The sequence below is a fragment of the Bacillus sp. BS98 genome (genome assembly GCF_008432245.1).
GTDB lineage: Bacteria > Bacillota > Bacilli > Bacillales > Bacillaceae_G > Bacillus_A > Bacillus_A toyonensis.
In genome coordinates this window covers 372,672-488,014 of the sequence record NZ_CP043830.1, presented here as the reverse complement: position 1 = coordinate 488,014, position 115,343 = coordinate 372,672, and the positions used below count along the sequence as shown (strand labels likewise).

The 115,343-nt window shown below is 35.4% G+C and carries 98 protein-coding genes, 2 pseudogenes, 4 riboswitches and 1 other annotated feature (2 of these 105 cut by a window edge); of the genes and pseudogenes, 29 read left to right on the top strand and 71 right to left on the bottom strand.

Features of this window, described 5'->3' with window-relative positions; genetic code table 11:
• The 6 genes from truA to F0362_RS02490 form a co-directional block, all read right to left on the bottom strand.
• Positions 1-641, bottom strand: the 5' portion of a protein-coding gene (gene truA, locus F0362_RS02515; RefSeq protein ID WP_000553129.1) for a tRNA pseudouridine(38-40) synthase TruA. 97 nt of this gene lie to the left of the window's left edge; 641 of the gene's 738 nt are visible here — the first part of the coding sequence; its start codon is at positions 639-641; the stop codon falls past the left edge of the window.
• Positions 642-697: 56 nt separating this feature from the next.
• Entirely contained in the window at positions 698-2,077 is a 1,380-nt protein-coding gene (rlmD, locus tag F0362_RS02510; RefSeq protein WP_000615220.1) for a 23S rRNA (uracil(1939)-C(5))-methyltransferase RlmD, read from the bottom strand.
• Positions 2,078-2,087: 10 nt separating this feature from the next.
• A complete protein-coding gene (locus F0362_RS02505) occupies positions 2,088-2,951 on the bottom strand; it encodes a DNA-3-methyladenine glycosylase family protein (protein ID WP_000269448.1) in 864 nt (287 codons plus the stop codon).
• A gap of 59 nt (positions 2,952-3,010) precedes the next feature.
• A complete protein-coding gene (pdaA, locus tag F0362_RS02500; RefSeq protein ID WP_000875966.1) occupies positions 3,011-3,793 on the bottom strand; it encodes a delta-lactam-biosynthetic de-N-acetylase in 783 nt (260 codons plus the stop codon).
• A gap of 126 nt (positions 3,794-3,919) precedes the next feature.
• Complete coding sequence (gene fumA, locus F0362_RS02495) at positions 3,920-5,440, bottom strand: class I fumarate hydratase (RefSeq protein ID WP_000413539.1); 1,521 nt, start codon at positions 5,438-5,440, stop codon at positions 3,920-3,922.
• A 356-nt stretch (positions 5,441-5,796) separates the two neighbouring features.
• Positions 5,797-5,979 (bottom strand): SE1561 family protein, encoded by a 183-nt coding sequence (locus F0362_RS02490; protein WP_000513558.1) that lies wholly within the window; start codon positions 5,977-5,979, stop codon positions 5,797-5,799.
• 213 nt (positions 5,980-6,192) lie between these two features.
• On the opposite strand from F0362_RS02490, the gene yfkAB reads away from it, so the two are divergent.
• Positions 6,193-7,320, top strand: a complete 1,128-nt coding sequence (yfkAB, locus tag F0362_RS02485) for a radical SAM/CxCxxxxC motif protein YfkAB (RefSeq protein ID WP_000156031.1) — start codon at positions 6,193-6,195, stop codon at positions 7,318-7,320.
• Between the two features lie 39 nt (positions 7,321-7,359).
• Here yfkAB and F0362_RS02480 read toward each other — a convergent pair whose 3' ends face one another.
• The gene (locus tag F0362_RS02480) at positions 7,360-8,157 is read right to left on the bottom strand and encodes a YfkD famly protein (protein WP_002093842.1); all 798 of its coding nucleotides are present in this window, start codon (positions 8,155-8,157) and stop codon (positions 7,360-7,362) included.
• 81 nt (positions 8,158-8,238) lie between these two features.
• Positions 8,239-9,294 (bottom strand): calcium/proton exchanger, encoded by a 1,056-nt coding sequence (gene cax / locus F0362_RS02475; RefSeq protein WP_002105682.1) that lies wholly within the window; start codon positions 9,292-9,294, stop codon positions 8,239-8,241.
• A gap of 179 nt (positions 9,295-9,473) precedes the next feature.
• Here cax and F0362_RS02470 point away from each other — a divergent pair, with 179 nt between their 5' ends.
• From F0362_RS02470 to F0362_RS02460, 3 genes are all read left to right on the top strand, one after another.
• On the top strand, positions 9,474-9,890 hold the full coding sequence (locus tag F0362_RS02470) for a pyridoxamine 5'-phosphate oxidase family protein (RefSeq protein ID WP_000550219.1): 417 nt from the start codon (positions 9,474-9,476) through the stop codon (positions 9,888-9,890).
• A gap of 154 nt (positions 9,891-10,044) precedes the next feature.
• Positions 10,045-10,191 (top strand): BH0509 family protein, encoded by a 147-nt coding sequence (locus tag F0362_RS02465; RefSeq protein WP_000817786.1) that lies wholly within the window; start codon positions 10,045-10,047, stop codon positions 10,189-10,191.
• A gap of 106 nt (positions 10,192-10,297) precedes the next feature.
• The gene (locus F0362_RS02460; protein ID WP_000100302.1) at positions 10,298-10,726 is read left to right on the top strand and encodes an EamA family transporter; all 429 of its coding nucleotides are present in this window, start codon (positions 10,298-10,300) and stop codon (positions 10,724-10,726) included.
• A gap of 11 nt (positions 10,727-10,737) precedes the next feature.
• Here F0362_RS02460 and F0362_RS02455 read toward each other — a convergent pair whose 3' ends face one another.
• Positions 10,738-11,331, bottom strand: coding sequence for a DedA family protein (locus tag F0362_RS02455; RefSeq protein ID WP_000434869.1), 594 nt, complete (start codon positions 11,329-11,331; stop codon positions 10,738-10,740).
• Positions 11,332-11,733: 402 nt separating this feature from the next.
• Here F0362_RS02455 and F0362_RS02450 point away from each other — a divergent pair, with 402 nt between their 5' ends.
• Positions 11,734-14,496, top strand: a complete 2,763-nt coding sequence (locus F0362_RS02450; RefSeq protein WP_016090739.1) for a tetratricopeptide repeat protein — start codon at positions 11,734-11,736, stop codon at positions 14,494-14,496.
• A gap of 42 nt (positions 14,497-14,538) precedes the next feature.
• Here the strand turns inward: F0362_RS02450 and lepB are convergent, their stop codons facing one another.
• From lepB to F0362_RS02435, 3 genes are all read right to left on the bottom strand, one after another.
• Positions 14,539-15,075: a signal peptidase I gene (lepB, locus tag F0362_RS02445; protein WP_000983289.1), complete on the bottom strand. Its 537-nt coding sequence runs from the start codon at positions 15,073-15,075 to the stop codon at positions 14,539-14,541.
• A gap of 276 nt (positions 15,076-15,351) precedes the next feature.
• Positions 15,352-16,032, bottom strand: coding sequence for a lysoplasmalogenase (locus F0362_RS02440; RefSeq protein ID WP_001102002.1), 681 nt, complete (start codon positions 16,030-16,032; stop codon positions 15,352-15,354).
• A gap of 123 nt (positions 16,033-16,155) precedes the next feature.
• The gene (locus tag F0362_RS02435) at positions 16,156-17,106 is read right to left on the bottom strand and encodes a DMT family transporter (RefSeq protein ID WP_000845698.1); all 951 of its coding nucleotides are present in this window, start codon (positions 17,104-17,106) and stop codon (positions 16,156-16,158) included.
• Positions 17,107-17,377: 271 nt separating this feature from the next.
• On the opposite strand from F0362_RS02435, the gene F0362_RS02430 reads away from it, so the two are divergent.
• On the top strand, positions 17,378-19,303 hold the full coding sequence (locus F0362_RS02430; protein ID WP_001083762.1) for a heavy metal translocating P-type ATPase: 1,926 nt from the start codon (positions 17,378-17,380) through the stop codon (positions 19,301-19,303).
• A 188-nt stretch (positions 19,304-19,491) separates the two neighbouring features.
• Here F0362_RS02430 and F0362_RS02425 read toward each other — a convergent pair whose 3' ends face one another.
• From F0362_RS02425 to F0362_RS02415, 3 genes are read right to left on the bottom strand one after another with little or no spacing between them, the layout of a single operon-like run.
• A complete protein-coding gene (locus F0362_RS02425) occupies positions 19,492-20,358 on the bottom strand; it encodes a YihY/virulence factor BrkB family protein (RefSeq protein ID WP_001226534.1) in 867 nt (288 codons plus the stop codon).
• Between the two features lie 6 nt (positions 20,359-20,364).
• A complete protein-coding gene (locus tag F0362_RS02420; RefSeq protein WP_001085404.1) occupies positions 20,365-20,880 on the bottom strand; it encodes a DUF4075 domain-containing protein in 516 nt (171 codons plus the stop codon).
• A gap of 53 nt (positions 20,881-20,933) precedes the next feature.
• The gene (locus F0362_RS02415) at positions 20,934-21,398 is read right to left on the bottom strand and encodes a low molecular weight protein-tyrosine-phosphatase (RefSeq protein WP_000250901.1); all 465 of its coding nucleotides are present in this window, start codon (positions 21,396-21,398) and stop codon (positions 20,934-20,936) included.
• A 175-nt stretch (positions 21,399-21,573) separates the two neighbouring features.
• On the opposite strand from F0362_RS02415, the gene F0362_RS02410 reads away from it, so the two are divergent.
• On the top strand, positions 21,574-21,798 hold the full coding sequence (locus F0362_RS02410; RefSeq protein ID WP_000366197.1) for a DUF1128 domain-containing protein: 225 nt from the start codon (positions 21,574-21,576) through the stop codon (positions 21,796-21,798).
• Positions 21,799-21,990: 192 nt separating this feature from the next.
• Positions 21,991-24,657: a cation-translocating P-type ATPase gene (locus F0362_RS02405; RefSeq protein WP_149889630.1), complete on the top strand. Its 2,667-nt coding sequence runs from the start codon at positions 21,991-21,993 to the stop codon at positions 24,655-24,657.
• A 175-nt stretch (positions 24,658-24,832) separates the two neighbouring features.
• On the opposite strand, the gene F0362_RS02400 is transcribed toward F0362_RS02405, so the two are convergent.
• From F0362_RS02400 to F0362_RS02365, 8 genes are all read right to left on the bottom strand, one after another.
• Positions 24,833-25,915, bottom strand: coding sequence for a toxic anion resistance protein (locus F0362_RS02400; protein ID WP_149889629.1), 1,083 nt, complete (start codon positions 25,913-25,915; stop codon positions 24,833-24,835).
• Positions 25,916-25,933: 18 nt separating this feature from the next.
• Positions 25,934-27,565 (bottom strand): YceG family protein, encoded by a 1,632-nt coding sequence (locus F0362_RS02395; protein WP_000492832.1) that lies wholly within the window; start codon positions 27,563-27,565, stop codon positions 25,934-25,936.
• Between the two features lie 109 nt (positions 27,566-27,674).
• Entirely contained in the window at positions 27,675-28,466 is a 792-nt protein-coding gene (locus tag F0362_RS02390) for a TerC family protein (RefSeq protein WP_000025680.1), read from the bottom strand.
• Between the two features lie 73 nt (positions 28,467-28,539).
• Positions 28,540-29,118 carry a TerD family protein gene (locus F0362_RS02385; protein WP_000236645.1) on the bottom strand — a complete coding sequence of 193 codons (579 nt, stop codon included), beginning with the start codon at positions 29,116-29,118 and terminating at the stop codon, positions 28,540-28,542.
• Between the two features lie 80 nt (positions 29,119-29,198).
• Positions 29,199-29,783: a TerD family protein gene (locus tag F0362_RS02380; RefSeq protein ID WP_000146728.1), complete on the bottom strand. Its 585-nt coding sequence runs from the start codon at positions 29,781-29,783 to the stop codon at positions 29,199-29,201.
• A 23-nt stretch (positions 29,784-29,806) separates the two neighbouring features.
• Positions 29,807-30,403 carry a TerD family protein gene (locus tag F0362_RS02375; RefSeq protein WP_001121599.1) on the bottom strand — a complete coding sequence of 199 codons (597 nt, stop codon included), beginning with the start codon at positions 30,401-30,403 and terminating at the stop codon, positions 29,807-29,809.
• Positions 30,404-30,531: 128 nt separating this feature from the next.
• The gene (locus tag F0362_RS02370) at positions 30,532-31,410 is read right to left on the bottom strand and encodes an ROK family protein (protein WP_000759854.1); all 879 of its coding nucleotides are present in this window, start codon (positions 31,408-31,410) and stop codon (positions 30,532-30,534) included.
• Between the two features lie 62 nt (positions 31,411-31,472).
• On the bottom strand, positions 31,473-35,327 hold the full coding sequence (locus tag F0362_RS02365) for an SH3 domain-containing protein (RefSeq protein WP_080609534.1): 3,855 nt from the start codon (positions 35,325-35,327) through the stop codon (positions 31,473-31,475).
• Positions 35,328-35,559: 232 nt separating this feature from the next.
• Between F0362_RS02365 and F0362_RS02360 the strand changes: the two genes are divergently transcribed.
• Positions 35,560-36,666 (top strand): LPXTG cell wall anchor domain-containing protein, encoded by a 1,107-nt coding sequence (locus tag F0362_RS02360; protein ID WP_149889628.1) that lies wholly within the window; start codon positions 35,560-35,562, stop codon positions 36,664-36,666.
• Between the two features lie 115 nt (positions 36,667-36,781).
• Here F0362_RS02360 and proS read toward each other — a convergent pair whose 3' ends face one another.
• Entirely contained in the window at positions 36,782-38,212 is a 1,431-nt protein-coding gene (gene proS / locus F0362_RS02355; RefSeq protein ID WP_001040988.1) for a proline--tRNA ligase, read from the bottom strand.
• A gap of 47 nt (positions 38,213-38,259) precedes the next feature.
• Positions 38,260-38,465 (bottom strand) — a binding site (T-box leader).
• 93 nt (positions 38,466-38,558) lie between these two features.
• A complete protein-coding gene (locus F0362_RS02350; protein WP_000383863.1) occupies positions 38,559-38,852 on the bottom strand; it encodes a YesK-like family protein in 294 nt (97 codons plus the stop codon).
• A gap of 153 nt (positions 38,853-39,005) precedes the next feature.
• On the opposite strand from F0362_RS02350, the gene F0362_RS02345 reads away from it, so the two are divergent.
• Together F0362_RS02345 and F0362_RS02340 are read left to right on the top strand one after the other, a co-directional pair.
• Positions 39,006-40,319: an alkaline phosphatase family protein gene (locus F0362_RS02345; RefSeq protein WP_098009053.1), complete on the top strand. Its 1,314-nt coding sequence runs from the start codon at positions 39,006-39,008 to the stop codon at positions 40,317-40,319.
• Between the two features lie 107 nt (positions 40,320-40,426).
• A complete protein-coding gene (locus F0362_RS02340) occupies positions 40,427-41,710 on the top strand; it encodes an MFS transporter (protein ID WP_000738837.1) in 1,284 nt (427 codons plus the stop codon).
• A 43-nt stretch (positions 41,711-41,753) separates the two neighbouring features.
• Here the strand turns inward: F0362_RS02340 and F0362_RS02335 are convergent.
• The 8 genes and pseudogenes from F0362_RS02335 to F0362_RS02300 all read right to left on the bottom strand — a co-directional run bounded on the left by F0362_RS02335 (position 41,754) and on the right by F0362_RS02300 (position 45,576).
• Positions 41,754-42,063, bottom strand: a pseudogene (locus tag F0362_RS02335) (hypothetical protein).
• A gap of 48 nt (positions 42,064-42,111) precedes the next feature.
• Positions 42,112-42,363, bottom strand: coding sequence for a helix-turn-helix transcriptional regulator (locus tag F0362_RS02330; RefSeq protein ID WP_073990719.1), 252 nt, complete (start codon positions 42,361-42,363; stop codon positions 42,112-42,114).
• A 56-nt stretch (positions 42,364-42,419) separates the two neighbouring features.
• Entirely contained in the window at positions 42,420-43,652 is a 1,233-nt protein-coding gene (locus F0362_RS02325) for an MFS transporter (RefSeq protein ID WP_000645354.1), read from the bottom strand.
• A 67-nt stretch (positions 43,653-43,719) separates the two neighbouring features.
• Positions 43,720-44,301, bottom strand: coding sequence for a TetR/AcrR family transcriptional regulator (locus tag F0362_RS02320; RefSeq protein ID WP_001231936.1), 582 nt, complete (start codon positions 44,299-44,301; stop codon positions 43,720-43,722).
• A gap of 80 nt (positions 44,302-44,381) precedes the next feature.
• Entirely contained in the window at positions 44,382-44,525 is a 144-nt protein-coding gene (locus tag F0362_RS02315) for a hypothetical protein (protein ID WP_000532280.1), read from the bottom strand.
• 126 nt (positions 44,526-44,651) lie between these two features.
• Positions 44,652-44,900, bottom strand: coding sequence for a hypothetical protein (locus tag F0362_RS02310; RefSeq protein ID WP_000394360.1), 249 nt, complete (start codon positions 44,898-44,900; stop codon positions 44,652-44,654).
• Between the two features lie 12 nt (positions 44,901-44,912).
• The gene (locus F0362_RS02305; RefSeq protein WP_001091216.1) at positions 44,913-45,227 is read right to left on the bottom strand and encodes a thioredoxin family protein; all 315 of its coding nucleotides are present in this window, start codon (positions 45,225-45,227) and stop codon (positions 44,913-44,915) included.
• Positions 45,228-45,242: 15 nt separating this feature from the next.
• Positions 45,243-45,576 (bottom strand): annotated as a pseudogene (locus F0362_RS02300) (DUF1992 domain-containing protein).
• Positions 45,577-45,947: 371 nt separating this feature from the next.
• Here F0362_RS02300 and F0362_RS02290 point away from each other — a divergent pair.
• On the top strand, positions 45,948-47,972 hold the full coding sequence (locus F0362_RS02290) for a glycosyl hydrolase family 18 protein (protein WP_001256712.1): 2,025 nt from the start codon (positions 45,948-45,950) through the stop codon (positions 47,970-47,972).
• Positions 47,973-48,535: 563 nt separating this feature from the next.
• Here F0362_RS02290 and F0362_RS02285 read toward each other — a convergent pair.
• The 6 genes from F0362_RS02285 to F0362_RS02260 all read right to left on the bottom strand — a co-directional run bounded on the left by F0362_RS02285 (position 48,536) and on the right by F0362_RS02260 (position 57,055).
• Positions 48,536-49,285: an ABC transporter ATP-binding protein gene (locus F0362_RS02285; RefSeq protein WP_000016055.1), complete on the bottom strand. Its 750-nt coding sequence runs from the start codon at positions 49,283-49,285 to the stop codon at positions 48,536-48,538.
• On the bottom strand, positions 49,282-50,280 hold the full coding sequence (locus F0362_RS02280; protein ID WP_000715546.1) for an ABC transporter substrate-binding protein: 999 nt from the start codon (positions 50,278-50,280) through the stop codon (positions 49,282-49,284). The genes F0362_RS02285 and F0362_RS02280 overlap by 4 nt, the downstream gene beginning before the upstream one ends.
• Positions 50,277-51,050, bottom strand: a complete 774-nt coding sequence (locus F0362_RS02275; protein WP_001057166.1) for an ABC transporter permease — start codon at positions 51,048-51,050, stop codon at positions 50,277-50,279. The genes F0362_RS02280 and F0362_RS02275 overlap by 4 nt, the downstream gene beginning before the upstream one ends.
• The gene (locus tag F0362_RS02270; RefSeq protein ID WP_000082906.1) at positions 51,022-51,342 is read right to left on the bottom strand and encodes an MTH1187 family thiamine-binding protein; all 321 of its coding nucleotides are present in this window, start codon (positions 51,340-51,342) and stop codon (positions 51,022-51,024) included. The genes F0362_RS02275 and F0362_RS02270 overlap by 29 nt, the downstream gene beginning before the upstream one ends.
• 101 nt (positions 51,343-51,443) lie before the next feature.
• A riboswitch (TPP riboswitch) is annotated at positions 51,444-51,545 on the bottom strand.
• A gap of 52 nt (positions 51,546-51,597) precedes the next feature.
• Positions 51,598-55,179 carry a non-ribosomal peptide synthetase family protein gene (locus tag F0362_RS02265; protein WP_149889627.1) on the bottom strand — a complete coding sequence of 1,194 codons (3,582 nt, stop codon included), beginning with the start codon at positions 55,177-55,179 and terminating at the stop codon, positions 51,598-51,600.
• A gap of 133 nt (positions 55,180-55,312) precedes the next feature.
• On the bottom strand, positions 55,313-57,055 hold the full coding sequence (locus F0362_RS02260; RefSeq protein ID WP_000761068.1) for a methyl-accepting chemotaxis protein: 1,743 nt from the start codon (positions 57,053-57,055) through the stop codon (positions 55,313-55,315).
• Between the two features lie 134 nt (positions 57,056-57,189).
• A riboswitch (cyclic di-GMP riboswitch) is annotated at positions 57,190-57,274 on the bottom strand.
• A 282-nt stretch (positions 57,275-57,556) separates the two neighbouring features.
• Here F0362_RS02260 and F0362_RS02255 point away from each other — a divergent pair.
• A complete protein-coding gene (locus F0362_RS02255; protein WP_000498718.1) occupies positions 57,557-58,870 on the top strand; it encodes an anaerobic C4-dicarboxylate transporter family protein in 1,314 nt (437 codons plus the stop codon).
• Between the two features lie 67 nt (positions 58,871-58,937).
• On the opposite strand, the gene ilvA is transcribed toward F0362_RS02255, so the two are convergent.
• The 3 genes from ilvA to thiM all read right to left on the bottom strand — a co-directional run bounded on the left by ilvA (position 58,938) and on the right by thiM (position 61,737).
• A complete protein-coding gene (gene ilvA, locus F0362_RS02250; RefSeq protein ID WP_000634737.1) occupies positions 58,938-60,146 on the bottom strand; it encodes a threonine ammonia-lyase in 1,209 nt (402 codons plus the stop codon).
• Between the two features lie 108 nt (positions 60,147-60,254).
• Entirely contained in the window at positions 60,255-60,914 is a 660-nt protein-coding gene (thiE, locus tag F0362_RS02245; RefSeq protein ID WP_000984529.1) for a thiamine phosphate synthase, read from the bottom strand.
• 13 nt (positions 60,915-60,927) lie between these two features.
• The gene (gene thiM / locus F0362_RS02240; protein ID WP_001056099.1) at positions 60,928-61,737 is read right to left on the bottom strand and encodes a hydroxyethylthiazole kinase; all 810 of its coding nucleotides are present in this window, start codon (positions 61,735-61,737) and stop codon (positions 60,928-60,930) included.
• A 72-nt stretch (positions 61,738-61,809) separates the two neighbouring features.
• A riboswitch (TPP riboswitch) is annotated at positions 61,810-61,919 on the bottom strand.
• Between the two features lie 190 nt (positions 61,920-62,109).
• On the opposite strand from thiM, the gene topB reads away from it, so the two are divergent.
• Positions 62,110-64,299 (top strand): DNA topoisomerase III, encoded by a 2,190-nt coding sequence (gene topB, locus F0362_RS02235; protein WP_000047307.1) that lies wholly within the window; start codon positions 62,110-62,112, stop codon positions 64,297-64,299.
• 35 nt (positions 64,300-64,334) lie between these two features.
• Here topB and F0362_RS02230 read toward each other — a convergent pair whose 3' ends face one another.
• From F0362_RS02230 to F0362_RS02215, 4 genes are all read right to left on the bottom strand, one after another.
• Entirely contained in the window at positions 64,335-67,280 is a 2,946-nt protein-coding gene (locus F0362_RS02230) for a YhgE/Pip domain-containing protein (protein WP_016090734.1), read from the bottom strand.
• Positions 67,281-67,585: 305 nt separating this feature from the next.
• On the bottom strand, positions 67,586-68,377 hold the full coding sequence (locus F0362_RS02225; protein ID WP_000772006.1) for an endonuclease/exonuclease/phosphatase family protein: 792 nt from the start codon (positions 68,375-68,377) through the stop codon (positions 67,586-67,588).
• A gap of 4 nt (positions 68,378-68,381) precedes the next feature.
• A complete protein-coding gene (locus tag F0362_RS02220) occupies positions 68,382-70,019 on the bottom strand; it encodes a PTS transporter subunit IIBC (RefSeq protein ID WP_000705554.1) in 1,638 nt (545 codons plus the stop codon).
• Between the two features lie 205 nt (positions 70,020-70,224).
• Positions 70,225-71,889: a glycoside hydrolase family 13 protein gene (locus tag F0362_RS02215; protein WP_001044719.1), complete on the bottom strand. Its 1,665-nt coding sequence runs from the start codon at positions 71,887-71,889 to the stop codon at positions 70,225-70,227.
• A gap of 400 nt (positions 71,890-72,289) precedes the next feature.
• Between F0362_RS02215 and F0362_RS02210 the strand changes: the two genes are divergently transcribed.
• Positions 72,290-73,624, top strand: a complete 1,335-nt coding sequence (locus tag F0362_RS02210) for an FAD-binding oxidoreductase (protein WP_149889626.1) — start codon at positions 72,290-72,292, stop codon at positions 73,622-73,624.
• Positions 73,625-73,746: 122 nt separating this feature from the next.
• Here the strand turns inward: F0362_RS02210 and F0362_RS02205 are convergent, their stop codons facing one another.
• The 8 genes from F0362_RS02205 to F0362_RS02170 all read right to left on the bottom strand — a co-directional run bounded on the left by F0362_RS02205 (position 73,747) and on the right by F0362_RS02170 (position 82,412).
• Positions 73,747-74,430 carry a hypothetical protein gene (locus F0362_RS02205; protein ID WP_000251634.1) on the bottom strand — a complete coding sequence of 228 codons (684 nt, stop codon included), beginning with the start codon at positions 74,428-74,430 and terminating at the stop codon, positions 73,747-73,749.
• Positions 74,431-74,587: 157 nt separating this feature from the next.
• A complete protein-coding gene (locus tag F0362_RS02200; protein WP_001081910.1) occupies positions 74,588-75,277 on the bottom strand; it encodes a Crp/Fnr family transcriptional regulator in 690 nt (229 codons plus the stop codon).
• 200 nt (positions 75,278-75,477) lie between these two features.
• On the bottom strand, positions 75,478-76,440 hold the full coding sequence (gene arcC / locus F0362_RS02195; protein WP_149889625.1) for a carbamate kinase: 963 nt from the start codon (positions 76,438-76,440) through the stop codon (positions 75,478-75,480).
• A 37-nt stretch (positions 76,441-76,477) separates the two neighbouring features.
• Entirely contained in the window at positions 76,478-77,893 is a 1,416-nt protein-coding gene (gene arcD / locus F0362_RS02190; RefSeq protein ID WP_000503417.1) for an arginine-ornithine antiporter, read from the bottom strand.
• A gap of 99 nt (positions 77,894-77,992) precedes the next feature.
• The gene (argF, locus tag F0362_RS02185) at positions 77,993-78,991 is read right to left on the bottom strand and encodes an ornithine carbamoyltransferase (RefSeq protein ID WP_000930304.1); all 999 of its coding nucleotides are present in this window, start codon (positions 78,989-78,991) and stop codon (positions 77,993-77,995) included.
• A gap of 30 nt (positions 78,992-79,021) precedes the next feature.
• Positions 79,022-80,254, bottom strand: a complete 1,233-nt coding sequence (gene arcA / locus F0362_RS02180; protein WP_000682324.1) for an arginine deiminase — start codon at positions 80,252-80,254, stop codon at positions 79,022-79,024.
• A gap of 269 nt (positions 80,255-80,523) precedes the next feature.
• Positions 80,524-80,973 carry an arginine repressor gene (gene argR, locus F0362_RS02175; protein WP_000711836.1) on the bottom strand — a complete coding sequence of 150 codons (450 nt, stop codon included), beginning with the start codon at positions 80,971-80,973 and terminating at the stop codon, positions 80,524-80,526.
• 146 nt (positions 80,974-81,119) lie between these two features.
• Positions 81,120-82,412, bottom strand: a complete 1,293-nt coding sequence (locus F0362_RS02170; RefSeq protein WP_000514184.1) for a methyl-accepting chemotaxis protein — start codon at positions 82,410-82,412, stop codon at positions 81,120-81,122.
• A gap of 210 nt (positions 82,413-82,622) precedes the next feature.
• Between F0362_RS02170 and F0362_RS02165 the strand changes: the two genes are divergently transcribed.
• The 3 genes from F0362_RS02165 (at position 82,623) to F0362_RS02155 (ending at position 85,047) form a co-directional block, all read left to right on the top strand.
• Positions 82,623-83,345, top strand: coding sequence for an amino acid ABC transporter ATP-binding protein (locus F0362_RS02165; protein WP_000616929.1), 723 nt, complete (start codon positions 82,623-82,625; stop codon positions 83,343-83,345).
• 121 nt (positions 83,346-83,466) lie between these two features.
• Positions 83,467-84,261 (top strand): ABC transporter substrate-binding protein, encoded by a 795-nt coding sequence (locus tag F0362_RS02160; RefSeq protein ID WP_000823745.1) that lies wholly within the window; start codon positions 83,467-83,469, stop codon positions 84,259-84,261.
• Between the two features lie 93 nt (positions 84,262-84,354).
• A complete protein-coding gene (locus tag F0362_RS02155; RefSeq protein WP_000461553.1) occupies positions 84,355-85,047 on the top strand; it encodes an amino acid ABC transporter permease in 693 nt (230 codons plus the stop codon).
• A gap of 52 nt (positions 85,048-85,099) precedes the next feature.
• On the opposite strand, the gene F0362_RS02150 is transcribed toward F0362_RS02155, so the two are convergent.
• Positions 85,100-86,185, bottom strand: a complete 1,086-nt coding sequence (locus F0362_RS02150; protein WP_000661221.1) for a Delta(10) desaturase DesB — start codon at positions 86,183-86,185, stop codon at positions 85,100-85,102.
• 581 nt (positions 86,186-86,766) lie between these two features.
• Here F0362_RS02150 and F0362_RS02145 point away from each other — a divergent pair.
• Entirely contained in the window at positions 86,767-88,293 is a 1,527-nt protein-coding gene (locus F0362_RS02145; RefSeq protein WP_000199982.1) for an FAD-dependent oxidoreductase, read from the top strand.
• Positions 88,294-88,435: 142 nt separating this feature from the next.
• Entirely contained in the window at positions 88,436-89,737 is a 1,302-nt protein-coding gene (locus F0362_RS02140) for an MFS transporter (protein WP_001183101.1), read from the top strand.
• A 116-nt stretch (positions 89,738-89,853) separates the two neighbouring features.
• Here F0362_RS02140 and F0362_RS02135 read toward each other — a convergent pair whose 3' ends face one another.
• Both F0362_RS02135 and F0362_RS02130 read right to left on the bottom strand, forming a co-directional pair.
• A complete protein-coding gene (locus F0362_RS02135) occupies positions 89,854-90,636 on the bottom strand; it encodes a nucleotidyltransferase domain-containing protein (RefSeq protein ID WP_001208277.1) in 783 nt (260 codons plus the stop codon).
• A 121-nt stretch (positions 90,637-90,757) separates the two neighbouring features.
• Positions 90,758-91,867 carry a PRK06851 family protein gene (locus F0362_RS02130; RefSeq protein ID WP_000147482.1) on the bottom strand — a complete coding sequence of 370 codons (1,110 nt, stop codon included), beginning with the start codon at positions 91,865-91,867 and terminating at the stop codon, positions 90,758-90,760.
• A gap of 151 nt (positions 91,868-92,018) precedes the next feature.
• Positions 92,019-92,131, top strand: a riboswitch (SAM riboswitch).
• An 85-nt stretch (positions 92,132-92,216) separates the two neighbouring features.
• Between F0362_RS02130 and F0362_RS02125 the strand changes: the two genes are divergently transcribed.
• Entirely contained in the window at positions 92,217-92,849 is a 633-nt protein-coding gene (locus F0362_RS02125; RefSeq protein WP_000862990.1) for a cyclase family protein, read from the top strand.
• A gap of 28 nt (positions 92,850-92,877) precedes the next feature.
• Here F0362_RS02125 and F0362_RS02120 read toward each other — a convergent pair whose 3' ends face one another.
• The 7 genes from F0362_RS02120 to F0362_RS02090 form a co-directional block, all read right to left on the bottom strand.
• On the bottom strand, positions 92,878-93,258 hold the full coding sequence (locus F0362_RS02120; RefSeq protein WP_000424106.1) for a hypothetical protein: 381 nt from the start codon (positions 93,256-93,258) through the stop codon (positions 92,878-92,880).
• A gap of 230 nt (positions 93,259-93,488) precedes the next feature.
• Positions 93,489-94,715, bottom strand: a complete 1,227-nt coding sequence (locus F0362_RS02115) for an ATP-binding protein (RefSeq protein WP_001046092.1) — start codon at positions 94,713-94,715, stop codon at positions 93,489-93,491.
• 142 nt (positions 94,716-94,857) lie between these two features.
• Entirely contained in the window at positions 94,858-96,123 is a 1,266-nt protein-coding gene (locus F0362_RS02110) for a hypothetical protein (RefSeq protein WP_000433167.1), read from the bottom strand.
• A gap of 237 nt (positions 96,124-96,360) precedes the next feature.
• Positions 96,361-97,029, bottom strand: coding sequence for an LSm family protein (locus tag F0362_RS02105; RefSeq protein ID WP_001003899.1), 669 nt, complete (start codon positions 97,027-97,029; stop codon positions 96,361-96,363).
• A 178-nt stretch (positions 97,030-97,207) separates the two neighbouring features.
• The gene (locus F0362_RS02100; protein ID WP_000446700.1) at positions 97,208-97,651 is read right to left on the bottom strand and encodes a hypothetical protein; all 444 of its coding nucleotides are present in this window, start codon (positions 97,649-97,651) and stop codon (positions 97,208-97,210) included.
• A gap of 20 nt (positions 97,652-97,671) precedes the next feature.
• The gene (locus F0362_RS02095) at positions 97,672-98,196 is read right to left on the bottom strand and encodes an LSm family protein (protein ID WP_000051642.1); all 525 of its coding nucleotides are present in this window, start codon (positions 98,194-98,196) and stop codon (positions 97,672-97,674) included.
• Between the two features lie 236 nt (positions 98,197-98,432).
• Positions 98,433-98,672 carry a helix-turn-helix domain-containing protein gene (locus F0362_RS02090; protein WP_002037874.1) on the bottom strand — a complete coding sequence of 80 codons (240 nt, stop codon included), beginning with the start codon at positions 98,670-98,672 and terminating at the stop codon, positions 98,433-98,435.
• A 180-nt stretch (positions 98,673-98,852) separates the two neighbouring features.
• Here F0362_RS02090 and F0362_RS02085 point away from each other — a divergent pair, with 180 nt between their 5' ends.
• Positions 98,853-99,221 carry a hypothetical protein gene (locus F0362_RS02085; protein WP_000235486.1) on the top strand — a complete coding sequence of 123 codons (369 nt, stop codon included), beginning with the start codon at positions 98,853-98,855 and terminating at the stop codon, positions 99,219-99,221.
• Between the two features lie 263 nt (positions 99,222-99,484).
• On the opposite strand, the gene F0362_RS02080 is transcribed toward F0362_RS02085, so the two are convergent.
• Positions 99,485-100,534: an NAD(P)/FAD-dependent oxidoreductase gene (locus F0362_RS02080; RefSeq protein WP_001078288.1), complete on the bottom strand. Its 1,050-nt coding sequence runs from the start codon at positions 100,532-100,534 to the stop codon at positions 99,485-99,487.
• Between the two features lie 331 nt (positions 100,535-100,865).
• Between F0362_RS02080 and F0362_RS02070 the strand changes: the two genes are divergently transcribed.
• The 3 genes from F0362_RS02070 to F0362_RS02060 are packed head-to-tail and all read left to right on the top strand — an operon-like array spanning position 100,866 to position 103,876.
• Positions 100,866-101,783 carry an iron-hydroxamate ABC transporter substrate-binding protein gene (locus tag F0362_RS02070; protein WP_000732581.1) on the top strand — a complete coding sequence of 306 codons (918 nt, stop codon included), beginning with the start codon at positions 100,866-100,868 and terminating at the stop codon, positions 101,781-101,783.
• Between the two features lie 48 nt (positions 101,784-101,831).
• A complete protein-coding gene (locus tag F0362_RS02065; protein ID WP_002105669.1) occupies positions 101,832-102,872 on the top strand; it encodes a FecCD family ABC transporter permease in 1,041 nt (346 codons plus the stop codon).
• Positions 102,869-103,876, top strand: a complete 1,008-nt coding sequence (locus F0362_RS02060) for a FecCD family ABC transporter permease (RefSeq protein ID WP_000982878.1) — start codon at positions 102,869-102,871, stop codon at positions 103,874-103,876. Before F0362_RS02065 ends, F0362_RS02060 begins: the two co-directional genes overlap by 4 nt.
• Positions 103,877-103,921: 45 nt before the next feature.
• Here F0362_RS02060 and F0362_RS02055 read toward each other — a convergent pair whose 3' ends face one another.
• From F0362_RS02055 to mtnK, 3 genes are read right to left on the bottom strand one after another with little or no spacing between them, the layout of a single operon-like run.
• On the bottom strand, positions 103,922-104,563 hold the full coding sequence (locus F0362_RS02055) for an L-fuculose-phosphate aldolase (RefSeq protein ID WP_000926575.1): 642 nt from the start codon (positions 104,561-104,563) through the stop codon (positions 103,922-103,924).
• A 51-nt stretch (positions 104,564-104,614) separates the two neighbouring features.
• The gene (gene mtnA, locus F0362_RS02050) at positions 104,615-105,658 is read right to left on the bottom strand and encodes an S-methyl-5-thioribose-1-phosphate isomerase (protein ID WP_002047071.1); all 1,044 of its coding nucleotides are present in this window, start codon (positions 105,656-105,658) and stop codon (positions 104,615-104,617) included.
• A gap of 9 nt (positions 105,659-105,667) precedes the next feature.
• Complete coding sequence (mtnK, locus tag F0362_RS02045; protein ID WP_000033270.1) at positions 105,668-106,897, bottom strand: S-methyl-5-thioribose kinase; 1,230 nt, start codon at positions 106,895-106,897, stop codon at positions 105,668-105,670.
• Positions 106,898-107,490: 593 nt separating this feature from the next.
• Here mtnK and ahpC point away from each other — a divergent pair.
• Both ahpC and ahpF read left to right on the top strand, forming a co-directional pair.
• Positions 107,491-108,054, top strand: a complete 564-nt coding sequence (ahpC, locus tag F0362_RS02040; RefSeq protein ID WP_000924420.1) for an alkyl hydroperoxide reductase subunit C — start codon at positions 107,491-107,493, stop codon at positions 108,052-108,054.
• Positions 108,055-108,068: 14 nt separating this feature from the next.
• Positions 108,069-109,595, top strand: a complete 1,527-nt coding sequence (gene ahpF, locus F0362_RS02035; protein WP_000599520.1) for an alkyl hydroperoxide reductase subunit F — start codon at positions 108,069-108,071, stop codon at positions 109,593-109,595.
• A gap of 35 nt (positions 109,596-109,630) precedes the next feature.
• Here the strand turns inward: ahpF and F0362_RS02030 are convergent, their stop codons facing one another.
• Positions 109,631-110,236 carry an SAM-dependent methyltransferase gene (locus F0362_RS02030; RefSeq protein ID WP_001005642.1) on the bottom strand — a complete coding sequence of 202 codons (606 nt, stop codon included), beginning with the start codon at positions 110,234-110,236 and terminating at the stop codon, positions 109,631-109,633.
• 234 nt (positions 110,237-110,470) lie between these two features.
• A complete protein-coding gene (locus F0362_RS02025) occupies positions 110,471-111,586 on the bottom strand; it encodes a M20 peptidase aminoacylase family protein (RefSeq protein WP_000853538.1) in 1,116 nt (371 codons plus the stop codon).
• 293 nt (positions 111,587-111,879) lie between these two features.
• On the opposite strand from F0362_RS02025, the gene nhaC reads away from it, so the two are divergent.
• Positions 111,880-113,301 (top strand): Na+/H+ antiporter NhaC, encoded by a 1,422-nt coding sequence (nhaC, locus tag F0362_RS02020; protein ID WP_000711508.1) that lies wholly within the window; start codon positions 111,880-111,882, stop codon positions 113,299-113,301.
• Here the strand turns inward: nhaC and F0362_RS02015 are convergent.
• Positions 113,290-114,561, bottom strand: a complete 1,272-nt coding sequence (locus tag F0362_RS02015; RefSeq protein WP_000584375.1) for a hypothetical protein — start codon at positions 114,559-114,561, stop codon at positions 113,290-113,292. The two genes, nhaC and F0362_RS02015, sit on opposite strands and share 12 nt — an antisense overlap.
• 93 nt (positions 114,562-114,654) lie before the next feature.
• Between F0362_RS02015 and F0362_RS02010 the strand changes: the two genes are divergently transcribed.
• A protein-coding gene (locus F0362_RS02010) for a mandelate racemase/muconate lactonizing enzyme family protein (protein WP_149889624.1) crosses the window boundary here: on the top strand, positions 114,655-115,343 show its 5' portion. The gene runs 421 nt beyond the window's last position; 689 of the gene's 1,110 nt are visible here — the first part of the coding sequence; the start codon lies at positions 114,655-114,657; its stop codon lies off the right edge, out of view.

Below are 115,343 nucleotides of genomic sequence, written 5' to 3'. Positions count from 1 at the left end.
GCATCTAATTGTCCTAATCCAACTTCAATTAATGCTCCAACAATTTTTCGCACCATATTATGAAGGAAGCCGTTACCACTTACTCTAATTTGTACAAATCCTGCCTCTTCAGAAACCTCAAGCGTATATACTTCTCGAACCATAGACTTTTTCTTAGATTTTGCATTTGAAAAAGCAGTAAAATCATGTGAACCAACTAAATGTTTCGCAGCTTTTTTCATGCTTTCCACATTTAATTTTTTATTCACGTGCATGCTGTGTTTACGCATGAATGGGTTCGTATGCTCTTCATTCCAAATCTTATAAAGATATGTTTTCGCCTTAGAGTTGTAACGAGCATGGAAACGATCTGGCACTTCTTCCACACTTGTAATACTAATATCATTTGGTAAATATTGATTTAAATACTTTTTCACTTTATGTTCCACTAACTTCTCATCACTCTTAAAGTTAGCCACTTGATTCAAAGCGTGTACACCAGCATCCGTTCTACTACAGCCGATAATTTCAATTTCTTTCCCGACCATTTCAGATATGACACTCTCAATTTTCCCTTGAATCGTATTATCATTATTACCGAGACGTTGCCACCCTTTATAACGCGCACCGTCATACTGAATCGTTAATTTATAATTGTGCATAGTATTCTCCTTCATAGAAAATATTCCCTCATATCGTGAGGGAATATGAATAAACTTTACTTTTTAACAAGTCTTACTACATTTTCTACATGAGCTGTATGTGGGAACATATCAACTGGCTGCACATATTCCACTTCATAACTCTTCATTAATGCATTCACATCACGTGCTAACGATGAAGGATTACAAGATACGTACACAACTCGTTTCGGCTGTACTTTTAAAATTGTTTCCAATAATTTATCATCGCAACCTGTACGTGGTGGATCGACAACAATTACATCTGGACGCCATCCTTCTTTTACCCACTTTGGTAACCATTGTTCAGCTTTACCTGCTTCATACTTCGTGTTTGTAAATCCGTGACGTTTCGCATTTTTTCTTGCATCTGCAATCGCTTCTGGAATTACATCCATACCACGTACTTCCGCCGCATCATTCGCAAGCCAAAGACCAATTGTACCAACACCACAGTACGCATCTACAATTTTCTCATTCCCTGTTAAAGCAGCTGCTTTTTTCGCTTCATCATATAAAACAACCGTTTGCTCTGGATTCAGTTGGAAGAATGCACGTGCTGATAATTCAAATGATAAATCACCAAGTGTTTCTTGAATTACTTCTTTTCCAGCTAATTTAAATGTTTTGTCGCCAAAAATAACAGATGTTTTACGCCAGTTTACGTTTTGCATAATTGATTTAACAGCTGGCATCTGTTTTTGTACTTCTGCAATAAATTGTTCTTTATTTGGCAGTTCTTCTTTTGTTGTAATAAGTGTAACTTGTACTTCCCCTGTTTGAACTGCAGTACGTGTTACAATTGTGCGTACTAAACCTTTTTGTTTTTTCTCATTGTAAATAGAAACATTTAGTTTTTCTAATATACGTCTTACAACTTTTGTCGCTTCATTCGTTGCTTTATGTTGAATCATACAATGGGCAATATCAATTAACTGATGTGAGTTTTGTTTATATAACCCTGTAATAACTTTCTCGTCTTTACGCCCCACTTGTAATTGACTCTTATTACGATAATGCCATGGATTTTCCATACCAAGCGTCGGACGAATTTTCTCTTCCAAAGTGTTATTCATGTACTTCTCAAATGCTTGTACAACGATATCACGTTTTTGATTTAATTGTTCTTTATAATCTAAATGTTGTAGCTGACAGCCACCGCACTCCTCATATACTGGACATGGCGCTTTCACACGATGTGGTGAAGCTTTACGAACCTTTTTCACTTTCGCTTCAGCGAAGCCACGCTGAATTTTCGTTGTCTCAGCAACGACTTCTTCTCCTGGTAATGCCCCTGGAATGAAAACAACTTGTCTCTTAAAATAACCAACGCCTTCTCCGTTAATCCCAAGACGTTTAATTGTCACAGGAAACGTTTGACCAACTTCCAACTTACTCTCATGTTGCTTTTGTATCATGATTACACCTCTACTCTATACTTTTCCATAAATATAACGCTGCATAACTGCAGTATGGTTCACACTCTTGTTTCACGTTTTCTAAAAATGCATCATCAGGTTTATCATCTAATTGAAATACACCTTGCACTGCACGCTGAATCCCAATGTCCGCTTTCGGAAACATATTTTTCCGCCCAAGCCCAAACATTAAAAAGTTTTGCACTGTCCATGCACCAATTCCCCTAATTGGCAACAATTGTGCTGAAACTTCTTCTTCCGTCCCAGTTTCTATACTCGCTAAATCTAATGTACCACGGGCAATACGTTCTGCTAATCCTACTATATATTCAGCCTTTCGCTGACTAAACTTCTGCTCTCTCAATTCTTCTATTGAAATATTTGCTACTATTTCCGGAGTAGGGAAAAAGAATACACCGTTCTTCTCTGTTCCATACCGTTTCACAAATTGTTCTGTTAGCACAGTAGCAAATTTCAAATTTATTTGTTGGTGAATGATACAGCGAAGAAGACAAGCAAAATAATCAAATTCTAAAATAATTGGAGTATAAGCATATGTTTCAAATAGTGGACGTAATGATGTGTTTAAAAAATGATTTTGTATATCTTGAAACGGTTCATTCCAATGAAAAATGGCCCTCATTCGTTTCATGACTTTCTCCGGATCTCCTGTCTGACTAGAAATCCAAAACTGTGGATTTTGAACAGTACCAATCCCTTGCAAGCGAACAACAACCTGTTCCTCGTCTATACAAAGCGGGACATAAATGACTTTCTCATCTAATTGAATGACGTTGAGAGGATCAAAAGATAAACGTTTTAATACTTCTTCAAAATGATACGGATACTCTAACGTAACATGTTCGCTCCACATACGTTTCCCCATCCTTTTTACACATCATTATAGCATGAGAAAACCGCAAGCATACATGCTTACGGTTGATTGCTTTTCACTAAGTCATCTAGACTTTTAAAATGATACCCTTTCTCGCGCAAATCATCAATGATTTTCGCAAGTGCTTCTGCATTATCTTTTGATATTGCATGAAGTAATAAAACAGATCCTGGATGAATCATCGTCATTACATTGTTATGCGCATATTGCCACCCTCTTTGCTGATCCACTTTCCAATCAAGAAATGCAAGTGACCAAAATACATTATAGTAGCCCATTTCTTTCGTAAGAGCTAATGTTCTTTCACTAAATACGCCGCGCGGAGGACGTACATATTTCACTTCTTTTTGCCCTGTTACTTTTTTTATTTCCTCTGTTACACTCGTTAATTCTTCACGAAGTTTTGCATCGTTTACTGCTGTAAAATCTGGGTGACTCCAAGAATGATTCCCAATAATATGCCCTTCATTTTTCATTCGTAACAACAAATCTTTTTGGGTTTTAATATAATGCCCTGTTACAAAGAAAGTGGCTGGTACCTTCTTCTCTTTTAATACATCTAAAATCTGGCCTGTATAACCATTTTCATATCCATTATCAAATGTTAAATAAATATCTTTTTTCTTCGTATCCCCTAAATAAAATCCGCCATTTTTTTGTAGCAATTCTGTATAAAGTTTCCCTGCATCTGGTACTATTTCATTTTTAGGACGCGGAATTCCCCAGTTATGTGGAGTGTTTGTATAAGCCAATGTTGAAACTGGAACAAGTGCCATCATAATTGAAAAAATGAGACCTATATATAACCATTTATATTTCATAAATAGTCTCCTTTCCATATATAATCGTACCTGTAGTTTCTGTTTCTCTGCTTTCTTTCATGCTGAACATGTTTTTCTATATATACCAAAAAAATGCACCTCGAATCATTCGAGGTGCATTTTTGTTTACTTAAATACTGGCTCTTTAAAGCTCGCTAATTTTTCAAGCGATGTTTTATCAACATCAGCATGTAAACTATTACCATGAGAGTCCATCGTTACAACTGCTTTAAAACCTTCAATACGTAAATGCCACATTGCTTCTGGAATACCAAATTGTAAGAAATCAACATCTTTCACTTCTTTAATACATTCCGCATAATATTGCGCCGCACCACCAATTGCGTTTAAGTACACGCCGCCGTGTTCTTCTAATGCTGCTAATGTTTTTGCACCCATGCCGCCTTTACCAATTACAGCACGAATACCAAATTTCTTCATAATATCCCCTTGGTATGGCTCTTCACGAATACTTGTCGTTGGTCCTGCTGCTTTAATTTGCCAATTGTCATTCTCGTCTTTCACTACAACTGGACCACAGTGATAAATAACTTGTCCATTTAAGTCTACTGGACAATCGTTATCCATTAAATGTTTATGGATTGCATCACGACCTGTATACATCATGCCATTAATTGTTACAACATCACCAACGCGAAGTTCACGAATTTGCTCTTCTGTAATTGGTGCTTGCAATACAATTTCACGTTGCTCTGTTTTTTCTTGCACTTCTTGCTCCAGTGTATCGTCGCCTTCTTGATATAGCCAATCCATAATTTCTCCTGTTTCAGGATGGATTTTTACACCAAGGCGGCGATATGCCCAACAATTATACGCAACAGATACGTAGAAGCTAGCTGGCAGGCGATTATATACGCCAATTTTACAACCAAGTAAAGTTGTTTCTCCGCCGAATCCCATCGTACCAATGCCAAGCTTATTCGCATTTTCTAATACATATTCTTCAAGTTTTTGTAACTCTGGTACAGGATTGATGTCATCTAATGTACGGAATAATTGATTTTTCGCTAATTCGTAACCTGATGTTCGGTCTCCCCCGATACCAACACCAATTACACCTGCACTACATCCTTGACCTTGTGCTTGATATACAGCATGAAGAAGGCATTTACGAATTCCTTCTAAATCACGGCCTGCGCGTCCAAGTCCTTCTAATTCACACGGTAAGCTATATTGAATATTTTTATTCTCACAACCGCCGCCCTTTAAAATTAAACGTGCATCAATATAATCTTTTTCCCATTGCTCAAACTTAATAACTGGTGTACCTGGTCCTAAATTGTTTCCACTATTGTCTCCAAAAAGAGAATCAACAGAGTTGGGACGAAGTTTACCATCTTTTGTCGCCCGCTCAAGCGCACTATAGATAGCTTCCTTCAGTTTTAATTGATTCACACCAACTGGTGTATAAATTTTAAAAGTTGGCATCCCTGTATCTTGGCAAATCGGCGAGATGTTATCATCTGCCATTTTAATGTTATTCGTAATTGTGCCAAGTGCCATCGCTGAACGAGTCCCTGCGTTTTCTCGCTCTTTCGCTTGTTGAATCGCACGACGAACATCTTTCGGTAAGTTCGTTGACGTTTCAACAACTAGTTGATACATGCTTTCTTGAAGCTTTTCCATTGTTACTTCCCCCTCAATTGTGAACGCTACCAAAACGTTACGAGATGAAAATTCCATCGTTATACTCTTCAGCCCTTTATTTATCCCGCATGAACGGGCAGTAACACTCCCACCTCGAAATTTGACTAGAGCAAAGAAGTTAGGTTGGAGCCCTGCTGCCCGTAAACGCCCGATTGGTGAAGGCTAATAATCAGTGGGGAATAAACTTCCCCACTGATTAAAGTTTCACTTTATTTCATGCTATTAAAGTATAAATGAGATTTTTCACAACTTGATTATACCTTTTTTTCTATATTCCTTCTATTATCCGTACAGAAAAAGGCTACCAATTTTGTATTGGCAGCCTTTTTAATATATTATTCGTCTTTTTTAAATTGCTCACATTTTAATTCTAATTCATCTAACATCGCAAGAAGACGATCTACATCTTCTAACTCTACTTCTTCAGGTTCAATTGTATCAATTACTTCAATGAACATATTTAAACGCTCTTTTAAATATACTAATTGTGTATCTTTATCTTGAATTGCTTTTCCCATGAAGGCACTCTCCTTTTAATTCGAGTTGCTTTTATTATACCGCAAAAATGATTGCTATGGGCATGAAATTTCATCAATTTTGTCACGATTATCCGCTATAATGTAAGCCCTCTCTCTTTTTCCGCTAAAAAGTTTCACTTTATAAAAAGTACATATTCTTCTATTATAGAGAATGGACAAATTGTTATTTCAATAGTCAAAGGAGTATTTCATATGACGATATCACAAAAAATGAAGCCGATTACTCCTTCTTACGATCCATGGGAAGCGTATATGGACCTTGAAGAGTACGGCAAACTACTATTAACAAACGTTGAGTTTACAACGACAACGTTATGCAATATGCGTTGCGAGCATTGTGCTGTTGGTTACACATTACAGCCGAAAGATCCAAATCCGCTTCCGATGGAGCTTTTATTAAAACGATTAGATGAGATTCCTCATTTACGTTCTTTAAGTATTACTGGCGGAGAACCTATGCTTTCAAAGAAATCCGTCGACAACTATGTAACACCACTCTTAAAATACGCTCATGAACGAGGCGTTCGCACTCAAATCAACTCAAACTTAACTATAGATTTAGCACGTTACGAACAAATTATTCCTTATTTAGATGTGCTGCATATTTCTCATAACTGGGGAACAATTGATGACTTCGTTGAAGGCGGATTTGCAATGATGGAGCGTAAACCTACTTATGAACAACGTGCAAAATTATTCGAACGAATGATTACCAATAGTAAAGCTCTATCCGATGCAGGTGTACTCGTATCAGCCGAAACGATGTTAAACAAAAGAACTCTACCACACATTGAACATATTCATCGTCAAATCGTTGAGGAAATGGGTTGTAAACGTCATGAAGTGCACCCGATGTATCCAAGTGACTTCGCTAGCACACTTGAAATTTTAACAAAAGACGAAATTCGAAAAGCTATTGAACATTTATTAGAAATTCGTGACGAAAATGTATGGATGTTATTTGGAACATTACCTTTCTATGCATGTAGTGATGATGAACGCGATTTAGCTACATTTAAGAAATTACATGAAAGTAAAAATGTAACTGTACGTAATGATCCAGATGGCCGTTCTCGTTTAAATGTAAACATTTTCGATGGAAATATTATTGTGACGGACTTTGGTGATGTTCCGCTTCTAGGAAACATACAAACAAATACATTACAAGAAGCATATGAGAAATGGAGCGCTTCAAAAACAGCAAAATCATTAAGCTGTCATTGCCCTGCGGTGAAATGTCTTGGACCGAATGTTCTTGTAAAAAACAGCTACTATCCAACAGAAGATTTCTTATCAAAAAAATCAAACCTTATGTTATAAATAAAAACGTCAGCTTATATGGGCTGACGTTTTTTTATTTCATTGCGCATGCGACGAGGAAATAAATTTAAAAAACAAATGATCATGAATTGGAATAGCTGCTCCAATTCCTTGAGAGGTAACATTTTTTACAACAAGTCTTTTTTGATTTCCTTTTAAAACAAGGTACACTTCTCCAAACGTTACTTTTCCTTTTTCATTTACTGCTGGCGTATAAGCATATAAATATCCAAGTTGACTCGGACTAATATTATACACACGCTCATGTCCTGTACCATAACCAATGGTCGTTTTAAATGAAAGTGGCAACTGTACTTTTTCAAGCGCTTTTAGCAGCATCATTTTTTTCACGTCTGTAGCATCTTTCATATCTGCTGTTAAATCGCCTTCAATCGTCTTTTGAGTTTCTTGCTTATAACGAAGTGGATATAAGCGATCTCCTCCTCGATTATCGTACACATTACGATTCACTTGTTTATATTCCCAATTAATCGATGTATCTACCGATTCATAATTTAAAGCCCATTGACCTAAATAAATTTTCGCGCGGTACCCTACTGCAAGCGGTGCATTTGAAATTGTCGTTTCATTAAACATCCGAATTAAGTCCGGATTTTCAATTTTAATATTTGCTGTTTTCAATAGTTCTTGAGCAAATTTACTAGGCTGCAAGCGCGGCAAATCTTGCGCATCGTTTGGAAACGTATTGTCTTTTGAAATATTTAAAACAGATGAAGGCATTTTTGTTTCTACCGTTGTCTTTGCAAAACTACTGTTAGGAAATAATAAAATAAACGAGACCATGGCTGAAAGACATATGCTGTATACTCGTTTCACCTGTCTGGCTCCTTCCTACATAAAGGTATATATACTACTTTGTTTATTGTTTTCTCTGAGCACAATTGTTATGCCTATTTTTCATAATAAATAAAAACCAATTCCCATAATGACGTACGCAGCTAATAAAGTGCCTCCTTCAAACCAGTTTGTATCCCCATCATTGGAGATTGCAATCGTTAAGAAAACAGCTGTAATCATGGACACAAGTTCTGGTATTGTAAACACTAAAGGCATCCTTTGTACAAAAAACATAGAAAGCAATACTAATACAGGAGCAACAAACATCGCAATTTGTAATGTAGAACCTACTGCAATTTCAACTGCAATATTTACTTTATTTTTATAAGCCATAATAATTGCAGATGCATGTTCCGCTGCATTTCCAACAATTGCAACGATAATAACCCCTATAAATAACTCTGACCAGCCAAATGACTTCGCAACCGTCTCAAATGTATGCACGAGAGCCTCCGACACATAAGCTACTGCAATCGTCGCTATCGCTAAAATAAGGAGTGCTTTACCTTTCGACCACTCTGGCTCTTCTTCATGCACTACTTCGTCACTTTTATGTTGATATACACCACGGTGCGTAACTAACTTAAATAGCAATGCAGCAAGGTACATAATAATCATAATAATAGATACGCCAATACTTAATTGATACGTCTTTCCCGCATCCATCTTCATTGAAAAAATTTCTGGAATAACAAAGGCTACGACAACAGCAAAAATTAATAAAGCTGAATTATGTCTTGCGTCGTAAACATTAAAGCTTTGTCTTTTATATTTTAATCCACCTATAAAAAAGGACAGCCCTCCTACTAATAGTAAATTTCCAAGTACAGAACCCGTTAACGAAGCTAACACAACTTCAATTAATCCTGCCTGAAGTGCGAAAATTGAAATGATAAGTTCAACGGCATTACCGAAAGTTGCATTTAATAATCCACCTATTCGAGGTCCAGAAACAATTGCCAAACTTTCTGTTGCTCTCCCCATAAACCCCGCTAATGCGATAATTGTAATGCAATATACAGCAAACATAATCGTTTGAGGCCAATGCATTGTTTTTCCGAGTACAGAAAGTGGTACACCTATAAGTGCTACTATAAGAAATATTTTATTAAACATGCTTTCCATCCTTCCATCGTATGTATTTCTCCTCATCATTAATATTATTCTTCTCCTAACTTGTCCGATTTCATCACAATTACGTTTAAAAAATCAGATTGAAGAAAACAGTATGAAAGATATTTAATTTATCTTGTTTAAACGGAGAAAATTATAAATTATGAAAAGAGGTTAAAAGTATGCACTTAAAAGAAAAAATTGCAACGATTATTCAAGGACAAAGAACAGGTGTGTTATCTACTGTACGTAATGAGAAGCCACACAGCGCTTTTATGATGTTTTTCCATGAAGATTTTGTACTATACGTTGCAACAGATCGACAATCAAAAAAGATAACAGATATCGAAAACAATCCAAATGTACATGTACTGCTTGGACGAGAAGGAAAAAAATTAGATGAAGATTATATAGAAGTTGAAGGCTTAGCTTCAATCGAGGAAGACTCAACATTAAAAAACAAGTTTTGGAATAATAGCTTAAAACGCTGGTTACTTGGTCCTGAAGACCCTAATTACGTATTAATAAAAATCAATCCTGACACAATTTATTACATCGATGGTGCAGGTACGACGGAGCCCGAGTTTTTACGACTATAAAATAAAACAAGCCCCCCTTAGGTGGGCTTGTTTTGTCGAAAAATTCTTCTGAAAAAAACAATAAAATAGGTGGAACTTTCTAAAGATTCTGTTATATAATAGCAGTAACTTAAATAAACTGTATTAAAACAGACTGAGAGGAGAAATAAAATTGATGAAAAGAGAAGAACGTAAAAACATGATTGAGTTTATTGAAAAGAAAAAAGGAATTGAGCGTGACGAATTATTGTTTATGACAGACGATGAAGTAGAACATATTTATAATGTAACTTACTTTTTATATGAGGAAATTGCAGAGTAGTATAATAATCCCCACCTTATTAAAAATATACGGTGGGGATTATTTCGTTATTAATACATGAGAATGATTTTCATGTATAATAATGTAAGATTGGAGGAATTTTACTATGAGCTCATGGCTATTATTCGCACTATTATCAGCAATTGCTGCTGCCCTTGTATCTATTTTTGGAAAGATTGGTTTAGATGGAATCGATGCCAATGTTGCTACGACAGTTCGTTCTATTATTATGGCATTATTTATGATAGGCGTTATTATTATACAAGGTAAATTTCAAAATATCGGCGACGTACTGCTAAATAAAAAAGCACTGCTATTTATCACATTAAGTGGGGTTGCAGGTGCTTCGTCATGGCTATTTTATTTTCTTGCCTTAAAAACAGGAAAGGTCTCTCAAGTAGCCCCTATCGATAAATTAAGTGTAGTGTTTTCTATTATTCTTGCGATGATTATACTCGGTGAAAAGTTAAACTTTATGACTGGTATCGGTGTAGTCTTTATTACAGCTGGTGTACTATTTATTGCTTTCAGCTAAAAAAACCGCTATTAGCGGTTTTTCTTTTTCTTTATGTAAAACCATACAATGCATGTAACAACTGCTGAAATGATTAAAATCCATATTCCATAATGATGTAAACTATACTCGACAAATCGCCACTTCTCTCCTAACTTCCAGCCAAGTCCGATAAAAACACTTATCCAAATGAGCGCACCACCGTAAGCGTACAAGCAAAAACGCCAAAGTGTTAAATTCGAAACCCCAGCAAAATATGCTGTTAAATGACGTACTCCTGGTATAAAGTAACCAATCATTAAAAGAAATGGACCGTATTTTTCAAATAAAACATGTGTTTTTTCAATGTGATGTTCTTTAATTCTAACTTTCGGCCCATATTTTTTTAAAACAGGCAGACCGAGTTTTAAACCTAATATGTAACTTAATGTAATACCTAACATCGCACCCGCCATCCCACTTGAAAAAGCAGCAGTTCCTGACATAACGCCTTTTGAAACATTATAACCAACAAAGGTCAATAAAAACTCGTCTGGTATCGGTAATCCGACAATCCCACCAGCCAATGCTATAATAATTCCAAAATACCCATAATGCGCGATTAACTCGCCAATATGTTGTTCCATTCGGAAGACACATCCTATGCACGATCGTTATTCCACATTTTGCCCGTTCTCTCTTTAAGACAAACATGGTATACATATTCACTATACATTGTTTTTATAATGAACTCTACTTCTACCCATTCTTTTAACAGCGATCAAGTGAAACTTTAATCAGTGGGTATTTTGTCTATCTCCACTGATTATTAGCCCACACCAATCAGGATTAAAAAATAAAAATTCATATGCTTGTTTTTTTGTTACAATAAAGGAAAGCTACTTTTCGCAACGGTTTAACTCTCAAGAAAAATGATACATCTAGCAAAAACATAGTTTGGTCTATATAATACAACTTCTATCTATTAAAAAACATGTACCCTTTTACATACAACATCATTTTTCTAAATTATACAGGGGGGAACGAACATGACCATTGAAAATCAATTTATCCAAAAAGTTTACTATAAAACATTTTTAACAGAAGAAATTTCTACTCCAGTATCGGAAGTACTCGGTGAAGCATACATAAATGAATCTAAAAATGAATTCTCCAACATTTCTAATATTCGCTTTGCTCAAGGTGAATTTTATTATCAAAATAAAGATTTTGAAGCAGCCATATTTAAGTGGGAGAAAGTAAATAACGACCTTGAACTTTGGGCAACCAAAAATATTGCTGATGCCTATTTTGAACTCGGATTCTTACCAAAAGCAGAAGAAATTTATCAATCTATTCAAACTGAAGGTACAACTCTTACGATGGAAGTTTCCTTGCAACTTCTTTCTCTTTATATCGAGCAAGATCGTTTAGGATTAGCTTTTAAGACGATTAGTGAAGCTGTGGCATTTCAACCAGACTATCCGAATATTACTGCAATCGCACGTTCTTTCTATGAAAAACAAGAAGATTGGAACAACGCTATCGAACTTGCAGTTCAAGAGGGAATTCGAACAAAGTCATTACATTGGTTCGATACTTTAATCCATTACGTAAACCAAGGATTTACTAAACAAATCAAACCAGAATATTTCTATGATTCTTTAAAAGCTTTATATGCAATTGACCAAGTCCAATTTAAAGAGTTTGTTAGTGCCCTTTGGAACAGCTATCAAAATGAACCATTATACCTTTCTTGGATTCAAAGCATGAATCATTTATTTTTACATATTGAAACAGATAACAATGACAATTGGAATGAAATTTCTATCCGCTACCAAGAAACATACTTTGCATTAATTACTGGCGATCATTTTATGCATGAATTAAACGGTCTTGTTCCTGATTTATTAACAAATTGGTTTAGTTTAACAAAAGCAAAGGATTCCTTACTTGTTTCTGCCGCAGTATTAGCATGGAATGAAGTTGCACCTACAACTTTAGAATCATTACTCGTAAAAAGTGCTGGAGCCTTACTTTCTAATTCATCAGCTGAAACAAATGTAGATATGGAAACCGTTTCTCATCTATTCGAAACAATTGCTGAATGGGCCGAGAAAAATGATGTAGATTTAAGTCATCAATTTACGCTACTCGTCCATGAACTATGTGATTTACATGTTAATAAACTACTAATAGCTGGAACAAGTGACCATGATAAAGCGTCATTCGTTAATTCAATATTAGGAGAGAACATCTTAACTGAGACTTTAACAGCTCCTATTCTATTTAAAGACGATAGTCAAACTGCAATAACGGAATTCAATGATCTAGATGTAAAAAACATCTCGAACTTTGATGAAGTCCATCAAATAATGGATACATCTTCCCAGTCAGAACTTGAGAAAAAATGTATAGAAATTAAGTTACCAAGTAGATTTTTAAGAAAAAATAAGTTTGCATTTCTTGTTACACCATCTGTTCAAGGACAATTGGATAAAAACAGCTCATACTTTGAATACTTACAGGCAGCAGAGAGCCTTATTTACATATTAAATTCTGCCTCACCATTACATGGCGAAGAACTTGATACATTACTTTATTTACGTGAACAAGTGCCAAACTTACAAATTCATTTCGTATTACACACAAATAATACGACTACCAATGAAAATCTAATTAGTAAACTTACAGTCCATTTCCCAAATGCAAAATTCTTCCCGTACTCTCCTTCCCAAGAGAGTAGCCAGCAACTTGGGGATGTAACAGAGTCCATTCTCTCTAATCTTGCAGAACGTGACATAGAGAAAGAACGTATAGAAAAGCTAATATGGTTTACTCAAAAGACAATCGCTTACCTTGTAAATGAACGTGTAGAATTAGAACATACATTAGTGAAATCAGTACGCTGGAATAAACATATATCTGTAAAACTTAATGGATTTATTAACAATCTTACTGCTCTTGAAAAAGACAAAATCCGTTCTATTACAGAATCTTATCTTTTAACGAAAGAAGAAATTACACAAGATATACATTCTCAAATTCCTGAATTATTACAGAGCTGTTCTGACCTTGTTCAAGAAGATAGTGATTTCAAATTAGTTCATGAAGAATTAAATGCTGCGATGAACGAACGAATTGACAAACATGTACAACAAGTGCTTCTTCCTAAATTTACTAGGTCTATTCAAGAATGGATTGAAACAGCACATAATGAATTTATTCAAGCTCAAGCTTATTTAGATGAAATGAGTGAAACGTTCAATAAATTATATAAAGAAGAACGTATGAAACTTCCTTGCGATTTCAAATTACTAGATGATTGGCATCGAGATGTCGTACGAATGACAAATAGAATTACAGTAACGAACATCAACATTTTATTACGCTTCACACCGACACAATTTTTCTTAAAGAGTGCCGGAAAATTATTTGGTAATATGCAAAAAAACCAATCTATGCTCGCAAACAAATATAAACAATATATTGAAACGGAAGACTATACAGAAATTGCCCAAACAATTTCAAAACAATTCTTCCTTCAATTTGAAGTATTTGAAGGTGCACTAGAGCGTGATATCATGATGTTCTTTAAAGATCCACTTAGCGTATTGAAACAAAATGTAGAAGCCGCTCAACTTGAAATACAAGAAGACGAACAAACATTAGCAACGCTAAGAAGCAACCCAGAAACTTATCATGATCCTTTAGCACTATTTAAACTACAACTATTGCAACACAAATTTGTTATAAGTACTAACCAAAACAATGAAGACGTCTTTGTATCTAACGAGTCTCCTACTGTTTAACATAAAAAACCAAGCAAACTGAAATTTGCTTGGTTTTTTACTTTAATTTATTATTTTCACATGTTCAAATGGATAATAAATTGCTGCTAACTTTCCTAATACATCTGCTCTATCAATAAGTCCTAAACCATTTCTACTATCCCTACTTATTAAGCGATTATCTCCCATAACAAAAATCTTATTTTTAGGAATTGTAATAGGTCCAAAATCCTCTGTTAAATTCATCAGTTTTTTTTCAGCTTGTTTTTTATTACTATGCAAATACTCCTCATTTTTCACCTCATGATTCACATATAATTGGTCATTTCTCATCTCAATTACATCACCCGGTAACCCAATCACTCTTTTCACATAAAAATTATCCGTCTTCACAACAATAATGTCTTCTCTACCATAACTTTCAAATTGCTTTGCCAACTTATTAACAATTATCTTATCCCCATCTTGTAACGTTGGCCTCATAGATGCTCCTTTTACAGTTGTAGGGAAAAACAAAAAGATTTTTGCCAAAAACGCTAATAAACATGCACTTGCAATTATTCCAAAGAACTCACGCAAACGTTTTTTCTTTTGCATCATTCCACCATCTCATTGTCTTTTTATTTATATTATAAATACTTCAGATAGTTGTTTTCCATAAAATTATAAATTATATAATTATGATATTACAATTTTAAAACGCTATTCCTTACAAGTTTATTATTTTGATATATCATATTTTATATTTATTAAGCAGAAATTTTCCTATGAATTTTACACTTAACAAATACTAAAACTAATTAAACAAATATATTAGAATATCAAAGAAAAAGATACTCTCAAAATAGTCTATCTACTATTTTTGAGAGCATCTTTTTATAGTCCTACATATACAATACACATCTGAGCAGCGACATATGTAAACCAAATCCAAAGTGGTTCATACTTCAGCTTGCGGCCACCAATATCTGTCACACCAATAATAAAATCAGAAATCACAAACAGCAAACCACCAAGCGCTGGTATCCACCATATTCCTGTATTCTCATAGTATAAGGCGAATGCAAAGCAAGCCATTCCCCCAACCCACAAGCCGTAAATTAGGGCTCCTATCGTAAACAGTTTGTCCTGTTTTTCATTTCGAATAAAAAAGAACCACCCTATAATTAGAAAGAGTCCGTATACGAGTAAACCAATCCAAAAACCATTCCATGAAATACCTGTTTGCAAAAATGCTTTTACATAAAAACAATGGGCAAGAGCAAAAGTAACCATCCCTCCAATTAATCGATGGCCAAAGGGAATCAAACCTGCCATAAATAAATCTCCTAAAGTCGATAAAGTCATTCCTAATGCAACCCAGCTGCTATACTCTATCGATGGATCTTGTAGCCATATCCAAATCGCACTACCTGTTAAAGAAAAACTAAGAATAAGACGAACTGCTAAAGGTAACGGCATATTTTCTCTTGTTCTTTTTGTCTGTCCTATTGCATAAATTGCTCCTGTTAAAAAAATAATTATTTGTCCGATTAACACAATGTAAAGTACATTCATAATATGTTCTCCTCAATAAATGCTTTAATGTATCTTTTTTCGTTATATATAGTCTGTTCTCCTTTTTCTACATAAAAAAAGAAGAACAATACTGTTCTTCCATTTTAATCGCTTTTTTGTTCTCTACGCTACTTGTTTTTTTTGCTCCATTTTCTGCTTAGCCGGGGTACGATTTACGACAATGATTCCCGCTGCTACACATGCTAGACCGAATAATACAAATGAATGAATTGCTTCTCCTAAAATCATGCTCGATAATAACACACCAAAGACAGGTATGAAGAACATATACATCGAGACTTTTCCTACTTTGTTATACTTCATAATTGTATTCCATATACAAAATCCCGCTGCCGATAAGAACGATAAATATATGAGCATAAGTATCGTATATAGGTTAAAAGTAAATGGCATCGCTCCAACTTGTAATGCACCTATACATAGTAACCCAACTGATCCAAAAATCATTTGGTATGCTGTCATATACCCAATATCTAACGTTTTACTACCCTCTTTTGCTAATATATTTCCATACGAATACATCATCGCTGCCCCAAGAAGTAATAAGCTACCTATTCCAAAATGGAATGATAAACTTCCATCACTCGGTACATTCACTAAAATGACACCACAAAATCCGATTGATACGCCCATTATTTTTCTCATATTGAGAGCATCATCTTTATATAAAAAGTGTGCGAGTAAAATTTGAAAGAATGATGATGTTCCTGAAATAATCGCTCCTTCAATTCCTGAGCTATAACTCATTCCAATATAAAAACATATATATTGAAGAAAAGTTTGGAACAAACCAATTTGAACTAACTGCTTCCCTGTTCCTTTTTTGAACTGCATATCTTTTCCTAGCGCTTTAAAAAATAATAAGAGCATTATACCAGATAAGAAAAAGCGATAACCAGCAAATAATATTTGTTCTCCGACTTCTTGTGGCCGAATCCCAAGTTCAGCATAGCTTAATTTAATAAAGGGAAATGCGCTTCCCCATAAAAAGGTTGCTACTATCGCAGCAATAAATACACCAATCGGATGAGTAAAAAATTTCTCTGTCTTCACTTGTTGTCTTCCTTTCCGATCTTTTTATGAACAATATTCATATATACCAAAGGAACTGTAAAAACACAAGTTTTCGGTTTATACTTGAAACAAAAACATATCATCTCTCAAAAACATATGCTATACTATAGAATAATTACAATATAATAACTATTAAAATCAGATTTAACAGAAATGCTGCTATCCGTTACGGATGGCAGCTTTCGTCGTTTTATAGGGGTTTCGATTTTGATTCTTTTTCTCAATAAGAATTTGAAAGGGGCGAGTAATAATGAACTCGGAAGTAAAAACATTACCATCAAAACAGAACGTACCTAATCCATCTTGGATTCAAACACTAAAAAAGCACTATGAACTTATATTTGCAATCTTATCTGGTATTTTCATTTTAGCTGGCTGGTTATTCACAAAAAATGAGGCGATAAGTGTAGGTATTACTTTCTATATCCTCGCTTATGTAATTGGAGGATTTGCAAAAGCGAAAGAAGGCATTGCAGACACAATTGAAGAGAAAGAGCTAAATGTTGAAATGCTCATGCTCTTTGCTGCTATCGGTGCTGCCATGATTGGCTATTGGGCAGAGGGTGCTATTTTAATCTTCATCTTTGCGCTAAGTGGTGCAATGGAATCTTATACGTTAAGTAAAAGTCAAAAAGAAATTTCAGCACTTCTTGATTTACAGCCTGAAGAAGCATTACGTATTTCAAATGGAACCGAGGAACGTGTTCCTGTTGGAGAATTACAAATTAACGACATTATTTTAATTAAACCCGGTGAACGTGTTCCTGCTGATGGCACAATTCATAATGGTGAAACAAATATTGATGAAGCTGCTATTACAGGAGAACCTATTCCGAATGAGAAAAAATTCGGCGATGAAGTGTTTGCTGGAACTGTGAATTTACGTGGTGCTATTGAAATTACAATTACAAAGCCGAGCGATCAAACATTATTCCAAAAGATTATTCGTCTCGTTCAAAGTGCACAAAGTGAAAAATCACCATCACAACTATTCATCGAAAAATTTGAAGGAACATACGTAAAAGGTGTACTACTCGTTGTTGCGCTTATGATGTTCGTTCCTCACTTCTTACTGGATTGGAGTTGGAATGAAACATTTTATCGCGCTATGATTTTACTTGTAGTCGCTTCTCCTTGTGCACTAGTTGCAGCTATTACACCCGCAACTTTATCTGCAATTTCTAACGGAGCGAGAAACGGTATTCTCTTTAAAGGCGGCATTCATTTAGAACGTCTAGCTTCAGTAAAGGCGATTGCCTTTGATAAAACAGGAACATTAACACAAGGAAGACCTACTGTAACAGATGTATATGTTCGAGAAGGTATAGCAGAAAGTGAAGTACTTTCTATTACAGCATCAATTGAAAGTCACTCTACACATCCTTTAGCTGAATCCATTGTTAAATATGCAAAACATGCTTATGATATTTCGATAAAAAAACCCGAAAACGTTGAAGATGTAACTGGTTTTGGATTAAAAGGAACATTAGAAAATAAAGCTTATAAAATTGGTAAAGCTGATTTTATCGGGGAAGAAACAAAGACATTTCATAATGGTATTTCTACCTCCCTTGAAAAAGAAGGGAAAACTGTCGTTTATATAAGTGATGAAGATGGTATCCTTGGACTTATCGCTTTAAAAGATACACTCCGCCAAGAAACCATTGCTGCTATTCGCGATTTACAAAGCATTGGTGTGGAAGCAATCATGATTACTGGCGATAATGAAGAAACCGCAAAAGCCATTGCTGCTGAAAGCAATATAAAAGAATATTATGCATCCTGTTTACCAGAAACAAAAGTTGAAACGATTAAAAAGTTAAAAGAAAAATACGGTACAGTAGCAATGGTCGGAGATGGTATAAATGATGCACCCGCGCTCGCTACTGCTAGCATTGGTGTTGCAATGGGTGAAGGAACAGACGTAGCTTTAGAAACTGCAGACGTTGTACTTATGAAGAACGAATTGTCTCGACTTTCCCAAGCCATCCGTTTATCAAAACGAATGAACCGTATTGTAAAGCAAAATGTAGTATTTTCTCTAGCTGTAATTGCACTGCTAATCTGTTCAAACTTCTTGCAATTTTTAGCTCTTCCATTTGGTGTTATTGGGCATGAGGGAAGTACAATTCTTGTCATTTTAAACGGGTTACGATTATTAAAAGGAAACAAATAAAAACGGGTCCCTCATAGAGGACCCGCTTTTTTTAATGGTAGCTATTATGCCCGTTCGCACTACTACTTGTTTTATGCTTCGGATGCGAACTGCTCTTTTGTTTATTGTTGTTTTTATTATTGTGGTTCTTTTTATTATTACTCATGAAATATCCCCCCTGTTCCTTTTTATTATGGAACAAGAGCTCATTATTCATTACGGGAATTATTGTCACCCGTTCTATAGTGATGGAGTAGACCATTAATTTCACCGCCAAGTAAAATTACCCATCCAGTTAAGTAAAACCATAACATTAAAATAATAATTCCACCGAGACCACCATATGTATTGGCGTAATTCGCAAACTTATCTACATAATAAGCAAATGAGTACGATACCACAATCCACCCTACAGTAGCAAATATTGCTCCTGAAATGACTTCTCTTCTTTTTAACTTTCGATCTGGTGCAAATGTATATAAAAAACTAAACAAGGCAAATAGTACGAAGAAACTCGCTACTAATCGTGTAATACTCCATACGTAAGAAAAACTATCCGATAAACCAATTGCTTTAAATACCGCTGCCCCAATCACTTGTCCGAACACTGGGACAATTAGAGCAAACACAATCATAAAAATGATGGCTAATGTAAACACAATTGATAAAGCTCTTGTTTTAATAAAGGAACGTGTTTCGGTTACATCATACGCACGGTTAAAAGCATTCATAACCGCATTTACTCCATTTGAAGCAAACCATAGCATCGACAGTAAACCAAATGATAATAAACCACCATTTTGCTCATTTACAACTTTATCTACGTTTACTTCAATTAAGTACATTGCATCTTCAGGTACGTACGGTTCTAATAAATTGAGCACACTTTCTGTTTGAAGGTCAATAAATCCAAGAAGCGTAATTAAGAAAACAAGCCCAGGAAAAATAGCAAGTAAGAAGAAATAAGCGAGCTGTGCTGCCAAGCCCGCTACATCATCACGCATCGTCCGATCGTATAAATCTTTACCGAACGAATAAGTGCGATTTCTTCTTACCTTTTCTAAAATTTTTCTCATATATGTTTAAACGCTTTTCTTCTCTTCTTTATCTTGCTTTAACTCAATGTACGCTTCAGTTTTTTTTTCCTCTGCATGTGAGTCTTTCATAAATAATTCACGTGCTTCTTTCATACCACCATCTTCAGCAACTACTGGCTCTTCTTCTGCTTTAAGCTCATCTACCTTTGGAGATACAGCTTGAATTTCAATCGTTTCTGGCTTTTCTTCTCGCTCAATTTTTTTCTTACTAAAAATTTCTTTCGTTTCTTTTAACGTCTCTACAACTGACGGCGTCAATTTTTTAATTTCTGCTACTTTCGCTTTCACTACATTGAAATCAGCAAGTTCGCGTCCTTTATCTGTAACAGTTTGCACTTTTTCTTTAATCTTTGCATTTTCACCAATTTCAATCATCTTTGTTTTTGCTTTTTCAGCAGTGTTTTTTACCTTTTCACGGTTTTCTTTCTTTAACATGGATACAGCTACACCTGCCGCTACACCAAGCGCAATGTTTCGAGCAATATTATTTTTCTTTGCCATATTCCTTCACCCTTTCATTTCTTATGTTAGAAAGTATTTCTTTCTAAGCTTCCTCATATTCCTTGTTCATTTCGAATGAAAGCTAATAGCTTTGCACACCCTTCTGTTACAAGGTCATACACTTCTTGAAAGTTCCCTGTATAGTAAGGGTCAGGAACGTCTGTCCAGCCACCGTCTGGAACAAAGTCGGACAGCCTACCAATATAGCCTCCAGTTTTACCTAAACTTTTTAAATCTGCTATATTCTTGTTGTCCATGGCAATAATATAATCAAACTTTGTTAAGTCTTCTTTTTCTACTTGCCTTGCTTTAATTCCTTCAAAAACGACTTCATTTTCTTTTAAAATTTTTTGTGTTCCTTTATGTGGCGGATGACCAATGTGCCAATCTCCAGTTCCTGCAGAATCAATGACAATTTTCTCTTCAAGTCCCTCTTTTACGACAAAATCTCGAAAAATCGCTTCTGCCATTGGAGAACGGCAAATGTTCCCAAGACAAACAAATAATACTTGAACCATATTTTTGTTTCTTCCTTTCTTGGTGCATTTCTTAATATATACTTATAGTATAAACAACCAATTATTAAATATAAAGGAAATCCCTACTAATTTAATAGGATTGAAAAGATTCATTAACGAAAATGATAAAAAAATGTTAAGATAGCCTTATGTTATTTTAAAGGGGGACACTTCGGTGGATTTATCCGTAAAGTCAGAAGAAAACGTTGAATATATGGTCGAAGCTATTAAAGAAAAATTACGTATGGTTAATGCTGGAGCGATGAGAGCTGCTAGCTTTAACGAAGAAATGTACGAGGACTTACGTGACATCTATGAGCATGTTATGAAACGTGAAACATTCAGCATTAGTGAAATGCAAGCTATTACAGAAGAATTAGGTACATTAATTAAAAAGTAAAAAAGCCTCTCTTATATGAGGCTCTTTTTTATTTCCAACAAATTCATGACAACTCTTCTCTTTTCCTCAACCAACTGTAAAATATTGTACAATAGAAGTAGAAGCTCATCTTAGATTTTTTCTCCGTACATACTACTCACAAATAATAGCAACACTACCATTGCTAACTGTTTTTACTGGAGGTGCTTACTTATGAGCAAATGGTACAGTAAGACGAAAGATCAAATATTAACGGATCTTAAAACAAATGAACAAAGTGGTTTAACCGCTGACGGTGTAAATGAACGCTTAAAAAAATTTGGTTCAAATGAATTAACAGTAAAACAAAAACGTACTTTATGGCAGCGGATTTTTTCCCAAATTAATGATGTCCTCGTATATGTTCTTCTTATAGCTGCCCTTATTTCTGCCTTTGTAGGTGAATGGGCAGATGCAAGCATTATCGCGCTCGTTGTCATATTAAATGCAGTTATTGGTGTCATCCAAGAGTCAAAGGCTGAGCAAGCTTTGGAAGCACTAAAAAAAATGGCAACACCTAAAGCTATCGTAAAACGAGACGGCGAACTAAAAGAAATTCCATCTGAACAAGTCGTTCCAGGTGATATCGTCATGCTCGATGCTGGACGTTATATACCATGTGATTTACGACTTATCGAAACAGCAAATTTAAAAGTTGAAGAATCTGCTCTAACTGGTGAGTCCGTCCCTGTTGATAAGGATGCACTTTATCATCCTTCTATGCAAACTGATGAACAAGTGCCACTGGGCGATCAAAAAAACATGGCCTTTATGTCGACGCTAGTAACATACGGACGTGGCGTTGGTGTTGCTGTTGAAACTGGTATGAACTCACAAATTGGTAAGATTGCTACCCTTTTACATGAATCAGATGATGATATGACACCACTTCAAAAAAGCTTAGCACAAGTAGGAAAATATTTAGGCTTTGTCGCTGTAGCCATTTGCGCTATTATGTTTCTCATCGGTTTTTTACAAGGACGCGATACGTTAGAAATGTTTATGACTGCAATTAGTTTAGCTGTAGCGGCTATTCCTGAAGGACTACCAGCTATCGTTTCCATCGTTCTTGCAATTGGCGTGCAGCGTATGATTAAACAAAACGTTATCATTCGTAAACTACCAGCTGTTGAAGCTCTCGGGTCTGTCACAATTATTTGTTCAGATAAAACAGGTACATTAACGCAAAATAAAATGACCGTTACTCACTTTTATAGTGATAACACATACGCTCAGTTAGAAAATTTGAATGTAAATAATGATGTACACCGTCTATTGTTAGAAAATATGGTGTTATGTAATGATGCGTCTTATAGTAGTGAATCCCAAACTGGGGACCCTACTGAAATTGCCCTTCTCGTTGCTGGAAGCACTTTTAACATGCAAAAAGATCATTTAGAAAATAAACATGAACGTGTTAACGAGCTACCTTTTGATTCTGATCGTAAAATGATGTCAACAGTGCATACATACGATGAAAGCTACTATAGTATGACGAAAGGTGCTATTGATAAACTTTTACCTCACTGCACCCATATCTTTATAAATGACAAAGTTGAGGTCTTCACAAATTCTGATAAAAATCAAATATTAGAAGCTGCCGGGGCAATGTCTCAAGAAGCTTTAAGAGTACTTTCATTCGCATTTAAACAATATAATGCGAATGATGTGGATATTAATCATCTCGAAGAAAATCTCATCTTTATCGGTCTTGTCGGTATGATTGATCCACCACGCACAGAAGTAAAAGATTCCATTACAGAGTGTAAAAAAGCTGGTATTCGTACAGTTATGATTACTGGTGATCATAAGGATACCGCCTTTACAATTGCCAAAGAACTTGGTATTGCTGAAGAAAAATCTGAAATTATGATTGGAACTGAACTAGATAACATTTCAGATACAGAACTAGCAAACAAAATTAATCACTTACATGTATTCGCTAGGGTCTCTCCAGAACATAAAGTGAAGATTGTAAAAGCATTACGTGCGAAAGGAAATATCGTTTCTATGACTGGTGATGGCGTCAATGATGCTCCATCTTTAAAACAAGCAGATGTTGGCGTAGCAATGGGCATTACAGGGACAGATGTTGCAAAAGGCGCAGCAGATGTCGTTTTAACAGACGATAACTTCTCATCTATCGTTAAAGCCGTTGAAGAAGGCAGAAATATTTACCGTAACATAAAAAAATCGATTCTCTTCCTACTCTCTTGTAACTTCGGAGAAATTATCGCTTTATTTTTAGCTATTTTACTTGGCTGGGCGACACCATTACGCCCAATCCACATTTTGTGGGTTAATTTAATTACCGACACACTTCCTGCATTGTCACTCGGTGTTGATCCTGAAGATTCAGATGTGATGAAAGAAAAACCACGACGTGCGAAAGAAAGTCTATTTAGCGGGAGCGTCCCTTTTCTTATTTTCAATGGTGTTGTAATTGGATTTTTAACGTTAGCTGCCTTTATCGTTGGGGCGAAACTCTATGCTGGAGATACAAACTTATTTCCACTTTTCCCAGAGCAAATTGATAAAGATGCTCTATTACATGCTCAAACGATGGCATTTGTCGTTCTTAGTTTTTCTCAGCTCGTTCATTCATTTAACTTGCGTTCAAGAACGAAATCGATTTTCTCAATTGGGATATTTACAAATAAATACTTAGTCTTCTCACTTCTTATTGGTGTTCTTATGCAAGTATGTATCATCTCCATCCCTCCTCTAGCGAATATATTCGGTGTACATGCATTAACATTACGCGATTGGGGATTTGTTCTCTTGTTAAGTATCATTCCGCTCGTTGTGAATGAAATCATTAAATTAGTTAAGAGAAACTAAAAGGCAATGAGGACTGTTCCTCATTGCCTTTTCTTTATCCCACTATTTTCCCGGTAGTAAAACTCCCACCTCAAAATTCAGCTTGAGGTGGGAGATCAACTGCCCATAAACGCCCAATTGGTGAAGGTTAACAATCAGTGAGGATGAACAAAAACCCACTGATTAAAGTTTCACTTTATCCTTGTAATTCTTTTTTGATGTTTTCTGTTAGTGTAGCCATGCGCTTACGACTTTCTTCACGCTCACGTTTATTTTGCTCTTCAATTTGTTGTGTTTCTTGCATACCTCTTGAAATAATGTTCCAAGTTTCTTCAAGTGTTTCCATCTTAATACTAGAAGAACCTGATAATCTCGCTACTTCCACACTTTGAGTTGCGATATTTTGTGCATTTTTCTTCAGTAACTCATTTGTACGACGATCAAGTTCAGCCATAGAATCTGCAACAAGCTTTTGACGTTTCGCATTTACCGCTTGAATGATACCATTTTTAAAGATAGGAATCGTTGTAATAAATGCTGTATTAATCTTACCTATTAATTTATTGTTACCACGTTGAATCATACGAATTTGTGGTGCTGTAAGTAGAGCAACCATACGTGCCTTTTCTAAATCATCAATACGTTGCTCTAAAATTTCAACAGAGTTTTTAAGTGATTCTAATTCAATACCTGCTAGTTGATCATTATTACGTACGCGCTCTTCATACATCGGGACTAACTCTGTATTTAAACGCTCTAATAACATTTCTCCTGCCACTACGTACTTTTCTAAATCTAAATAATACTTTAAGTTTTGCTCATACAAGCCATCTAACGTACCAATTGATTTTTTCATTTCATCTTGATACTTCGTAATTTCTACGTATACTTTATCCATTTCGCGACCCATTGTCTGATACTTACTAAAGATTTGTTCAATCATTTTATCTGCTTTTTTGAACATACGTGAGAAGAAACCACTTTTCTCTTCCGTAAAATCTTTACTATCAAACCTGTCCATAATTTTACCAAGCTGTTTTAATAATTCACCAGAGTCTTCTATTTTTGATAAAGACATTGTATGTAAAATTTGATCAGCGAAACGTGAAATTTCCATAGACGGTTCTTTTCCAAGCTCGATTAATTCTAACTGATCTTTAATATCTACCGCATTATAAATACGTTGTACTTCCGCATCTTGTCTAAGTTGTAAACGGACATCTTGTGCGGTTTGCTCATTTAATTCTGTTTTTGAATCTAGTACGACTGGGTTATTCATATGGTATTCTCCCTTTCCTTATAAAAATGGACGAAATAGTCCTTTTATTGTTTGTGATAAATTTTTATAGGCTGATGAACCATGAAACTCAAGATCAAAATTAACTTCCTCAAGCCAATGTGAATCAAATGCGCCTGCTTCAATATACGGTTCAATATCGTTTCTCCCCGTTGGATTGAAATGGAATACATCTACTCCAATTTGATTTAAAAATAGTAGTAAAACAGCATCGGAACGAGTTAATTCTCCACTCTTCTCATTATTAAATATAACAATTTTCGGTACATCTTGTGAATAATCAAATTTCTCAAGCTGTTCTAAAATATTCGGTGGTATTTGAGAGAGCTGCGCGAAAACATATAGTGCTACCTCTTGTTTCATCTCTTTCCCAACTGGTTTACACATTTCACTTTCACACGTATGGATGATTGCCTCTGCAATACCATGCTGTAAACCTTCCGGTAAACGCTTATGCGGCCACCAATGGCTATTCATAATTAAATCCGGGTGTAACTTTCCTCCGCGGTCCAATGCATCTCGGTAATGATATTGGAAATTCGCTTTTTGTTCTTTCGTAAACGGGAATGTATTAATTAATAAACTGTTATCGAATGATGTAACTGCCTTTAATCGTTGAAAATATTCTTTATCGTTCTTTGAAACGCCTGATATTTTTGCAAATAAAGAAGGGATATAAATGTGTTTATTTTCAACAAAGAATGTTGGGCGTACAAACGACTTTTCTTTCGTAATTAAAAAGAGTTCATCATATGTCGTTTTTAATGTACGTGCTACAGGTGTATACGAACGGAATTGCCACGGCTTATACAGTAGTGAATTATCATGGTGAAGTACTTGCTCAATTTCCTTTGAAGCTTGGTACGCTACTGTTGCGACGCGTTCGCAACGACGATCGGGAAATGGTTCAAGAGAAATACGGCTTGAATGAGACACAACAAAAGTTCTTCCCGCTTCATCGATATTCTCAAAGCCATCTTTTCCTTCCGGGTGATAATAAAGTACATCACAGCCGAGCATAATAAGAAAGTATAAGAAATATATACGACTTTCCTGTGCATCACCATACCAAATGATACGCGGCATTTGTTTCTTATAATTAATCGTAGAAAACCACTTCGTTACATAATTCTCACTTAACTTAATCATATCGATTAAGAAACGACGGAATCCTTCTGTCTTTAAAGATTGATTATGTTGTTTCTCATACAATTTCAATACAGAAATAAACGTCGTATGTATATAATGTTGCAAATCAGGATTGTCTACTTGCGGTAATAGTTGCTTTCCAGACAAATGGGCTACAAGCCTATTTACTGTAAGTCCATTTGGTGCTTCTTGATGTAACGCAAAAACTTCTTGAATATGACGCAGTTTTTCGGAATCAATCACCTTATTTAAATTTTGTTCATGCAAAACCTCAATCCCTTTTGCTTCACTATAATCAAATAAATCATTGAAATATTCATCTACATCATTAGGAACACCAAGAATACGCGTTGCTATATAACTAAATTTCATTTCATTCTCTGTCAGTTCATATTGTGGGCGTTTTTCTAAAAGCGCTTCAAATTGTTTTAAATCTGATTCTTCTTTTAATGCACATGGTTGAAGTGTAAAACGTGAAAACACAACAGTTCACCTCCAAAAACATTTACGTTTTTATAAAGTCTCTCTTCTATTATAAACTATTTTTAGTTATAAAAAATGGGCGCTCGCATAACGAGCAAACCCATTTCAATTATTTATGATTATTTTTAGTAGCTGCAACTTCTTCTTTAGCCTGTCCAGAATTCTTCATGTAGTGAATTATAAATGTTGCTCCAAATGCTACAAGTAAAATAATAAAGAACAGTGTATGACTAATGTGAATATCAATTAGAGACAATAACATTTTCGCTGCAATAATTAGAATTAAAATATACGCTGTTGTTTCTAATTCTGGAATACGCTCTAACAATTTTAAAAATACGCCAGCAATACCACGCATCATTAAAATACCGAGCATTCCGCCTAATAGTAAAATCCAAACTTCATTTGATACACCAAATGCAGCAAGTACGCTATCTACAGAGAACGCGATATCCATTAATTCAACCATCGCAACCGTTCCCCAGAAGACACCGAACATTCTAAAGAGAATACTATTTTGATTCATACCATGAGCTTCCTCTTCTTCACTTGCACCTTTACGCTTATCAATAAAGTATTTCACTGATAACCAAGCAAGGTAAAGCGCACCAAGAAGTTTTACCCACCATAATTTAATTAAGAACATTCCAATTCCAATCGCAATAAAGCGGAACACATAAGCTCCAATAAGTCCGTAGAATAATGCTTTTTTACGTTTCTCTTCCGGAAGATGTTTTACCATTACCGCTAACACAAGTGCGTTATCAGCAGATAGTAACCCTTCAAGTACAACAAGTGTACCAATTAATCCCCAAGATACTGGATCTTGCAACACTTTAATCCACATATCTAAGTCGAAAAACTGAGCATACGTATTAATGATTTCTTGCAAAATGCTCATCTTACCTTTATCCCCTATTCTTTGCTAGATTTATAGAAAGGTCAAAAAAAGGAAACGAATGTCGTTTCCCTTCTTATGCATCCAAGCCATACGCTCTTACAAGCGCACCTAATCCACCTTGGAAACCGCTTCCTACTGCATTAAACTTCCACTGTCCATTATGACGGTATAATTCACAAAAGACAACTGCTGTTTCAATGGAGAAATCTTCCCCTAAATCAAAACGAAGAACTTCTTCGTTTGTTTCCTCATTCGCTAAACGAACGAATGCGTTTCCGACTTGTCCAAAGTTTTGATTACGGCCTTCACCATCATAAATTGTAACTGTGATTGCAATTTTATGTACATCTGCTGGAACTTTCTTCAAATCGACAACAAGTTGCTCATCATCGCCTTCACCTTCACCTGTACGGTTATCTCCTGTATGCAGAACAGATTCACAAGGAGACTGTAAATTGTTATAGAAAATAAAATCAGTTTCCTTCGTACATTTTCCGTTCGCATCTAATAGAAATGCCGATGCATCTAAATCGAAATCAGATCCACCATCATAAGATTTAATATCCCACCCAAGACCAATTACCGCTTTTGTTAAACCAGGGCTTGTCTTACCTAAATCGATCTTCTGTCCTTTTTGTAACTGAATAACCATTTATATTCACCTCTATATTTTAATCTTTAAAAATATATCCATCAGTAAACATGCGTTTCACCGATGGATATATAAATCTATTACTCTACATCTAAACCAAAGTTATTACATAGAGAACCTAATCCACCTTGGAATCCACTTCCAATTGCATTGAACTTCCATTCACCTGCATGACGGTATAATTCACCCACTACTACCGCTGTTTCAATAGAGAAGTCTTCTCCTAAATCGTAACGAATTAATTCTGCATTTTTCTCTTCATCTAGAATACGTACGAAAGCGTTAGAAACTTGTCCAAAGTTTTGGCTACGGCCTTCTCCATCATAAATTGTAATTGTGAAACAAATACGTTCGATGTGAGCAGGAACATTTTTCAAATCTACTTTAATTGATTCGTCATCGCCCTCACCTTCGCCTGTGCGGTTATCTCCTAAATGCTCTACAGCACCATTCGCACCTTTTGGATTATTGTAGAAGACGAAATCCTCTGCGCCTGAAACTTTACCATTCGCACCTACTAAGAAAATACTAACATCTAAATCGAAATCGTTTTGTCCGTCATAACGATTCGTATCCCAACCAAGTCCTACAAGAACTTTTGAAAGACCTGGATTCGTTTTTGTTAAATCTACCTTTTGTCCCTTTTTCAACGAAATTGATGCCATATACAATTCCTCCTCGGTTTATTTTATTGATAACGTGATACAATCTCACTTAAATTTTTATCTTGTGTTCCTTCTCCAACCGCTGAAAACTTCCACTCACTTCCGTGTCGGTACATTTCTCCTGCAATTAGAGTCGTTTTGCCAGCATAGTTATCTGACAAGTTATAACGTGCTAATTCTTCACCTGTTTGCGGGTTTTGAATACGAATATATGCATTACGAATCATCCCAAAATCTTGACGACGATTTACACAGTCATAAATATTTACAACGAATACTAAACGATTAATACGGCTCGGAACTTTATGTAATTCTACGAAAATTGTTTCGTCGTCACCAGCGCCTTCACCTGTTAAATTATCTCCTGAATGAATAATACTACCACAAGTAGAAAGTTTGTTTCCAAAGTAAACTAAATCATTTTTATTTAAAAAACGCTCTCCTTCTAACATAACAACTGATGCATCACAATCTACATTTGGTTTACTTCCAAATAATGAAGACAGAAACCCACCTGATTGCCCAATTGGATCCCAGCCTAAGCCAACCTGTAGTTTTGCTACTCTCGGTTGTCCTTTCGTTAAATCGATCTTTTGTCCTTTTTCTAAAATAATAGGCATGAAGTTTCTTCCTTTCTACAAAGCATTTTCCTAATCGGAAAATATTGTATTCTTCTCTTATATTGTAGCATTATTTATCTATTGAGAAAAAGAATAAATTCTCAATTATATGAAAACACCTATATCATTTATTTATATTGATGTAAGAAGTGGTAAATCGAACCAATCACTCCTGCGTGATTACGATTTTGTGCGATTTTAATCTCGCAATTACTATAAATCTCAGGATTTAAATATTTTCGTACCTCTTCCTTTACTTCTTCTAAAAATCGATTACCTCTATTAGTAATCCCTCCACCAATAATAATTACTTTTGGATTGAAGATATAAGCAAGATTACTAATTCCAATGGCTAAATGTTTAAAGAATATTTGAACGGCATGTATAACTTCTTTATCCTTCTGATCATATAATTCAAAAATTTTTTCACCGTTCCAATTCCCGCTACCTTTATACTTCCGCACAAGAGAAATTAACCCTGAAATCGAGGCAACCTCTTCAAATTGTTTCCCTTCGATCAACATATTGCCCCATTCACCAGCACTAAATGAATGACCTCTGTACAGTTTTTTATTAATAACAATAGCTCCCCCTATTCCCGTTCCAAGGGTAAGCATAATGCAATTATTTTCATTTCTTCCAACACCTTGCCACATCTCTCCAAACAAAGCACAATTGACATCATTTTCAATGGATATAGGAACTTTTAATACAGCTTGTAATCTATCAATAATAGGAATACCAGCATAGCGTGGAATATGATCCACGCCGCCAGTTATGATTCCTCTATGAATATCTACAATTCCGGCTGTACTAATACCGATTCCAGAAACAACATGTTCATTCATTAATTGCTCCGCCAAGCTAATAATCTTTTGAACGATTTGTTCCCCACCTAAATGGGCCTCTGTTAATGTAGTTTCGTGATTTAGTAATATCCCAGATTTTGAAATAATCCCATATTTAATCTGTGTACCACCAATATCAAATGCGATATATTTTTTCACACTGTCACTTCCTCTAACATTATGAACTTCACTTTTCTGTATTGAAATGATGATGTTTTCCTTTAATAAGAGTTCACAAGATTTACAGATCCAGCTTTTACGTAGACACTGTTGTATTCTTTATTATCCGAAACAATTTCATAATACGATCCTTGTGGTGTATTAACTGTTTTCTTAATGGCTACCATAATGTTGCGAGATGTCATTCCAGTCTGACCTTCAGCCATACTTTTGAATATCGGAGAACCTGCCGTTAACGTTCCAAGTCGATATTTATTTAAATCTTTACTTCCATTCATTGCATCAATTCTATACATAAGCGAGGCAATTTGCTGTCCCCAATTTTCATCACTTGCATACATGACGTTCATTCCTTGTGCCTTATCTCCTAAGTTTCCACCATTATATGTATTTCCACTTGGATTTAAGTAATGCTTATCTATATATGCCGCACAAAAATCAATACCTTCTTCCCATGTTTTGAATCCAGTTGCACCATTATATGGATCTGAATCTACCGCTCTAAAGCCAAATAAATTTTTCTTATCTTGCGCGATACGACTTGTTCCCCATCCTGATTCTAAAATTGCATGTGACACTAAGTAACCGGCATTCATCTTATATTTCTCTGCTGCACTTACAAAATATTTTCCTAATCCAATAAGTGGACTCTTTGCATTCGATTTACGTAAGAAATTATCAATTTCATCTCCTGTATAAGTAGATGTTGCACGAAGTGGCATATACTCAAAGTATTGATAACTATCTTGTCCTCCAATTTGCTTCTTATCAAAAGCCTCGTAACGCTCTCCTTCTTTTAAATGTTTCGGAGCATTACCAATTTGATACGTTGCATGTTTACCATTTTCCGGATTGTATACATAATGATATAACTTGCCATTTTTAGTTGCATAATACGACGTTTTCTCACCAGTCATTGTCGGATGTAATGTAACATCATTTATATTCACATAACCTGTCATACCATCAATTTGGACATGAATACGATCATCAACAGCTTTTACAAATTTCAGGTCAGCTCCACCCTTTACATATGTGAGCTTTTTACCCGTCGTAATATCATAAATATTAATAACACCATTTGCACGAACGAAACCTTGCTTCATATTTACAACTTTACCGTCACTTTTAATGTAAGCATCTTCTTTCATATTCTGCATAATTTGTGTTGCTTCCGCTTCATTTGGTTTTTGAACCTTTTGTGATGAGGTAACAATTTCATAAGAAGACGAACCTTGTTTAACTTTTAAGAACTGTAACGAAACATACCCCTCTCCGCCATTAAAACGGATTTTTGCCCAGCCATTTTCTTTTCCTATGATCGTAACAGTCTCTCCATTTTTCAAATGACCGACAGCTGCCGCACCTGTTGATGGACCTTTACGTACATTTAATAAAGACGCATTTACAACTGCTCGTTCTTCTGTTACCTGTCCAGGGTTTGTTGGGTTTGTTGGATCTATGGAATCTTTACCAATCGTTATAAACTCTAACGACACATACCCTTCTTTTCCTTGGTAATTGATTTTCGCCCAGCCATTTACTTTTCCTAGTACTGTTACTTTTTCACCATTTTTTAAGTTTCCTAGAACCGAGCTACTTGTATTCGCCGCACTTCTTACTCGGAGACTTGTCGCATTGATCGTTCCTACTTCTTGCGTTCCATTCGTAATGTCTTCCGCTGGCTTTTCTTCTTGTTTTCCTGCTTCTAACTTCACAAACTCTAACGACACATACCCTTCTTTTCCTTGGTAATTGATTTTCGCCCAGCCGTTTGCTTTTCCTAGTACTGTTACTTTTTCACCATTTTTTAAGTTTCCTAGAACCGAGCTACTTGTATTCGCCGCACTTCTTACTCGGAGACTTGTCGCATTGATCGTTCCTACTTCTTGCGTTCCATTCGTAATGTCTTCCGCTGGCTTTTCTTCTTGTTTTCCTACTTCTAACTTCACAAACTCTAACGACACATACCCTTCTTTTCCTTGGTAATTGATTTTCGCCCAGCCGTTTGCTTTTCCTAGTACTGTTACTTTTTCACCATTTTTTAAGTTTCCTAGAACTGAGCTACTTGTATTTGCCGCACTTCTTACTCGGAGACTTGTCGCATTAATCGTTCCTACTTCTTGCGTTCCATTCGTAATGTTTTCCGCTGGCTTTTCTTCTTGTTTTCCTGCTTCTAACTTCACAAACTCTAACGACACATACCCTTCTTTTCCTTGGTAATTGATTTTCGCCCAGCCATTTGCTTTCCCTAGTACTGTTACTTTTTCACCATTTTTCAAGTTTCCTAGAACTGAGCTACTTGTATTTGCCGCACTTCTTACTCGGAGACTTGTCGCATTAATCGTTCCTACTTCTTGCGTTCCATTCGTAATGTTTTCCGCTGGCTTTTCTTCTTGTTTTCCTGCTTCTAACTTCACAAATTCTAACGACACATACCCTTCTTTTCCTTGGTAATTGATTTTCGCCCAGCCATTTGCTTTTCCTAGTACTGTTACTTTTTCACCATTTTTTAAGTTTCCTAGAACCGAGCTACTTGTATTCGCCGCGCTTCTTACTCGGAGACTTGTCGCATTGATCGTTCCTACTTCTTGCGTTCCATTCGTAATGTCTTCCGCTGGCTTTTCTTCTTGTTTTCCTGCTTCTAACTTCACAAACTCTAACGACACATACCCTTCTTTTCCTTGGTAATTGATTTTCGCCCAGCCGTTTGCTTTTCCTAGTACTGTTACTTTTTCACCATTTTTTAAGTTTCCTAGAACCGAGCTACTTGTATTCGCCGCACTTCTCACTCGGAGACTTGTCGCATTGATCGTTCCTACTTCTTGCGTTCCATTCGTAATGTCTTCCGCTGGCTTTTCTTCTTGTTTTCCTGCTTCTAACTTCACAAACTCTAACGACACATACCCTTCTTTTCCTTGGTAATTGATTTTCGCCCAGCCATTTGCTTTCCCTAGTACTGTTACTTTTTCACCATTTTTCAAGTTTCCTAGAACTGAGCTACTTGTATTTGCCGCACTTCTTACTCGGAGACTTGTCGCATTAATTGTTCCTACTTCTTGCGTTCCATTTTTAATCGTTGCATCTGATGTTTTCGGTTGTTCCGGCTTTTTTATCTCTTCTGTGTTGCCATCAATTTTCACAAACTCTAACGATACATACCCTTCTTTTTCTTGATAGCTTATTTTTGCCCAACCATTCGCTTTTCCTAGTACTGTTACTTTTTCACCATTTTTTAGGTTCCCTAAAACCGAGCTACTTGTATTCGCTGCGCTTCTTACTCGTAAGCTTGTTGCATTGATTGTTCCTACTTCTTGTGCTCCATTTTTGATTATTGGTTGCAGTTGCTTTTGGCCAGAAGTGTCAGGTGTTTGAATTGCATCTCCAAATTTTAAAAACTCTAAAGATACATATCCCTCTTTTCCTTTATATTCAATCTTTGCCCAGCCGTTCGCTTTTCCTAATACCGTTACTTTTTCATTTTTTTGAACATAGCCAATCATTGAACTACCTAGAGTTGGACTATTACGTACATTCAAACGAGTTGCCGTAACAATTCCCTCTTCTTTTTGTCCATTATTAATCGTTAATTGTTGTTTTTGTTCAACGTTTGGATTTCCATTCGAAAATCCTAAAAATTGTAATGTGACATACCCCTCTTTTCCATCATGAGAAATTTTAGCCCATTCTTTTTCCTTACTTAAAACTTGTACATTTGTTCCCTTTTTTACTGTTCCTATAACTTTCCCTTGAGTTGTAGGTTGTTCACGTATATTTAAATTTGTTGCATTTACTGTCGCTAAATTATCACTTTCTGCAAAGGCATGCGTCGAAATAAAAGATGTTGCTGTCGCTAGAAATGTACCTGTTATTATTTGTTTTGTTGTTTGTTTCATAATTTTTTATAAGAATATAAGAAATCCTATATTCTTCAGCCCTCCCTTTTTTATTCTTCTTACTATTAATCTTAACATATCATTCCGAAATATTTATTTTGAATATCTAAATATAGCCATAAAATTTGTGAACATCTTATCTATATAGTTTTTTGCATAAAACTATATCTCCTATGAAATATTACAAAGGGATGTATTTTAGATGGAATATTAATTTTTCAGGAGGAAAACAATGACGAAAATCTTCATTTTAGCATCAACACTTTCTTTATCTTTTTTTAGCGGCTTGAATATCGGTAATGCAGCCACGGAAAACTTCTCTCCAACAAACGCTATTGTACAAAACAGCGATCATTTAGCAGAAGGAAACTCAAAAGATAATAATAAACCTCCAGGAAGCAACGGTTCTGATGGTAGCGGTTCTGATGACAGCGGTTCTGGTGGTAGCGGTTCTGATGACAGCGGTTCTGGTGGCAGTGGTTCTGGTGGTAACGGTTCTGGTGGCAGCGGCTCTGATGGCAGCGGTTCTGGTGGTAACGGTTCTGGTGGCAGCGGCTCTGATGGCAGTGGTTCTGGTGGCAGCGGCTCTGGTAGCAACGGTTCTGGTGGTAGCGGCTCTGGTGACAGCGGCTCTGATGGCAGTGGTTCTGGTGGCAGTGGTTCTGGTGGTAACGGTTCTGGTGGCAGCGGCTCTGATGGCAACGGTTCTGGCGGTAGCTGTTCTGGTGACAACGGTTCTGATGGCAATGGTTCCGGTGGCAACGGTTCTGATGGCAGTGGTTCCGGTGGCAACGGTTCTGGTGGCAGTGGTTCTGGTGGCAACGGTTCTGGTGGCAACGGTTCTGGTGGCAGTGGTTCTGGTGGCAACGGTTCTGGTGGCAGTGGTTCCGGTGGCAACGGTTCTGGTGGCAGTGGTTCTGGTGGCAACGGTTCTGGTGGCAGCGGCTCTGATGGTAATGGTTCTGGTGGCAACGGTTCTGGCGGTAGCGGTTCTGGTGGCAGCGGCTCTGGTAGCAACGATTCTGGTGGCAACGGTTCTGGTGGCAACGGTTCTGGTGGCAGTGGCTCTGATGGCAGTGGTTCTGGTGGCAGTGGTTCTGGTGGCAACGGTTCTGGTGGCAGCGGCTCTGGTAGCAACGATTCTGGTGGCAACGGTTCTGGTGGCAATCGAGTTAAGGGCGATAGCAGTTCACAAGGTGGTAACGTAAAAGATAATGCGACAAAACAAGGTGATAAGTTACCTAATACTGCAGCACATTATCCTGCATCTATTTTAATAGGACTTTCAACATTCCTAATTGGTATATTATTGTTTATTCGCCGTAAAAATGCAAAATAAAGACCAACATCCTTCCATCTAAAAAATACATGAAACCAATATAAAACTAAAAAGGGCTTTGGATTGCAGTTTATTATGCAACCCAAAGTCCTTTTGGCATCTATCAGAAAGCGTATTAATATGCTTTTCCCCAATAGACCATGTGCTTTGCTTCTTTACTACAGCAAATACATTCGTCAGCTAAATGTTCTTGCTCAAAAGGCATACAACGTGAAGATACTCCAACTTCTTCTTTTAATTTCTCTTCACAAGCTAGTTCTCCACACCACATCGCCTTAATAAACCCTTGCTTTTCATCAGCTGCTTTTTTCATCTCTTCGAAATTCGTCACACTATACGTATTCTCATCGCGAAATACTTTTGCTTTATTAAATAAAGAATGATGAATTTCCTCCAGTAATGATAGAATGCGTTCTTCTAATTGATCCATTGATATACATTCTTTTTCTTTCGTATCTCTTCTTACAAGTACAACTTGATTCTTTTCAATATCCTTTGGACCCACTTCTAATCGAATTGGAATTCCCTTCATTTCATACTCATTAAATTTCCAGCCCGGTGTTTTAGTGCTAGCATCTATTTTTACACGCGCAACCTTCTGAATACGTCCTTGTAACTCTGTTGCTTTTTCTAACACACCTTCTTTATGCTGAGCAATAGGTACAATAACAACTTGTACTGGAGCGACTTTTGGCGGCATTACAAGTCCGTTATTATCACTATGGACCATAATAAGTCCACCTATCATTCTCGTTGATACACCCCACGAAGTTTGGTGTACATATTGCCACTTACCGTTACGATCTAAAAACTTAATATCAAATGCTTCAGAGAAATTCGTTCCAAAGTTATGAGATGTTCCTGTTTGAAGTGCTTTTCCATCATGCATTAAACTTTCAATCGTATAAGTTGCCTTCGCTCCTGCAAACTTTTCTTTTTCTGTTTTTTGTCCTTTAATGACTGGTATCGCTAAGTATTCCTCGCAGAAAGAGGCATACAGATTTAAAATATTTAACGTTTCAGCTTGCGATTCTTCTGCCGTTTCATGAATCGTATGGCCTTCTTGCCATAAAAATTCAGTTGTACGAAGGAATGGTCTCGTTGTCTTTTCCCAACGAACTACTGAACACCACTGATTATATAACTTTGGTAAATCATTATATGATTGAACAATCTTTGAGAAATGCTCACAGAATAAAGTTTCCGATGTAGGACGTACACAAAGTCTTTCCGCTAACTTTTCATCCCCGCCATGCGTAACCCATGCTACTTCAGGAGCAAATCCTTCAACATGATCCTTCTCTTTTTGCAATAAACTCTCTGGGATAAACATTGGCATATACACATTCTCATGACCAGTTTCCTTTAACTTTTCATCCATCACTTTCTGCATATTCTCCCATAAGGCATAACCGTACGGACGCAGAATCATACACCCTTTTACACTTGAATAGTCAACAAGTTCAGCTTTTTTTACAATATCGGTATACCACTGCGCAAAGTCCTCTTCCATCTTCGTAATGGCTTGCACTTGTTCTTTTGCCATAGTCAGTCTTCCTCCTTTTAGAAAATACAAAAAAGCCCGCGCCCCTAAATAGGGACCGAGCTTTGCCGGCGTTACCACCCTGATTCATACACAAAAATTGTATATGCTCTCTTTTTGATAACGGGAATTTCCCGCTGCATATGCAGAACTCAAAGGTAGGTTCCATATCGCCCTTTAAGAATCTTTCAGCCAAACGGATTCTCTCTCTGCAAAAAAGGTTGGACATGTACTAGTCCTTTTTCAGCGTTATAACGAAATAAATTTGTTGATTATCATAATACAAATTCTTTTTTAAAACAATAGCTAATTTTCTTATTTTTATATATTCTTTTCATTTTTTGTAGTTTTATACGTAGCTCTTTCGAACGATTTTCACAAGTTGATGTGCAACCATACCGATAAGTGTACCAAGTAGAACGAAGAAACAAATAAATCCATATCCCATTCCTTCCCACCCACCAATAGCTATCATTGTTACAGGAAAGAAAGCTAAACAAAGAAGTACTAAACTAAGTGAAAATATAATATCAAACTGTTTGTCTGGAAAACGTTTCTTTAGTAAATATGAAATAGCAAATACTAGGAGAATCGTGATTCCACCAATGATGTAAAAAATACCAAATCCATCTAGCCAGTCCATAGTATTCCCTCCTTTCATTCAATCCCTTATACTTATTATATGTTTAATTTTTCTGAAAATAAATAATAAATTTTATTCAGAAACATATTTTTATTACTAGGTATTAATAGTAATATATAAGAATAGGTTTTATATAATTAGGAGGATTACTTTATGGATAAAGCATTAACTAATCGTGTCATTATTTTATCATTCGACTGTTTATCAGCTTTAGATTTTCCTATACTACAAAAATTACCTAACTTCCAATCTCTAATAAAAAAGGGCGCGGTTGTAGAAAAAGTAGAACCAATTTATCCTTCTGTAACATATCCAAGCCACTCAACAGTCGTTACTGGAAACTACCCTAATAAACATGGTGTTGTTACCAATACTTTACTTCAACCAGGACGTGAATCACCAGATTGGCATTGGTACCGAAAATCGATAAAAGGAACAACATTATATGATGAAGCACGCAAAGCAAATTTAACGACAGCAGCCCTTCTTTGGCCTGTTACTGGAAGAGCAAACATTGATTACAATTTACCGGAAATCTTTCCAAATAGACCGTGGCAAAATCAAATTTTAGTTTCATTATTTAGCGGTAGCCCGCTATACCAATTAGATTTAAATCGACGGTTCGGTCATATACGAAATGGATTATCACAACCTGAACTCGATGATTTCGTTCTTGCTTCTGCTGTACATACAATCCTTACAAAAAGGCCTAATGTCATGTTTGTGCATTTCACTGATTTAGACACACAAAGACACTATCATGGCTTTGAATCTAACGAAACAATAGCAGCTATCCATAGGCACGACGAACGTCTAGGAAAAATTATTCATGCATTAAAAGAAAGTGGAATATACGAAGAAAGTACAATTATTGCCCTTGGTGATCATAGCGCTTTAAGTGAAAACAAATCAATTCAATTAAATGTGCTATTCCATCAAAAAGAGCTTATATCTCTAAATAAAGAAGGTAAATTAGTAGACTGGAAGGCCTACTGTCAAAGTTGCGACGGTTCTGCCTATGTATATGTGAAAGACAAAAACGATACGGATACCATTCGGGAAGTACAACTACTTCTTGAAGAACTGCTTCAAAATAAACAAAATGGCATTGAATTTATACTTCATGATGAAGCGGCGAAAGAATCCGGTGCAGATGGTAATTGTTTATTTATGTTGGAAGCACAAGAGGGGTATTATTTCACTGAAAATTATACCGGTGATTTTATAAAAGAAATTACTAAAAAAGATGTTACTTCTAGTAAAAAATATACATTTGGAACTCATGGTTACTCCCCAACAAAGCCTAACTATGAAACAATTTTTATCGCTGCTGGAAAAGGTATTCAAAGTGGCGTTACAATCCCGTATATGAGACTTATTGATGAAGGTCCGACTATCGCAAGATTACTCGGTTTGCACTTAGGCGAAACAGACGGATCCATTATAGAGGATTTACTACAATTGTAAAGAACTGTGTATATATGTAAAAGTTATGTAAAAATCATCACTGTTTCTCTTTTTATAATTTTTATTTTTGTACACTGTTAGTAGAACAATTTAAGGGGGAACATTATATGAAAAAAATGTCCAGACAAGAAAAAAGCTGGATATTATATGATTGGGCGAATTCGGTATATTCGCTCGTCATTACAACTGCACTATTCCCAATTTACTTTAAAGCAGCTGCAAAAGAAGCTGGACTATCTGGTGCAACTTCAACAGCATATTGGGGATATGCAAACTCATTCGCTACACTTTTAATTTCTATACTTGCTCCTATTCTCGGCACAGTTGCTGATTATAAAGGGTTTAAAAAACGATTTTTCACATTCTTCTTTGGACTCGGCATCGTATTTACAAGTATGCTAGCAGTCGTCCCAACATCCCAGTGGTACTTATTACTAGGTTGCTATATGCTAGCACTAGTCGGTTTTGCTGGAGCAAACATTTTTTATGATGCATTTTTAGTAGATGTTACCTCTAAAGATAGAATGGATCGAATTTCTACACGAGGCTTTGCATTAGGCTATATTGGGAGCACAATTCCTTTTATCGGTTGTATCGCTCTTATTATTCTTGCTCAAAAAGGCACTATCCCTTTATCAGTCGGCATTGCCAGTCAAATTTCATTCGCAATAACAGCTCTTTGGTGGGGATTATTTACAATTCCAATGCTAAAAAACGTAGAGCAAACACATTATATTGAACGCCATCCAAGACCAATTGCAATGAGCTTCAAACGCCTTGCTGATACTTTTAAAAATATTAAAGAATATAAAACAGTCTTTATGTTCCTAATCGCCTATTTCTTCTACATTGACGGGGTCGATACAATTATTACTATGTCTACCGCTTACGGAACAGATCTCGGTATTAGTGCAACGAATCTATTAATCATCTTATTTGTCACACAAATTGTAGCTTGTCCATTCGCTTTATTATACGGAAAATTATCAGAAACATTTACAGGGAAAAAAATGCTATATGTTGGTATTATTATTTATATCATCATTTGCACATATGCCTATTTCTTAAAAACGACACTCGATTTCTGGATTTTAGCAATGTTAGTTGCCACTTCTCAAGGTGGTATTCAAGCACTTAGTCGTTCCTATTTTGCAAAACTAGTACCTAAAGAATCGGCAAATGAATTCTTCGGATTTTATAATATATTTGGCAAGTTTGCCGCGATCATGGGTCCAGTATTAGTCGGTGTTACAACGCAATTAACGGGAAAAACAAACGCTGGTGTCCTTAGTATTATCGTATTGTTTATTATAGGTGGATTCTTATTAACTAGAGTTCCTGAAAATGATACACCCGTTACACCACCTAATCCGAAAACTAAAACGCTATAAAAAGAAGATCCCCTTCACACAAGAAGAGGATCTTTCTTTATTTTTAACGATAACGCTTTACAAGTAAAAACTCTACAGCTGGCTTTACAACTCTAGCGGCACATAACGTAAGTAAAAGCGGTATATCATGAAAATCTATCCATTTATTAAAACCTACCGATGCGAAAAAAAAACCAAAAAATAAATACAATGCGTACATAATATGTAACATTTGCACTTGTTTTTCATACATGTTTTTCTAAATCTTTCTTCTCCTCATTTGCCCTTCAACATTATGCGATGCTACAAATAAATAGTGCATACCAGTTTACTTGAAGTTCAATTAACCAATAGTAAAGTGCAAATGCTAGCATACTTATAACTACTAATGTCGTAACTAAAAGACTTATTTTCTCTTTCCCCTACAGCTTATACAAAAATAGTTTATCAACAGTTGTTCCCAATACTTCCGCTAAACGAAAAGCTAACGCTAAGCTTGGATCATATTTATTATTCTCAATTGCATTTATCGTCTGTCTTGATACGCTACACTTATCAGCTAATGCACCTTGTGAAATATTATTTTCAGTGCGCAATTCATAGATTTGATTTTTCACATCGTTTCTCCTAACCTGTAAAATTATTTTTACAACATCAGTATATAGTTGGTACATTTCATTGTCAAAAGATTCCCATAGGAAAAGGGAGCAGTTCTGCTCCCTTACAATAGCTATTTCGAAGCGAATGAATTCGTTAGTTCCTCTTTATTAGCAACATCTTCTTTATCTAGTTGCATACGTAAAACCGGCCCTATCGCTAATAAAATAAGTGACATCGCTATACAAAATACAATAACTAATGAAGTCATTTCCTTCAATCCTCCAGCTAGTGATGTTCCAATTAACATTGCCCCCATAAACATTGGTAAAATGGTTCCATTCACTCTTCCAATCATATTTTCTGGTACAAGTTGAATCATAAGCGTACCGACAACGATATTAACACAAGCTAAACAAATACCTGTTCCAAATCGCATCAAACTAGTAATCCAAAATGATGTGGACAACCCTTCGACTAAAAATGAGATTGCTAATATACTCATACCAAATACAAACATCTTTTTCGGATTTACTTTTGAAGCGAAAACCGCAGCAACAATACCACCGATTAGCATACCTATTCCATCCGCCGCTGCTAAATATTGAACTGCTTCCTTTTCCATTCCAAGACGTTCTATTACAAGAAACACCTCTAATGGATTCGTTAATCCAACAGCTAAGCCCATAATTGTGAAAGTGATCGTAATCATACGTAAATTTTTCGTATGAAGAACGTATTTCCATCCTTCTTTTATATCATTTTTTAATGATTCCTTCACTGCTTGCTCTTGTTCAATCCATTTCGGTAAAAATGAAAGGGCGATAGCAGATAATAAAAATAAAATGATTAAACTATATAGTGACGTAAATAAACCAAGTTGTGTATACACAAGCGATCCTACAACTGGTCCGAAAATCATAAACAATGACTGTAATGTTTGGTTAAATGCAATCGCATTTGCTACCTGTTCTTCCTTTACATAGCGCTTAAATATGCGTGAAGATGAAGGCTGAGAAAACTGACCTACAATTGCGGAAACGAGTGTCGCAAAAAATATTGCCTGCCAGTAATCAATCTTTAACAATAAAACAATCCCTATAATAGACAGTACACTTAACACATCCCCAGCAACCATTGTTCTTTTCGGGTTCCAGCGATCTGCTAACGCGCCACCAATGAAAGAAAAAATAAAAATAGGTGCATATTCCATGACCGATAATAGTGACACTGAAACTGGATCATTATTCGTCCGCTCCATTATGAAATACAATAGGGCCATATTTCTGATCCAAATCGCAAATTGTTGTAAAATATCGGATGCCATAACGAGCATAAATGCTCGATTTTTAAATAAAGCTTTCATTTCCGCTCCTCCTTTTATAAACCGACCATTCGGTCTAATTCGTTTTAAAAGAAAAGCCGCTGACTTATTATTCAGCTGCCATCCCTTTTAACAATACATCTATTGCCTTTTTATAAACTCGCTTTAACTCGTTATAATCTAGCTCATAGTAAAGCACTCCAAGCCCTGATAATAAGCCATGTACAATATACATCAAATCGCGCGCATTTTCTTCACGAAACTCTCCAGACTGTATACCTGTTTCGATTAATCTCTCAAACATAACATATGATTCTCTAGTTAAAGCTAATAATTCATCTAGAACCTCTTTGCTCACAACTTGGCTCATAGAAAATTCCTCTATTGCACTCGAAATAGGTTGTTGTATATCCTCTACATAATATTCTGCGAGACCATATAATTTTTCAATACTAGTACTATACAACTTCTCTTTTTCATTCCATTTTTCAAGCCAATCATACGTATGCTGTTTTACTACAAATAAAAATAATTCTTCTTTACTTTTAAAATGGTAATAAATACTCCCTTTACTTCGCTCTGTAATTTCACAAATATCTTCCATAGATGTGGCTGCATAGCCTTTTTGTGAAAACAGATTTTCTGCTTTGTATGCAATTTCCTTCTTTATCTCTTCTGCGCTTTTTCTCATACTCACACCTCTTTAAACCGACCGTTCAGTCTAATGATAACAAATGAAAAACCTCTTTCGCAAGAGGCTATATTCCTTATTTACGAAAACGTACTTTCAAACCAAGTTCGGATCATATGTATCGTTCCAAATTTAAATCCAAGTTTAACAAGAAATACACCTCCAGCAACTAATAAAAACAATGCTACTTTCCCTTTATTTTTCACTTTCGGTTCCCTTCCCATTTCCATTCTCCTTATCATGTTAAAAATATTAAACAAACGTTTATTTAACTGTTAGTGTGCGTATGTAAGCCAACTAATCAAACGTTTGTTTAAAAAAGAAATACGCCTATATAAGGCGTATTCTTATCAATCACCGCCACCACCGCAACTACCTCCACTATCTCCTCCAAAAGACCCTCCACAGTCATGTGAACTGCTATCATGTGAGCTGTCATTATTATCAGATCCAGCAAAGAAAAAAAGCGGTGATGAGTTATTAGACGAATTATGTATGTTATTTTGTTTCGTAAGGTTTACTTTCTTTTTGTTTGATCGAACAGCTATTACAATTATTCCAATGACAACAAATAATAGTATGACAATAATAAATTCCATATAAAAACCTCCCTAATTCTCGAATAATTGAATGGTTCTCTCTAAATTTTCAAGTGAAATAAAGCGCGATTCACGAAGGATCTCTTTTCCATTATGAAATAACAAAATTGTCGGCCCTGTAAATACTGCATATCGCCCCGCAACTTCTTGCATGTCTTGTAGTAATATCTCTATTTTCTCTACGTAATCATAATTCTCTAATACGTAATTTACTTTCCTTAACATGACATCACAAACACCACAATTTTCTGTTTTAATAAATAGAAGTACTAATTGCTGTTCTTCAATATATGTTGCTAATTCTTCTATCGTTTCAAATGTATTCATCTTATCCCTCTTAACTTAATTTAAGAAATGCTGAACTATCTTTCTCTTTTCCATTACCTGCTGAAAACACAACGTTTTTGCTGTTAACCCTTCTTGTAATTTTTTCCTCTCTACTTCATCATAACAGCAAGCAATTAAATCTTCTATTTTTAATATATCTTTTGTAATTCCATTTCTGCTGGAATCATTCCCGCATTTTTTAAATTTTATAGCTCATCCTTAACTCTAGAGGTACCATTAAAAGATCTTCTAATTGTAGTGGTTTTCCTTTTCTCGAAATATAATCCAGATCACCATTCCAGATTGCTTGTCGAACCTTTTCTTCAGCAATGTTCAAAAACACATCCACACTATCCTCTCACTTACATATTTTTACTATTATTTTATATGAAATTTCACCATCTTACCACACCATTACAAGTTGACTTCATACAATTTTTTCTCAAATTTATTTATAATAAGCTATTTTCTTCCTCACCGGTCTTTCATTTTCATATGCAGTTTGTATTAAAGCCTTTTTGTATTGAGAAAGTCTTTCTTCATACAATAAAGCGTTTACACTAAATCTTACATTTGTTACGATTTAATCACCCCAGCTCCCTTGTATAGACTTCGTGATGTCTGATCATTTTTATCTAGACGTTTCATACGTCTAGATTCACTTTGATTTATCGGCAAATGCCTTTAAATATATCTTTTACCTTGAAAGGGGAAATGACTATGAGGTCAAAAAAATTCACATTACTATTGCTATCTCTACTACTCTTCTTACCTCTTTTTCTCGCAAATTTTATTACTCCAAATCTCGCATCAGCAAATTCACCAACGCAAAACCAAAAAATTATTGGGTACTTTCCTTCGTGGGGCATCTACGGACGTAATTATCAAGTTGCAGACATCGATGCATCAAAGCTCACTCATTTAAACTATGCGTTTGCTGATATTTGCTGGAATGGAAAACATGGAAATCCTTCTACACATCCCGATAATCCAAATAAACAAACATGGAACTGTAAAGAATCTGGTGTACCGTTGCAAAATAAAGAAGTTCCTAATGGTACTCTCGTATTAGGTGAGCCCTGGGCTGATGTCACAAAATCTTATCCAGGATCAGGTACAACTTGGGAAGATTGTGATAAATATGCCCGTTGTGGCAACTTCGGAGAATTAAAACGACTAAAAGCTAAATACCCTCATTTAAAAACCATTATTTCCGTCGGAGGCTGGACTTGGTCTAATCGATTTTCTGATATGGCAGCTGATGAAAAAACTAGAAAAGTATTCGCAGAATCAACAGTCGATTTCCTACGTGCATACGGATTTGACGGCGTCGATTTAGACTGGGAATATCCAGGTGTTGAAACGATTCCTGGTGGTAGTTACCGTCCTGAAGATAAACAAAATTTCACGCTCCTTCTTCAAGATGTCCGAAATGCTTTAAATAAAGCCGGTACTGAAGATGGAAAACAATATTTATTAACAATTGCTTCAGGGGCAAGTCAACGTTATGCCGATCATACAGAGTTAAAGAAAATCTCTCAAATACTCGATTGGATTAATATTATGACATATGATTTCCACGGCGGTTGGGAAGCAACTTCTAACCATAATGCCGCATTATATAAAGATCCGAATGATCCAGCAGCTGATACGAAATTTTACGTAGATGGAGCTATTGACGTTTATAAAAATGAAGGTGTACCAGCTGATAAACTCGTATTAGGCGTACCATTTTACGGACGTGGTTGGAAAAGTTGTGGAAAAGATAATAATGGGCAATATCAACCATGTAAACCAGGTAGTGATGGCAAACTAGCATCTAAAGGTACTTGGGATGATTATTCTACTGGTGATACGGGTGTTTATGATTACGGTGATTTAGCAGCGAATTACGTAAACAAAAATGGTTTTGTACGCTATTGGAATGATACAGCTAAAGTACCTTATTTATACAATGCTACTACAGGCACATTTATTAGCTACGATGACAATGAATCTATGAAATATAAAACAGATTATATAAAAACGAAAGGTTTAAGTGGGGCAATGTTTTGGGAACTTAGTGGTGACTGTCGCACAAGTCCAAAATATAGCTGTAGTGGTCCAAAATTGCTTGATACGTTAGTAACCGAATTACTTGGTGGACCTATCAGTCAAAAAGATACTGAATCACCAACGAACGTAAAAAACATTGTGGTTACTAATAAAACCTCAAGCTCAGTCCAATTAAGCTGGACTGCATCTACTGATAATGTAGGAGTTACTGGGTATGAAGTTACTGCTGGGGAAGAAAAATGGAGTACAACATCAAATAGCATTACAATTAAAAATTTGAAACCTAATACGGAATACACTTTTTCAATACTAGCAAAGGACGCTACCGGGAATAAATCACAACCTAATTCTATTATTGTAAAAACTGATGATGCTAACACAACACCTCCTGATGGTAATGGTAAGGCTACATTTTCAGTTACTTCAAATTGGGGAAGTGGCTATAACTTCTCAATTGTAATTAAAAATAACGGCACAAGCCCTATTAAAAACTGGAAGTTAGAATTTGATTATAACGGCAATTTAACACAAGTTTGGGATTCTAAAATTAGTAGTAAAACAAACAATCATTATGTAATTACAAATGCCGGATGGAACGGTGAAATTCCTCCTGGTGGATTCATTACAATAGGAGGTGCAGGAACAGGTAACCCTGCCGAACTTTTAAATGCCGTTATTAGCGAAAACTAGACGTAACATTCTTTAATTGTTTCACTAAAGTTTGAATTTAGGTTTGAATAATCTTTCCTAAATTCAAACTTTTAATTTTGCGAAAAATCACAAATCAAAATTACAATAACCTATTATAATTATATTTAGTTTTCAATATGAAGTTTGCGTGAAGTTCATCTGAATTTTACATGAATTTCCTTTAATTTCTATTGTCTTCCCATACTAATCACCTTATTCTTTATATATAGGAATAATTTTCATTCCATTTCAAGCTATCTATATATACAAAAAGATAGTTGCCTATTAGGGAAAGGCGTCTAATATTATTATAAATATAAACATAATCGCAGAAAAAGCACGCTTATAAGCGCACCATAAGAGTGCTTCTTCATACAATTCTCATGTAAGAGTTCTCGAAAATCATGTTAATCACAAAGAAAAGGCCGTAGCTTATATAAGCTACGGCCTTTTCTTTGTGATTATTTTTAAACGTTCCATTCTTCGATATTCCATACTTTCGTTATCCACGTTTCATAGAAAGAAGCTCATGTGAAACGATTAAAACTGTTAAAAGACTTTTTCTATTTTTTCATATAAGGAGCTAATACACTTAAAATTTCTTCCTTATCCTTCTTTAACTCCAATGATGTTAACATATCCATCGTTCGAGGACGAGGTAATTTCACTTGCACTTCACCAACTATTGATGCTGGTCTTTGAGATAAAATAAATACGCGATCAGAAAGTAAAATTGCTTCATCTAAGTCGTGTGTAACCATAACAATTGTTTGCTTTTCTTGATGCCAAGAATTTAAAAGCCAACTGTGTACTTCCATTTTTGTAAATGCATCTAATTTTCCAAAAGGCTCATCAAGTAGCATAATCGGCTTCTCACATAAGTATGTACGAAGAAAGCTAATTCTTTGGCGCATACCACCAGATAATGCATCAGGATAATGATCCGCATATTCATCTAACTCAAACTGCTTTAATGCTTCCATTCCTTCTGTTAACCTTTGTTTTTTAGATTTCCCCTCAATTTCTAATGGAAGAACAATATTTTGTAAAGCCGATCGCCACGGTAATAATAAATCTTGTTGTGGCATATAGCTTACAACATCTTGTTTTCTCACATGTTCCTCATTATAAAATACCTCTCCACTCGTTGGCTCTTCAACACTCGCAATCATATTTAACAATGTGCTTTTCCCACAACCACTTGGACCGACAAAAGAGACAAACTCTCCCTCCTGTATAGAGGCACTAATATTTGCTAATACATTCTTTCCATCGAAAGATTTCACAATATCTTTTATTTGTAATCCGCTCATTTTTCACTTGGAAGGAATTCATTTGTAAAAGCATCTTTTACATCAATTTTCTTTTTAATAACTTTGTTGTCGTATAAGAAATTCATGTAATTCGTCCAAACTTCTTCCTTCTGTACTCCCCACGCTTTTGCATCATCTTGATACTTCGTACTTAACCACTTTTGACTTTCTTGTACTAATTCCTTATTCACATCTGGAACAGCTTTAATTAAAATATCAGCAGCTTCTTTCGGCTCTTTAATTGCAAAATTATAACCTTCTGTCGTTGCAGTCATAAACTTTTTCACGAAGTCTTTATCTTGCTTCGTATGTTTTTCACTCGTAATAATAACAGGACTATAGAAATCAAGCGCTGGATCTAAGTCTTTCACCATAATCGTATTTAACTCTTTTCCTTGACGCTTCGCTTCAATGCCATCCCATCCATAATAAATCCATTCAAAGTCCGCATCACGACCGATTGATTTGAAGAAGTCTGTTTGTCCTAAGATAATTTTTTCGACTTTATTAAAATCAGCTTGATGTTTCTCCATAATTGTTTTTAACGTTGCTTCTTCTGCTGGTCCTCCCCAGCCACCATAACGTTTACCTTCAAAGTCTTTCGGTGACGTCATATTATCTTTTTTTAGTGATGCAAAAGCAGAGGTATTATGCTGAATAATTGCACCAACAGAAACAACTGGGATTCCTTCAACACGAGCTAATGTTACATTTTCCTGTGCGCTTATCGCAAAATCTGCTTTCCCAGAAGCAATCATCTGCTCTGCTGTGACATTATCACCAGGCTGGATAATTTCTACATCAAGCCCTTGTTTTTTGTAATAGTCTTTCGTTTTCGCTACATATAAGCCAGTATGATTCGTATTTGGAAACCAATCTAAAACAACTTTTACTTTTTTATCTTTACTTGCACTTTCTTCTTTCTTCGCCGGATTACACCCAGCCACACTTACTGCTAATAAAACAGCTAACATAATTTTTAAACCTTTTTTCATTTTCTGCCGTCCTTTCTATATATCCATGGTGCTGTTATTCTTGCCATAAACTCCACGATAAAATACAGACATAATGTCACCATGACGATAATTGCTGCAACACCAAATACTCGAGCAGTTAAAAAGGATTTTGTAGCTCTCGTAAGCATAACCCCTAACCCTTCACTTGCACCGAGCCATTCTCCGATAATTGCCCCCATCACGCTATATGTAACTGCAATTTTTAAACCCGAGAAAAAGTATGGGAGCACTGCCGGAAACTTTACTTTCTGGTAAACTTGCCATTTCGTTGCTTTCATTGTTTGCAACAATTTCAACATATTTTTATCTACAGTTTGAAAACCTTCTAAAATACTAAGCGCAATTGGGAAGAAACAAACGAGTATGACGACCATTACTTTCGGCAACATCCCATATCCAAACCAAATAATAAATAACGGTGCAAGTACAACGATTGGAATCGTTTGCGAAATAACGAGCAACGGATTTATTAAAATACGAAATAAAGGTATCACGTCCATAATAATTGCAATACTCGTCCCAAGTAAAATCGCAAAAAATAGTCCGATTATAACTTCCTGCAGTGTTTGCATCGTATTTGGTAATAGTAAATCCTTCATTCCAATTAATTCTTGAACAATGGCAGAAGGCTTTGGTAAAATCCACGGTTCGATTTTAAATAATGAAACAGATCCTTCCCATATCGCAATGAGAAGGATAAGCCAAATTGTTGTAATAAGTTTAGATTGCTTCTGGTTTTGCATATTCATCACGGTACTTCCAAACCTTTTCATCTATCGTTACACCAGTGCTTGGACGATAATGGATTTTAATAGAAGTAATCACTTCTTCAGCTCCAGCATCGACGCAAGCTTGCTGCGCACGTTTCACGACATCAAGAAGTACATCTAATTCTCCTTCCAACGTTGTTTCCATTGCTCCTACTTCATAACGAACTCCCGATTGTTGTACAACTTCAATTGCTTTATCAACAACAGAATATACATCTTTTGTTTTTGCTTGCGGTACTACTGAAAATGACATTGTAACTTGTTGTGACATAATAAAATCCCCCTTATAAAATATGTTTCCAAAAAAAGAAAAGGCTTTCCTACCATGTAGGAAAGCCTTGTATACAAGTTATTCTATAATAACTTATGCTACATCACTTTAAAGTAACTCCCTACGCTGGCATTATCCAGATCAGGTTGAGGGTCGATGTATACTTACATCCTCTCAGCCAATTGGCTCCCCGGTTCTTAATTCGTTCTCATTGTAGCATGATTTATTTTATTGAACAAACAAAAGCGTACATAATCATTTCATTACTTTTGGAAAATATCCAACTTTTTCACCATGAGCTAATAACAACTGAATAAATTCTTTATTAATCGCTGGCACTATCAGCTCTTTTTTCTTAGTCCATTCATTTGTTCTACGAGTACCCATGACAATTTCAGATTGCTGTGCTCCATCTCCTGCAACTTGAGAAGCAATTAACTCTGCTATTTCTTCATTTCCTTTTGCTAATTCAAGCCCGATATTTACATATTCCGAAAGTGGAACCATTTCAAGATTGTATCCACATCCCTCAATTAGCTTTATAAAATGTTCAAATTCAACTTGATGTGGATGACAAATATGTAACGTCTCTCCTACAATTTTTGGATCTTGTAAATACGATACAATCGACTTACTGGCAAAGTCAATTGGTGTAAAATCAACTTTCCACTTCACATTTGGTGCCTTTCCAATTAGAAGCATCGTTTTAATAAGACGATAAAATGCATTTCCTTCAATGTTTTGTTGGAACGAACCCGTTTCTGAATGACATGCTAGGTTACCTGCACGATAAATATTCCCTCGTATGCTGCTCTTCAAAGCTTCACGAACAAGATTTTCCGCCTGTAGTTTACTATCGGAATACACATTCTCTAACTCTACATTATAATTGAAATCACCTGTTTCCATATATGTATCCCATTGCTCTACCGCTAATTCTATCGGAATACCAATTGTAGAGATAAAGTGGAATGTAGCACCATTCTCGGCTAACGCTAGCATACGGCTCGTGCCTTGGACGTTCACATTTTTAAATTGTTTTACATCTCCAAAATGTCTTACATCTGCACCGCAATGAATTACCGTATCGACCTTAGAACTAATTAAAATAAATTCCTCTTCGCTCATCCCAAGATACTCTTCTCCCAAATCACCAGGTACAGCCTGTATACGCTGTAACCACTCTTCACATATATCATTAAAGTAGCTTGTTAATGTATCGATAATTCTTTGTTGCACATCTTTCGTCGGTCTTACTAAACAATAAATGGTAGCAGATGTATCTCTCAATAATTCATATAATATGTGCGACCCCAAATAACCAGTAGCTCCAGTTAAAAAGACATTTGAGATGTTAGTGTCTTCTAAAACATTCGAATAAGTAATAGTATTCGGTTCGTGAATCACCTTATATTCACGAAATACTTCTTCTGTCTCTACTTTTACTTCTCTCTCAATTCTAGCTAATCCATATATCGTTCTTTCTTTAAAGAAATCTTGAATTGTTAAATGTGAAAAATCTTCTTTTAACAATGTTAAGACTCTCAATACTTTCAACGAATGTCCACCAATTGTAAAGAAATCATCATGCACTCCAATTTTTGAAATTCCTAATACCTCTGCCCAAGCTTTCGCTATCTGTTTCTCCGCTTTAATAGAAGGCGCGACATATTCCTGTAGACGAACCGGCTCGTACTTTTCTTCTAATTGAGCTAACTTTTTAACATCAACCTTTTTATTTGGTGTAAGTGGTAGTTCATTAATATAAATTAATTTAGATGGTACCATATAATCCGGTAACTGCTCTTGTAACTGATAAACTAATTCTGGTATTTCCTTTTTGTTCAAAGTTGTATAGAATGCGATTAAATATTGGCTACCTTCCTTGCTCTTCTTAGCAAAAACAGCATTTTCTTTTATATTATGATTTTGAGAAATTTTACTTTGGATTTCTCCTAGTTCAATACGATGTCCTCTAATTTTTACTTGATCATCTTTCCGATGTAAAAACTCTATATTTCCATCCTCTAGCAACTTAACGATATCACCCGTTTTATATATATTAACTATAGGATTAAAGGGGTTCGGAATAAAAGCTTCAATTGTTTTATTAGGCTTATTAAAATACCCTTTTGCTAATCCTACTGAATCTATATATAATTCACCAGGTACACCAATTGGACAAAGATTCATATTCTCATCCAAAATCATAACTTGATAATTAGCACATGGTTTACCAATGGGAATACTCGCAACATCCTCATTTAACTGATTAGGTATTTTATAGGTTGTCGTCACTACAGTACATTCTGTCGGTCCGTATACATTATGAATTTCAACATTTGTACTTATTCTTTCTCTCCACAATTTAATAACCTCTACAGGCAACATTTCACCGCCAATCGCAATTCTTTTCAGGGAAGCTAGCTTATATATATTTTCTTCTGCTAAATAAGTTGCTACTTGTCGAACAAAAATTGTCGCTAATGCCAAGATCGAAGTTGCTTTCACTTTATAGATTGCATTTGCAAATGCTTCTACAGACAATCGCTCTTCCTCTAATAATACATACAAGTTTCCTCCGCAGAATAAAGAAGCAAATGACTCCCATACAGAAGCATCGAAACTAAAGGAAGGAAATTGGGCAAATACATCCTCTTCTGTCAATTCATATTGCTTTTGCATCCAAGTGTACAGATTAACAACGCCTCTATGTGCTAACATCGTTCCCTTTGGATTCCCTGTTGAACCAGATGTATAAATCATATAAGCTACATCATCACAATGAATAGACAACTTTACATCTATATCTTCATAAGTTTCACTATCATACATTGAAACTGTTTGAACCCCATCACATGTTATAGGCGTCTCTTTCATCAATATAACTTTCGCTTGGCTATCTTGAATAATGTACTGTATTCTACTTTCCGGATAATCTGGATCAATCGGAACATACGCTGCACCAGCTTTTAATATAGCTACCATACTTACTACTGTGTCTATGCTACGTTTCATAAATATTCCAACATAGTCTCCTAATTGGACGCCGTTTTTCATTAACATATGAGCTATTTGATTACTTTTTTTATTTAGCTCCTCATAAGTTAAAGTACCTTCCCTTGAAGATAAAGCTATACGATTTGGAAATTGAGTAACAGTATTATAGAACATATCGACGATACTTTTCTCAGGATATACTGCTGTCGTATCATTCACTTGACTATAAAGTGCCATCTCGGCCTCTGTAACAACATTAAAATGTTTTATACATTTATTAGCATTTTGTGATGTATAAATTAAAACACCTTGTATTTGTTGTGCATAACGAGTAATCGTTGTCTCTTTCCAATTAACACTATTAAATATCATTTCTACACTTTGCATATTTTTATTGAATACAAATTGTAACGTATTCTTGTCTTGTAGCTCATAATACGTTTCACCAATAATAATAGGTGACATTTCAGATGAATCATTACTATTTTGAAACGCTACTATTTCTCCCTCGTTCATTTTTTGGATCTGTTCCACTTGCTCTACAATCTGAAAGTTCAAACTTTCATAGGAAAGATAATTAGAAACTTGAATAGTAATAGGAAATAAACTTCCTCTTGTATGGTAAAGCACGATAATGTGCTGTTCTTTAGAAATATGATACAACCACGTTGCAGTTGCTCCTATTAAATCTACAATATGAGTCAATTTTGGAAATGGTATAGTTTTTCTTTGTATTCCAAACTCTATCTTTTGCGCATCTTTAGGTATTTGAATACTCCCTTCTACTTTCCCTAAAAATTCTTTTACCATCTCATTATAAGAAATCGCTAATTTCATATTTATGTAAATTCCTCTCCTAAATATAATAAAGGTGTGAAAATTCACACCTTTATTATCCCGTATTAACGGGCAGATTTGTTCAACTCACAATCAAAGGGGGCTGCCCCCCTGATTAAAGTTTCACTTTTCCTTATTCGCTTTTAAACTCACCAATTAGCTCTTGTAATTCCTGAGAAAGCCAACTTAAAGAAGTCGCTAATTCTGCAATATCTTGTACTGATATTTCTTGCTCCTTCATGCTTTCTTCAACATTACTACTACTATTCGCATAAGTATTTGCAATATGTGATAATTCATTTACGACTTGAACGATATTCTGGCTATTTTGTAAAATATCACTCGAATTGCCAGAAACAGCTTTCACTTGATTTTTAACAGATTGTGCTGATTTCGAGATTTTTTCAAAGAAAGCACCACTACTTTGAACAAGTGAAATTCCAGATTCTACTTCTTTTGAACCTTTTTGCATTGAAACTACAGCCTCTTCTGTTTCAGCTTGTGTTTCACTAATTAATTTTGCTATATCTTTCGCTGACGTTTCAGTTTGTTCTGCTAATTTACGTACTTCATCAGCAACAACTGCAAATCCTCTTCCAGCTGCTCCAGCACGCGAAGCTTCAATAGAAGCATTTAAAGCTAATAAATTTGTTTGATTTGAAATACCTGTAATTACAGTTACAATATCACTAATTTCTTTTGATCTTGTTTCTAATGAATAAATAATAGAAGATAAATCTTTCACTGCATTTTGGATTAAACTCATTTGATTAATAATTTGTCCAATCACTTCATTACCTTCAATTGAATGTTGCTCCATACCTTCTGAGGCAACCGCAACTTGTTCCGCAGCTCCAGTTATCTCTTCTACCTTATCTTCCATTCCATGCACAATTCCTAAGCATTGTTGGACTGAAGTTTCTTGAGACTGTGCCCCCACTCTTAAACCTTCAATAGAACTTGCAATCTCTTGAACTGCCATGCTATTTTCCTCGGTGCTTGCCGACAATTCATGTGAAGAAGAAGAAACTTGCTCAGCGGTCTGCCTAACTTTATCTATAATCCCTTTAAATTTCTCAATCGTATCATTGAAATAAACATTAATAATTCCAATATCATCTGGTCTTTCTTTTAATTTAATACTTAAGTCACCTTCACCAATCTTACGTAATCCCTCTCGTAAATCTTTTAATGGAGCTAACGAGTTACGTACGATAAAGAATTGAGCAATAGTCGCGATTGCTAATGAAATAATAATAAAGAGTAAACCCTGTATCAAAAAATTCTTCTTTGTACTAGGAACGATAGAAGCATCTAAATCAGCCGCAACAATTGCAACAATATTGTTTTCTCCATCTTTAATTGGTTCTAATATTGTCACCCACGAACCTAATTCATCTTCATATACTTCTGTCATTTGGGCCTTTTTCGTATCCATCACTTTATCATATGCATTCATCCAATGAGTCGGTTGTTCATAATAATCTCCCGACTTTACAGGCACCGCATTTGCTAACTCTGTAGTCAAACCAACGATTTGTAATTCTCGTTTTTCATTCGGCTTTGCCCCTGTAACATACGTTTGTCCCACACTTTTTAAACCTTTTGTCACTTCATCTAATTGCTCTGTTAACTTTTCTTTTTTTACTCTTTCAGTTGTAGGATCTTTCGCCATATCTTTAACTAATTCTGTATCCAAGTCATGTACTACTATCTCTCCTGTTTCAATAGACTGCCTTTCAAATAAAGACATCATACTATTTTGAAACAAATTGAAACTTAACGCGCCCATACTTCCAACAAGCGTCAAAATAACTAATACAGTTAATAAGACGTTCTTTTGAAGAAACGATAACTTATGCCAATACTTTTTCATCAATATTCACCTTCCTTAATTATTTAAAACAAAAAAACAAAATATATGAATATTTTGTTTGAAATGATTCTCAATATGTTCGAGAATAAAAAAAGACCAATGTAAAAAGCATTGGTCAAGACCAACCCTATCCGTCCGGTAACTGGCTAGCATAGCCTCTCGACCTTAGCCCCTATAGTTTTGCGCCCTCATGTTTCCATCAGTTTGCCTTTCTCGCTGAACGAGTTGAACGATATGGGAGTTCTATGAGAATTAAATTATTCTCTTTCCAAGGTTACAACATTTAAATTAAAATGTCTACTTATTTAGAGATATAAATATAAAATTCTAATGTATTATTTTTTCGAAATAATTTAACAAAATACGTGAATGTTACTTTTTTTATGTTATATAATAAAAAACGTATATAAATCAAAGATCCCTTCGGATATTTCACTAATTTTCATTTAAATTAAATTATTCGAATATATCTTAACTTATGAATTTCGGAGGTAATTTATCATGTTTTGGCTACAATTTCTTACCTTATTACTCTGCATTTTTATTGGTGCACGCCTAGGCGGAGTTGGCTTAGGAGTAATGGGCGGAGTTGGTATGGCAATACTCGTTTTTGTCTTCCACTTGCAACCAACCGCTCCTCCTATCGATGTAATGCTTATGATTTTAGCAGTAATTACTGCTGCTGGTGCTTTACAAGCCGCTGGAGGAATGGACTATCTTGTGCATCTAGCTGAGAAAGCTTTACGAAAAAATCCAAAGCGCATTACATTTTTCGCTCCAATTGTTACTTATTTATTCACACTATGTGCTGGCACTGGTCACGTTGCCTATTCTGTACTTCCTGTTATCGCAGAAGTCTCTCGTGAATCAGGAATTAGACCAGAACGACCAATGTCAATTGCCGTAATTGCTTCTCAACAAGCAATTACAGCTAGTCCCATTTCAGCTGCTACAGTTGCCCTTTTAGCAATGTTAGCTGACTATAAAATTACTTTATTAGATATTTTAAAAGTAAGTATCCCTTCTACTTTCATCGCTTGTATGGTAGCTGCATTCGTTGCTAGTAAAATGGGGAAAGAACTAAATGAAGACCCTGAATACTTAAAACGATTAAAAGAAGGTATGATTCCTAAGCTTGAAGAGAAAAAAGAATTTGTAGGTGTAAAAGGCGCTAAATTATCAGTTATTCTTTTCCTAGTAGGAACTTTCCTTGTCGTACTTCTTGGTTCATTTGAAGCACTTCGTCCAGGATGGATGGTTGACGGGAAGCTAGTTCGTCTTTCCATGCCAAACACAATTGAAATGGTTATGTTAACCATCGCAGCTCTTATTATTATTTTCTGTAAACCAAATGTAGAAAGCATTGTGTCTGGTAACGTCTTTAAAGCTGGAGCAACAGCGGTTGTTGCTATTTTCGGTATCGCTTGGATGGGAGATACTTTCTTTAACGGAAACTTAAATATGATTCAAGGATCAATTCAGCACTTAGTTACAAGTGCACCATGGCTATTTGCTATCGCATTATTCATTCTATCTATTTTACTGTACAGCCAAGCAGCAACAGTTCGTGCCTTAATGCCACTTGGACTATCTCTTGGTATTCCGCCAGCATTACTGATTGCTATGTTCCCTGCAGTAAACGGATACTTCTTCATTCCAAACTACGGAACAATTGTTGCTGCCATTAACTTCGACCGCACTGGTACAACAGGTATCGGTAAATACGTTTTAAATCATAGCTTCATGATTCCCGGCTTAATCGCAACCTTTACTTCTATCGGAATTGGAATGCTCTTAATTTCAATTATGTTTTAAATAAAAAGCACAAACCTATAATTTAAAAGGGTTTGTGCTTTTTTAATTAAACGTTTGTTTAATTTTTTCAATCAATAACTTCTACAACATACCCTTTCTTTTTTAAACCACTCAATATTTCTTCAATATGATTTCTATCTTTCGTTTCTAATGACAAGTGCAATTGCGCATATCCTGGAAATACCTTTGTACCAATCCGTTCTAAATGTATATTTAATACATTCGCTTCAAAATTTGTTACAATCTCGAGCAAATGATGCAAATAGCCTGGCTTATCTTTAATCATTGTCGCGATGTGAATGAAGCGTCCTGCTTCAACCATTCCATGCTCAATAATACGCGAAATAAAGTTTACATCGACATTTCCACCACTTAGTACGGATACGACCTTTTTTTCTTTTATTGGGACTTTGTGATAAAGCAAAGAAGCTAATGAGCTCGCACCAGACCCTTCAACCAACAATTTGTTCCGTTCAAGAAGCATTAACATCGTTCGTGCAATTTCCATTTCATCTACACAAAACACATCATCCACATAACGTTGTACAAGTTCAAAAGTCAAATCACCTGGCCTTTTAACCGCGATTCCATCCGCCATAGTTGGCGTCGACTCTACTGTTATTACCTTCTTTTCCTCAAGTGACTGTTTCATTCCCGGACAAGCAAGTGTCTGCACCCCATATATTTTCACTGATGGCTTTTGTTCTTTAATTGCCATCGCAACTCCTGCAATTAATCCTCCACCTCCAATCGGACAAATAACAGCCTCTACATCTTCCAGCTGTTGTAATATTTCCAGACCGACTGTACCTTGACCAGCAATTACTGCTTCATCATCAAATGGATGTACAAATTTCGCTCCTGTCTTCTCTTTTAAATCTAGTGCATAAGCTAATGCATCATCAAATACATCACCTTGTAATTCTACATGTGCACCGTACTTTTTTGTCGCAAGTACCTTACTTAACGGAGCACCTTTTGGCATCACAATCGTACAAGGAATACTAAGCATATTACTAGAATAAGCGACTCCTTGCGCATGATTTCCAGCAGATGCCGCAACAACACCATTTTCTAAATCACCTTTCTCGAGAGAAACCATTTTATTATAAGAACCACGTACTTTAAAAGAGCCTGTCTTTTGTAAATTCTCCAGCTTTAAATACACTTCATTCTGTGATAACTCACTAAATGTACTTGAATAATCTAATGGGGTCATATGTACAATGCCCTTCATTTTCTCATAAGCAGCTATAATATCCTGAAATACAATCATGCCTTCGCCTCCGAAACAATATATGTTTATACATACTAGTTTAGGCGGCATATTTTGTTTTATACGACAAAAGACCACGTAGTATTTTCATACTACATGGTCTTTTATCTACAAACACTTATTTACTTCCCCAGCTAATCGCTTCGTACTTTCATACGCAGAATCCGCTAGACTAATTGCAGAAATAACTGAAACACCATCCGCACCCGCTTCTATAACGGCAGCAGTATTTTCAATTGTAATCCCACCGATACCAACAATCGGCACTGTAATTCCTTGTTCTCTAAAATGAGCTAAACCTTTCGTTCCTTGAACAGCTTTCGTATCTTTTTTCGTACTCGTTGGGAAAATAGGGCCAACTCCTAAATAATCAGCTCCGTTTTCAATCGCCCATTTTGCTTCTTCAATTGTATGTGTAGATACACCGATAATTTTATCTCCCATCTTTTCACGAACAGATGTAATCCCTTCATCATCTTGTCCTACATGAACACCATCTGCATCTAATTCAACGGCCAATTCTACATCATCATTTACAATGAAAGGAACACCATATTCCTTGCAAAGCGCCTGCAATTTCTTTGCAAAACGCACTCTATCCTCTCCAGTTAAAGTCCCTTCTCCCTTTTCACGAAATTGAAAAAGTGTCACTCCACCGTCTAACGCTTCTTTCAATATAGCTAACGGATCCTTCATGCAATTATTGCTTCCCATAATAAAATACACTTGTAATAGGTTAGACATTTTCTTGGTTTCAATGCGCATCATGTGTTTCATCCCCTTACTCTAACTCCTCAATCTTCCCATACTTCTCAATATCACCGGAAGTTGTATTCGCTAATTGATTTAAAAATTCAATTTGGAAACTACCAGGCCCTTTTTCTACCGTCTTAGCAGCTGCTAGTTCCGCAGCTACACCATAAAATGTTACTGCTGCTACTGCTGCCTTTACATAATCTTTTTCTACCGCAATAAATGCTCCTATTACAGAAGTTAGTAAACAACCCGTTCCAGTAACCTTTGTTAAAATAGAGTGACCGTTTCGAATAAGAATCGTTCGCTCTCCATCTGTAACGACATCTTCTTTTCCAGTAATGACCGCAACTGTATTCAATTCCTCTGCTGTCTGTTTTGCAATATTTACAACATTGCCATTTCCAGTACCAGCATCTACCCCTTTAATTTCCCATCTCTCATTAATAACGTTAGCTACTTCAGCTGCATTCCCACGAATTATCGCTAGATCTATTTCAGCTGGAATATGTCTCGCAACTTCTGTTCGATACGATGTTGCTCCTGCGCCAACAGGATCAAACAATACTGGTACATCATTCGTATTAGCCGACTTACCAGCAAGTAACATCGCTTCTACTTCCTCGGGACGAAGTGTTCCCATATTTAATACTAACGCTCCCGCAATGCTAGCCATTTCTGCTACTTCTTCTTTTGCATACGCCATTACAGGCGATGCCCCTAGTGCTAACAAACCGTTCGCTGTAAAGTTTGTTACAACAACATTTGTAATATTATGAACGAGCGGATTAGATTCCCTCACTAAATCCACTACTTTACTAATTTCTTTCATATTCATCCTTTTCATCTCCTAACTATAATGATGGGAGATACACAAAAAGGCACTTTGCGCGTATGCAAAGTGCCTGAACATGTGCTTTTACACTCTCCCTACGCTGGCATTATCCAACAGGTTCAAATGGTCAATGACGGATTAGTCATACTCTCAGTTTGCATCCACAAACTCCCATGTGTTTCTTATTCATCTACTTCAAAGTCTACTCTTATTCTAGTAAAATAACAAGTTCTTTACTTTTCCGTATAAAGTGAAACTTTAATCAGTGGGAGTTTTGTTCATTCCACTAAAACAGCTCAAACCTCGAGCGAAACTGAATCTCAAGAAAATGTATGCTATATTTAACTTATGGAAATTTGAAAGGATGTTTTTAATATGTCAAAAAGCGTTGTAATCGCTGAAAAACCTTCCGTTGCGCGAGATATTGCTCGTGTACTGAAGTGTGATAAAAAAGGAAACGGTTATCTTGAAGGTAGTAAATATATTGTAACTTGGGCTTTAGGTCATCTCGTTACATTAGCAGATCCAGAAAGCTATGATGTGAAATATAAAAAGTGGAATTTAGAAGACTTACCGATGCTACCGGAGCGTTTGAAATTAACGGTTATTAAACAAACTGGTAAACAGTTTAATGCTGTGAAAAGCCAGCTACTTAGAAAAGATGTAAATGAAATTATTGTCGCTACAGACGCAGGTCGTGAAGGCGAATTAGTCGCACGCTGGATTATCGATAAAGTTAAGTTGAATAAACCAATTAAACGTTTATGGATTTCTTCTGTAACCGATAAAGCAATTAAAGATGGTTTTGCAAATTTAAAACCAGGTAAGGCATATGACAATTTATACGCTTCAGCAGTTGCGCGTTCAGAAGCTGACTGGTATATCGGCCTTAACGCGACTCGAGCTTTAACAACTCGCTTTAACGCTCAACTAAATTGTGGTCGTGTACAAACACCTACTGTTGCTATGATCGCTAGTCGTGAAGATGAAATAAAAAACTTCAAAGCTCAAACTTACTACGGTATCGAAGCTCAAACAACTGATAAGTTAAAACTAACTTGGCAAGATGCAAACGGTAATAGCCGTAGTTTTAATAAAGAAAAAATTGATGGTATTGTAAAAAATCTAGATAAACAAAATGCCACTGTTGTGGAAATTGATAAAAAACAGAAGAAGTCATTCTCTCCTGGTCTTTACGATTTAACTGAATTACAACGTGATGCAAATAAAAAGTTTGGCTACTCTGCTAAAGAAACATTAAACATTATGCAGAAATTATATGAACAACATAAAGTGTTAACGTATCCTCGTACAGATTCACGCTACATTTCATCTGATATCGTTGGAACACTTCCAGAACGTCTAAAAGCGTGCGGTGTCGGGGAATATCGTCCGTTAGCACATAAAGTACTACAAAAGCCAATTAAGCCTAATAAATCATTTGTTGATGATAGTAAAGTAAGCGATCATCACGCAATTATTCCAACAGAAGGATACGTTAACTTCTCATCCTTTACAGATAAAGAGCGTAAAATTTATGATTTAGTTGTGAAACGTTTCTTAGCTGTTTTATTCCCTGCATTCGAATACGAGCAACTAACGTTACGCACAAAAGTTGGTAATGAAACGTTCATTGCACGCGGAAAAACGGTTTTACACGCTGGTTGGAAAGAAGTATACGAAAATCGCTTTGAAGACGATGATGTAACTGATGACGTAAAAGAGCAGCTTCTACCTCACATTGAAAAAGGTGATACATTAGCTGTAAAGTTAATTATGCAAACATCAGGTCAAACAAAGCCTCCTGCACGATTTAATGAAGCGACTTTACTTTCAGCAATGGAGAATCCTACAAAATATATGGATACGCAAAATAAACAACTTGCTGATACGTTAAAATCGACTGGTGGATTAGGCACTGTAGCGACACGTGCAGATATTATCGACAAACTCTTCAATTCATTTTTACTTGAAAAGCGTGGTAAAGATATTCACATTACATCAAAAGGCCGTCAGTTACTTGATTTAGTACCAGAAGAGTTAAAATCTCCTACACTAACTGGTGAATGGGAACAAAAACTTGAGGCTATCGCAAAGGGTAAACTGAAAAAAGAAGTCTTCATTTCTGAAATGAAGAACTATACGAAAGAAATTGTTTCTGAAATTAAATCAAGTGATAAAAAATATAAACATGACAACATTTCAACGAAGTCTTGTCCAGACTGTGGTAAACCAATGCTAGAAGTAAACGGCAAAAAAGGAAAAATGCTCGTTTGCCAAGACCGTGAATGTGGTCATCGTAAAAATGTATCTCGTACAACAAACGCTCGTTGTCCACAATGTAAGAAGAAACTAGAACTACGTGGTGAGGGTGAAGGTCAAATCTTTGCATGTAAATGTGGCTATCGCGAAAAATTATCGACATTCCAGGAGCGACGTAAAAAAGAATCTGGAAACAAAGCTGATAAGCGTGACGTTCAAAAATATATGAAACAACAGAACAAAGAAGAAGAACCATTAAATAACCCGTTCGCAGAAGCATTAAAGAAATTAAAATTTGATTAAACAAAAAGGTTCCTACCGGAGGTAGGAACCTTTTTTTAGTGAATGATTTTACTTCCTTTTGCATTCTCAACGAATTTTTCACTTGATTTATTAATTGGTGTTTTCAGTAATAATGCAGCAACAATCATAACTACTACGAAAGCACTTAGTACAAGTAAATCTCTCGTTACGATATCCCAAAGCATTCCACCCACTGTTTCACGAATTGCACTAATTGCATACGTGAATGGTAAGAACGGATAAAGTGCTTGGAAGAACGCCGGTGTCATTTGAATTGGGAATGTTCCGCCCGACCCTGCTACTTGCAGTACAAGTAAAATGATCGCCATCGATTTCCCAACGTTTCCGAAAATAGAAACGAGTGAGTATACGATACAAACGAAGACTCCACCAATAAATAAACTAAATAACACAAACCAGAATTTATCGACTACGTACGTACCGAGTAAGAATATATCTCCCATTGATACGATAAACGCTTGTGAAAGACCTATCGTTAAGAATGTTAATAAACGTCCGAAGTAAACTTCATGGCTCTTATAATTTGCGCCCTCTTCATGTACTTCTACTGTTAATAATGAAACCATTAATAATGCGCCTACCCATAATGCAAGCACTGTATAGAATGGTGACATCGCTGAACCGTAGTTCGGCATCGCAAATAATTTATTCTCTTTTAAATTTACTGGATTTGCAAAGTAATCACTTTGCTTTTCAACATCATTTTTCAATAGGCGTATGATGTCTTTTAAATCTTCTTCAGATTCAAAATCACGAATTTTATCTGCTAATTCTTTAATCTTTTTCTCAGTCTCCGGCATTTCGGCTTTAATGTCTGCTAATTTCTTTCTACCGTCTACTAAGCCTTTTGATGAATCTTCTAGTAATTTTTTAACATCTGGAAGCTTTTTGTCTGCTTCGCTTAAAATTTGAGTTGTGTTTTTAGACATCTCTTTTGTACGAGCAATTGCTGCATTGAAATTCGGAGTAATTTCTGAATCATATTTAGCCAAAATATCGCCTAATTGTGCTGAAACATTTTTAGACACTTCATTAATACTCTCAATAACATCTGCTGCTGGTTTTTGACCTTTATTAATAGCGTCAATTCCTTTATCAGTTAAATCCATTCCTTTTTGCAAACCATCTTTTGCTTTATTTAACTTAGAAATTGTACCATTAAGGTTTTTATCACTATTCACATCCGCTAAAACTTTATTTGTACTTTCCAGAACTGGAATCATGTCATTAGCTAAATTCCAACTTGCTTTAAACTGCCCATTTAATTCATTTAAGGCTACTTTTGTAGAATCTAAGCCGTTAACACCTTTATTACTTAAATCTTCTTTTGCCTTTTCAAGACTAGTTTTTAGTTTTGCGTAATCCGCTACAGCCTGATCATAGTTCTCTCTACCATTGTTTAATATCTCATTAGCTTTATTTATATCTTGATTTAAATTGCCTCTAAGCTGCTGAGCATCTTCTTTTACATTATCAGCCTTATTTTTCAATTGTTCAGCTGTGCTTACTGCTTTTTCAAAATCCGCTACAAACGTCGCATTATAATCTGCTTCTGCTTGATTTACTAAGTTATTGATTGCATCTAACTTTTTATTAGTAGCATCTCTTACATCTTGTTTCACTTCTTGCCCTGTACCAATAATATTAGCGATATCTTTAACGCCACCATTTGCATTTTCAATAGCTGATTTAAGATTTGTTAATTTATCTATTCGTTTTTGGAAGAAGTCTTTTCCAGAATCAGTTGGTACAGATTCTTTAAATTTAGTAAAGACATCAATTACATATGAAACACTATCTGCACGACCTTGAAGAGTTTCAGAAACCTTGTTAAGATCTTGTTTCGCTTTTTCTGGGTCAAAATTACCATTTTGCAATCCGTTTATAACGCCTTGTGCATACGTTGTTCCAACACGTATTGAACTAAAAACATTATTTACAGTTTGATCAATATTTTTAGCAATATTTTTATATCCCTCGCCATTCACTTGCGGTAACTCTGGAAGCGTTGGTATTTGCGGGATAGTTATATTTGGCAATTCCGGGAACTTGGATGGATCTGGGAGTGCCAGATTGAAATCCAATGATGGATTCTTTAAGAAATCCGTAATTGCCGCAGCACCATCTAAACCTTTTTGCATTACAATTAAATTATTCTTAATAGTTCCTGGAGCACGTTGCAATGTTTCATCATTTCTTGCAAAGAACTTATCTAAATTCCCTAACGCTTCTTGACCATCATTAATAACACTTTCTACAACTGGCAGCTCTTTTTGCGCTACTTTCACAACATCCTCTGCTCGAGTCGCATCATCTAACGCCTTATCCATCAGTGTATTCATTTCTGGGAACTGCGCTTCTAACTTAAAGACAAGATCTTTTACTTTCTCGATACTTGGTAAGTTTGTTTCTAAATCGATTCCAAGGTCATTGAAGATTTTAAAAATCTCACCATTCGCTGTTTTAACAAAGTTTTTACTAATTTCTTCTGTAATACCTGATGCACCTTTTGCTGTAATTTTCGGTGCAATCGCATTTACCTTTTCATTTACATAGTAATCAAGTTCTGGTTTCTGTGGATTTTCATCCAGAACAGTTGCAATTTTTTCAGAGAAGTCTTTCGGAATCGTAATGCTTGCATAATAATCTCCACGCTCAACTCCGTAAATTGCCTGTTTTTCATCTACAAATTTCCAGCCAAGATTTTTGTTTTTCTTAAGAGAATCTACAATCTCGTCCCCGATATTGATATCTTTCCCTCTTAAATTAGAGCCTGCATCTTGGTTAGAAACTGCAATGGGAACTTCTTTTGTATTTCCATATGGATCCCAAGAAGCTTTAATGTTAAACCATGCATATAACGATGGTAAAATCATTAACCCTAAAACAATAACAATTGCAGCCCAATGTTTAGCTACATTCCGTAAATCTGTCTTATAAATACGCCAAATTTGTTTCATAGAAGTTATCACCTAATTATATATTTTTCCTTCTTTAGAAAATGATACATACATTTTGCAATTATATCACTTTCTACATCGTGGATTAAACGAAAACACACTATTTTTTCCATTAAATATTTCACTTACTTCATTATATAACGAAGTAAAAAAAGTATGCATACAAAATGACCAAATTAGTTTTACATTCAATAATAACAAATATATAGGAAATGTCATAAAAAATACAAGTATTTTCTCTTGGAAATACTTGTATTCCTAAAAAAAATCCTCACAGCTTTTATTACCTGTGAGGATTTCTTCTATTATATATCTAATTGAACCTCTACACCGAAATGATCTGAAATTACATTTCGGTTTGTACCATTAAAAATAACTTTTGAAGAACGAACTCTTTTACTTTGGTTACACACTATTAAATCGATTCGCAAATTATGTTTATTTTCATCCCAACCAGCAATCTCGCCTTGGACAGTTGTTCCTTCATCCTTCTCTATCGCTAGTTCGTATGTGTCGTACAAACCTTTTTGCATCAAATATTCATAACCTTCACCCTGCAAACGAGCATTATTATTAAAATCCCCCATTAAGAAGGAAAGCTCATTGCTATCTACACGCTCCATCAAACGATCGACTTGACCTTGGAATGATTCTTCTTCATCATTCCACCAACCTAGATGGCAAGAATAAAACGTTATATCCTTACCATTATAAGCAATTGTTGCACTTACAATTTTACGTGTTTTCCAATACGTTGTATCTTTATTTTCTGATATAAAGAACGTATCTTCTTTTATAATAGTATGCTTTGTTATAATCGCTAATCCTTCTTCGTACACATCATAACCAATATGAGAGAAATCCCAAGTAATATTGTAATCTTTTACATGTAACGCTTTTAACTCTTCTAATAGTAAAAGTCCAAAATTATCTTTTTTCTTGTTACCGCATACATTTTCAGCTTGTATCGACTGACTGACTTCTTGCAATGCGATGACATCGTATTCTTCTTCTTGAATGACTTTAGCAAGATATTTTATCTTTTCCATTTGATTCTCTTCTTGCCAAGAGTGACAGTTTAAAGTTAGCAATTTCATATTATTACGCACCTAACATATCTTGAATGTCTGACTTTAATACGTCAGCTTTCGGACCATATACTGCTTGTACACCTTTATCTTTTACGATTAGTCCTAAAGCACCATTTTGTTTCCACTGCGCTTCTGGTGCAACAACATCTAAATCTTTTACTGTTACACGTAAACGCGTCATACAAGCATCTACGTCAGCAATATTTTCTTTTCCACCTAATAAATCAATAACTTTTGTTGCTAATGAACCATCTTGTACATTTCCTGTTCCTTCTGATGACTCATCTTCATTATCAATATAGTTACCTGCACGTCCTGGTGTTGGTAAATTGAACTTTTTAATTAAGAAATTGAATAATGTAAAGTTAAGACCGAAGAATACTAATGAAACGATAACGAAATTGATTAAATCTCTTGTTAGTCCTGCATTAACCATCATCGGTGTACGAGTAATTAACTCAATAAATCCAAATGCGTGAACACGTAAGTTGATTAAATCTGCTAATGCAAATGCAAGTCCTGTTGTAATAGCATATACAACATATAGTACTGGTGCAATAAACATGAACATGAATTCAATTGGTTCTGTTACACCTGTTAAAAATACTGCTAATGCTGCTGATAAGAACATTGGTTTATATTTTGCACGTTTTTCTTTATCAACATTACGGAACATCGCAAAAGCAATTCCCATTAACGCTGCTGTTGAGCCGATAACTTGTCCAGCTTTGAAACGAGCTGGTACAACGTTATTTAATAAATCGTTATATGCTTTCGTATCTCCACTTGCTAATAAATTATTTAAGTCTGTAATCCATGCAAGCCATAATGGATCTTGTCCTGCTACAATTTGTCCAACTTTTGAGCCAGTTAACATCGTATATGTTCCGCCTAGCTCTGTGTAATTCATCGGAATCGTTAACATATGATGTAATCCGAATGGTAATAATAAACGTTCTAACGTTCCATATACAAATGGCGCAACAACTGGCGCACTATCTTTAGATGCTGCAATCCAGCGACCAAATTCATTTAATCCACTTTGGATAAATGGCCATAAAAGTGATAATACAATCGCAGTGACTGTAGACCAAACAATTACAACGAATGGTACGAATCGTTTTCCATTAAAGAATGCTAATGCCTGTGGCAGTTTATTATAGTTATAGTATTTGTTATATAAAGTAGCTCCTAAGAAACCTGTGATAATACCTACGAAAACTCCCATGTTTAATGCTGGTGCACCAAGTACAGAAGTAAAGTAATCTTTTACAACTAAATCTCCTGCTAATACTGAAGAAACTGTCGCTTTTGAATCCGCTAACATTTGAGCGTTTACGCCAAATATTGCTCCTGTAATTCGATTTGTTAAGACGAATGCTAATAGTGCTGCAAATGCACCACCTGCGCGATCCTTCGCCCAAGATCCCCCAATTGCTACTGCAAATAAAATGTGTAAATTTGTAATAATTGCCCAACCGATGTCTTCCATTACACGAGCAATAGTATGAACTGCGTTAATATCCCCAGCAGACATTCCAATTAGCTTACCGATGGAAATCATTAAACCAGCTGCTGGCATTACAGCTACAACAACTAATAATGCTTTCCCGAACTTTTGCCAAAAATCAAAAGACGTAATTTTCATCTGTTCTTCCTCCCCTTTATTTATAACAACATAATGATTTAAATTATAATTTCTGTTTCTCTTATGAAAACGATTCCTCATATTGCTTTATCTTTTTTGTTACGCAACCGTTTTCATAAATCTATTTTAATAAAAGCGTTTTCACATTGCAATAGAAATTTATTTTTTTTCATAAAAAAAGATGCTCAAGGAGCATCTTTTTGTATTATGAAATGCGATAAACCCTTGTTTCATAAGGTTTTAACGTGATTGTAGTTAATTGTTCATGTTCCGCAACTTCATAGTTATTTAAAAGCAAACGTTTGCGTTCTAGTGCGAATAAAGGCTCATTATACACAGCTTCCTCTTTTGAGATATTACTAATTACAATGACTTTTTCATCCTGTAACGTACGTGTATATGCATAAATTTGTGGATCGTCCTCTAAAAGTAAATCGTACGTACCATAATTCAATACATCGTGCTCTTTTTTCAAGGCAATCATTGTCTTATAGAAATTGAAAATAGACTTTTCGTCATTTTTTTGCTTTTCAACATTAATTTCTTCGTAATTTGGATTCATGCCAAACCAAGGTGCATTTGTTGTGAAACCAGCATTCATCTCATCGTTCCACTGCATAGGTGTACGTGAATTATCACGGCAAGAAGCCCATATAATTTCCATCATATCTTGATGTGATACGCCTTCTGCAATCTTCTCTCGATATAAATTTTTAATTGCTACATCATCGTAATCTTCAATATTTGGTAACTGAACATTTGTCATACCAATTTCTTGTCCTTGATAAATAAACGGTGTACCGTGCATAAAGAAATACATCGCTCCTAGAGCTGTTGCACTTTCACGCCAATATTGTTTATCATCTCCCCACGTTGAAACGATACGTGGCTTATCGTGATTCTCGATATATAAAGCATTCCATCCTTTATTCTCTAATCCTTTTTGCCATTTCGTTAATACCTTTTTCAATCCTACAACATCAAGGTCTTTCTTCTTTTCTGCATCCCATAAGCTTAAATGTTCAAACTGGAATACCATATTGAATTTACCTTGCTCTTCTCCAACCCAAAGCTCAGCATCTTCAATCTTAACGCCATTCGCTTCACCAACAGTCATAATATCGTACTTAGAAAATGTATTTTCTTTTAACTCTTCTAATAAAGGTTGAATACCATCCACATTCATATGTTTATCAAAAGATGGTACATATTTTAATTCTTTTGGATTTGGCATATCGTTGAAGCCATCTTCTTTTTTAATATGGCTAATTGCATCAACACGGAAACCATCAATTCCCTTATCAAGCCACCAATTAACTGTATTGTATAACACTTCACGAACTTCTTTATTCTCCCAGTTTAAATCTGGTTGTTTACGTGAGAATAAATGTAAATAATATTGTTCTGTTACTTCATCATATTCCCATGCCGAACCATTAAAAATACTTTCCCAGTTGTTTGGTTCCGCACCATCTTTACCATCATGCCAAATGTACCAATCACGCTTCGGATTGTCTTTAGATGAACGAGATTCAATAAACCATGGATGTTCATCACTCGTATGATTAATAACTAAATCAATAATAAGCTTCATGTCACGCTTATGAACTTCATCTAATAAAGCATCAAAATCCGCCATTGTACCAAACTCATCCATAATATCTTGATAATCACTAATATCATAACCATTATCATCATTGGGAGACTTATACATTGGACAAATCCAAATTACATCTATACCTAAATCTTTTAAATAATCCAGCTTTGCAATAATACCTTGTAAATCTCCAATACCATCACCATTTGAATCCATAAAGCTTCGTGGATAAATTTGATAAGCAACTGCTTCTTTCCACCATGTCTTATTCATAGTCATTCTCTCCTTTTGCATCCCATCGGAAATTTTATGCAAACGTTTTCGTAACACTATCATAACAAAATATGAATAGTTTGCAACTGTTTTCATTGAACTCTATGTAGATTCCTTATTCTTATGCTTTATCCCGCTATTGGCCGGGCAGTAAGAACCCCACCTCAAAATTCAGCGAAAGCAAAGAAGTTCGGCGAGGATCGGGCTGCCCGTTAAAGTCCGATTGGTGAAGGCTAATAATCAGTGGGGGAGGAACAAAACTCCCACTGATTATTAGCCTTCACTTTATTTATTTCTCACAAAGGTAAATCTCATTCTTACCTGCTCTTGTCCACGCACGTTACATACGCTTTTCATATATTAATAAAAAGCACTGCTTATTTTAGAAAGGAGTGATAAATTGAAACAAACAAAATTAACAGGTCGTATCGTTGTTCCCTCAGATCCTGACTATGACGTAGCCCGAATAAATTTAAATTTAAGTATTCCAAAACTCCCTTGTATTATTGTTTTTTGCCAAAATAAAAATGATGTGTGTAATGCCTTAAAATGGGCACGTGAACGTCATATACCATTTCGCTTAAGAAGCGGACGTCATAGCTATGAAAATTTTTCTCTTTTAAATAGAGGACTTATTATTGATGTGAGTGAAATGCATCGCATTACTGTTAATACAAATAAATTAACAGCAACAATTGAAGCTGGTGCAAATCTTGGTACGGTTTATAAAGAACTTTGGAATTATGGTGTTACAATATCGGCTGGTACAAGTGCAAGTGTTGGAATTGTTGGATTAACACTTGGTGGTGGTATCGGTATGCTTTCACGCTTATTTGGATTAACATGTGATCAATTAGTAGAAGTTGAAATGGTACAAGCATGCGGTAAATTGGGCGCAAAAATCATTCGTGCAAACGAACAAGAAAACCCTAACTTGTTTTGGGCGTGCCGCGGCGGTGGTGGTGGAAACTTCGGAATTGTTACTTCTTTAACTTTTCGAGTACATCCTATAAAAAATGTATCAATCTTCTCCATCACATGGGAATGGGAAGATTTTATCGCTGCATTTCAAGCTTGGCAAAACTGGGCGCCTTATATAGATGAACGTCTCACTTCATCAATTGAATTATTCGCAAAGCAACAAAATAAAATTGAAGCACAAGGTGAGTTTGTTGGCTCTCCCTCTGAACTCCATTCCTTATTATCACCGCTTCTTGAAACTGGTACCCCCTCTCTCTTTATAGATGAAGTTCCTTATATAAAGGCTGTTGAATTTTTTAACAGTGGCAACATCCCTGAAAACTTCAAACGGTCCGGTTCCTACGTATATAAACCTATCCCTCTTAAAGGCATTCAGATTATGCAATATTTTCTTTCTCATGCACCAAATAAAGATGCGAGTATTTGGCACCAATCGCTCGTAGGTGCTGTGGAAAATATTTCGCCTACTGAAACAGCTTATTTCCATCGCAAAGCAATTATTGCGCAAGAATACATTACCTCTTGGAAATGCGATGATGAAGAAAATCGAAATATACGCTGGGTTAAAGATTTAAGAGAAAGCTTATATCCTTATACACTAGGTGATTATGTCAATTGGCCCGATATCGACATTAAAAATTGGCAAACTAGTTACTATGGCTCTAACTTTCACAGATTACGTAAAGTGAAAACTATATATGATCCTTGCAATGTTTTTCGTTTTCAACAAAGTATCCCACCCTTTCATACGTAAAAAAGGGGATAAAATAAAAAATCATCCAATATGCCGTTACCTCGCAGCATGTTGGATGATTCAAGTTGATTTTCTATATCTTTTCAAATTATTGCTCCTACTCATAAACTTTCAATTACGGATTAATTGTATTTCTCATCATTTTTATGCAATGAATGTAATTTAATATTTGGTACTTTATCTTTTTCAATACCGCTATTATAAGCAACAGGAATTTGAAATTCCAATTGTTTTGTCTCATGTTTTTGTAAATAGACTGGTTTCGGTACTGGATAACTTTTGGAAGTTTCTGTTGCATTATCATATAAAACAATTTTTAATGCTTGTGAATGATTACGATAATTTTTTAAAGTAACAATGCACTTTTGTTCAATATCCCCTCCATTCTTCTCCATTCTACATTGACTATCTTCTTTTTTATATTCTATCGCCTCTACCCCTGTTTTTCCTGCGTAGTACCATGTTTTATTCAATGTCTGGAGGATGTTATTTAGCATAAACGGCATCATTAAAATCAAAATACTAATGCCTACTACTTTTATCTTATTCATTGTTCTAAATGTACTAGATTTCTTTTTTACTAACCATTTTACAAATAATATAAATGCGATTACATGTAGTATGAAAGAAACGATTACTATATTTGAGACTTTATAATCCATATAAGTATATGTATATACCGGAACATTAAAGAAATTGAATAGTTTTTCCCCAATTAATTCATTATCGTTTGGAATTTTTAATAATAACAAAACCCCTATACTGTAACAAATATCTACTAATCGATCATACTCAATTCGGACCATTCTTTCTCTCCTTCCCCTTACTTTTTTATTATCGATTTTAGCTATTATTACCATGCTATACAATCTTTTTATAGAGGGTAACGTAAAAAAGCTCCTTATAAATATATAAAGAACTTTATTAATATACAGTATGAATTAGAAAATCCATATGCAATTTTCACATAGAGACTTCCTCAAAATATGTTGGATTATGTATTGTAATTTTCTTATCCAGAATCGTAACAATACTATCGTTTTTTAATTGTTTTAATACGCCGCTAACCGTCTCTCGAGACGTACCAGATATTTTCGATATTTCAATTGTTGTAAGTGGGCATGAAATTACAATCGTTTCGCCACTCTGTTCTCCTAAATCTTGCATTAAATAATTTAATGTTTGAATGACTCGATCTTGTGCATTAGGAATTGTAATGTTTTGCACTCGATTTTCGTTTAGTTTTAATATTGATGATAATTGCTGAACAACGTACATTAATTGCGTCCTACTAGATTTCACCATATCTTCAAAAATTACTGTCGGAATATAATATACCTCTACATCTGTCATCGCTTCTGCCGTATAGTTATATCCTCTGTCTGTAAACATACCACCATAAGGAAAAATAGAATACCGCTTTACATAGTCATCATATAATAAATTTCCACTTTGATTTACCCGCTCTAACTTTACAAAACCATCTAACATGAAGTAAATTCTTTCTCTTGAATCCCCTTCTAAAAATAAAAATTGACCCTTTTTATAAGTTCGCCAATAGACAAACTCCGTCAAACCTTTCAATTTCTTTTCTGTTAAATGAGCAAATAATTCAAATTGCTTTAAATCTTTAACTACGTTCCGTCTATTCATAAGATTCCCTCTCTCTTGCTGTATGTTGGAGCGAAAAATCAAGAAAGCGTATTCAAATTAAATTTTATCATAACTAACTTATATATTCAGATTTCATCATGAAAACTTTATGAACAATGATTACAAAAAATATTAATACATAAAAAGAATGAAGTTACTAACTCCATTCTTTTTTACTAATAAATAGCGTACATAATTATTTAAACATACATGCATACATTCTGTTTAGAAATAATAGTACCAGCTTTTTCTTCTAGTGCTTCATATACTTTTTCTAAAGACGTAATAATTGTTTTTCTTTTTGGATTTGTATTAACAAAATTAATAGCAGCTTCAATTTTTGGAAGCATACTTCCCGCAGCAAATTGTTGTTCTTCCATGTATTCTTCTAATTGATTCACTGTGACATGCTCTAATTTCTTTTGATTCAGTTGATTATAATTTACATACACATGATCAACTGCAGTTAAAATTACGAGCGTATCGGCATCTACTAATTCAGCTAATTTCTGCGCAGCGAAATCTTTATCGATAACCGCTTCAGTTCCTTTTAACCCTTCTTCAGAATCAATTACTGGAATTCCACCACCACCAACAGCTATCACTATATTTCCATCCTCAACTAAAGAATTAATTACTTTATGTTCATGAATACTTACAGGCTTCGGTGATGGAACAACACGTCTCCACCCTCTGCCAGCATCTTCTTTAAACACTGCTTTTGTTTCTTCCATTAATCTTCTGGCCTCTTCTTCTGTATAAAAAGGACCAATTGGTTTAGTTGGATTTTTAAATGCCTCATCTTTTTCATCCACGACAACGCGTGTTATAACCGTTGCTACGTCTTTTTTTATATTCCTTTTTTTCAATGCCTTTTCAATCGCATTTTCCATCCAATATCCAATCATCCCTTGGCTCATTGCACCACAAGTATCTAATGGCATTGCAGGTGTCTTTTCCGTTTCTGCAGCTTTTTGCTGTAATAAAATATTTCCCACTTGTGGACCATTTCCATGCGCAATTACTATATCTACATCATTTTCCATTATTTTCACAAGTTGTTCCGCTGTTTTTTCTAACGCTTCTTGCTGTGCTCCCGCAGTAGCTTTTCCAGACTGTATCGCATTTCCCCCTAGTGCAACTACAATTTTTCTTCGTTCCATATTTCAGCCCTCCAGTTGATTTCGATTTCACAACGCTTTATAAAGTAATACTGCCTGTAATTAATCCATAAATCGCAAAGAATGCTAAAGCACCAATTGCTACCGATGATGCTAATTCCACTCGAGTAAATATTTGCTTCGAACTCTTTTGCCTTTGAACATTGTAAAAAATAAAAATACCTGGCGCATATAAAGTCATTGTTAATAATAAATACTCTAAACCAGCTGCATAAACTAACCACACACCGTACATACTTGCTATCAAACCAATTATTATATTTTTATTTCGATCCGCTTCTTCAGACTTTAAGCTATGCTTCAGTTGATAAAATGCTGAAAAAGCATATGGGATTAAAATAGCTGAAGATGCTAATGAGAATGCAAAGTTATACGCCTGATCGGAAACGACGAATGTTAATAAGAACATTTGAATTAAGCCATTTGTTATCCATAATGAATTTATTGGAGCTTTATTTTTATTTTCTTTTGCAAACCATTTTGGAAATACTCCGTCTTTAGCCGCCAAATACGGAATTTCAGATGCGAGTAAAGTCCAACCTAACCAAGCACCTAATACAGAGATAACTAAACCTAAATTAATAAAGATAGCACCCCATTTTCCAACAACACTTTCAAATAAATAAGCCATAGACGGATTTTTTAAATTAGCAATATCTGCTTGCTGCATAAGTCCAAGAGACAGTAATGTAATTAAAATGTAAATGATGAGTGTACCAATTAAGCCAATAACCGTTGCTTTCCCTACATCACTTCTATTTTTTGCTCGACTTGATAAAACAACAGCCCCTTCTACCCCAATGAACACCCATAAAGTTACAAGCATTGTACTTTTAACTTGGCTGCCAACTGCTCCCCATGAAAAAGAACCAGTTTGTCCCCAAAATCCATCTAGGAACGTATCAATATGAAACGCGAAGATTCCTATAACAATAAATACAAATACAGGTACTAATTTTGCGATTGTAGTTACTAAATTCACAAGTGCTGCTGATTGAACTCCACGTAAAATTAACATGTGAACACACCATAATAATACGCTTGCACCAATAATGGATGCTACATTTTGACCGCCCTCAAAGATTGGGAAGAAATACCCTAATGAAGAAAACAATAATGTGCCGTAAGCTACATTACCAAGCCAGGCAGATAGCCAATATCCCCACGCACTATTAAATCCCATAAAATTCCCAAATCCTGCTTTTGCATAACTAAAAATACCACCATCTAAATTTGGCCGTTTTACAGTTAGATTTTGAAAAGATAATCCAAGCGCAATCATCCCAATTCCTGTTATAACCCAACCAATAATAATGGCTCCAGCACCAGCACCTTTTGCCATATCACTTGCTAAATTAAATGCTCCACCGCCAATCATAGACCCCACTACAAGCGCCGTTAATGTAAACAACCCTAATTTCTTATCTTCACCCATTCCACTCACCTCTCTTTAATTGCAATAACAATACGAAAGCAATAGTGAATGATAGTGTCTAAAGGAGGAGAAAGAAGAAAGGAAGACTCCCTTTCTTCTTTACTCCATGTTTCCTAAAGTAGCTGCCATAACCGCTTTAATTGTATGCATTCTATTTTCAGCCTGATCAAATACTTTTGAATGTTTACTGCGGAATACTTCGTCAGTTACCTCCATTTCTCTCAGCCCATATTTCTCATAAACTTCCTCACCATACATCGTTTCAACATCATGGAATGCGGGTAAACAATGTAAGAAAATCACGTTTTCATTCCCTGTTTCTTTAATCATTTTCATATTTACTTGATAAGGTTTCAATAACTCGACACGTTCAGCAAATTTTTCTTCTTCTCCCATAGACACCCATACATCTGTATAAATTACATCTGCATTTGCAACAGCTTCTTCCACATTACTTGTTATCATTACCTGTTCATTATATTTTTTTGCTAAATCAATTACTTCTTGCTCTGGCCATAAAGATTCCGGTGTACAAATACGTACATCCATTCCAACAATCGCTCCACCAACTAGTAAACTATTAGCAACATTATTTCGTCCATCTCCAACGTAAACAAGCTTCACATTTTTTAATTTCCCTACATGTTCTCTAATTGTTAATAAATCTGCAAGTGTTTGTGTTGGATGCCACATATCTGTTAATCCATTCCAAACCGGTACACCAGAATTTTGTGCTAAAGATTCTACAGTTTCATGATTAAATCCACGAAACTCAATTCCGTCAAACATACGTCCTAACACTTTTGCTGTATCCTCAACGGATTCTTTTTTTCCAAGCTGAATATCACCTTTCCCTAAATATTCAGGGTTCGCACCTAAATCTGTACATGCTACTGTAAATGCACATCGCGTACGAGTAGAGGTTTTTTCAAATAATAGCGCTACATTTTTACCTTCTAAATAATGATGTGGGACACCGTTTTTCTTTTTCTCTTTTAATTCTGCTGCTAAATCTAGAAAATATAGCAATTCTTCTTGTGTAAAATCTTTTTCAGCTAGAAAACTTCTTCCTTTTAAATTTGGTCTAGTCATTAACATACTTCATCCCTACTTTCTCCGTTATTTATACTAAATATCTTTACGAACAATTGGCATACTCATGCAACGTGGACCCCCACGCCCACGAGATAATTCCGAACTTAGCACCTCAATGACTTCTATACCATGTTCCCGCAATAACGTATTGGATACATAGTTGCGATCATATGTAACAACTACACCTGGCGCAATTGCTAATGTATTAGAACCATCATTCCATTGTTCACGAGCGGAAGCAATTGCATCTCCTCCTCCACAAGGAATAAGAACTAATTCACTTAAACCTAATACCTCTTTTAATGCTTCCATTAAAGAAGTGCGATGTGTAATTTTAAGAGTTTCCACATCTGGACCTTTTTCTAAAATATAAATATTCATATTTCCTTTTGGCCCTTGAATGGCTGGGTGAATTGTAAACTTGTCATAATCAACCATTGTAAACACTGTATCTAAATGCATAAATGCTCGGCATTTTGGAATTTCTATTGCTAACACTTTCTTAATTTTATTTTGTCGACTAAAAAGATTTTTAGCTAAACGTTCAATTGCTTTAGCTGACGTACGGGCAGATACTCCAATTGCAATTGTTTCTTCATTTAAAATTAGCTCATCGCCACCTTCAATTGGAAACTTATAATCACGATCTAGCCAAATTGGCACATTGTGATTTGCAAATCTTGGATGATATTTAATGATGTACTCCATGAATAATGATTCACGTCTACGCGCCGGTTCTCTCATCTTATTTATCGTTAATCCATCGCCCACGCTAGCTGCTGGATCACGAGTAAAATATAAATTAGGCATTGGGTCTAAGTAAAACGGATAATGATCTTCCATTAATTCATATAAATGTGTCTTCTTACTTGTTTCAATCTCGTTTTTCCGTACACCACCCATAATTTTTTGAATTAATTCTTCATTTGAAAAGGAAAGTAAATATTCTTTTAAAGTTTGATGTGCAACATTTACGTCAGCCTGTCCTTCTTCTAAAATACGATCAACAAATTCTTCTCGAAGTTTTTTATCTACTAATGCCTCAGCAGCTAGTTTTTCTAAATAAAGAACTTCAACACCCCGATTGCGTAATGTTTGTGCAAAATAATCATGCTCTTTTTGAATAATTGGTAAGTATGGAATATCGTCAAATAATAATTGTTGCAAATAATCTGGCGTTAAGTTTTCCACTTCTTTACCAGGTCGTTTTAATAAAACTGTTTGTAATTCCCCAATCTCTGAAGTAACATGTATCGGATGCTTCATTTGTTGTACCTCCTTTTAAATATGTTTGATGTCTTACAAGTACATAATAAATGCTACGCGCCTTCATCTTTGTGAAAGCATCCACATTATCATTGTGAAATATTAAACAAGTTATTTTTTTAAAATCATATGAATTTGTATTTTTATAACACTTCATCCCGATTTTTCAATAAAAAAACACATATATTACGCATATATGTTGAATATTTAACTTCCGTATTTAAACAAAAATCCTGTTTTTAATTTTTATTAAAAACAGGATTTTGCATCTAAATAATTAAATTTAACCTTTCTTCTAAAATCTCCCTATCTGATTTTGACTGAGAAATGATAAGGCATGTATCATTTCCACATACACATCCTATTTTTTCTTTCCAATCTAGCTCATCAAACAAAACACCAATAACATGTGCATTACCGGGTAATGTTTTAATAACCATTAATTGATCTACACAATCAATTTTTACAACAACCTCTCGTAATTTTTTCTTTAACTTTATATCAGTTTGTAAATGCTCTTCTGAGAAAAATTTATATATCATTAATCCTTCTTGAGAAGGTACCTTCGTTAAATTTAACTCACGAATATCTCGAGAAACTGTAGCTTGTGTTACTAATACATCTTTTTTTGCTAACAATTCTACTAATCTTTCTTGCTTCTCTATTTCATACTCCTTTACAAATTGTTTAATTAATCGTTGTCTTTTTTCTTTTTTCATAAAAGACACCCCTTTTAATATTATAGCTCGCTATAATTTTCATCCGAAAGGGACAGAAAAGAATGTTGCGGAAACGTTCATAGTTTAACTGTAAATATTAAATCAAACTAAATAAAAAAGAGAAGAACAGCATTCTGTTCTTCCTTTTACATTGAAAACCGTTCAATTGTTTGTTTTAAATCCGCTGATTGCTTCTCTAAGTCTTTTAATAATTGATCGATTGCTATCATATTTTTAGACTGTTGCAACGTCACACGTGCCACTTCTTGTGAACCAGCTGACGTTTCTTCCGCAATTGCTGCTACAGCCTTTGTTTGTGCTCCTGTTTGATAAATGTGATTCACTTGTTCATTCATATAATTACTAATTTGCTTAGTTGCATCGGCTACTTCCATAACACTTGATGACATTTCTTTTAAAATTAATTCTGTAGCTTCTCCGCGTTTTGCCTCTTCTTTAGCTGTCTTCACCTGCTCTGTCATTTTCAATGCGACTTGCTGTACTTCATCTTGCATATTCCGTAATAACTGCGATATGTTTCTTGCGGAATGATCACTTTCATCAGCAAGTTTACGTACTTCTTCTGCTACAACCGCAAAGCCCCTTCCATGCTCTCCTGCACGAGCTGCCTCAATAGAAGCGTTGAGTGCTAATAAATTTGTTTGGCTAGCAATCTCACTCACAACAGAAACAATGTGTTCAACTTGTTTCATTCGCTCTTCTAATTTCTGTACATTTTCCATCGAATCTTCATTTTCTCTCGCCAATGTTTGAATACCTTGAATTAAAGAAGTAAAGACACGTGTACTTTGTCCTAAAGCTTGAACCATTTCTGAAGACAACTCGTCAGACTGTTTTGCTTTTCCTTCTACTTCATTTGCAATAGAAGTCGTTGTATCAACAGTAGAAACGATCGCTTGAATCGATGCTGCTGATTGCTCGGCACCGGAAGAAATCTCCGCAAGGGTTTCAGACACACCTTGTGCTTGCTTTGTCGCTTCACCTGTTTGTTTTCTAATTTGCTGAACTTGATTATTTGTATACGAAAATGTAGTATCGATATTTTTTACCATGCCCCTTAAGTTCCCTAGCATCATATTAAATGCAACACTTAAAGATTTTATCTCATCATCGGTCTTTGGCAATGGGACATCTTCACGAATATCACCTTCAGCCGCTTTCCTTGCTGCTTCTTCCAACTTTCGAAGTGGTTTAATTAAAAATATTGCTGCCCCATACGCTAAAATTCCAGACCATACTACACCTAATAACATAACGATAATATTATAAACAGTTTGACTTACATAACTTTGAAAATAATCATATATAACGTAAATGAAAATTAAACTTGTTGAATATGTAATGAAAGCTAGAATTGTAGTAAATAACATAAGCTGTATACGCAAGCCAAAGGAAAATGTTTTTCTTTCTTTTCCCATCTCTTCTTTCCCCCTTCTTATAAGCAATATAAGTACTACCTATATATTATTATCCATATTTTCGTTATAGAAAGATATAGTGATTTTAAAAATCATTATTTCTTTGAATATTAAATCCCCTGAAAAAAATAAAGGATTCTGACAATTTATGACTAATAACAGAAATAAGGGGCAACATTTGTAAAATATATTTTTGACTGGGGGTTTTGTATGATTCAAGTTCGAAATCTAGTAAAATCATTTGGCTCACTTGATGTTTTAAAAGGAATTGATTTAGAAGTAAAAGAAAAAGAAGTTGTTGTTTTAATCGGTGCCAGTGGTTCCGGCAAAAGTACATTACTTCGTTGTCTTAACTTTTTAGAAATGTACGATGAAGGTGAAATTCACTTACAAGGTGAACGAATTGATCCAAAGCATTCAAATTTAAACAAAGTCCGTGAAAATGTCGGTATGGTTTTTCAACACTTTAACCTCTTTCCTCATATGACCTCACTAGAAAACATCATAGAAGCACCTATTCACGTAAAAAAATTGGAAACAGCAGACGCGAAGGACGTTGGGAATCAACTCCTACAAAAAGTCGGCCTACAAGATAAGGCGGATGTAACTCCTCACCTACTTTCAGGTGGTCAAAAACAACGCGTTGCGATTGCACGAGCTCTTGCTATGAATCCTAAAATTATGCTATTTGATGAACCTACCTCAGCCTTAGACCCTGAACTCGTTGGAGAAGTATTGCAAGTTATGAAAGAACTTGCTGAAGAAGGAATGACAATGGTGATTGTTACTCATGAAATGAATTTCGCAAGAGATGTAGCTGATCGCGTCATCTTTATGGATGACGGAAAAATTGTAGAGGATGCTCCGCCAGCGCAATTCTTTTCAGCTCCATCACATGAACGAGCAAAACAGTTTTTACGTAACGTTTTATAATGTAACTTCTATTTCAAACGTAAAGAAATACATTCATACGGTGCACAACTAATTGTCCAAATAAAATATCTCGATAACATACTTAAAACCATCCGTATGATCAATATATAGGAGGGGTCTTATGAAAAGAAAACTATTAACCATTGTTGCGAGTATTACACTATGTACATCATTCATACTGGGAGCCTGTAGTAAGGAAAGCTCGACTACTTCATCAAATGGTGAAAAGGAATTTCGTTATGCGATGAGTGGATTATACAAACCTTTTAACTATAAAGAAAATGACGGAAAACTTGCCGGATTTGATGTAGAAATAGGTGAGGCGCTCGCGAAAAAGATGGGAATGAAACCCGCTCCTATTACAAATCCGTGGGAAACGCTAATTCAAGGTCTACAATCAAAAAAATATGATGCGATATTAGGAAGTATGGCCATTACAGAAGAACGATTAAAAGCTGTTAGTTTCTCAAACCCATATTATCGCTCTGGTGCCCAGATTTTCGTAGCTAAAAAGAATACGTCTATCTCTTCTCCAGAAGATTTGAAAGGAAAGAAAATTGGTGTTGTAAAAGCTAGTACCTTTAAAACTCTTGTTTCAAAACATACAGATCAAATTACAGAATACGATAGTGATATTACCGCTCTTATGGACTTAGAGCCTGGGCGTGTGGACGCAGTAATCACTGATCAAATGGTTGGTCTTCGAATGATTAAAGAAGGTAAATCAAATATAAAAGAAGCTGGAAAACCATTAAATCTTGATGAAATGGGAATTGCTATTCGCAAAGATGATAAAGAAATGGTTAAAAAAGTAAATAAAGCTTTAGATGAAATCATTAAAGATGGTACGTACGAAAAGATTAGTAAAAAATGGTTTGGTCGTAATATTCTTGGAGAAGAGGCAAAAACGAAGTAAGTTAACTATTCAAAGATTCCATAAATCATGCCCCACTTTTTATGTGGGGTATTTCATTCCCTACTAAAATCTATACACTATGAGGTGAAACGCATGTTTGAAATTTTTATCTCTACCTACCCCACACTCTTAAAAGCTACTATTGTCACATTACAATTAACATTAACTTCCCTAGTACTCGGCTCATTAATTGGATTACTATTCGCTTTCTTTCGAATCTCTAACAATAAAGTTCTAAATAGTATCGCTCATGTCTACATCGCCATTATTCGTGGTACACCTTTAATTGTTCAAATCGCAATTCTCTATTTTGGTATTACATCTGTTGTTGTGTTCACCCCTTTTTGGGCAGGAGCAATTGCTTTAGCAATTCATAACGGTGCATATATTACCGAAATTTTCCGTGGATCCATTCAATCCGTTGACCGTGGACAATTAGAAGCTGCTCGCTCTTTAGGCATGCCTTACCCTTTGGCGATGCGCCGAATTATATTACCACAAGCATTTCGTCTATCTCTTCCTCCTCTAGGTAATCAATTTATTATTGGATTGAAAGATTCCTCACTTGTTGCTTACGTAGGACTGTCCGAATTATGGGGATCGGGTTTATCAATTGCCGCAAGTAACTTCCAACAATTAGATACATATGTAATCGTTGGTTTATATTATCTCGTACTCGTTCTCCTATTTACTTATTTTGTTAACCTTTTAGAAAAACGATTACAGCGCAAAGAGACAAACTCTATCCAAGTCCATACAAAGAATAAAAAAGAAGTTTCTTTATAAAAAAAAGCAAGCCTGAGATGGCTTGCTTTTTCACTGCAAAATATATCAAATTTTACTGATTTACTTTTTTAATACTCTCTTTTTCTTCTATATGTTCCTCACGATATGAAATATTATGAGGGTCTAATCCATTTCCTAAAGAACCGTAGAAATGTTCTCTATGCGGATCAACTAATTCACTTCCGTGATAATACACACGTGGTGTATTCCAAAGTGCTGCCAATGCTTTTGTCATCGGCATTTCGTGATAGCGTTCCGGCCACATTTCTTTAATCTTCTCTTTTACTAACGGATAGTATTTAGAGCTCATAGCAGGGAACAGATGATGTTCTGTATGATACGAGAAATTGAAATGTAAAACGTCTACCCAGCGCGGCACTGTTACTGATAAACAGTTTGCTAACGGATCATTTACTGGAACAATTGGATTTAAGCGGTGATTTGTTGCGATATATGCCATTACAATAAAGTTAGCAATTAACAACGGAATCACATATGCAAATAACCATTTTCCAGGTCCCATAATAAATAATAAACTAATCCAAACTGTCCAAGGCAAAAGAAGTTGAAGCCATACAGATTTTTGATTCGATGACTTAAATTCTTTTATAAAATGAAAGAACATTCGAGTTGAATGCAATGTAAATTGAATTGTTAGTGACAGGAAACTAAAGAATGAACGTACATGAAGAGGCATACGATATACCCAACTTAAAAACTTACTTTTTTTAAGCTTCTCAAGTGTCGGCCATGCATCTGGATCATTCTCTTCATGCTGTGTATGAACATGATGAGTTGCATTATGCCACTTTCTCCAAAGTTTTGGTCCTGTTGATAATGGCATAAATGCAATCGCGCCTAAAAAATCACGAAGCCATGCCTTTCTTACAACAGTTCCATGTAAAATTTCATGCCCTAAAAATCCAAGTGAAGCAAAACATAATCCAAGAACAATCGCAATTCCTAGATTCGCCCACACATTCAATTCAAATACACCAATCGATATTAACCCCGCCAATGCCACAAGCAAATAAGCCAGTCCACCAAATAAACGAGTAGGCACTGGTTTAAATGCTTTTTTCGGCAAATGTGGTGATACACGTGCTGCATACCACCCAAACGTATGAAGCTCCTTCATCCTTTTGCTCCTTTCTTATGCCGCGCCTTGCGCAACTTACATATATCAATTCTTGCTTCCAGATTGATTTTACTAGATGATCCAAAAAGCATCTATTATAAGGAAAATATACTCACTCTATCGTCACTTATTTTTCGCTTTTATTATCAATGAAAAACATTTCTCTTTTTACTCTCTATCAACCTTTCCACATGATGAATCATAACAATAGAATTTCTATATTGTCAACACCTTTTATGACCTAGTAATAAAAGGTGGTTATATTTTTATAATCATACTTTATTTCACTAAAGAAAATGTATAGATTCCATAAGGATTTACCCACTATATATAGACATTTTCTTAAACGCCATAGACTCTATCTCATTCAATAACTCCCTATGTAATCAACAAACAGAATCACTTGAATTTAGTTTTATATAAATCCTACCACTTCATAATGCCCCATCTAATTAATTATATTAAAATAATTTATAACCTCTTTTAATAAAAATAGACTACTTCTAAAACAACACACATGAATTTCATATATTATGGAAATATTAAAAGGAAAATTGTTCTAAAATCAGGAGGTTTCCGCAATGACAAGTGATACATTTCCACAACTGCCGCTATCTTATTGGATTGAATCTACTCAGTTTCCTACTTTCCCTCGTTTATCCGAAAATATAAAGACAAAAGTTGCTATTATCGGTGCTGGTATTACAGGTATTACTACTGCCTATTTACTTGCAAAAGAAGGCATCGATGTTGTTTTAATTGATTCTGGTCGTATTTTAAACGGAACGACTGGGCATACAACAGCAAAAGTAACAGCACAACATGATCTTATTTACGATGAATTAATAAATCATTTCGGTGTGGAAAAAGCCAGGCTTTACTATGAATCAAATAATCATGCTCTACAATTCATAAATGACACTGTGCAAACATATAAAATCGACTGTAATTTTTCAAATGAAGATTCATACTTGTATACAACTACTGATAACGGTTTAAGAAATTTATCGAAAGAATATGAAGCTTATCAAAAATTAAATATACCTTGTGACTATGTTCAATCTCTATCGATTCCTATTCCAGTACAATCTGCACTTGTAATGAAAAATCAAGCGCAATTCCACCCCCTCCTTTATTTGAAAACACTTTTAGAAAAGTTTGTGGAGATGGGAGGAAAGGTCTATGAACAAACAACAGCTATGGATGTGGAAAAAGGAGATTATCCACAAGTAATTACAAAAGAGGGGCATCGCATCACTTGTGAATATGTCGTCTCTTGTTCTCACTTTCCTTTTTATGATGCGAATAGCTTTTTCTTTACGCGAATGTACGCAGAACGCTCCTATGCTCTTGCAATAAAAGCAAAAACAGATTATCCAGGTGGCATGTATTTAAGTATTGATGATCCAAAACGCTCCTTACGCTATATAACAAACAATGGAGAAAAGTTGATTTTGATTGGCGGAGAGAGCCATAAAACGGGACAGGGAATAAATACGATGCTTCATTATGAAGCACTCTATTCTTTTGCTGAAGCAACTTTTGGAGTAGATGAAGTTCCCTATAGATGGTCAGCGCAAGATTTGATTACGCTAGACAAGCTCCCTTATATCGGACATATTAACGAAAGCAATCCAAATATATTTGTTGCAACTGGATATCGCAAATGGGGAATGACAACAGGAACTGCTGCAGCTCATTTACTGAAGGATTCCATTCTAAAAGTCCACAGCCCATATAAAGAGCTGTTTGCACCATCACGCTTTCATGCAAATCCAGATATAAAAACATTCCTTTCTCAAAACATTGATGTTGCTAAACATTTAATTGAAGGGAAACTTGAAACTGCATTACGTAAACCAGAGGATCTTGAAGTTGGCGAAGGATCCGTTGTACATGTCAACGGTAAACGAGCAGGTGCTTATAAAGATAAAGAAGGAAAACTACATATCGTCGATACGACTTGTACACACCTCGGCTGTGAAGTTGAATGGAATAACGGTGATTGTACTTGGGATTGTCCTTGCCACGGTTCTCGTTTTTCAATTGATGGCGATGTTATGGAAGGGCCAGCAGATCAACCATTAAAACGAGTTGATAACGAATAAAAAAACAAAGAAGTTCAACAAGAATCCTGTTGAACTTCTTTGTTTTTCATGACACCTTTTCATATAAATTTCGACATAAGAAGGGGAATATTAACAGTAAATAAAATAATATATTCATCTACAAATAAAAGGGGTGAATACTATGCAACCTTCTGCTCCACCTCATCTAGAATCTACAGAAACTATCTTTTCAAGCTCTATTACAAAACTTGTTGTTTTTATTTGTTGGCTCGCCATTCTAGCTGACGGATATGATTTAGGTATTTACGGTGCCGTTCTGCCAAAGCTTTTAGAAGACAACAGCTGGGCACTATCACCAGCTCAAGCTGGAACAATTGCCAGCTATGCTCTATTTGGGATGTTTATTGGCGCTATTCTAATCGGAACCATTACAGATTTAATTGGACGAAAGTGGACACTTATATGCTGTTTAGCTCTTTTTTCTATCACAATGGGCTTAGCTGCAATTGCTCCTTCTCCTGAATTATTTGGGCTATCTCGATTTATCGGAGGAATCGGATTAGGCGGTGTTATCCCAACGGCTTCCGCACTTACTGTTGAATATTCATCAAAAAAACGGCAATCTTTTATTTATGCTCTTATGTTTACCGGCTATCCTTTAGGTATCGTGTTAGGTGCTATTTTATCCATGTTTATGTTAGAAGATTTCGGATGGAGAATTATGTTTGGCATCGGAATGATTCCGCTACTCCTCATTCCTTTCATTATTCTTTATTTACCTGAGTCCATTCAATTTTTATTATCGCGGAATCGACAAGAAGAAGTGAACAAAATTCTTAATCGCTTTCAAATTGAATTCCATGTAAAAGATGAAATTTCTGAAGCACCATCTAATATACAAAAGAAAAATGGATTTCTTACGTTATTCTCAAAAGAATACATAAAAGCAACGCTACTTTTTTGGATCACTTATATAATGGGAATGTTTTTAATATACGGTTTAAATACTTGGTTACCACAGATGATGCGTCAGGCAGGATATCCTCTTGGATCTAGTTTATCATTTCTACTTATGCTAAATATTACTGCAGCTATCGGCGCATTATTTGCCGGGGCGATTGCCGATCGTATAGGAGCAAAAATTGTTATTAGCATCTCCTATCTTATGGCAGCCATATGTATTGGACTACTAACAATTAAACCCTCTGTTACAATCATTTATCTTTTAATTGGTCTTGCTGGAATTGGATCAGTTGGTATTACTCAAATATTAAATGCTTATGTAACACAATACTTCCCATCACATATACGAGCTACCTCCTTAGGCTGGGGACTTGGACTTGGCCGAGTTGGTGCAATTGCTGGACCTATTCTTGTCGGTATTATTATGACAATGCAATATGACTTAGCATGGAATTTTTACTTATTCTCTTTTGCAGGTCTTATCGCAGCTATATCTGTTTTCTTTATTCCTACAAAATAAAGTGAAACTTTAATCAGTGTTGTGGTGCATCCCCAGCTGATTATTAGTCCACACCAATCAGGCGTTTACGGGCAGTAAGGCTCCCACAAATAGCGGGATAAAAAAAGAGCACAAATTTACTTGTGCTCTTTTTTATTTACTTCAAACAACATATTTCTAAATAGTGTATTCAAACTCTCAATATCAATCCCTAATCCCTTTTCAATCCCTTTCACGTATTGCTGATAATAATCAATTTGTTCTTCTAAAAATTGATTTAACACTTGAATTTTCAATCCAACATCTAATTCCGTACCCGCTTTTTTCTTTATTAACAACTTCTCAATCTCATTCAATACACTACGTTCTATAGATAGTTCTGTAATCAATCGATTAAATTCTACTGGAGGTAATGTCCCTTTCTCTTCTAGCCACTGACAAGCTAAAATAGGACGTAATACATAAAAGTACTTTTTCAACTTTACATTCTCGCCTTGCAAAAATTCACGATAATTTTTTGAAGCCATATGTAAGTAATGATATATCGTTGCTTTTGGATCAAAATTCTTTTCACTCATTTGCTGAAGCTGCTCTGGAAAGTTAGAGTTTTTCGAATAAAAAATTGGTGATCGAATCCACTCAAGTAAAGCTGGGTTTGACTTTCCAAACAGTTGTAATGCCTTTTTAATATCCCAGCCACTTATATCTAAATCATCACTAATCGGATACTCAATTACATCTCGTTTATCATGAATTGATAAATACCACTCTACCGGATGCATATAAACAAATCTAACATCATAATCACTATCTTTCGATGGAAATCCCCAAGCACGACTCCCTGATTCCACTGCAAATAAGATTTTCACATCATTCTCTTTTTCAATTCTTGCTAATTCCGCTTTAATTTTCTCTCTCATTTCATACCCTCTCCATTTTTTGATTATTTCCTTGGAAATTCGACAAATATATTACTAAGCTTACTACATACTAAAATAGCTGTCAGAAAATTCCCGACAGCCTACCAAAATCCCTTATTTTTTACTTGTTCTTTTCTGTTACACTAACCGCAATTCGTTCAAACTCTTTTTGAATTTCCTCTTTATATGCATCCACTTTTGAAAAATCCATAGCAGCAATATAAATTCGTTCTAATTTATCACGAACTGATTTTGCTTTTGCTAAGAAAGACATCGCCTCATTCATTTTTGCTTTATATTGAATGGAAACGTCACGAATTTCTGTAGCATACTTCTCATCCGTCCCCGGTTTAACAATAAGAGCATACATATCTATAATCTCATCACCCACGCGACTTGGAAAATATTCATGTGGTGCGGTACTATCAAAAATTGCAAATCCTAATTCTCTTACAATAACCATATCAAGACTATTCGGGTCAAATCCGCAATGATATACTTCAACGTCAAAACCTTTTTCTTCTGCTGCCTTCGATAACTTTTTGAGCATTGTTGATTTTCCAGAGCCCGGGCGTCCTTTTATAAAATAACGATGTGGCAATCCTTCTGTTAAATTAGGAACAAAATCAACTGCTCCTTTCGGTGTAGCTGCTCCTAAAAAGCGATGTTTCACAAGCGATTGTTTCCCTCCTTTATCTGTAAATAGCTTCTGAATCAGCTGATCTGTTAGTTCATTTGCTTTATTAAAATCAATGTTATTAATATATATTTTCTCCCACTCATCATGTATAATTAGCGCCTCGTGAAAACAAGCGTAAGCAGTTTGAAAAGCTTTGCTTGCTTCTGAAACAAATCGTTCAATTTCCACCTTCTGCTTTCTTAATTTATCTGAGTCCCAAGCAACCCCTAAATTGATATACTCCTCAACAACTCCTGGCATTTTTGGCTCGATAACATGCGGAGATGTTCCATCAACAATTCCTACTTTTAGCTTCGGGATAATTACACCATCAACCGATTTATTATCGGAAGAACAATGCAAAAGCTCAATATCATATCCTTTTTCAACCCATTCACGACCTATTGCCTTAATTAAAGAAGATTTTCCCGTTCCTGGACCACCCTTTAAAATAAACAACCTATCTAGCCCTTTTAAATTCTCTTCGTATAAATTATGAAATCCTCTAGCTGTATTACCACCAGCATAATAATTTAACACATTCCCTGTCACTGCACTCACTCCTTCGCAACAGTCTACTTACATAAGCTACAATATGCGAGCAACTTTATTTGGGTGAACACCTAATTTGTATTGCATGAAAAAAGGAAATGAATTACAATTCTAAATATCATGAATATTTCGAATTCCGAAACTGAATAAACCTTTATCAAGAGAGGCAGAGGGACCGGCCCTTTGAAGCCCAGCAACCTCAGTTTATAAGAACCGAATAGGTGCTAATTCCTGCAAAATGCATTGCATTTTGGAAGATAAAACGCAACTAGTATGTAAAGCCCATCTTTCTTGATCATGAAAGATGGGCTTTTTATTATTTGAAAAACATATATTGGAGGTATTTAAAATGAAAGTAATTGATCTATCACAAACGTTTGAAAATAATATGTCTCAATTTCCCGGAACACCAACAATCCAACTAGAAGCCATTACAAGCGTTGAAGAAACGGGATATCAAGTTACAGATTTCCATTCGGTCGTTCATGTCGGTACACATTGCGACGCTCCTGCGCATTTTATTTCTGGTGCAACAACGATTGATCAATTGCCCCTTGATCAGTTTGTAGGTGAAGCAGTTCTCATCGATGTCACTCATGTTCAAGAGAGAAAACTCCCTAAAGAAGTATTGCATAATGCCGACATAAAAAAAGACGATATTGTCATTTTCCATTCTAATCTATCTAATAAATGGAATACAGAAGCTTATGAGAAAGAAGCATTTTATCTTTCCGAAGAATTAGCTGAAGAACTAGTTGAATTAAAAGTAAAATCAGTCGGTTTAGATTTTATTTCTCCCGATGAGGTAACGACAGAAACATCACCCATTCATCACATACTGTTAGGCAATAATATTTTCTTAATTGAAAACTTAACAAATCTAGATGCTATTAAAGCGAAACGTTTCTTTTTCTCAGCAGCACCTTTAAAAATTAAAAATAGTGACGGTGCTTTCGCAAGGGCATTCGCTGTTATTTTTTAAAATATGGACTACAAAAAAGCAAAGATCATCACTGACCTTTGCTTCTATATTTTTTATTTACATTAAGGAAAAATTGTTCCAACCGGGGACGTACCCAAGCTAAATAATCTTTCTCTTTCTTCTTTGTACAAGCTATCTCTTCCCCATCTACCATTCCAACAAGTTCTAGCTCTAACAGTTGCCTCGTGAATGCTAGTATATTTACTTCTTCTGCTGGATACTCTTCTTTTAATTTCTCCTCAATTTCTCCCAATAAAAAACCGTCACGCATCATTGCCAATGCATCAATCCAAAGTGGCGGCATTTCATATTTTTCTCCTGTAATTGTATCTTTTACAATATAATTCTTTTGCTCTTTTCGAAATTGAATCGTGTGTAAGCATACAGTCGAATTTAATGTTAATTCCATCAATACCACCTCTTTCATCATATCTGCATAGAAAAAAGGATGCGCGGGCACCCCTTCTTTTCTTTTCATAACACTACCGAACCGTTACATGAGTAACCAATCTCATGTCGATATTTTCCTCCATTATAAACGAAGTATTTTATAAAAAAAACCCTTCTTGAAACATTTTATTAAATGTTTATATTTACACAAGAAGAACACTTTTCTGAAAAATATTTTCTTCTACTTCGCTACATCGTCGGTAAATAAATTTCCACTTTCGTTCCCACACCCATACTACTTTGGATCGTGATACTCCCTTGATGTTCCTTAATAATTTTATATGTAATCATTAACCCAAGTCCTGTACCAGTCTCCTTTGTTGTGTAAAACGCCTTGCCGATTTTTTCTAACTTCTCATTCTCTATACCAAATCCTTGGTCTTCAACAGAAATACACAAATGTCCTTGCGTTTTTTGATATGCACGAATATGGATTTCTCCACCCTCTGGCATTGATTCTATTCCATTTTTAATGATATTTAATAACACTTGTTTTAATTGCTTGTCATCACCGTTTATAGCCGGTAAATTCCCATCTACTTGTAAATGACATTTAACTCTATATTGCGTTGCATAACTTTCCATTAGATGCACAACATATAGAAGGATGTCTCGTATATTACACCTTTCATAATTTGTTGGCTTTGGTTTTCCTAACAACATCAATTCACTAACAAATCCATTGACTCTTTCAATTTCTTGTAGCATAATGTCGTAGCTCATCGTATCAGTTGGATTTCTTTCTTTTTGCATTTGCGTAAACCCCTTCAAAGCCGTTAATGGATTTCGGATTTCATGCGCAATTGTTGTAGACATAGTCCCAATTACAGCTAAATTTTCCGTCTCTTTCATATTGTTCATCATTTCAACAACCGTTCTTACATAAGATTGAAATCGTTTCAACAAAGAATGTGAAATAATGAAATAGAATACACATAAGACAAGCGGAATCACAACTTTTAGATCTTGTAGTATCAATGTAAAAAGTACGTACTTTCCAATTACACTAAAGGAAACTAAATAAAAATATTTTCTGTTCACGAAAACCGGTGCAAATAAAATTAATAACATTTCTACCATACTACCATGTTCAAAAGCTCTATCCGTTCGCAAATAAATCATTAAATTATTTATAAGATTGATAAACATGTAGCCAAATAAAAATAAATATTTTATAGAATATACATAACCTCTTTTTTGAAGATACATTGAAATAGGGAATAATGCTATTACAAATATATATACGCCTATCCCAAGGCTTCCTTCTGGCCACCCTACCGTTGTTCCATTAATATTCATAGCAGGATATACAAAATAATATATAGCGTCATATGAAAAAAATATAATATAGAATAATAATATAAATACCTTTAAAGCTTTTCTTTCTTCATAAATCAAGCTCTTGTATTTGTTCATATAAAAACTCCCCTTGATCGATACGAAAAAAAATCCCCACCGTTATCTCCTTAAATTATAAGTATGAAATTGCTTTCAGGGCAATACGTAACCTTATAATACTAAAAAGGAAGGAGACTTCTCCTTCCTTTCTAGTCACAACTTATATCCATCTGACCCTATCATGTAGCAGTCCATCCGTAAAATCATTATGCCCTATTACAAAATCCTTCATATATAAATTTAAATATTCACCGTACTTACTTTCTGTATTTAATAATAATTCCTCGACATAATAAGCACCTTGTCCAAAGTGATCTAAAAGTAAACTACACAAACCTGCATAAATTCCGCACCCTACTTGGAAGTAAGTTGCATTCGTTTTATATTTATGAAAAACTTGGCTACTATTCATTACGTTATACATATACGTCTCGCCATTTTCATAAACGAGTAATACACCTACTAGATCCTCTCCTGCAACCTCTTCTTCCGCTGGATTGAATACTTTACGATTCCAGTTCCATAAATCTTCTACTTTATCTAAGTTCTGTCTAATTACATTTGTTGTATACTCATTAATTCGGTAAAGAAAACCAACTTCCATGTTGAAATTTTTCCCTAAAATTAAAACTTCCTCATGTGGCATTAAGCAACCATAAAACTCTCTTTTTCCTAACTTCACTTTATACTCTGAAGCATATACATCCTCATAAAAATAAAGAGGACGATGATGACTCATATACATCGGATAACTCCATATCGCTTCGTCTAGAAATCGCTCTACTGCCCATGACGTATAAAGTGTATACGGCTTTATAAGTGCCGTATCATTCAAAAACGACGTATCATGTTCTACAATATAGCATGCTTGTGGCTGTTCATTCGGCCGTTCTTTCATAAGTTCAACAACCATCCATTGAACAACACCTGGATTCATACCTGAACCTATAATCGCTTTTGTATTTGTAAATTTTTCTTTCTCTTTCTCAAACCTCGTATATCGTTCCGTAAGCTGAAATCCAAGTAAACTATCGTCCTGATCTACTGCCTCATTTTCCAAAGCTGAATTAATATAAAAGATCCCAAGTTCATTACAACAGCTCAGTACCCTGATCGTATCTGCACCCGAAACATCAATAACAACACTCGTACTTTTTTCTGTTAAATGCTGTTTAAATTTCACTACATCTTGAAGGTCTATTTCATATAATGACAAATGACCTTTCAAATTTGGAAACAACTCATCATAATAAGCCCTATCTTTTTGTTTTATATCAACCAAATGAAATGTAACATTCTTTATCACTTCATAAATTGGATCTTTTTCATTTGCTATCGCTTGATTTAAAATTGCTAAAACTGCCTTCGCTGCTCCACCAGCACTACCAAGTAATGTAATCGATAACGAATTTGGAAACGGCTCCACAAATAAAACCCCTTTAGTAAATTAGTTGAGCAGTTCTTCCTCAAAAAATAAATTGAATACATCAAAAGGTGGCTCGTACATATTTTTTATAATTTAGCACAAGATTGCCTCTTCAAAAATCATACTAACATAATTTATATTCAATTCATTTTTCCCCTCATATCCAAATCGAACTAAACAAACAGGCCCGACCTTTCCTTCTGCATATAAAAGAAAAAGCCAGCCCTTTCAACTAGCCTACGGACAATGGACAGATTTTACATGTTGAATATTCACATACATTTTTGCATCACGCGCTTTTAATATTTCAATATGTCCTTCATCGATCTTCGCCATTTTTCCAATTTTATTGGATTCCTCACCTAAATCGAACACCATAATCTTTCCATACATTTTAATAAGTTGCTCCTCAAACGTTCGAGCTAACGTAATATTTAATGGATTTACGGGGAGTTCATTTTTATTGAGGGAATAAGGCACTTGGTTTTCTTTATACGGAATTAACCATTTTAAGTGCTTTAAAGATATATATACAGTTTTATAGACTGGACTATAAAAAACAATATAATCGTTCATTACACTTGTAACATATCCATGTATTGGAGCATTACCTGCTACATAAATTTCTGTGAAAATCCCTTTAGATGTGCTTAATACTTTCCTCAAAGAAATTGAAGGAGATTCCCTTTTAATTACAGAATCTACATCAGGTTTTAATATTTCTTCATCATATGGTCTTAAAAACTTATAATATTGGATATGATATAAAGATATATATACGTAGTCTTGTCCATTGTAAAGAACAACAATATCATTTCCTACATCGATTAATACGCCTTTAAATCTCTTTTCACCAATTAATTTAACATATATATTTTCTCCAATACTTTTGTGTAACTCATTCATCTATATCCTCCTTCCTATGAAATTACAATTTCCCTTTCTTTTATTCTAAAAATAATCAGGGGCAATGTTCTGTTTTTTAATAGTAAGAAACCCTTTTTCATATATCCAAAAATAATTACAGAGAAATATGAAATCATTCTTCATTTTCAATCATAATGCCCCTTTTATTTATTAAACATTATTCTTCTTCATTCTTTTTGTTTTTAACTATTTGACTCACACTCTTAATATGGGAATTAATCACATAAATGACCTCATCACCATTAACTAGTGTAATATTTCCATCATGTATATCACTTAATAAACCTTCCACACACTCTGGTCCACCACGATTAATCTTTATCCATTTATACTTCAAGTCATTTAATGCATCTAAAAAAGTATCTTCTTCCGCATAAAAACATGAACCATATTCTCCTTGTGCCTCTTTCACTTTTCTGACTAGACTCTTCACATGTTTCAGTTGATAATACACTAATTCTCCATGAGGTAATTGTAGTGTAAGGTAATCTTTTCCTAACAATGACAGTACACCTACTCGACTTTCCGGTCCACGAAGATTTACTTTTACATTCTCACCAACTAAACCTTTGATTTGATCACAGCATAATACACTCTCCAATTTTGTACCCTCCTTTCTTATTATCTTCCTCTACTTGATTGTCTTTGTGCACGAGCGCGACCTGAATTATTGCTGTTTTCATTACTTTTCTCATCGCTACTCTCATCACTACTCTCTCCACTTACTGGTGCATTATAATTAACACTCTTAATATGAGATAGTGCAATTAATACAACTTCTTCTTTAATAATCAATGTTACATAACCGCCAGAAACATCTTGTAAAATACCTTCAATTTTCTCTGGTCCACCACGGTTAATTTTCACCCAGCGGTATTTGAAGCTTTGAAGTAGCGTTTCAAAGTCTTCTGCAATGTCTTCTTCCACCCATTCTAAATCACCTACTCCACCATCTTTCGTATTTTGGGTAATGCTTTTCAGATGGCGAAGCTGGTAGTAATGGCTCTCTCCTTTTTCATTCTCTAATCCGAAGTAGTCCGCACCTAATGATACTATTGTTCCTTTTTGAGATTCTGGTCCACCTCTGTTCACTCTTACATAAGATCCAATTAAGTCTTTCAAAAAATCCCAATGAAATAAACTCACGAGAAAACCCCTTCCATTAATTTATAAGCTTTTGCACTGATAGTATATGTATCTGTACAGGTTACGTTCTCTATGTTTGTCCTAGCTCGAAAAAAATATGCTTTTAACATGGTAGACTACTACCTATCAAAATTCTAAGAAATCCTGAGGGCTCCTTAGGATTTTGATGTCTTTAGATAAAAAAATCCCGTATGAAGATACATTTCTGCATATCTTCATACGGGATTTCCTAAAGTTTAGTCTTCGTCTTTAACGTCCATATCTTCTGGAATTGGTTCGTTTAATATTTCTTCCACTAATTGTTTATATTTCTCCATTTGTTCTAAATGCGTGTTGAATTGTTCTTTATTTAATAAATATTGCTCTCCATCGAATAGCGCACGAACTTTCTTTTGCTGAATTAGCTCTTCAATATACGATTTTGGTAAATTCAAATACTCCGCAGCTTCTTCTATTGTTATATACAATGCGTTCATTCCTTTATTGTTTTTTCATATATACTGTATCTTACTTTATTTTTGTAAACAAATAAAAAAGATTTTGTAAATGCAGTTTAAAAAGCAGGTAGAACCATTCCATATATTGTATAATAATATAGTAAGTATTTTTTTAAATATAGAATGGTATCACCCATTTACACAAAGGAGAGTTAACATATGGCTACTCGTCACATCATTACAATGTTAGAAAAAACATTACAAGTTGAAACAGAAAATACAACTTCTCATTTAACTACATCTTTATCTGATCGTATTCTTTCTCAAGGCGTAGCAATACACGAAAACAATTGTTATCATACAATTGGTGAATGGTACAAAAATCATTTCTTATTCCAACAAGATGATTTTCTATGGGCTAAATATGCTTTCTACGACGCATATTGTGAAGCGATAAAAAAACAAGGCCATCTTACAAAACGCGTTCGTCAAATATTAGAATCATTGGCTCGAAAACATGGAAAACAATACATTGCTTCTATACTAAATATGCCATTTCCTAATGAACGAGCAAAAGGAACAGCGTAAACAAAACATAGATTCATTGTTTTCTAGACTGATTTACAAATAAAATGTTCATGTCATATGAACTGATGAAACCGGTGTCATAATAATGATTGAAAATATAGTAAACAGGAAAACCCCCATTTACATCTCTCGTCTATTTGAATAGAGAAGTAAATGGGGGTATACTTGTACCTTTATCCGGCTATTTGTGGGTAGTAAAAGCCCGATTGGTGAAGGTTAATAATCAGTGCAGGATAGCCCCCACTGATTAAAGTTTCACTTTATTATTTCATCATTTGCTTTATCAATTCTCGATTTCGTTTTTTAAATACTTCATTATGCGAAGAAACCATTCCGTACTCACTTGCATCTGGCTGAATAAATTGTTTCGCTTTATTCACAGCATTTCCAGCATCTTGGAATGCTCCCGCAATTAAATGCAATTTCCCATCATGTTTCAAAATATCTCCCGCAGCATATAATCCATCTACAGAAGACTCACTATTTGCATTACCTGCAATATAAAAATTATCTATAATCGCAACGTCCAACTCACTATTTTCTAATAATGTAATGTCACGTTCATATCCATGATTAATAATAACTTCATCAATAGGTAAATGAGAAACTTCACCTGTCTCATGATTCGTTAATTCTACATATTCAATCGCTTCATGATTATCACCAGCAATTAATTTTGTAATCGATGTATTCAGAAAACACTTCGCTGAGCTGTTCATTAGCTGTTTTACTTGTGCTTCATGACCAGATAATTCTTCTTTTCTATATGTTACATACACTTTTTTCGCGATTGGTTCTAATTCGTTCGCCCAATCAACGGCAGAATTTCCTCCACCAGAAATAATGATCGTTTTATCTTTGAAACGCATTAAAGATTTAACTGTATAATTTAAATTCGATACTTCAAATCGCTCCGCACCTTCAATCGATAACTTTTGCGGTTTCAATATACCGCTTCCAGTTGCGACGATAATTGTTTTTGAAAAATGTTCTTCGCCAGTACTTGTTTTTAACGTAAAAGTTCCATCTTCATTACGAATAATTGATTCTACTTTTGTATTTAATACAACTTCCGGCTTAAATGTTAGCCCTTGCTGTACAAGTTGTTCAATTAATTTATCACCTGTAACTGGCAATAGCCCTCCTACATCCCAAATCATCTTCTCCGGATAAACATGTATTTTTCCACCTAACTGTGGTTGAAATTCTATTATTTTCGTTTTCATCTCTCTAAGTCCACTATAAAAAGCTGAATAAAGCCCTGCAGGTCCTCCGCCTATTACAGTTACATCAAACAATTCTTCTCGATTCATTCGTGCTCACTCCTCAGCTATCAATCATTGATTATCATTCTCAATAAAATATAACCTGTTTCCGCAAAATTTACAATCAAAATTACTATTGACAATACACCTATATAAAATTATATTATTTAAAGAATCAATAGTGATAATCATTATCAATTTGTTAATAATTAGCAAATTGAGATTACATCTTCTTTCATTAATATGGTTAATACTATATTGTGAAATCTCACATTCAAGATTTTTAATAAATTATTTTGCATTACCACTACTCTTTCAAAAAGATTGCAGTTAAACAAATTATTGTATACACATACATCTACGTTAAAGGAGAAAGACGATGAAAAAGTTATTTATTTCACTAACAGTTCTTTTCGTTCTTGTTATGAGTGCTTGTAGCAACGGCTCTACAGACAAAAAGAATGATGCAAAAGGTAGTAAATCAGAAACAATTACATACCAATCTGAAAATGGTAAAGTAGAAGTTCCTGCAAATCCAAAACGCGTTGTTGTTTTATCATCATTCGCTGGTAACGTAATGTCATTAGGCGTAAATGTTGTTGGGGTAGATTCATGGTCTAAACAAAACCCACGTTTTGATAGTAAACTTAAAGATGTTGCTGAAGTATCAGATGAAAATGTTGAAAAAATCGCTGAACTAAATCCAGATTTAATCATTGGTTTATCAAATATTAAAAATGTTGATAAGTTAAAGAAAATCGCTCCTACTGTAACATACACTTACGGAAAAGTTGATTACTTAACACAACATTTAGAAATCGGTAAGTTATTAAACAAAGAAAAAGAAGCAAAAACTTGGATTGATGATTTCAAGAAACGTGCACAAGAAGCTGGTAAAGAAATTAAAGCAAAAATTGGTGAAGATGCAACAGTATCTGTTGTTGAAAACTTCAATAAACAGCTTTATGTATACGGGGAGAACTGGGGCCGCGGAACAGAAATTCTGTACCAAGAAATGAAATTAAAAATGCCTGAAAAAGTAAAAGAAAAAGCTTTAAAAGAAGGTTACTACGCATTATCTACTGAGGTATTACCTGAGTTTGCTGGTGATTACTTAATCGTAAGTAAAAACAAAGATACTGATAACTCCTTCCAAGAGACAGAATCATACAAAAACATTCCAGCAGTAAAAAATAATCGCGTATACGAAGCAAACATGATGGAATTCTATTTCAATGATCCACTTACATTAGATTTCCAACTAGACTTCTTCAAGAAAAGCTTTCTTGGTAAATAATACAAACATGAGGAATTCTTAATTTAAGAATTCCTCTTCCTTTATTCTATGAACAGAAAAGATGTGAAACGAATGACAAAAGATCATGACAATCCACGTTCTATAGCTTTTACATACAAACTAATTTTGAGCATAATTGCATTCTTTCTAATTTTTATGGTTGCAATGGTATTAGGGGCTGCAGATACTTCTATAAAAGACGTATGGTTAGCACTCACTTCCTCGGCTCAAGGAGACAAAATATCTATTATTCGTGAAATACGTTTACCACGTGAAGTTGCTGCTATTTTTGTAGGGGCTGGACTAGCCGTTTCTGGGGCAATTATGCAAGGTTTAACACGAAACCCCCTTGCAGACCCTGGCTTACTTGGGCTAACGGGTGGCGCAAATGCTGCACTTGCACTAACACTTGCTTTCAACCCTTCCATAAGCTATCTGTACTTAACATTAGCTTGCTTTATCGGGGCTGCGGTTGGGGCAATTATGGTATTTGGAATTGGTATGGTGAAAAAAGGCGGACTTTCTCCTCTTCGAATTGTATTAGCAGGTGCTGCAGTTTCAGCATTTCTACTCGCAATTTCAGAAGGAGTCGGCATTTACTTCAAAATTTCACAAGATGTATCACTTTGGACTGCTGGAGGGGTGATTGGAACTACTTGGAGTCAATTGAAAATTATTATTCCAGTCATTTCAATAAGTATCTTTATCGCTATCTTATTTGCAAGAAAATTGACAGTCCTTAGTTTCAGTGAAGAAGTTGCTGTTGGACTCGGTCAAAAAATCATTGTTATTAAAACAATTTTGTTTATCATTATTATCTTACTTGCTGGTGCTTCTGTGGCGCTTGTCGGAAATATGGCATTTATCGGTTTAATGATACCTCATATGGTGCGTCCTATTGTTGGTCCAGATTACCGATTTATTATTCCGATGTCAGCAATTGCTGGTGCTTCCTTTATGTTACTTGCAGACACAATCGGACGTACAATTAATGCTCCGTATGAAACACCCGTTGCTGCTATCGTCGCAATTGTAGGATTACCATTCTTCCTATTCATTGTTCGCAAAGGAGGAAAAACATTCTCATGATGCCATCTATTTTAAGAAAACAACGTCTTATTATACTCGCATTACTTATACTAACTATTACAACCATTGTAATTGGAATGGGACTCGGTTCAGCATCTTTATCTTATGATCGACTACTCCCAACGCTAATGGGACAAGGTTCATTTAAAGAAGAATTCGTTTTATATTCTTTAAGACTACCTAGAATTATCATTACAGTATTAGCTGGTATGGCACTCGCTTTATCAGGTGCTATCCTTCAAGGCATTACACGTAACGATTTAGCTGAACCTGGTATTCTCGGGATTAACTCTGGTGCTGGTGTTGCTGTTTCTATTTTCTTTTTATACTTTCCAATAGATGTAGGTTCATTTCTTTATTTACTACCAGTCGTTGGATTTATCGGGGCTTTTCTTACAGCTGTTTTAATTTACGTATTTTCATATAGTCAATCAACAGGGCTTCAGCCAATACGATTAACATTAACCGGTATCGGTTTTTCATTTGCACTATCTGGAGCAATGATTGTCCTTATTTCATCTGCTGATCGTATGAAAGTCGACTTTATCGCCAAATGGATTGCCGGAAACATTTGGGGAGATGATTGGATCTTCATTTTCGCAATGCTCCCATGGTTAATCGTATTAATTCCATTTGTTTTCTATAAAGCAAATCGATTAAACATTTTAGCATTAAACGAACCAGTCGCAATCGGCGTTGGAATTGAAATTGAAAAAGAACGCAGATACTTATTAATTGCAGCCGTTGCACTTGCAGCTGCAGCAGTTTCCGTAACAGGAGGAATTAGCTTTATCGGGCTGATGGCTCCTCATATCGCAAAATCTTTAGTAGGCCCAAGACATCAAATCTTCATGCCTATCGCCCTTTTAATCGGCGGATGGCTATTACTATTAGCAGACACAATCGGACGAAACATCGTTGAGCCTAACGGTATTCCGGCAGGTATTGTCGTTGCTTTAATTGGTGCTCCTTACTTTATGTATTTATTGCTTAAGAAAGCATAAAAAACACCCTCAAGAGTGCAATCTTGAGGGTGTTTTCGTTTCATTCTACTGCTGCCCATATCCTTCAAACTTCTTCGCTAAATTCTCCATCTCATCTTCTGGCAATAACTTCGGTTCTCCGACGCTTTTCGTTTGATAATAAATTTGCGCACAAAACTCAATTTCTTCCGCAACAGTAAATGCCATTTTTATACTATTTGCACCTGCAATTAAACCGTGGTTCGCAAGTAATACTGCACGGCGATTAATCATGCCTTCAAAAGCAGCCTCTGCTAATTGCTTCGTACCAAATGTTTCATACGGTGCACAGCGTACATTCGGGCCTGCGAAAGCAATTAAATATGAAACAGCCGGAAGCTCCCACCCTAATGATGCAATCGTCTTCGCATAAGGTGAATGTGTATGAACGAGCGAATTTATATCTTCACGATTCCTATAATAAATAAGATGCATATCTAGTTCACTTGACGGTTTTCTCTCACCTTCTACTACTTCACCATCTAAGTTTAATATAACTACATCCACGGGCGTTGTTTCATAATAATCTAAACCACTTGGGCTAATTGCAACTAGGCCTTGTTCACGATTGAAAATACTAATATTTCCGCCGGTCCCCTTTGTTAAACCGCTAGAAATCATTTTCCTTCCGTACGCTACAATTTCTTCTCTTTCTTTTTGTAATAACATATACATCCCCCTAAGTATGAAGCTTATGATGACTGACTATATACCTATTTACTAAAATAGATTTTTTAAATTCTCCGTAAACGGTGCCTTTACAATCCCTTTTTCCGTAATAATTGCTGTTATATTTGCATGTGGCGTAACATCAAATGCTGGATTGTATACTTTACTTCCTTTCGGAGCTGAATATTGTCCGAAACGATTGATTACTTCAGAAGCATCTCTTTCTTCGATCGGAATTTCGTTTCCTGTCGGTGTGTTTAAATCAATTGTCGGTGTTGGTGCTGCTACATAAAACGGAATGTTATAGTATTTAGCTAAAATAGATACGCCTAATGTTCCAATTTTATTTGCTACATCACCATTTGCTGCTACTCGGTCACAGCCGACGATTACCGCATCAATCTTCCCTTGTGACATGACCATAGCTGCCATATTATCGGTAATGACTGTTACATCAATTCCCGCTCGCTGTAGTTCTAATGCTGTTAACGTTGAACCTTGTAATCTAGGTCGTGTTTCATCAGAGTAGATTTTAAGGTCCCATCCTTTTTCTTTCGCTAAATACATTGGAGCTGTCGCAGTACCATACTTAGTCGTTGCTAACGCACCTGCATTACAATGAGTTAATAATCCCATGCCATCATGGAATAATGTTAATGCATGTTCTCCAATTTGACGGTTAATTTCTTCATCTTCTCTATGAATCTCTTTTGCCTCTTCTAACAATCTATCTTTCAACCGTGCAATCGATAAGTGAACATTATCTATCGCTACACTTTCCATTCTTTCCAGCGCCCAAAATAAATTTACTGCCGTCGGTCTTGATGTTGCTAAATATGCACATACCCTTTTTACTTCTTCAATACATCCTTCTACCGTACTTTCAGCAAATTCCTTTACCCCTAAATACACACCATACGCTGCTGAAACCCCAATTGCTGGTGCACCTCGCACTTTCATGACTTGAATTGCATCCCACACACTTTCAGCTGTTTTGAAAGATTCATAGACAACTTCGTTCGGTAATAACGTTTGATCTAATAAAACTAAAGCATCATCTTTCCATTGAATTGGTATTAATTGCTCTTTCATCATTTTCTCTCCTTACTTCGCGCTATGAATGGACTGTTTTTTTAACATTTCTACAAAACTCGTACCTGTTTTATATTGATTCGCTCGTAAAATAAACTTCTTCGCTACTTGAAGACAAATTCGCTCCGCTCTAGCACGTGCTTCATCATTCTCAATACAAGTAATATCCTTTACTTTTGCTAATCCAACAATACGACGAATTAACTCAAGACCCGTCACTGCAGCTGTATCCTCTAACACAGATTGTAAATATACGCCATTAAAGCCTTCTTCCTTCGCCATGATTTCTGTCACATGAATATCCCAAGCAACTAAAAACTTCTTCTTAAATAAATCAATTACCTCTACCATCGTCGTTTTTAGCCAATCCATATACGTATCTTTCTCAGTTCCAGGTAGCATCGTTGCATCTGCATTCACCCAAGCAAATATTAAATTCGCCATTACATTCCCAATGTCATATCCCATAGGTCCATAAAAAGCAAACTCAGGATCAATAACTTTTGTAGAATCACTTTTTACGAAAACAGAACCAGTATGTAAATCACCGTGAAGCAACGCCTGCGCATTCGTCATAAAAGAAAACTTAAGTTTCGCTACTTCCATACGAAGCTCTTTATCACTATAAATATGCTCTCTAATCCATCCTTCATTTAATTGAAATAACTCATTACGTTTATTATGATTTGTAAATGGTTCAGAGTATACGAGGTCCTCTGTAATCTCACATAACTCTGGATTTATATAATTCTTCACAAGTTCCTTCTTCTCTTTATGATTCATTACAACATCTGATGTTAATAGAAGAGTATTTACCATAAAAGTAGTTAAATCTTCAGCAAGCCTCGGAAATATTTGATGATTTATAAGTGCTGTACGTAATATTGTGTGATCTGATAAGTCTTCCATCACGCAACAATTCATCACACTATCAAACAAATATACTTTTGGAACAAGCCCAGGTGCTAACTCCTCCTCTAACTGCAAAACATCTGATTCTATACGAATACGATTCGTCGACAACTTAAACTCATCTGAAATACGTGCTGTATTCCCGGCCTGCTTTACGATGACAGACATGGTCTCTTTTTCATCCCAAACGCGGAACACATAATTTAAATTACCATCACCTATTTCTTTACACTGTAACCCCTTTGCATGTTCAAACTTAGATAATTTCTCTTTCACATATGCAATCACATCTTTATCTTCCATTAAAAAATACTTCGTGAACTTAGACATGGTTTCCCCTCCCACACTAATTGTAAGCGTTTTCTAAAGGCTATAAAAAAATAATAGGTTGAATGTTTTTCATCCTATATTATATATTCTTCTTTTTGAAAGATATATCTAGATTTTATTATATCTTGTTAGCACTTTGAGTCAATGTTTCTAATTATCATTGCAATATACTTCCTAATTATATATTTGAGCGGACAAAAATTGTTCAAAAAGATTCCGATTCATTTTATTTTATTTATCGCACAATTCTTTGTAAAATAGAAATAAGCAGTTCCTTTTCAAATCTACAACTTCTAAGAAATATCTCCTTCCTAAGAATTTATACTTACACCATGTCTCTAACATACACACTACTCTTTCAAACACTCATTGAAAATTTATGACATGAAAATTACCTTTTCATTCCCTAACAACCTTAATTGAGAATAAATATTAATTAAATTGGTATAAAGTTGGTTTATTCTCTTGACAAAATAACCACTTCTATATGATAATTAATATCGAATTAGAATTATTATAGTTAATTAAAAAATATATTTTATGAGCAAACTATTTTTTGATGCTCAAAACCAACATTTAGGAGGAAATTTAATATGTTATTAATCGGCACAGAAGTAAAACCGTTTAAAGCTAATGCTTACCATAATGGAGAATTTATCCAAGTTACTGACGAAAGTTTAAAAGGAAAATGGAGTGTAGTTTGTTTCTACCCAGCTGACTTCACATTCGTTTGCCCAACTGAACTTGAAGACTTACAAAACCAATATGCAACTCTAAAAGACTTAGGCGTTGAAGTATACTCTGTATCTACAGACACTCACTTCACTCACAAAGCATGGCATGATAGCTCAGAAACTATCGGTAAAATCGAATACATTATGATTGGTGACCCAACTCGCACAATCACTACAAACTTCAACGTTTTAATGGAAGAAGAAGGTCTTGCTGCTCGTGGTACATTCATCATCGATCCAGACGGCGTTATCCAATCTATGGAAATCAACGCTGACGGTATCGGCCGTGATGCAAGCATTCTTGTTAACAAAATTAAAGCAGCTCAATACGTACGTAACAACCCAGGTGAAGTTTGCCCAGCTAAATGGCAAGAGGGTTCTGCAACACTTAAACCAAGCCTTGACCTTGTAGGCAAAATCTAAGGAGTTCGATCAAAATGATACTAGATGCAGATATAAAAACACAACTATCCCAATACCTTCAGTTAATGGAGAACGATATTTTACTTAAAGTTAGCTCAGGAGACGATAATGTATCTAAAGATATGTTATCTCTAGTAGATGAATTAGCTACTATGTCATCAAAGATTACAGTAGAAAAAGTTGAACTAGAGAGAACACCAAGCTTTAGTGTAAATCGCCCTGATGAAGACACTGGTGTAGTATTCGCTGGTATTCCATTAGGACACGAATTTACTTCATTAGTGTTAGCTTTACTACAAGTTAGTGGACGTGCTCCAAAAGTTGAACAAAAATTAATCGATCAAATTAAAAACATTCAAGGCGAATATCATTTTGAATCTTATATCAGCCTAAGTTGTCATAACTGTCCTGATGTTGTACAAGCTCTTAACGTAATGAGCGTTCTTAACTCTGGTATTACACATACTATGATTGATGGCGCTGCATTCAAAGAGGAAGTAGAAAGCAAAGACATCATGGCAGTACCAACAGTTTTCCTAAATGGCGAATCTTTCGGAAGCGGTCGTATGACACTTGAAGAAATTTTAGCTAAAATGGGTAACGGTCCAGATGCATCAGAGCTTTCTGATAAAGATCCATACGATGTTCTTGTTGTTGGTGGCGGCCCAGCTGGTGCAAGTGCAGCAATTTATGCAGCACGTAAAGGCATCCGCACTGGTATCGTTGCTGAGCGCTTCGGTGGTCAAGTAATGGATACTATGGGTATTGAGAACTTCATCAGCGTAAAACGCACTGAAGGTCCTAAGCTAGTAGCAAGCCTTGAAGAGCACGTAAAAGAATACGACATCGATGTAATGAATCTACAACGTGCGAAACGTTTAGAGAAAAAAGAACTTATTGAAGTGGAACTTGAAAACGGCGCTATTCTGAAAAGTAAGAGCGTAATCGTTTCTACAGGTGCTCGCTGGCGTAATGTTGGCGTACCAGGTGAAGCTGAGTTCAAAAATAAAGGTGTAGCATACTGCCCACACTGTGACGGTCCATTATTCATCGGAAAAGATGTAGCAGTTATTGGCGGAGGTAACTCTGGTATTGAAGCAGCTATCGACTTAGCAGGTATTGTTAAGCACGTAACTGTTCTTGAATTCATGCCAGAATTAAAAGCTGATGCTGTATTACAAGAGCGTCTTAACAGCTTACCAAACGTAACTGTTCTGAAAAACGTTCAAACGAAAGAAATCACTGGTACTGACAAAGTAAACGGTATTTCTTACATCGATCGTGAAACTGAAGAAGTTCATCACGTTGAATTACAAGGTGTATTCGTTCAAATCGGTCTTGTGCCAAACACAGACTGGTTAGGCGAAACAGTTGAACGCGCTCGCGGTGAAATCGTAACAGACAAGCACGGCGCTACAAACGTACCAGGAGTGTTTGCTGCAGGTGACTGTACAAATAATCCGTACAAACAAATCATCATCTCTATGGGTTCAGGTGCAAACGCTGCTTTAGGCGCATTTGATTACTTAATCCGTAACTAATAAAAAAAGCAGGTGCCTTAGCATCTGCTTTTTTATTATCCTAACGTATACACTAAAAACCTCTCATTCCCATTCTTCTCATAAGCACCTGGCAATCTAACTTCTTTCTTTAGCTCAAACGCAGTCTGATTTTCTAAGAAGAAAATATAGTCCTCAGAAGGATAATATAAAATAATACCCACTTCTCTCCCCGTTTCTTCTACTGAAAGCAAAATGTTATTGACTACATTCATAAACACTTGCACAGAAAACGGATTAAAGAAATAAAACCTATTATCATGTGGATCAATCTCATATTCCTGCGCTAAACAACATTGGAATTGAATTTTCCCCTTACTGTTTCGTGCCTTTCGTGCATAACGATCTCTATTATCCATCGCTTCTTTATAAAACTCTTCATTCATTTCAATTCCAACTACTGAAGCACCACATTTATGATGCATATAAAAGTTTAATCGCCCTTTTCCGCACCCAAAGTCTACAATTCGGTCGCTACTTCGTATTTCATATTGATTCAATAACTCATCTAACCCGCTATACGGCGTCGGTTCATAGCGGTGATAATGCATAGACTTGTTAAACCCTTTTTGCTCACCGACTGTTTTTATATGTAAAACTGCATCATAATATTGTTCGTTCATTCGTTTTCTCCTATTAAAAAATGGTACTTATTATTATACACCATGTACTGGAGGCTCATTTTTCATCAAATTAATAGGTCCGTGAAATTATACCAACGATTTTCTTAATATATCTATCGTAACTTCAAATATATCAACGATTTTCTCAATATATCTATCATAACTCAAAATATATCAACGGTTTTTCAAATATATCGATTTACCGTCAATTCACGATAAAAAAACAGGAGCTCTCTAGCCCCTGTCTTCTAACACTTTCAATACAGTTTGCTTCAATATTTCTACCCCATCCATAATACAACTATGATCAAATCTCATATGCGGATGGTGTAATCCAGGTTGTAGATCTGCTCCTAGTCCAAGCATGACAGCTTTTAAATGTGGTCTCTTCACGGTGTAGTAATGGAAGTCATCGCTTCCTGTCGTATAAAGCGGCCCTGTGCATTGCTCTTCTCCATACACTTCGAGAATGCCTTTACGCATGTAACGCTCCGCTTCTTCTGACACCTCTGCTCCTGGAGCAAGATCAATCCATTCGTATGAAGTTTTCGATCCCATTGATGCGGCTGATTCTATTACATGCTCTATCTTTTTCTTTAATTCTTCTAATAATGTATTATTCTCCGCTCTTACATCTAAGCTAAAATGGCCGTTACCTGGAATGATATTTAAATTATCTCCACCAGCTTGGCACCGCGTCATCTTCACTGAATATGAACTTTGTGGCGGCAACCATATATTTTTCAAACCGATATTAATCATGGAAATGACATCAATTGCATTCACACCTTGGTGTGGTCTTGCCCCATGTGCATCCTCCCCATGAATCATACCCTCTAGAAATCTTGCTGCTCCGTGACGAATAGATGGGGCTGCTTGTTTCAAAGATAATTCTTCGATTGGTCGTAAATGGACACCGAATAAGAAATCAGCATCATCTACAGCACCTTTCTCTACCATCTTTAAAGCACCATTTCCCTTCTCTTCTGCCGGTTGAAAAATAAATCTAACCGTTCCACTATCCCATCTCATATTTTTCAATTGTAAAATAAGCCCCATTACAATCGTCATATGAGCATCATGACCACACGAATGGTTCGCTTTAAATTCTCCATCTACTTCTTGCCAAAGTGCATCCATATCAGCACGAATCGCAATAACCGGGTTCCCATTTCCAATCTCAGCGATTACGCCTGGGCAATCATCAAATGTTTTATATGAAATTCCTTCTTCTTTTAAAAAGTTAGTAATATAAGCTGTCGTTTCATACTCTTTCCAACTTACTTCAGGGTTTTCATGTAAATGCTGAAAAATTTCCGTTAAACGCTCTTGTAGTTCTAATGTTTTCAAAGCTCCATTCTCCTTCCCAAATTACAAACCATTCAGGTTAATTATACTTATGAAAAACAGATGTTTTTATGAACATATTGAATTTTAAGAAAAAAGTCAATTGTTTATTTTTAAACTTTTTAAAAGCTTACTCTGTATCTATATTACAAACTGAATAAACAACTAGAACATTCCTTATTTTCTGTTTTTTTGTTGACGCTTACATATATTTTTAGTTATCATAACCTAATAACCGTCTATTTTACGACAATTCTAAAAAATACAAACAAACATACGTAACAAGGAGGAAATTTATGAAAAAAGAAATACCTTTTGGAATAGCGATTATCCCTATTATCATTACCGTTGCAGTTATGATGGTTACAATTGTTGTATTAAAACAAAGCCCTCACGTTCCACTTATTATCGGTACGACCGTTGCTTCTATCGTCGCTTGGCGTTACGGTTACAAATGGAATGATCTTGAAGAAGCAATGTATAAAGGGATTCGTCTTGCATTACCCGCTATCGTCATTATTATTCTTGTTGGCTTAACAATCGGTGCTTGGATTGGCGGTGGAATCGTCGCAACAATGATTTATTACGGTTTAAAACTTTTAACTCCATCACTATTTTTAGTATCCATTACCATTATCTGTTCTATCGTTGCATTAGCGATTGGTAGCTCTTGGTCTACAATGGGAACAATTGGTGTTGCCGGAATGGGCATTGGTCTAAGTATGGGTATTCCAGCTCCAATGGTTGCTGGTGCCATTATTTCAGGCTCTTATTTTGGCGATAAAATGTCACCGCTTTCAGACACAACAAACTTAGCCGCAGGATTAACAAATACAGATTTATTCGCACATATTCGTCATATGTTATTTACTACAATTCCAGGTTTAATTATTACTCTTATCGTCTATGCTTTCTTAGGAAGAAGCTTCGGTGATAACAATATTGATGCGCAAAGCATCGATCAAACATTACAAGTCTTACAACAAAACTTTGTTATTTCACCTTTCCTATTAATCATACCCGTAGCCGTTATGGTATTGGTCGCTAAAAAGGTTCCTGCCATACCAGCCATTCTCGTCGGTATTATTTTAGGATTCTTATCACAAGTCTTTATTCAAGGTGGTTCTGTCTCAGCATCTGTCGGTGCACTCCAAGCTGGATTTGTTATAGACACTGGAAACAAGCTAGTAGACGAACTATTTAACCGCGGTGGCTTAGATTCGATGATGAATACAGTCTCTATGACAATTGTCGCTATGACTTTCGGAGGAGTATTAGAACATACAGGTATTCTTCGCTCAATTGTAAATCAAATTTTAAAGTTAGCAAAATCAGCAAAAGGGCTTATCGCTTCTACTATCGCATCTTGTTTTGCAACAAACCTTACTTGCTCTGAACAATATATTTCAATTGTTGTTCCTTCAAGAATGTATGCAAATGCATACACAGAAAAAGGACTACATTCAAAAAATTTATCCAGAGCATTAGAAGATGGCGGAACATTAACTTCTGTCTTCGTTCCTTGGAATACGTGCGGTGTATTTATTCTCGCTACACTTGGCGTAGGTGCATTTGAATATGCCCCTTATGCTATTTTGAATTTCATCGTACCTATTATCTCAATCATTTATGGTATAACAGGCTTCACAATTGTAAAACTATCAGACATTGAAAAAGCAGAACTACTAAAGAAACAAAAAGCGCAACTAGAAGCTTAAAAATAGCGGTAAATTCAGTTCATATAGTGCGCGAGGTCGCCCTTGTTGATAGGGCATTTCCTCGCCGCAAATATGAGCATACCCGTAATCAACTAATTTTTTTAACAATCTTTCTGTCGATCGCCGGGTCACTTGTAAGTACTCAGAAAGGTCAGCTGCTGTAAACTTCAATGACGGATGCGATTGACTAAATTGAATGATTTTTGACAAGTTGGCCGGACTAAGCTTCGTTTCTTTCGCTATTTTCATTAGTTCCGGATGATCATTTTTCAAACTTTGTACTCTCTGTTCTTTCGGGAACGGACCAAATAAATCTTTATCACTTGTTAGTATATAAAAACAACGATCTATTGGATTATTCTTTGCAAAACTTTGAGCAATTTTTGCATTTTTCTCCGCCTCTTTCACGGTTTTTCCATAACCAAATCCAATAGCTATCGTTCCTTCTACGCTCGCAAACAAGTTATGTATCGCATTTGTCTTAATAATCGATTCGATATCACCACGAGTTGTATACAAAATGCATGTCATTTCATCCACTTGTTTAAATGAACCACGTAGTTCTTTTGAAATGACATCTAGTTTTTCAAGCAAACTCGTTCGTAATTCTAAGGAAGAAATAATACAAGCACCAACAGTAGCTGAATAGCTTTTTGCTAACTCAGCTTTTATTTTTGCATCTTTTAGCCCATGTATAATGGACTGTGTTGGATCAATCATACGCTCTGAAGGAACACCTATTTTTTGAAGCTCATCGTAAACAGCGTGAATACTAGTTAAAGCTAAATGAGCCTCTCCGGATTGATATTTAGCTACATGAAAATCAATGACTCTATTTATTTCCTCTTTACTCCACAACATATTTTCATAATCCAACACTTGTGGCTTTTCTTTTATACCGATATCGCGGCATACATTTGTAATAAACGAACGGTCTACTAAATCGATTGAAATTTTATGTGGTTGAATACCTTGATGATATATGACAGAAAGAAGTGAAGATGCAACCGTTGTCTCATCTTGCTGTAAGTACGTACTTGGAATTCGTAATTGTTCTCTTATTTCTTTTGCCATATAATAAGGTAAGGCACCTGAGAAAAAGATAACATCACAAGGCTTTAAACGCTTTAATAGTTCAGAAGATTCTGCCGGATGAAGGTAAACATATGGATCAATTTCTATTTCTTCTAATTTATGAGCAATAGGGAAAAGATTCTCCATAAACTCCTTTGAACCGACAACTGCAATTTTTATTATCATTTTCTCTAACTCCTTATTATTAATTAACGACTATTTAACGTCAACTATATCAAATGTATAAAACTATTGTAAACAGGAAGGGGTTTCTATTCAATGAAAATTACAGCTATTCATCTTTACGCAATTCGTTTACCACTTCGCAATCCGTTTGTTATTAGTTATGGTTCTTATTCTGATATGCCTTCTATTATCGTCAAAATGGAAACAGACGAAGACATTATCGGTTACGGTGAAGGCGTTGCTGATGATCACGTCACAGGTGAATCATGGGAAAGTACTTTCCATACTTTAAAACATACGCTAGCTCCTGTTCTAATCGGGAAAAATCCAATGAATATCGAAAAAATACACGACATAATGGACAATACCATTTACGGTGTGCCTACAGCAAAAGCTGCGATTGATATTGCTTGCTTTGATATAATGGGCAAAAAACTAAATCAACCTGTATATCAATTAATTGGCGGACGCTACCATGAAGAATTCCCTGTCACTCACGTCTTAAGTATCGCCGATCCAGAAGACATGGCTGCTGAAGCTGCTTCCATGATTCAAAAAGGTTACCAATCTTTCAAAATGAAAGTCGGTACGAATGTAAAAGAAGATGTAAAACGTATTGAAGCGGTACGTGAACGTGTAGGAAGTGATATTGCGATTCGCGTTGATGTAAACCAAGGATGGAAAAATAGCGCCAACACATTAACGGCACTTCGTTCATTAGGTCATTTAAACATCGACTGGATTGAACAGCCTGTTGTCGCAGACGATATTGACGCAATGGC

Coding starts and splice junctions, on each gene's coding strand:
- rlmD (WP_000615220.1), bottom strand. CDS start 2,077: ATGATACAAAAGCAACATGAGAGTAAGTTGGAAGTTGGTCAAACGTTT.
- F0362_RS02505 (WP_000269448.1), bottom strand. CDS start 2,951: ATGTGGAGCGAACATGTTACGTTAGAGTATCCGTATCATTTTGAAGAA.
- pdaA (WP_000875966.1), bottom strand. CDS start 3,793: ATGAAATATAAATGGTTATATATAGGTCTCATTTTTTCAATTATGATG.
- fumA (WP_000413539.1), bottom strand. CDS start 5,440: ATGGAAAAGCTTCAAGAAAGCATGTATCAACTAGTTGTTGAAACGTCA.
- F0362_RS02490 (WP_000513558.1), bottom strand. CDS start 5,979: ATGGGAAAAGCAATTCAAGATAAAGATACACAATTAGTATATTTAAAA.
- yfkAB (WP_000156031.1), top strand. CDS start 6,193: ATGACGATATCACAAAAAATGAAGCCGATTACTCCTTCTTACGATCCA.
- cax (WP_002105682.1), bottom strand. CDS start 9,294: ATGTTTAATAAAATATTTCTTATAGTAGCACTTATAGGTGTACCACTT.
- F0362_RS02470 (WP_000550219.1), top strand. CDS start 9,474: ATGCACTTAAAAGAAAAAATTGCAACGATTATTCAAGGACAAAGAACA.
- F0362_RS02465 (WP_000817786.1), top strand. CDS start 10,045: ATGAAAAGAGAAGAACGTAAAAACATGATTGAGTTTATTGAAAAGAAA.
- F0362_RS02460 (WP_000100302.1), top strand. CDS start 10,298: ATGAGCTCATGGCTATTATTCGCACTATTATCAGCAATTGCTGCTGCC.
- F0362_RS02455 (WP_000434869.1), bottom strand. CDS start 11,331: ATGGAACAACATATTGGCGAGTTAATCGCGCATTATGGGTATTTTGGA.
- F0362_RS02450 (WP_016090739.1), top strand. CDS start 11,734: ATGACCATTGAAAATCAATTTATCCAAAAAGTTTACTATAAAACATTT.
- lepB (WP_000983289.1), bottom strand. CDS start 15,075: ATGATGCAAAAGAAAAAACGTTTGCGTGAGTTCTTTGGAATAATTGCA.
- F0362_RS02440 (WP_001102002.1), bottom strand. CDS start 16,032: ATGAATGTACTTTACATTGTGTTAATCGGACAAATAATTATTTTTTTA.
- F0362_RS02430 (WP_001083762.1), top strand. CDS start 17,378: ATGAACTCGGAAGTAAAAACATTACCATCAAAACAGAACGTACCTAAT.
- F0362_RS02425 (WP_001226534.1), bottom strand. CDS start 20,358: ATGAGAAAAATTTTAGAAAAGGTAAGAAGAAATCGCACTTATTCGTTC.
- F0362_RS02420 (WP_001085404.1), bottom strand. CDS start 20,880: ATGGCAAAGAAAAATAATATTGCTCGAAACATTGCGCTTGGTGTAGCG.
- F0362_RS02415 (WP_000250901.1), bottom strand. CDS start 21,398: ATGGTTCAAGTATTATTTGTTTGTCTTGGGAACATTTGCCGTTCTCCA.
- F0362_RS02405 (WP_149889630.1), top strand. CDS start 21,991: ATGAGCAAATGGTACAGTAAGACGAAAGATCAAATATTAACGGATCTT.
- F0362_RS02400 (WP_149889629.1), bottom strand. CDS start 25,915: ATGAATAACCCAGTCGTACTAGATTCAAAAACAGAATTAAATGAGCAA.
- F0362_RS02390 (WP_000025680.1), bottom strand. CDS start 28,466: ATGAGCATTTTGCAAGAAATCATTAATACGTATGCTCAGTTTTTCGAC.
- F0362_RS02385 (WP_000236645.1), bottom strand. CDS start 29,118: ATGGTTATTCAGTTACAAAAAGGACAGAAGATCGATTTAGGTAAGACA.
- F0362_RS02380 (WP_000146728.1), bottom strand. CDS start 29,783: ATGGCATCAATTTCGTTGAAAAAGGGACAAAAGGTAGATTTAACAAAA.
- F0362_RS02375 (WP_001121599.1), bottom strand. CDS start 30,403: ATGCCTATTATTTTAGAAAAAGGACAAAAGATCGATTTAACGAAAGGA.
- F0362_RS02365 (WP_080609534.1), bottom strand. CDS start 35,327: ATGAAACAAACAACAAAACAAATAATAACAGGTACATTTCTAGCGACA.
- F0362_RS02360 (WP_149889628.1), top strand. CDS start 35,560: ATGACGAAAATCTTCATTTTAGCATCAACACTTTCTTTATCTTTTTTT.
- proS (WP_001040988.1), bottom strand. CDS start 38,212: ATGGCAAAAGAACAAGTGCAAGCCATTACGAAGATGGAAGAGGACTTT.
- F0362_RS02350 (WP_000383863.1), bottom strand. CDS start 38,852: ATGGACTGGCTAGATGGATTTGGTATTTTTTACATCATTGGTGGAATC.
- F0362_RS02345 (WP_098009053.1), top strand. CDS start 39,006: ATGGATAAAGCATTAACTAATCGTGTCATTATTTTATCATTCGACTGT.
- F0362_RS02340 (WP_000738837.1), top strand. CDS start 40,427: ATGAAAAAAATGTCCAGACAAGAAAAAAGCTGGATATTATATGATTGG.
- F0362_RS02330 (WP_073990719.1), bottom strand. CDS start 42,363: ATGTACCAACTATATACTGATGTTGTAAAAATAATTTTACAGGTTAGG.
- F0362_RS02325 (WP_000645354.1), bottom strand. CDS start 43,652: ATGAAAGCTTTATTTAAAAATCGAGCATTTATGCTCGTTATGGCATCC.
- F0362_RS02320 (WP_001231936.1), bottom strand. CDS start 44,301: ATGAGAAAAAGCGCAGAAGAGATAAAGAAGGAAATTGCATACAAAGCA.
- F0362_RS02315 (WP_000532280.1), bottom strand. CDS start 44,525: ATGGGAAGGGAACCGAAAGTGAAAAATAAAGGGAAAGTAGCATTGTTT.
- F0362_RS02310 (WP_000394360.1), bottom strand. CDS start 44,900: ATGGAATTTATTATTGTCATACTATTATTTGTTGTCATTGGAATAATT.
- F0362_RS02305 (WP_001091216.1), bottom strand. CDS start 45,227: ATGAATACATTTGAAACGATAGAAGAATTAGCAACATATATTGAAGAA.
- F0362_RS02290 (WP_001256712.1), top strand. CDS start 45,948: ATGAGGTCAAAAAAATTCACATTACTATTGCTATCTCTACTACTCTTC.
- F0362_RS02285 (WP_000016055.1), bottom strand. CDS start 49,285: ATGAGCGGATTACAAATAAAAGATATTGTGAAATCTTTCGATGGAAAG.
- F0362_RS02280 (WP_000715546.1), bottom strand. CDS start 50,280: ATGAAAAAAGGTTTAAAAATTATGTTAGCTGTTTTATTAGCAGTAAGT.
- F0362_RS02275 (WP_001057166.1), bottom strand. CDS start 51,050: ATGAATATGCAAAACCAGAAGCAATCTAAACTTATTACAACAATTTGG.
- F0362_RS02270 (WP_000082906.1), bottom strand. CDS start 51,342: ATGTCACAACAAGTTACAATGTCATTTTCAGTAGTACCGCAAGCAAAA.
- F0362_RS02265 (WP_149889627.1), bottom strand. CDS start 55,179: ATGAAATTAGCGATTTCTTATAATGAGATGGTAAAAGAATTTTTAGGG.
- F0362_RS02260 (WP_000761068.1), bottom strand. CDS start 57,055: ATGAAAAAGTATTGGCATAAGTTATCGTTTCTTCAAAAGAACGTCTTA.
- F0362_RS02255 (WP_000498718.1), top strand. CDS start 57,557: ATGTTTTGGCTACAATTTCTTACCTTATTACTCTGCATTTTTATTGGT.
- ilvA (WP_000634737.1), bottom strand. CDS start 60,146: ATGATTGTATTTCAGGATATTATAGCTGCTTATGAGAAAATGAAGGGC.
- thiE (WP_000984529.1), bottom strand. CDS start 60,914: ATGATGCGCATTGAAACCAAGAAAATGTCTAACCTATTACAAGTGTAT.
- thiM (WP_001056099.1), bottom strand. CDS start 61,737: ATGAATATGAAAGAAATTAGTAAAGTAGTGGATTTAGTGAGGGAATCT.
- topB (WP_000047307.1), top strand. CDS start 62,110: ATGTCAAAAAGCGTTGTAATCGCTGAAAAACCTTCCGTTGCGCGAGAT.
- F0362_RS02230 (WP_016090734.1), bottom strand. CDS start 67,280: ATGAAACAAATTTGGCGTATTTATAAGACAGATTTACGGAATGTAGCT.
- F0362_RS02225 (WP_000772006.1), bottom strand. CDS start 68,377: ATGAAATTGCTAACTTTAAACTGTCACTCTTGGCAAGAAGAGAATCAA.
- F0362_RS02220 (WP_000705554.1), bottom strand. CDS start 70,019: ATGAAAATTACGTCTTTTGATTTTTGGCAAAAGTTCGGGAAAGCATTA.
- F0362_RS02215 (WP_001044719.1), bottom strand. CDS start 71,889: ATGAATAAGACATGGTGGAAAGAAGCAGTTGCTTATCAAATTTATCCA.
- F0362_RS02205 (WP_000251634.1), bottom strand. CDS start 74,430: ATGGTCCGAATTGAGTATGATCGATTAGTAGATATTTGTTACAGTATA.
- F0362_RS02200 (WP_001081910.1), bottom strand. CDS start 75,277: ATGAATAGACGGAACGTAGTTAAAGATTTAAAGCAATTTGAATTATTT.
- arcC (WP_149889625.1), bottom strand. CDS start 76,440: ATGGAACGAAGAAAAATTGTAGTTGCACTAGGGGGAAATGCGATACAG.
- arcD (WP_000503417.1), bottom strand. CDS start 77,893: ATGGGTGAAGATAAGAAATTAGGGTTGTTTACATTAACGGCGCTTGTA.
- argF (WP_000930304.1), bottom strand. CDS start 78,991: ATGTTAATGACTAGACCAAATTTAAAAGGAAGAAGTTTTCTAGCTGAA.
- arcA (WP_000682324.1), bottom strand. CDS start 80,254: ATGAAGCATCCGATACATGTTACTTCAGAGATTGGGGAATTACAAACA.
- argR (WP_000711836.1), bottom strand. CDS start 80,973: ATGAAAAAAGAAAAAAGACAACGATTAATTAAACAATTTGTAAAGGAG.
- F0362_RS02170 (WP_000514184.1), bottom strand. CDS start 82,412: ATGGGAAAAGAAAGAAAAACATTTTCCTTTGGCTTGCGTATACAGCTT.
- F0362_RS02165 (WP_000616929.1), top strand. CDS start 82,623: ATGATTCAAGTTCGAAATCTAGTAAAATCATTTGGCTCACTTGATGTT.
- F0362_RS02160 (WP_000823745.1), top strand. CDS start 83,467: ATGAAAAGAAAACTATTAACCATTGTTGCGAGTATTACACTATGTACA.
- F0362_RS02155 (WP_000461553.1), top strand. CDS start 84,355: ATGTTTGAAATTTTTATCTCTACCTACCCCACACTCTTAAAAGCTACT.
- F0362_RS02150 (WP_000661221.1), bottom strand. CDS start 86,185: ATGAAGGAGCTTCATACGTTTGGGTGGTATGCAGCACGTGTATCACCA.
- F0362_RS02145 (WP_000199982.1), top strand. CDS start 86,767: ATGACAAGTGATACATTTCCACAACTGCCGCTATCTTATTGGATTGAA.
- F0362_RS02140 (WP_001183101.1), top strand. CDS start 88,436: ATGCAACCTTCTGCTCCACCTCATCTAGAATCTACAGAAACTATCTTT.
- F0362_RS02135 (WP_001208277.1), bottom strand. CDS start 90,636: ATGAGAGAGAAAATTAAAGCGGAATTAGCAAGAATTGAAAAAGAGAAT.
- F0362_RS02125 (WP_000862990.1), top strand. CDS start 92,217: ATGAAAGTAATTGATCTATCACAAACGTTTGAAAATAATATGTCTCAA.
- F0362_RS02120 (WP_000424106.1), bottom strand. CDS start 93,258: ATGGAATTAACATTAAATTCGACTGTATGCTTACACACGATTCAATTT.
- F0362_RS02115 (WP_001046092.1), bottom strand. CDS start 94,715: ATGAACAAATACAAGAGCTTGATTTATGAAGAAAGAAAAGCTTTAAAG.
- F0362_RS02105 (WP_001003899.1), bottom strand. CDS start 97,029: ATGAATGAGTTACACAAAAGTATTGGAGAAAATATATATGTTAAATTA.
- F0362_RS02090 (WP_002037874.1), bottom strand. CDS start 98,672: ATGAACGCATTGTATATAACAATAGAAGAAGCTGCGGAGTATTTGAAT.
- F0362_RS02085 (WP_000235486.1), top strand. CDS start 98,853: ATGGCTACTCGTCACATCATTACAATGTTAGAAAAAACATTACAAGTT.
- F0362_RS02080 (WP_001078288.1), bottom strand. CDS start 100,534: ATGAATCGAGAAGAATTGTTTGATGTAACTGTAATAGGCGGAGGACCT.
- F0362_RS02070 (WP_000732581.1), top strand. CDS start 100,866: ATGAAAAAGTTATTTATTTCACTAACAGTTCTTTTCGTTCTTGTTATG.
- F0362_RS02065 (WP_002105669.1), top strand. CDS start 101,832: ATGAACAGAAAAGATGTGAAACGAATGACAAAAGATCATGACAATCCA.
- F0362_RS02060 (WP_000982878.1), top strand. CDS start 102,869: ATGATGCCATCTATTTTAAGAAAACAACGTCTTATTATACTCGCATTA.
- F0362_RS02055 (WP_000926575.1), bottom strand. CDS start 104,563: ATGTTATTACAAAAAGAAAGAGAAGAAATTGTAGCGTACGGAAGGAAA.
- mtnA (WP_002047071.1), bottom strand. CDS start 105,658: ATGATGAAAGAGCAATTAATACCAATTCAATGGAAAGATGATGCTTTA.
- mtnK (WP_000033270.1), bottom strand. CDS start 106,897: ATGTCTAAGTTCACGAAGTATTTTTTAATGGAAGATAAAGATGTGATT.
- ahpC (WP_000924420.1), top strand. CDS start 107,491: ATGTTATTAATCGGCACAGAAGTAAAACCGTTTAAAGCTAATGCTTAC.
- ahpF (WP_000599520.1), top strand. CDS start 108,069: ATGATACTAGATGCAGATATAAAAACACAACTATCCCAATACCTTCAG.
- F0362_RS02030 (WP_001005642.1), bottom strand. CDS start 110,236: ATGAACGAACAATATTATGATGCAGTTTTACATATAAAAACAGTCGGT.
- nhaC (WP_000711508.1), top strand. CDS start 111,880: ATGAAAAAAGAAATACCTTTTGGAATAGCGATTATCCCTATTATCATT.
- F0362_RS02015 (WP_000584375.1), bottom strand. CDS start 114,561: ATGATAATAAAAATTGCAGTTGTCGGTTCAAAGGAGTTTATGGAGAAT.